This is a genomic window from Rhizobium sp. RHZ02 (assembly GCF_014851575.1).
In the GTDB taxonomy this organism is placed as follows: domain Bacteria; phylum Pseudomonadota; class Alphaproteobacteria; order Rhizobiales; family Rhizobiaceae; genus Rhizobium; species Rhizobium altiplani.
On the sequence record NZ_JACUZX010000009.1, the window covers coordinates 1 to 112,479 of the forward strand.

The 112,479-nt window shown below is 60.7% G+C and carries 110 protein-coding genes, 1 pseudogene and 1 riboswitch; of the genes and pseudogenes, 60 read left to right on the forward strand and 51 right to left on the reverse strand.

The genetic code is table 11. The features are described from left to right. A pseudogene (locus IB244_RS15420) lies at positions 1-630 on the forward strand (NADP-dependent phosphogluconate dehydrogenase); the annotation flags it as partial. A gap of 80 nt (positions 631-710) precedes the next feature. Here IB244_RS15420 and IB244_RS15425 read toward each other — a convergent pair. Next, positions 711-1,754, reverse strand: coding sequence for a LacI family transcriptional regulator (locus IB244_RS15425; protein WP_062371141.1), 1,044 nt, complete (start codon positions 1,752-1,754; stop codon positions 711-713). A 454-nt stretch (positions 1,755-2,208) separates the two neighbouring features. Here IB244_RS15425 and IB244_RS15430 point away from each other — a divergent pair, with 454 nt between their 5' ends. The 10 genes from IB244_RS15430 to IB244_RS15475 all read left to right on the forward strand — a co-directional run bounded on the left by IB244_RS15430 (position 2,209) and on the right by IB244_RS15475 (position 14,379). Then, positions 2,209-3,444, forward strand: coding sequence for an ABC transporter substrate-binding protein (locus IB244_RS15430; protein WP_018854734.1), 1,236 nt, complete (start codon positions 2,209-2,211; stop codon positions 3,442-3,444). 213 nt (positions 3,445-3,657) lie between these two features. Next, entirely contained in the window at positions 3,658-4,560 is a 903-nt protein-coding gene (locus tag IB244_RS15435; RefSeq protein WP_025660691.1) for a carbohydrate ABC transporter permease, read from the forward strand. Next, entirely contained in the window at positions 4,553-5,473 is a 921-nt protein-coding gene (locus IB244_RS15440) for a carbohydrate ABC transporter permease (RefSeq protein WP_018854736.1), read from the forward strand. The genes IB244_RS15435 and IB244_RS15440 overlap by 8 nt, the downstream gene beginning before the upstream one ends. A 3-nt stretch (positions 5,474-5,476) precedes the next feature. Beyond that, the gene (locus IB244_RS15445; RefSeq protein WP_018854737.1) at positions 5,477-6,562 is read left to right on the forward strand and encodes an ABC transporter ATP-binding protein; all 1,086 of its coding nucleotides are present in this window, start codon (positions 5,477-5,479) and stop codon (positions 6,560-6,562) included. A gap of 121 nt (positions 6,563-6,683) precedes the next feature. Continuing rightward, positions 6,684-9,149, forward strand: coding sequence for a beta-mannosidase (locus tag IB244_RS15450; protein ID WP_192304724.1), 2,466 nt, complete (start codon positions 6,684-6,686; stop codon positions 9,147-9,149). A gap of 42 nt (positions 9,150-9,191) precedes the next feature. Further along, positions 9,192-9,953, forward strand: coding sequence for a sugar phosphate isomerase/epimerase family protein (locus IB244_RS15455; protein ID WP_192240627.1), 762 nt, complete (start codon positions 9,192-9,194; stop codon positions 9,951-9,953). Positions 9,954-9,961: 8 nt separating this feature from the next. Next, positions 9,962-11,095, forward strand: a complete 1,134-nt coding sequence (locus tag IB244_RS15460) for a Gfo/Idh/MocA family protein (protein ID WP_018854740.1) — start codon at positions 9,962-9,964, stop codon at positions 11,093-11,095. A 67-nt stretch (positions 11,096-11,162) separates the two neighbouring features. Further along, positions 11,163-12,194: an L-glyceraldehyde 3-phosphate reductase gene (gene mgrA / locus IB244_RS15465; RefSeq protein WP_062371138.1), complete on the forward strand. Its 1,032-nt coding sequence runs from the start codon at positions 11,163-11,165 to the stop codon at positions 12,192-12,194. A 95-nt stretch (positions 12,195-12,289) separates the two neighbouring features. Continuing rightward, positions 12,290-13,903 carry a glycoside hydrolase family 43 protein gene (locus tag IB244_RS15470; protein WP_018854742.1) on the forward strand — a complete coding sequence of 538 codons (1,614 nt, stop codon included), beginning with the start codon at positions 12,290-12,292 and terminating at the stop codon, positions 13,901-13,903. A gap of 164 nt (positions 13,904-14,067) precedes the next feature. Then, the gene (locus IB244_RS15475; RefSeq protein ID WP_018854743.1) at positions 14,068-14,379 is read left to right on the forward strand and encodes an RcnB family protein; all 312 of its coding nucleotides are present in this window, start codon (positions 14,068-14,070) and stop codon (positions 14,377-14,379) included. A gap of 141 nt (positions 14,380-14,520) precedes the next feature. On the opposite strand, the gene IB244_RS15480 is transcribed toward IB244_RS15475, so the two are convergent. Beyond that, positions 14,521-15,507, reverse strand: coding sequence for a zinc ABC transporter substrate-binding protein (locus tag IB244_RS15480; RefSeq protein WP_018854744.1), 987 nt, complete (start codon positions 15,505-15,507; stop codon positions 14,521-14,523). A gap of 101 nt (positions 15,508-15,608) precedes the next feature. Here IB244_RS15480 and IB244_RS15485 point away from each other — a divergent pair, with 101 nt between their 5' ends. From IB244_RS15485 to IB244_RS15505, 5 genes are all read left to right on the forward strand, one after another. Continuing rightward, positions 15,609-16,529 carry a metal ABC transporter ATP-binding protein gene (locus IB244_RS15485; RefSeq protein WP_113471022.1) on the forward strand — a complete coding sequence of 307 codons (921 nt, stop codon included), beginning with the start codon at positions 15,609-15,611 and terminating at the stop codon, positions 16,527-16,529. Next, positions 16,522-17,337, forward strand: coding sequence for a zinc ABC transporter permease subunit ZnuB (gene znuB, locus IB244_RS15490; RefSeq protein ID WP_018854746.1), 816 nt, complete (start codon positions 16,522-16,524; stop codon positions 17,335-17,337). Before IB244_RS15485 ends, znuB begins: the two co-directional genes overlap by 8 nt. Next, entirely contained in the window at positions 17,334-17,732 is a 399-nt protein-coding gene (locus tag IB244_RS15495) for a Fur family transcriptional regulator (RefSeq protein WP_016554263.1), read from the forward strand. The genes znuB and IB244_RS15495 overlap by 4 nt, the downstream gene beginning before the upstream one ends. Positions 17,733-17,993: 261 nt before the next feature. Then, positions 17,994-18,191 (forward strand): hypothetical protein, encoded by a 198-nt coding sequence (locus IB244_RS15500; protein ID WP_018854748.1) that lies wholly within the window; start codon positions 17,994-17,996, stop codon positions 18,189-18,191. Between the two features lie 47 nt (positions 18,192-18,238). After that, on the forward strand, positions 18,239-18,442 hold the full coding sequence (locus IB244_RS15505) for a hypothetical protein (protein ID WP_018854749.1): 204 nt from the start codon (positions 18,239-18,241) through the stop codon (positions 18,440-18,442). Between the two features lie 152 nt (positions 18,443-18,594). Here the strand turns inward: IB244_RS15505 and IB244_RS15510 are convergent, their stop codons facing one another. Further along, positions 18,595-19,122, reverse strand: a complete 528-nt coding sequence (locus tag IB244_RS15510) for a gamma carbonic anhydrase family protein (RefSeq protein ID WP_018854751.1) — start codon at positions 19,120-19,122, stop codon at positions 18,595-18,597. Between the two features lie 11 nt (positions 19,123-19,133). Continuing rightward, positions 19,134-19,829: a fumarylacetoacetate hydrolase family protein gene (locus IB244_RS15515; protein WP_018854752.1), complete on the reverse strand. Its 696-nt coding sequence runs from the start codon at positions 19,827-19,829 to the stop codon at positions 19,134-19,136. 193 nt (positions 19,830-20,022) lie between these two features. Here IB244_RS15515 and dusA point away from each other — a divergent pair, with 193 nt between their 5' ends. Next, on the forward strand, positions 20,023-21,021 hold the full coding sequence (dusA, locus tag IB244_RS15520) for a tRNA dihydrouridine(20/20a) synthase DusA (RefSeq protein ID WP_192304812.1): 999 nt from the start codon (positions 20,023-20,025) through the stop codon (positions 21,019-21,021). Between the two features lie 80 nt (positions 21,022-21,101). Here dusA and IB244_RS15525 read toward each other — a convergent pair whose 3' ends face one another. The 7 genes from IB244_RS15525 to IB244_RS15555 form a co-directional block, all read right to left on the reverse strand. Beyond that, positions 21,102-21,314: a cold-shock protein gene (locus IB244_RS15525; RefSeq protein WP_007533154.1), complete on the reverse strand. Its 213-nt coding sequence runs from the start codon at positions 21,312-21,314 to the stop codon at positions 21,102-21,104. A 432-nt stretch (positions 21,315-21,746) separates the two neighbouring features. Beyond that, the gene (locus tag IB244_RS15530) at positions 21,747-21,950 is read right to left on the reverse strand and encodes a hypothetical protein (protein WP_018116365.1); all 204 of its coding nucleotides are present in this window, start codon (positions 21,948-21,950) and stop codon (positions 21,747-21,749) included. A gap of 145 nt (positions 21,951-22,095) precedes the next feature. Beyond that, the gene (locus IB244_RS15535; protein WP_192304726.1) at positions 22,096-22,566 is read right to left on the reverse strand and encodes a hypothetical protein; all 471 of its coding nucleotides are present in this window, start codon (positions 22,564-22,566) and stop codon (positions 22,096-22,098) included. Positions 22,567-23,915: 1,349 nt separating this feature from the next. Then, positions 23,916-24,206, reverse strand: coding sequence for a GIY-YIG nuclease family protein (locus tag IB244_RS15540; protein WP_192304728.1), 291 nt, complete (start codon positions 24,204-24,206; stop codon positions 23,916-23,918). Between the two features lie 221 nt (positions 24,207-24,427). Then, complete coding sequence (gene uvrB / locus IB244_RS15545; RefSeq protein ID WP_192304730.1) at positions 24,428-27,340, reverse strand: excinuclease ABC subunit UvrB; 2,913 nt, start codon at positions 27,338-27,340, stop codon at positions 24,428-24,430. Between the two features lie 157 nt (positions 27,341-27,497). Then, positions 27,498-27,881 carry a VOC family protein gene (locus IB244_RS15550; RefSeq protein ID WP_018854757.1) on the reverse strand — a complete coding sequence of 128 codons (384 nt, stop codon included), beginning with the start codon at positions 27,879-27,881 and terminating at the stop codon, positions 27,498-27,500. 436 nt (positions 27,882-28,317) lie between these two features. After that, positions 28,318-29,589 carry a peroxidase gene (locus tag IB244_RS15555; protein ID WP_246734422.1) on the reverse strand — a complete coding sequence of 424 codons (1,272 nt, stop codon included), beginning with the start codon at positions 29,587-29,589 and terminating at the stop codon, positions 28,318-28,320. A gap of 634 nt (positions 29,590-30,223) precedes the next feature. On the opposite strand from IB244_RS15555, the gene IB244_RS15560 reads away from it, so the two are divergent. The 3 genes from IB244_RS15560 (at position 30,224) to gltS (ending at position 32,981) form a co-directional block, all read left to right on the forward strand. Then, positions 30,224-30,661 (forward strand): VOC family protein, encoded by a 438-nt coding sequence (locus IB244_RS15560; RefSeq protein ID WP_192304732.1) that lies wholly within the window; start codon positions 30,224-30,226, stop codon positions 30,659-30,661. A 178-nt stretch (positions 30,662-30,839) separates the two neighbouring features. Beyond that, positions 30,840-31,499: a dihydrofolate reductase family protein gene (locus tag IB244_RS15565; RefSeq protein WP_018854760.1), complete on the forward strand. Its 660-nt coding sequence runs from the start codon at positions 30,840-30,842 to the stop codon at positions 31,497-31,499. A 276-nt stretch (positions 31,500-31,775) separates the two neighbouring features. Next, the gene (gltS, locus tag IB244_RS15570; protein ID WP_192240570.1) at positions 31,776-32,981 is read left to right on the forward strand and encodes a sodium/glutamate symporter; all 1,206 of its coding nucleotides are present in this window, start codon (positions 31,776-31,778) and stop codon (positions 32,979-32,981) included. Between the two features lie 62 nt (positions 32,982-33,043). On the opposite strand, the gene IB244_RS32215 is transcribed toward gltS, so the two are convergent. Then, complete coding sequence (locus IB244_RS32215) at positions 33,044-33,349, reverse strand: hypothetical protein (RefSeq protein ID WP_246734423.1); 306 nt, start codon at positions 33,347-33,349, stop codon at positions 33,044-33,046. A 382-nt stretch (positions 33,350-33,731) separates the two neighbouring features. After that, entirely contained in the window at positions 33,732-34,289 is a 558-nt protein-coding gene (locus IB244_RS32220; protein WP_246734424.1) for a hypothetical protein, read from the reverse strand. Positions 34,290-34,583: 294 nt separating this feature from the next. On the opposite strand from IB244_RS32220, the gene IB244_RS15580 reads away from it, so the two are divergent. Continuing rightward, the gene (locus IB244_RS15580; RefSeq protein WP_018116323.1) at positions 34,584-34,937 is read left to right on the forward strand and encodes a DMT family protein; all 354 of its coding nucleotides are present in this window, start codon (positions 34,584-34,586) and stop codon (positions 34,935-34,937) included. A gap of 33 nt (positions 34,938-34,970) precedes the next feature. Here the strand turns inward: IB244_RS15580 and IB244_RS15585 are convergent, their stop codons facing one another. From IB244_RS15585 to IB244_RS15600, 4 genes are all read right to left on the reverse strand, one after another. Further along, a complete protein-coding gene (locus tag IB244_RS15585) occupies positions 34,971-35,294 on the reverse strand; it encodes an ArsR/SmtB family transcription factor (protein WP_169680301.1) in 324 nt (107 codons plus the stop codon). Position 35,295: 1 nt separating this feature from the next. Then, positions 35,296-35,742, reverse strand: a complete 447-nt coding sequence (locus IB244_RS15590; protein ID WP_018116196.1) for an SRPBCC family protein — start codon at positions 35,740-35,742, stop codon at positions 35,296-35,298. A gap of 69 nt (positions 35,743-35,811) precedes the next feature. Then, entirely contained in the window at positions 35,812-36,402 is a 591-nt protein-coding gene (locus IB244_RS15595) for a hypothetical protein (RefSeq protein ID WP_192304734.1), read from the reverse strand. Between the two features lie 2 nt (positions 36,403-36,404). Continuing rightward, positions 36,405-36,788, reverse strand: a complete 384-nt coding sequence (locus tag IB244_RS15600) for an acyl-CoA thioesterase (RefSeq protein ID WP_018854766.1) — start codon at positions 36,786-36,788, stop codon at positions 36,405-36,407. 320 nt (positions 36,789-37,108) lie between these two features. On the opposite strand from IB244_RS15600, the gene IB244_RS15605 reads away from it, so the two are divergent. The 7 genes from IB244_RS15605 (at position 37,109) to IB244_RS15635 (ending at position 45,004) form a co-directional block, all read left to right on the forward strand. Continuing rightward, positions 37,109-38,929, forward strand: a complete 1,821-nt coding sequence (locus IB244_RS15605) for a methyl-accepting chemotaxis protein (protein ID WP_192304736.1) — start codon at positions 37,109-37,111, stop codon at positions 38,927-38,929. Positions 38,930-39,066: 137 nt separating this feature from the next. After that, complete coding sequence (locus tag IB244_RS15610; protein WP_246734425.1) at positions 39,067-39,894, forward strand: hypothetical protein; 828 nt, start codon at positions 39,067-39,069, stop codon at positions 39,892-39,894. A gap of 87 nt (positions 39,895-39,981) precedes the next feature. After that, the gene (locus IB244_RS15615) at positions 39,982-41,004 is read left to right on the forward strand and encodes a linear amide C-N hydrolase (protein WP_246734427.1); all 1,023 of its coding nucleotides are present in this window, start codon (positions 39,982-39,984) and stop codon (positions 41,002-41,004) included. A gap of 55 nt (positions 41,005-41,059) precedes the next feature. Further along, positions 41,060-42,721 (forward strand): alpha/beta hydrolase, encoded by a 1,662-nt coding sequence (locus IB244_RS15620; protein WP_018854769.1) that lies wholly within the window; start codon positions 41,060-41,062, stop codon positions 42,719-42,721. Positions 42,722-42,848: 127 nt separating this feature from the next. Beyond that, positions 42,849-43,007: a hypothetical protein gene (locus IB244_RS15625; protein WP_167354909.1), complete on the forward strand. Its 159-nt coding sequence runs from the start codon at positions 42,849-42,851 to the stop codon at positions 43,005-43,007. Between the two features lie 258 nt (positions 43,008-43,265). Continuing rightward, entirely contained in the window at positions 43,266-43,481 is a 216-nt protein-coding gene (locus IB244_RS15630; protein ID WP_018854771.1) for a hypothetical protein, read from the forward strand. Between the two features lie 113 nt (positions 43,482-43,594). After that, positions 43,595-45,004 carry an aspartate aminotransferase family protein gene (locus IB244_RS15635; RefSeq protein WP_169680198.1) on the forward strand — a complete coding sequence of 470 codons (1,410 nt, stop codon included), beginning with the start codon at positions 43,595-43,597 and terminating at the stop codon, positions 45,002-45,004. Positions 45,005-45,085: 81 nt separating this feature from the next. Here IB244_RS15635 and IB244_RS15640 read toward each other — a convergent pair whose 3' ends face one another. Beyond that, positions 45,086-45,505, reverse strand: coding sequence for a DoxX family protein (locus IB244_RS15640; protein ID WP_192304740.1), 420 nt, complete (start codon positions 45,503-45,505; stop codon positions 45,086-45,088). Between the two features lie 117 nt (positions 45,506-45,622). Next, complete coding sequence (locus tag IB244_RS15645) at positions 45,623-46,669, reverse strand: diguanylate cyclase domain-containing protein (RefSeq protein WP_192304742.1); 1,047 nt, start codon at positions 46,667-46,669, stop codon at positions 45,623-45,625. Between the two features lie 286 nt (positions 46,670-46,955). Between IB244_RS15645 and IB244_RS15650 the strand changes: the two genes are divergently transcribed. The 3 genes from IB244_RS15650 to IB244_RS15660 all read left to right on the forward strand — a co-directional run bounded on the left by IB244_RS15650 (position 46,956) and on the right by IB244_RS15660 (position 50,354). Next, positions 46,956-48,272, forward strand: a complete 1,317-nt coding sequence (locus IB244_RS15650) for an extensin family protein (RefSeq protein WP_169680202.1) — start codon at positions 46,956-46,958, stop codon at positions 48,270-48,272. 397 nt (positions 48,273-48,669) lie between these two features. Beyond that, a complete protein-coding gene (locus tag IB244_RS15655) occupies positions 48,670-49,596 on the forward strand; it encodes an ABC transporter ATP-binding protein (RefSeq protein WP_192304744.1) in 927 nt (308 codons plus the stop codon). Then, entirely contained in the window at positions 49,593-50,354 is a 762-nt protein-coding gene (locus IB244_RS15660; RefSeq protein ID WP_018854778.1) for an ABC transporter permease, read from the forward strand. Before IB244_RS15655 ends, IB244_RS15660 begins: the two co-directional genes overlap by 4 nt. Before the next feature lie 10 nt (positions 50,355-50,364). Here the strand turns inward: IB244_RS15660 and IB244_RS15665 are convergent, their stop codons facing one another. Genes IB244_RS15665 through IB244_RS15675 form a run of 3 tightly spaced genes read right to left on the reverse strand, consistent with a single transcriptional unit; the run spans position 50,365 to position 52,079 of the window. Then, positions 50,365-51,066 carry a TIGR02281 family clan AA aspartic protease gene (locus IB244_RS15665; RefSeq protein WP_025661983.1) on the reverse strand — a complete coding sequence of 234 codons (702 nt, stop codon included), beginning with the start codon at positions 51,064-51,066 and terminating at the stop codon, positions 50,365-50,367. Beyond that, positions 51,063-51,278, reverse strand: coding sequence for a DUF1289 domain-containing protein (locus tag IB244_RS15670; protein ID WP_192304746.1), 216 nt, complete (start codon positions 51,276-51,278; stop codon positions 51,063-51,065). Before IB244_RS15670 ends, IB244_RS15665 begins: the two co-directional genes overlap by 4 nt. Before the next feature lie 18 nt (positions 51,279-51,296). Next, positions 51,297-52,079 (reverse strand): adenosylcobinamide-GDP ribazoletransferase, encoded by a 783-nt coding sequence (locus IB244_RS15675; protein ID WP_192304748.1) that lies wholly within the window; start codon positions 52,077-52,079, stop codon positions 51,297-51,299. A gap of 138 nt (positions 52,080-52,217) precedes the next feature. Here IB244_RS15675 and cobT point away from each other — a divergent pair, with 138 nt between their 5' ends. Together cobT and IB244_RS15685 are read left to right on the forward strand one after the other, a co-directional pair. Then, positions 52,218-53,234: a nicotinate-nucleotide--dimethylbenzimidazole phosphoribosyltransferase gene (gene cobT, locus IB244_RS15680; protein ID WP_018854782.1), complete on the forward strand. Its 1,017-nt coding sequence runs from the start codon at positions 52,218-52,220 to the stop codon at positions 53,232-53,234. 117 nt (positions 53,235-53,351) lie between these two features. After that, on the forward strand, positions 53,352-53,732 hold the full coding sequence (locus IB244_RS15685) for a diacylglycerol kinase (RefSeq protein WP_018854783.1): 381 nt from the start codon (positions 53,352-53,354) through the stop codon (positions 53,730-53,732). A gap of 24 nt (positions 53,733-53,756) precedes the next feature. Here the strand turns inward: IB244_RS15685 and IB244_RS15690 are convergent, their stop codons facing one another. Next, a complete protein-coding gene (locus IB244_RS15690) occupies positions 53,757-55,292 on the reverse strand; it encodes a sensor histidine kinase (protein WP_192304751.1) in 1,536 nt (511 codons plus the stop codon). Positions 55,293-55,398: 106 nt separating this feature from the next. Between IB244_RS15690 and IB244_RS15695 the strand changes: the two genes are divergently transcribed. The 3 genes from IB244_RS15695 to IB244_RS15705 all read left to right on the forward strand — a co-directional run bounded on the left by IB244_RS15695 (position 55,399) and on the right by IB244_RS15705 (position 57,136). Next, complete coding sequence (locus IB244_RS15695; RefSeq protein ID WP_169680210.1) at positions 55,399-55,935, forward strand: thermonuclease family protein; 537 nt, start codon at positions 55,399-55,401, stop codon at positions 55,933-55,935. Then, positions 55,929-56,579: a uracil-DNA glycosylase family protein gene (locus tag IB244_RS15700; RefSeq protein WP_169680212.1), complete on the forward strand. Its 651-nt coding sequence runs from the start codon at positions 55,929-55,931 to the stop codon at positions 56,577-56,579. Before IB244_RS15695 ends, IB244_RS15700 begins: the two co-directional genes overlap by 7 nt. A 68-nt stretch (positions 56,580-56,647) precedes the next feature. Further along, positions 56,648-57,136 (forward strand): Lrp/AsnC family transcriptional regulator, encoded by a 489-nt coding sequence (locus IB244_RS15705; protein ID WP_007533095.1) that lies wholly within the window; start codon positions 56,648-56,650, stop codon positions 57,134-57,136. A gap of 20 nt (positions 57,137-57,156) precedes the next feature. Here the strand turns inward: IB244_RS15705 and IB244_RS15710 are convergent, their stop codons facing one another. Beyond that, positions 57,157-58,152, reverse strand: a complete 996-nt coding sequence (locus tag IB244_RS15710; protein WP_018854787.1) for an ABC transporter permease — start codon at positions 58,150-58,152, stop codon at positions 57,157-57,159. Positions 58,153-58,188: 36 nt separating this feature from the next. Then, a complete protein-coding gene (locus IB244_RS15715; protein ID WP_062371073.1) occupies positions 58,189-58,932 on the reverse strand; it encodes an ATP-binding cassette domain-containing protein in 744 nt (247 codons plus the stop codon). Between the two features lie 213 nt (positions 58,933-59,145). Here IB244_RS15715 and IB244_RS15720 point away from each other — a divergent pair, with 213 nt between their 5' ends. Together IB244_RS15720 and IB244_RS15725 are read left to right on the forward strand one after the other, a co-directional pair. After that, entirely contained in the window at positions 59,146-60,126 is a 981-nt protein-coding gene (locus tag IB244_RS15720) for an NAD-dependent epimerase/dehydratase family protein (protein WP_192240579.1), read from the forward strand. Positions 60,127-60,174: 48 nt separating this feature from the next. Beyond that, positions 60,175-61,164 carry a sugar-binding protein gene (locus IB244_RS15725; protein ID WP_018854790.1) on the forward strand — a complete coding sequence of 330 codons (990 nt, stop codon included), beginning with the start codon at positions 60,175-60,177 and terminating at the stop codon, positions 61,162-61,164. A gap of 55 nt (positions 61,165-61,219) precedes the next feature. Here IB244_RS15725 and IB244_RS15730 read toward each other — a convergent pair whose 3' ends face one another. Together IB244_RS15730 and IB244_RS15735 are read right to left on the reverse strand one after the other, a co-directional pair. After that, complete coding sequence (locus tag IB244_RS15730) at positions 61,220-61,921, reverse strand: DNA alkylation repair protein (protein ID WP_192304752.1); 702 nt, start codon at positions 61,919-61,921, stop codon at positions 61,220-61,222. Then, positions 61,918-62,835 carry an NAD(P)-dependent oxidoreductase gene (locus tag IB244_RS15735; RefSeq protein ID WP_312867234.1) on the reverse strand — a complete coding sequence of 306 codons (918 nt, stop codon included), beginning with the start codon at positions 62,833-62,835 and terminating at the stop codon, positions 61,918-61,920. The genes IB244_RS15730 and IB244_RS15735 overlap by 4 nt, the downstream gene beginning before the upstream one ends. A gap of 317 nt (positions 62,836-63,152) precedes the next feature. On the opposite strand from IB244_RS15735, the gene ssuD reads away from it, so the two are divergent. Then, positions 63,153-64,328, forward strand: a complete 1,176-nt coding sequence (ssuD, locus tag IB244_RS15740; RefSeq protein WP_192304756.1) for an FMNH2-dependent alkanesulfonate monooxygenase — start codon at positions 63,153-63,155, stop codon at positions 64,326-64,328. A 371-nt stretch (positions 64,329-64,699) separates the two neighbouring features. Here the strand turns inward: ssuD and IB244_RS15745 are convergent, their stop codons facing one another. The 4 genes from IB244_RS15745 to IB244_RS15760 all read right to left on the reverse strand — a co-directional run bounded on the left by IB244_RS15745 (position 64,700) and on the right by IB244_RS15760 (position 67,111). Then, complete coding sequence (locus tag IB244_RS15745) at positions 64,700-65,176, reverse strand: SRPBCC family protein (protein ID WP_192304758.1); 477 nt, start codon at positions 65,174-65,176, stop codon at positions 64,700-64,702. 8 nt (positions 65,177-65,184) lie between these two features. Beyond that, positions 65,185-65,517: an ArsR/SmtB family transcription factor gene (locus IB244_RS15750; protein WP_192240584.1), complete on the reverse strand. Its 333-nt coding sequence runs from the start codon at positions 65,515-65,517 to the stop codon at positions 65,185-65,187. Continuing rightward, the gene (locus IB244_RS15755) at positions 65,514-66,197 is read right to left on the reverse strand and encodes a glutathione S-transferase family protein (RefSeq protein WP_192304760.1); all 684 of its coding nucleotides are present in this window, start codon (positions 66,195-66,197) and stop codon (positions 65,514-65,516) included. Before IB244_RS15755 ends, IB244_RS15750 begins: the two co-directional genes overlap by 4 nt. A 98-nt stretch (positions 66,198-66,295) precedes the next feature. Beyond that, the gene (locus IB244_RS15760) at positions 66,296-67,111 is read right to left on the reverse strand and encodes a class I SAM-dependent DNA methyltransferase (protein ID WP_192304762.1); all 816 of its coding nucleotides are present in this window, start codon (positions 67,109-67,111) and stop codon (positions 66,296-66,298) included. 125 nt (positions 67,112-67,236) lie between these two features. Here IB244_RS15760 and IB244_RS15765 point away from each other — a divergent pair, with 125 nt between their 5' ends. Next, positions 67,237-67,959: a DUF2270 domain-containing protein gene (locus IB244_RS15765; protein ID WP_018854798.1), complete on the forward strand. Its 723-nt coding sequence runs from the start codon at positions 67,237-67,239 to the stop codon at positions 67,957-67,959. An 18-nt stretch (positions 67,960-67,977) separates the two neighbouring features. Here IB244_RS15765 and IB244_RS15770 read toward each other — a convergent pair whose 3' ends face one another. The 4 genes from IB244_RS15770 to IB244_RS15785 form a co-directional block, all read right to left on the reverse strand. After that, positions 67,978-68,244: an usg protein gene (locus IB244_RS15770; protein ID WP_018854799.1), complete on the reverse strand. Its 267-nt coding sequence runs from the start codon at positions 68,242-68,244 to the stop codon at positions 67,978-67,980. 159 nt (positions 68,245-68,403) lie between these two features. Next, positions 68,404-69,234 carry an ABC transporter permease gene (locus IB244_RS15775; RefSeq protein ID WP_018854800.1) on the reverse strand — a complete coding sequence of 277 codons (831 nt, stop codon included), beginning with the start codon at positions 69,232-69,234 and terminating at the stop codon, positions 68,404-68,406. After that, positions 69,231-70,034 (reverse strand): ABC transporter permease, encoded by an 804-nt coding sequence (locus IB244_RS15780; RefSeq protein ID WP_018854801.1) that lies wholly within the window; start codon positions 70,032-70,034, stop codon positions 69,231-69,233. Before IB244_RS15780 ends, IB244_RS15775 begins: the two co-directional genes overlap by 4 nt. A 113-nt stretch (positions 70,035-70,147) precedes the next feature. Continuing rightward, entirely contained in the window at positions 70,148-70,924 is a 777-nt protein-coding gene (locus tag IB244_RS15785) for an ABC transporter substrate-binding protein (RefSeq protein ID WP_018854802.1), read from the reverse strand. Positions 70,925-71,248: 324 nt separating this feature from the next. On the opposite strand from IB244_RS15785, the gene IB244_RS15790 reads away from it, so the two are divergent. Continuing rightward, positions 71,249-73,498, forward strand: a complete 2,250-nt coding sequence (locus IB244_RS15790) for an OmpA family protein (protein WP_192304764.1) — start codon at positions 71,249-71,251, stop codon at positions 73,496-73,498. 97 nt (positions 73,499-73,595) lie between these two features. On the opposite strand, the gene mobB is transcribed toward IB244_RS15790, so the two are convergent. From mobB to IB244_RS15805, 3 genes are read right to left on the reverse strand one after another with little or no spacing between them, the layout of a single operon-like run. Beyond that, positions 73,596-74,111, reverse strand: coding sequence for a molybdopterin-guanine dinucleotide biosynthesis protein B (gene mobB / locus IB244_RS15795; protein ID WP_018854804.1), 516 nt, complete (start codon positions 74,109-74,111; stop codon positions 73,596-73,598). Beyond that, the gene (mobA, locus tag IB244_RS15800) at positions 74,111-74,743 is read right to left on the reverse strand and encodes a molybdenum cofactor guanylyltransferase MobA (protein WP_169680228.1); all 633 of its coding nucleotides are present in this window, start codon (positions 74,741-74,743) and stop codon (positions 74,111-74,113) included. The genes mobB and mobA overlap by 1 nt, the downstream gene beginning before the upstream one ends. Positions 74,744-74,750: 7 nt before the next feature. Beyond that, complete coding sequence (locus IB244_RS15805; protein ID WP_018854806.1) at positions 74,751-75,659, reverse strand: DMT family transporter; 909 nt, start codon at positions 75,657-75,659, stop codon at positions 74,751-74,753. Between the two features lie 194 nt (positions 75,660-75,853). Between IB244_RS15805 and IB244_RS15810 the strand changes: the two genes are divergently transcribed. Next, positions 75,854-76,624 carry an SDR family oxidoreductase gene (locus IB244_RS15810; RefSeq protein ID WP_018854807.1) on the forward strand — a complete coding sequence of 257 codons (771 nt, stop codon included), beginning with the start codon at positions 75,854-75,856 and terminating at the stop codon, positions 76,622-76,624. Between the two features lie 21 nt (positions 76,625-76,645). Here the strand turns inward: IB244_RS15810 and moaA are convergent, their stop codons facing one another. Then, positions 76,646-77,692 carry a GTP 3',8-cyclase MoaA gene (gene moaA, locus IB244_RS15815; protein ID WP_018854808.1) on the reverse strand — a complete coding sequence of 349 codons (1,047 nt, stop codon included), beginning with the start codon at positions 77,690-77,692 and terminating at the stop codon, positions 76,646-76,648. A gap of 134 nt (positions 77,693-77,826) precedes the next feature. Between moaA and IB244_RS15820 the strand changes: the two genes are divergently transcribed. Together IB244_RS15820 and IB244_RS15825 are read left to right on the forward strand one after the other, a co-directional pair. After that, positions 77,827-78,201 (forward strand): gamma-butyrobetaine hydroxylase-like domain-containing protein, encoded by a 375-nt coding sequence (locus tag IB244_RS15820; protein ID WP_018854809.1) that lies wholly within the window; start codon positions 77,827-77,829, stop codon positions 78,199-78,201. Between the two features lie 27 nt (positions 78,202-78,228). Further along, positions 78,229-79,416 (forward strand): low temperature requirement protein A, encoded by a 1,188-nt coding sequence (locus IB244_RS15825; protein WP_018854810.1) that lies wholly within the window; start codon positions 78,229-78,231, stop codon positions 79,414-79,416. 2 nt (positions 79,417-79,418) lie between these two features. Here the strand turns inward: IB244_RS15825 and IB244_RS15830 are convergent, their stop codons facing one another. After that, the gene (locus tag IB244_RS15830) at positions 79,419-79,886 is read right to left on the reverse strand and encodes a MarR family winged helix-turn-helix transcriptional regulator (protein ID WP_018854811.1); all 468 of its coding nucleotides are present in this window, start codon (positions 79,884-79,886) and stop codon (positions 79,419-79,421) included. A gap of 45 nt (positions 79,887-79,931) precedes the next feature. Between IB244_RS15830 and IB244_RS15835 the strand changes: the two genes are divergently transcribed. Continuing rightward, positions 79,932-80,885: an alpha/beta hydrolase gene (locus IB244_RS15835; RefSeq protein WP_169680232.1), complete on the forward strand. Its 954-nt coding sequence runs from the start codon at positions 79,932-79,934 to the stop codon at positions 80,883-80,885. A gap of 51 nt (positions 80,886-80,936) precedes the next feature. Continuing rightward, a complete protein-coding gene (locus IB244_RS15840; protein ID WP_169680234.1) occupies positions 80,937-81,548 on the forward strand; it encodes a pyridoxamine 5'-phosphate oxidase family protein in 612 nt (203 codons plus the stop codon). Positions 81,549-81,681: 133 nt separating this feature from the next. On the opposite strand, the gene IB244_RS15845 is transcribed toward IB244_RS15840, so the two are convergent. Beyond that, positions 81,682-82,752: a GGDEF domain-containing protein gene (locus IB244_RS15845; RefSeq protein ID WP_025662762.1), complete on the reverse strand. Its 1,071-nt coding sequence runs from the start codon at positions 82,750-82,752 to the stop codon at positions 81,682-81,684. Between the two features lie 96 nt (positions 82,753-82,848). On the opposite strand from IB244_RS15845, the gene IB244_RS32230 reads away from it, so the two are divergent. Continuing rightward, a complete protein-coding gene (locus IB244_RS32230) occupies positions 82,849-83,319 on the forward strand; it encodes a hypothetical protein (RefSeq protein ID WP_245267896.1) in 471 nt (156 codons plus the stop codon). Positions 83,320-83,325: 6 nt separating this feature from the next. Here the strand turns inward: IB244_RS32230 and IB244_RS15855 are convergent, their stop codons facing one another. Both IB244_RS15855 and fumC read right to left on the reverse strand, forming a co-directional pair. Then, on the reverse strand, positions 83,326-84,933 hold the full coding sequence (locus IB244_RS15855) for a fumarate hydratase (RefSeq protein ID WP_169680236.1): 1,608 nt from the start codon (positions 84,931-84,933) through the stop codon (positions 83,326-83,328). Between the two features lie 159 nt (positions 84,934-85,092). Beyond that, a complete protein-coding gene (gene fumC / locus IB244_RS15860; RefSeq protein ID WP_192304816.1) occupies positions 85,093-86,484 on the reverse strand; it encodes a class II fumarate hydratase in 1,392 nt (463 codons plus the stop codon). A 399-nt stretch (positions 86,485-86,883) separates the two neighbouring features. Between fumC and IB244_RS15865 the strand changes: the two genes are divergently transcribed. Then, on the forward strand, positions 86,884-88,758 hold the full coding sequence (locus IB244_RS15865; protein ID WP_192304766.1) for a murein L,D-transpeptidase: 1,875 nt from the start codon (positions 86,884-86,886) through the stop codon (positions 88,756-88,758). A gap of 178 nt (positions 88,759-88,936) precedes the next feature. Here the strand turns inward: IB244_RS15865 and IB244_RS15870 are convergent, their stop codons facing one another. Together IB244_RS15870 and IB244_RS15875 are read right to left on the reverse strand one after the other, a co-directional pair. Then, entirely contained in the window at positions 88,937-90,040 is a 1,104-nt protein-coding gene (locus IB244_RS15870) for an ABC transporter substrate-binding protein (RefSeq protein ID WP_246734428.1), read from the reverse strand. Positions 90,041-90,390: 350 nt separating this feature from the next. After that, the gene (locus IB244_RS15875; RefSeq protein WP_192304768.1) at positions 90,391-91,098 is read right to left on the reverse strand and encodes an HAD family hydrolase; all 708 of its coding nucleotides are present in this window, start codon (positions 91,096-91,098) and stop codon (positions 90,391-90,393) included. Between the two features lie 191 nt (positions 91,099-91,289). Between IB244_RS15875 and rpiA the strand changes: the two genes are divergently transcribed. From rpiA to IB244_RS15895, 4 genes are all read left to right on the forward strand, one after another. Continuing rightward, complete coding sequence (gene rpiA, locus IB244_RS15880; RefSeq protein ID WP_169680241.1) at positions 91,290-91,988, forward strand: ribose-5-phosphate isomerase RpiA; 699 nt, start codon at positions 91,290-91,292, stop codon at positions 91,986-91,988. Between the two features lie 17 nt (positions 91,989-92,005). Then, the gene (locus IB244_RS15885) at positions 92,006-92,596 is read left to right on the forward strand and encodes a DUF2059 domain-containing protein (protein ID WP_018854822.1); all 591 of its coding nucleotides are present in this window, start codon (positions 92,006-92,008) and stop codon (positions 92,594-92,596) included. Positions 92,597-92,706: 110 nt separating this feature from the next. Then, positions 92,707-94,092 carry a glutathione-disulfide reductase gene (gene gor, locus IB244_RS15890; protein WP_192304770.1) on the forward strand — a complete coding sequence of 462 codons (1,386 nt, stop codon included), beginning with the start codon at positions 92,707-92,709 and terminating at the stop codon, positions 94,090-94,092. A 320-nt stretch (positions 94,093-94,412) separates the two neighbouring features. After that, positions 94,413-95,786, forward strand: coding sequence for a class II 3-deoxy-7-phosphoheptulonate synthase (locus IB244_RS15895; RefSeq protein WP_018854824.1), 1,374 nt, complete (start codon positions 94,413-94,415; stop codon positions 95,784-95,786). Positions 95,787-95,910: 124 nt separating this feature from the next. Here the strand turns inward: IB244_RS15895 and IB244_RS15900 are convergent, their stop codons facing one another. The 3 genes from IB244_RS15900 to IB244_RS15910 all read right to left on the reverse strand — a co-directional run bounded on the left by IB244_RS15900 (position 95,911) and on the right by IB244_RS15910 (position 99,454). Then, positions 95,911-96,786, reverse strand: coding sequence for a hypothetical protein (locus tag IB244_RS15900; protein ID WP_192304772.1), 876 nt, complete (start codon positions 96,784-96,786; stop codon positions 95,911-95,913). Positions 96,787-96,919: 133 nt separating this feature from the next. After that, a complete protein-coding gene (locus IB244_RS15905) occupies positions 96,920-97,444 on the reverse strand; it encodes a DUF1003 domain-containing protein (protein WP_018854826.1) in 525 nt (174 codons plus the stop codon). A gap of 81 nt (positions 97,445-97,525) precedes the next feature. Then, entirely contained in the window at positions 97,526-99,454 is a 1,929-nt protein-coding gene (locus IB244_RS15910; RefSeq protein WP_192304774.1) for an LTA synthase family protein, read from the reverse strand. A gap of 217 nt (positions 99,455-99,671) precedes the next feature. Here IB244_RS15910 and IB244_RS15915 point away from each other — a divergent pair, with 217 nt between their 5' ends. After that, positions 99,672-100,505, forward strand: coding sequence for a TolB family protein (locus IB244_RS15915; RefSeq protein ID WP_192304776.1), 834 nt, complete (start codon positions 99,672-99,674; stop codon positions 100,503-100,505). A gap of 26 nt (positions 100,506-100,531) precedes the next feature. Then, positions 100,532-100,714: riboswitch (cobalamin riboswitch) on the forward strand. A gap of 39 nt (positions 100,715-100,753) precedes the next feature. Next, a complete protein-coding gene (gene bluB / locus IB244_RS15920) occupies positions 100,754-101,443 on the forward strand; it encodes a 5,6-dimethylbenzimidazole synthase (RefSeq protein ID WP_192304778.1) in 690 nt (229 codons plus the stop codon). A gap of 6 nt (positions 101,444-101,449) precedes the next feature. Here bluB and IB244_RS15925 read toward each other — a convergent pair whose 3' ends face one another. Further along, entirely contained in the window at positions 101,450-102,535 is a 1,086-nt protein-coding gene (locus tag IB244_RS15925; protein WP_192304780.1) for a DUF2865 domain-containing protein, read from the reverse strand. A gap of 122 nt (positions 102,536-102,657) precedes the next feature. Further along, positions 102,658-104,970 (reverse strand): NADP-dependent malic enzyme, encoded by a 2,313-nt coding sequence (locus IB244_RS15930; RefSeq protein WP_113471035.1) that lies wholly within the window; start codon positions 104,968-104,970, stop codon positions 102,658-102,660. Between the two features lie 245 nt (positions 104,971-105,215). On the opposite strand from IB244_RS15930, the gene IB244_RS15935 reads away from it, so the two are divergent. Beyond that, complete coding sequence (locus IB244_RS15935; protein ID WP_409564068.1) at positions 105,216-106,022, forward strand: UDP-2,3-diacylglucosamine diphosphatase; 807 nt, start codon at positions 105,216-105,218, stop codon at positions 106,020-106,022. 163 nt (positions 106,023-106,185) lie between these two features. Beyond that, positions 106,186-107,406: an MFS transporter gene (locus IB244_RS15940; protein WP_018854833.1), complete on the forward strand. Its 1,221-nt coding sequence runs from the start codon at positions 106,186-106,188 to the stop codon at positions 107,404-107,406. Here the strand turns inward: IB244_RS15940 and dgcA are convergent. Beyond that, positions 107,358-108,341 carry an N-acetyl-D-Glu racemase DgcA gene (gene dgcA, locus IB244_RS15945; RefSeq protein ID WP_192240601.1) on the reverse strand — a complete coding sequence of 328 codons (984 nt, stop codon included), beginning with the start codon at positions 108,339-108,341 and terminating at the stop codon, positions 107,358-107,360. The genes IB244_RS15940 and dgcA overlap by 49 nt on opposite strands. A 99-nt stretch (positions 108,342-108,440) precedes the next feature. Here dgcA and IB244_RS15950 point away from each other — a divergent pair, with 99 nt between their 5' ends. Genes IB244_RS15950 through IB244_RS15965 form a run of 4 tightly spaced genes read left to right on the forward strand, consistent with a single transcriptional unit; the run spans position 108,441 to position 112,476 of the window. Continuing rightward, positions 108,441-109,610, forward strand: coding sequence for an MlaE family lipid ABC transporter permease subunit (locus IB244_RS15950; RefSeq protein ID WP_192304782.1), 1,170 nt, complete (start codon positions 108,441-108,443; stop codon positions 109,608-109,610). Positions 109,611-109,619: 9 nt separating this feature from the next. Continuing rightward, positions 109,620-110,465: an ABC transporter ATP-binding protein gene (locus IB244_RS15955; RefSeq protein ID WP_192304784.1), complete on the forward strand. Its 846-nt coding sequence runs from the start codon at positions 109,620-109,622 to the stop codon at positions 110,463-110,465. Between the two features lie 9 nt (positions 110,466-110,474). Beyond that, a complete protein-coding gene (locus tag IB244_RS15960; RefSeq protein WP_018854837.1) occupies positions 110,475-111,845 on the forward strand; it encodes an MCE family protein in 1,371 nt (456 codons plus the stop codon). Between the two features lie 22 nt (positions 111,846-111,867). Further along, positions 111,868-112,476 carry an ABC-type transport auxiliary lipoprotein family protein gene (locus IB244_RS15965; RefSeq protein WP_018854838.1) on the forward strand — a complete coding sequence of 203 codons (609 nt, stop codon included), beginning with the start codon at positions 111,868-111,870 and terminating at the stop codon, positions 112,474-112,476. The last annotated feature ends 3 nt before the right edge of the window (positions 112,477-112,479 follow it).

Genomic DNA, 112,479 nt, shown 5'->3' on the forward strand with positions numbered 1-112,479 from the left:
TCGGCGATCGAAGCGCAGAACATGGGCATTCCGGCAACCGCGATCGAAGCCGCCGTTGCCGCCCGCAGCCTGTCGTCGATGAAGACCGAGCGCGAAGCCGCCGAGAAGATCTTCGGCAAGCCGGAATGCAAGTTCCCGATCGCCTACGGCCCCGAACTCAACAAGGATCTGGAGCTGGCGCTGTTCGCCGCCAAGATCGGCGCTTATGCGCAGGGCTTCGCCGTCATGGCGGAAGCATCGCGCGAGTTCAACTGGTCGCTGCCGATGCCTGTCATCGCCAAGATCTGGCGAGCCGGCTGTATCATCCGCTCGCAGTTCCTCGACGAGATCACCTCGGCCTTCACCAAGGCTCCGGATGCTGCCAACCTGGTCGTGACGCCTGCCTTCTCCGAGATGGTCAAGGAATCGATCCCGGCGCTGCGCCGCGTCGTTGCGGCGGCCCTGCAAGCCGGCCTGCCGGTTCCGGCGCTGACCTCGGCGCTGACCTACTTCGATGCCTATCGCCAAGGCCGCGGCACCGCGAACCTGATCCAGGCGCAGCGTGACTTCTTCGGCGCGCACGGCTTTGATCGCCTCGACAGCAAGGACTTCCACCACGGCCCGTGGGGTAGCGGTGCGGCGACCTTCTGAGCCGGCGCGCGTTCCCAAAATGAAAAAGCCCGGCCGAAACTGGGCTTTTTTGATTCTCGCCGCTTTGGTTTCCTGTTGGGTCAGTCGAAGACGCCGTCCGGCCAGGTCGGCTGGCTGACGCTCTGCAGCTTTTCGGGCGGAACGCCTTCGATGCGGCCGATCACCGCGCGGGCGAGTTCGCGGCCGGCCTCGCGAACGTCCTCGAAACAGGTGATCATATTCGGTCGTATCCAGTTGAGGATCTCCGTCGATTGCTTCGAGACGAGGTCGACATCGCGACCGACGACGCAACCGGCAGCCTCTACACCGGCATTGACGGCGATCGCGCCGGCGGCCGAGGAGGAAACGATGCCATCTGGCGCATGCGAGGAACGCATCAGCGCTTCCACCTCGTCGCGTATCTGCTGCAACGGCGCGTCGATGTTGACGCGCAGCGGGATCTCTTCGGCGCCATAGACATGCAGCGCCGTCTGGAAGCCGATCCGCGTATGGGCGAAATAGGTGAGCCGGCCTGGCGGCGGCAGCAGCGCTATCTTCCGACGGCCTTTGGCGACGAGGGCGCGGACGGCCTGATAAGCGTAAGCCTCGCTGTCGAAATCATGATAGGGATGTACGAGATCGCTCTCGGTGCGCCCGTGCGTGGAGAAGGGCATGTTGCGTTCGATCATCAGGCTGACGCGAGGGTCGTCGGGCTCGATTCGCGAGATAATAACGCCGTCGGCGGAGCCGGTGTCGAGAATGTAGCGGACCGGTAATAGCGGATCCTTGGCGATGGAATAGGGCGTCACGACGAGGTGATAGGGCGTGCCCGACAAAACGTCCGAAATGCCGAAGACAATCTGGCTGGTGAAGCCCATGATCTCTTCGTCGATGCTGAGCACGAGCGCGATGACGTTGGTTTTGCCGGTTCTGAGGCGCACGCCCGCTCTGTTCGGCTGATAGCCGAGCTGGCGGGCGACCATGCGCACGCGCTCCTTGGTTTCGGCACCGATATCGGGCGCATCCTTCAGGGCACGCGAAACGGTGGTCACACCGAGGCCCGTCATGAAGGCAATCGTCTTGAGCGTCGGCCTCTCCCGCTGGAGCACGCCGGTGGCGTCTCCGAATTTTTCGTTATTTTTCATCCCTCTAGACCATCCTATGCGATTTGGTCCGCTTATAGAGTCTTTTTAGAAGCGTCGTAAGCGCAAGTGCGACCAAAGATGCTCCTCCCTCAGACAGCGAAATCTGTAACGATACAGTAGAATTGTCGAGACCTTTTTCGCGTTTGAACAGCATGGGTGCGCCCATAGGTTTAGTCATGGTGTTTTGCTCACATTTTTTGCACCTGCGAATGAAACGTGCCGCCGAAAATGCGATAACTACGATATTTTGTGCGTTAAAACAATTCGATAATCCAGATTGTGCACTTGCTCGCTCGTTGTGCTTTCCACGCTCTCCCGTGCAAAAATCAACGCCATTATGCAGTCTGAGATTGCAAAGAAAAAAGTTTAGAAATTTTTCATCGGCTGGCTGTTGCGCGAAAATATCGATTGCACTAAGTTTTTCCGGCAACGTTTCAGTGAGGGAGGAGAACTCATGAATTTTCGTTTGATCGCGGCTGCACTTGCCGCTTCCGTCGTGCTGCCGCTCGGTGCGGCGAACGCGACCGATCTTGAAGTCACCCATTGGTGGACTTCTGGTGGCGAAGCCGCTGCCGTGGCAGAACTCGCAAAGGCATTCGACGCGACCGGCAACAAGTGGGTCGACGGTGCGATCGCCGGCTCCGGCGGTACCGCGCGTCCGATCATGATCAGCCGCATCACCGGCGGTGATCCGATGGGTGCCACGCAGTTCAACCATGGTCGTCAGGCCGAAGAGCTGGTTCAGGCTGGCCTGATGCGGGACCTGACCGACGTCGCCACCGCCGAGCACTGGAAGGACATCATTCGTCCGTCGAGCCTGCTCGATTCCTGCACGATCGACGGCAAGATCTATTGTGCCCCGGTCAACATCCACTCCTGGCAGTGGCTGTGGCTCTCCAATGCAGCCTTCAAGAAGGCTGGCGTTGAAGTGCCGAAGAACTGGGATGAATTTGTCGCCGCCTCTCCGGCGCTCGAAAAGGCCGGCATCGTTCCGCTCGCCGTTGGCGGTCAGCCCTGGCAAGCTGCCGGCGCGTTCGACGTGCTGATGGTTGCCATTGCCGGCAAGGATACCTTCCTCAAGGTGTTCAAGGACAAGGACGCTGAAGCGGCTGCCGGTCCGGAGATCGCAAAGGTTTTCAAGGCCGCCGATGACGCTCGCCGTATGTCCAAGGGCAGCAATGTTCAGGACTGGAATCAAGCAACCAACCTCGTCATCACGGGCAAGGCCGGTGGCCAGATCATGGGTGACTGGGCGCAAGGCGAGTTCCAGCTGGCTGGTCAGAAGGCCGGTACCGACTACACCTGCCTTCCGGGCCTCGGCGTGAACGAAATCATCTCCACCGGCGGTGATGCCTTCTACTTCCCCCTGCTCAAGGACGAAGAGAAGTCTAAGGCACAGGCTGTGCTTGCCAAGACGCTTCTCGATCCCAAGACGCAGGTTGCCTTCAACCTGAAGAAGGGCTCGCTGCCAGTTCGCGGTGACGTTGACCTTGGTGCAGCCAACGACTGCATGAAGAAGGGTCTCGACATCCTCGCAAAGGGCAATGTGATCCAAGGTACCGACCAGCTTCTGTCGGCGGATAGCCAGAAGCAGAAGGAAGACCTCTTCTCGGAGTTCTTCGCAAATCCGTCGATGACGCCGGAAGCCGCTCAGAAGCGCTTCGCTGAAATCATCGCTTCTGCCGACTGATCGTCGCTTTTCCGACGCTGTTGCGATCCGGCTCCGTGTGACGGAGCCGGATTTGCCCGGAACTCCCATCGTGTCCGGGTGGCGGCAGCGCTCGAGGCTGGTAGCAGCTGATGCAGGGCATCCGGCCTTGGTATGGGAGTGAGAAGAGGAGGCGACCGGTAGACGGTTCGCTGCTCTGGATCACAGCAGAATTGCGATTCAGGAGGAATTACAATGACGGGTCAAGCGAAAGCCGGCCGGCCAAATCAGTTACTGCGCAATCTGAATTCGAAGATTGCATCCATTCCGATGATCCTGACCGCCTTGGTCATCTTCGTCGGTGGCTCGGCCTGGACGGTCGTTTATTCATTCACGAACTCGAAGCTCCTTCCGCGGTTGAGCTTCGTAGGTCTCGAACAATACAGGCGCCTGTGGGCTGCCCCGCGCTGGATCGTGTCCATCGAGAATCTTGCGATCTACGGCGTGCTATCGATTATCTTCAGCCTGGTGATCGGCTTTGTGCTCGCGGCGTTGATGGACCAAAAGATCCGGTTCGAAAATACGTTCCGTACGATCTTCCTCTACCCATTCGCCCTGTCTTTCATCGTTACCGGCCTCGTCTGGCAGTGGATCCTGAACCCTGAGTTTGGCATCCAATCAGTTGTCCGGTCGCTTGGCTGGACAAGCTTCAATTTCGACCCGCTCTACACACCTGAAATCGTCATCTACGGCATTTTGATCGCCGCGCTGTGGCAGGGCACGGGTCTCGTCATGTGCCTTATGCTCGCCGGCTTGCGCGGTATCGATGAAGACATCTGGAAGGCCGCGCGCGTCGACGGCATCCCGATGTGGAAGACCTATCTCTTCATCGTCATTCCGATGATGCGGCCTGTCTTCATCACGACGCTTGTCATCATCGCCAGTGGCATCGTCAAGGTCTACGACCTGGTGGTGGCGCAGACATCAGGTGGTCCAGGCATCGCCTCTGAAGTGCCTGCGAAATACGTTTACGACTACATGTTCCAGGCTCAGAATCTGGGGCAGGGTTTCGCCGCCTCGACCATGATGCTGGTCACCGTCGCGATCATCATCATCCCGTGGGCCTATCTGGAATTCGGAGGGCGTAAACGTGCCTGATTCTGTTACTCTCAAGACCTCCGGTGGCCGCGCGTCCGGCCCCAGCGGCCCGAAGCCGAAGCGGGTGATCTCTCCGCGCAACATCATTCTCTATGGCACGCTTTTTGTTGCCGCTGCATATTACCTTCTTCCGCTTTACGTGATGATGGTCACGTCGCTGAAGGGCATGCCCGAAATCCGCCTCGGCAATATCTTCTCACCGCCGGTCGAAATCACCTTCGAGCCCTGGGTGAAGGCTTGGGCGACGGCCTGCACAGGCCTGAACTGCGACGGCCTCTCGCGCGGCTTCTGGAATTCGGTGCGTATCACCGTTCCCTCGGTGGTCCTGTCGATTGCCATTGCCTCGGTGAACGGCTATGCGCTCGCCAACTGGCGCTTCAAGGGTTCGGAAGTCTTCTTTGCGATCCTCGTCGTCGGCGCGTTCATTCCCTATCAGGTGATGATCTATCCTATCGTTATCGTGCTGCGTGAGATCGGCGTCTATGGAACTCTGACGGGCCTGATCATCGTGCACAGCATCTTCGGGATGCCGATCCTGACGCTGCTGTTCCGCAACTACTTCGCATCGCTGCCGCAGGAGCTCTTCAAGGCTGCCCGCATCGATGGGGCCGGCTTCTGGCAGATTTTCCTGAAGATCATGCTGCCCATGTCGCTGCCGATCTTCGTCGTCGCCATGATCCTGCAGGTCACCGGCATCTGGAACGACTTCCTGTTCGGTGTCGTCTTCACCCGACCGGAGTACTACCCGATGACCGTGCAGCTCAACAACATCGTCAACTCTGTCCAGGGCGTGAAGGAATACAACGTCAATATGGCCGCAACGATCCTGACGGGTCTGGTGCCGCTCGTTGTCTATTTCGTATCGGGACGACTTTTCGTCCGTGGTATTGCCGCTGGCGCAGTGAAAGGCTGATCCATGAATTCAAGTGTTTCCATCCGAGATCTCTCGTTGAACTTCGGTTCGGTCAGCGTTCTCAAGGACCTCAACCTCGAAATCAACGACGGCGAGTTCCTGGTTCTCCTGGGCTCTTCCGGCTGCGGCAAGTCCACGCTGTTGAACTGCATCGCCGGACTGCTCGACGCATCCGACGGCCAGATCTTCATCAAGGGCAAGAACGTCACCTGGGAAGAGCCGAAGGATCGCGGCATCGGCATGGTGTTCCAGTCCTACGCGCTCTATCCGCAGATGAGCGTCGAGAAGAACCTGTCTTTCGGCCTCCAGGTCGCCAAGGTGCCACAGCAGGAGATCGACAAGCGCGTGGCGCGTGCGGCGGAAATCCTGCAGATCCAGCCGCTGCTGAAGCGCAAGCCGGCCGAGCTCTCGGGCGGCCAGCGTCAGCGCGTTGCGATCGGTCGCGCATTGGTGCGCGACGTGGATGTGTTCCTGTTCGACGAGCCGCTGTCGAACCTCGACGCCAAGCTGCGCTCGGAGCTGCGCGTCGAAATCAAGCGCCTGCACCAGTCGCTGAACAACACGATGATCTACGTCACGCACGACCAGATCGAAGCGCTGACCTTGGCCGATCGTATCGCGATCATGAAAAACGGCATCATCCAGCAGCTTGCCGACCCGACGACGATCTACAACAAGCCACGCAATCTCTTTGTTGCAGGCTTTATCGGCTCGCCGTCGATGAATTTCTTGCGTGGGGAGATCACCAAGCAGGGTGACGAGGCGTTCTTCACTGCCAACGGCGTGAACTTCTCTGTTGCAGCCTATGAGGCGCCCGAATCGCTGCAAGCGGGCCGCAAGGTCATTCTCGGCGTTCGTCCTGAACATGTGAAGGTCAACGAGAATCTCGGCGCCGAGGTCCACGAAGCGACCGTCGACATCGAGGAACCAATGGGCGCCGACAACCTGCTTTGGCTGAAGCATGCCGGCCACACGATGTCCGTGCGTATCAATGGTGCACGCCGCTTCAGCCCCGGTTCCGCCGTCAAGCTCGGCTTCGATATGTCGCTGGCGTCGCTCTTTGATGCGGAGACTGAGCTTCGCATCTAGAAATCGCAATAGGGCGGAGCGTATAGTTCCGCCCGTTCTCCAATCGGCCATCTGGCCACCAAGTTCGGCTGCGGCCCGCGATTGCGGGCGGTCCTAAGCGCGGCCCGATCGGGATAATGCTATGACTTCCTTGCCGACAAACGGGTTTAACCTCGACCTATCCGGATCGTGGAAGCTCACCTCAGCCGACGGCGAGGTCACGACATCGATCACGCTGCCGGGCGATGTGCACACGGCGCTGCATGCCGCTGAACTGATCCCCGATCCCTATTTCGGCCGTAACGAGGAGATCGTTCAGTGGGTGGCGCAGCGCGACTGGGTGCTGGAACGCAGTTTCACGCTGTCCGAGCCGGACGGCGAGTGGTATCTCGATATCGACTATCTCGATACCGTTGCCGCGGTGTTCGTCAACGGTTCTCCGGTGCTGCTCGCCGATAACAGCTTCCGTCGCTACCGGCCCGATGTAGGTGGCCAGCTGAAGACTGGCGAGAACCACATTCGGATCGTGCTGCACTCGAGCATTTCGGCCGGTGCCGACCGGCAGGCCAAGCAGCCGTTCTACATCCCATATCACCCCGGCAATTCGCCTATTGCGAATGGCAATATGCTGCGCAAGCCGCAGTGCCATTTCGGTTGGGACTGGAACATCGCGATTGCGCCGCTCGGCCTCTATGGCACGATCGCTTTGCGCAGGCTCGAGACTGCGCGCATCGACCACGTCACGACACGTCAGGTCCATAATCTCGACGGCTCCGTCGATCTGCAGGTGACGGCGACATTGTTCGCCAAGAATCCGGGGATTGTGCCTGTTCATTTTACGCTCGACGGGGAACGCATTCGGCTCGACGTAGGCGTCGGCGCCGGCGAAACCGTCGTCAACCACGTCTTCCAGATCGATAAGCCGCGCTTGTGGTGGCCGGCGGGCAGTGGTGAGCAGGCGCTCTACACATTGACTGTCGATCTTCCGTCGGATGCGGTCAGCAAGCAAATCGGTCTTCGCACCGTCGAGCTGATCACGACGCCCGATGCCGCCGGCAGCCGTTTCGCGCTGAAGGTCAACGGCCGCGAGATCTTCTGCCGCGGCGCCAACTGGATCCCGGCTGATGCGCTGTTTTCGCTGTCATCGCCCGAGAAGACTGAAGACCTGCTGCAGTCGGCTCATGCCGCAAACATGAACATGATCCGCGTCTGGGGCGGCGGCTTCTACGAACATGACTATTTCTACGATCTTTGCGATCGGATGGGCCTGATGGTCTGGCAGGATTTCATGTTCGCCTGCAACCTCTATCCTTCGACGGAGGATTTCCTCGACAACGTCGCGCTTGAGGTCGACTATCAGGTGCGCCGTCTGTCCTCGCATCCGTCGATCGCGCTGTGGTGCGGCGACAACGAACTGGTCGGTGCGCTCACCTGGTTCGACGAGTCGAAGAAGGATCGCGACCGCTATCTTGTCTCCTACGATCGCCTCAACCGTACGATCGAGCAGGCGATGAAGAAGGCGGCGCCCGACGCCATCTGGTGGCCGTCGAGCCCGGCATCCGGTTATCTCGATTTCGGCGATGCCTGGCATGCCGACGGTTCCGGCGACATGCACTACTGGTCGGTCTGGCACGAGAACAAGTCGTTCGACAATTATCGATCGGTGCGCCCGCGCTTCTGCTCGGAATTCGGCTTCCAGTCCTATACGTCGCTGCCTGTCATCAAGACCTACGCCGATCCGAAGGACATGAACGTAGCGTCGCCTGTCATGGAGCTGCACCAGAAGAATGCAGGTGGCAACGAGCGCATTGCCGGGACGATGTTCCGCTATTTCCGCTTCCCGAAGGACTTCCCGAATTTCGTCTATCTCAGCCAGATCCAGCAGGGTCTCGCAATCAAGACCGCAGTGGAATACTGGCGGTCGCTGAAGCCGCATTGCATGGGCACCATCTACTGGCAGCTCAATGACACATGGCCGGTCGCCTCGTGGTCGAGCCTCGACCACGGCGGTCGCTGGAAGGCGATGCATTATCTGGTCAAGCGCTTCTTCCAGCCGGTCGCCGTTGCGGCGATCCCTAATGAGGACGGCAAGCAGATCCGCTTCTCGCTGGTCAACGACACGCTTGCCGAGGTCAGCATCGACCTGTCGGTCTCGGTCCTCGACATGAAGGGCGAACGCAAGCACCTGAAGGACGTGCAGGCGGTCTGCACCCCTGACGCAGCCGTAACGGCGACGAGCATCGACGTTTCCGAAATTCCTGCCGGGACACTGCTTGCCTGGCGCTTCACGGCGTCGAATGGCATGGGTGGCGAGGGGCACTATGTGCACGGCACCTACAAGGCACTGGAGCTCGAGGCTGCGGGCCTCATGGTCACACACGAGTATGTCGAGGAAGACGGCTCCGTGTGCCTTAACGTCACTGCGAAGGGACTTGCGCTCTTCGTGATGATCGAGACCGAGACCGACGGAAAGTATTCAGACAATGCCTTCGATCTGGCGGCGGGCGAGACGCGCCGCATTACCTTCACCCCGGCAAAGCCGCTCGAGGGCGGCACCTTGCCGGAATTCCGTTTCTACGACCTGCAATCCTGTCAGTCCGTGGATTGATCCTGACTGAAATGCAATGGGCACGAGGCCCGAGGAGGAATGATGACGAAACTGAGTTTCCAGCTTTACAGCGCCCGTAACTTCCAGCCCTATTCGGCGATCTTTGAAAAGCTCGGCAAGGCCGGCTATCAGGAAGTCGAAGGTTTCGGCGGCATCTATGCCGACCTCGATGATGCCGGCCTGAACAGCCTGCGTGCCGAACTCGACAAGAACGGTCTTGTCATGGCCAGTGGCCATTTCAGCCCCGATTTCCTCGACGGCGAAGTCCAGAAGTCGCTGAACATTGCAAAGGTCCTCGGCATGGACTCGATCTATGCGCCGCATCTCGCCGCCGAGCAGCGCCCGACCGATGGTGCCGGCTGGCTGGCCTTCGGCAAGCGGCTGCATGAGATGGCAAAGCCCTACAAGGATGCCGGCTATGAGTTCGGCTGGCACAACCACGACTTCGAATTCGTGAAGCTCGCCGATGGCTCACTGCCGATCGAACGCATCTTTGAAGGCGCTCCTGACATTTCCTGGGAAGCGGATATCGCCTGGGTCGTTCGCGGTGGTGCTGACCCGTTCTCTTGGATCGAAAAGCTCGGATCGCGCATCACCTCGGCTCACGTCAAGGACATTGCGCCGGCTGGCGAGAACAAGAACGAGGATGGTTGGGCAGATGTTGGCCACGGCACTCTGCAGTGGGCCAAGCTCATCGCTGCACTCAAGAGCACCAAGACCAAGCACTACGTCGTCGAGCATGACAACCCGGCCGATGTCGACCGCCTGATCACGCGCTCGATCGCATCCTTCAAGACTTATTGAGGCATATCATGACCAAGGAACTTGGCGTCGGCATCATCGGATGCGGCAACATCTCCACCACCTACTTCTCACTCTCTCCGCTTTTCAAGGGTCTGAAGGTCCTGGCCTGCGCCGATATCAACGTGCAGGCTGCCCAGGCCCGCGCCGAGGAATACGGCGTAAAGGCGCAGACGATCGATGAGCTTCTCGCCAATGACGAGATCGACGTCGTCGTCAACCTGACGATCCCGGATGCTCACTTCCCGGTTTCCAAGGCGATCCTTGAATCCGGCAAGCACGTCTATTCGGAAAAGCCGCTGGTTCTCACCCTCGAGCAGGGTGAAGAGTTGCGCCGCATTGCCAAGGAGAAGAACCTCTCCGTCGGCTGCGCGCCGGATACCTTCCTCGGCGGCGCGCACCAGCTTGCCCGCAAGTTTATCGACGACGGTGGCATCGGCCGCGTCACCTCGGGCGCGTGCTACGTCATGAGCCCGGGCATGGAGATGTGGCATCCGAACCCGGACTTCTTCTTCCTGCCCGGCGGCGGCCCGATCCTCGATCTCGGTCCATACTACATCGCCAACCTGATCAACCTGATCGGTCCGGTGAAGCGCGTCGGCGCGATGACCTCCATGGCGTCCGAGACCCGCACCATCACCAGCCAGCCGCGTCATGGCGAGACCATCCCGGTCAAGACGCCGACGACGATCCAGGCGATCCTCGAATTTGTCAGCGGCGCGACTGTCACGCTGACGGCGAGCTGGGATGTCTGGTCTCATCGCCACGCCAACATGGAGCTCTATGGCACCGAGGGCTCGCTTTACGTGCCGGATCCGAACTTCTTCGGCGGCGTCGTCGAGGCCAGCGGCAAGGACAAGGACATCAAGCCGGTCGAAGGCTGGGAACATCCCTTCGGTATCTTCAACCAGGAGAGCCCGCAGGGACCGCGCGCCAACTACCGCACGGCGGGTCTCGCCGACATGGCGATGGCGATCATCGAGGGGCGCGATGCGCGTTGCTCGCTCGATCGCACGCTGCACGGCGTCGACGTCATGACTTCAATCCTGAAGTCGGGCGAGGAAGGCCGTTTCATCGAGCTGACGACGACCTGCACGCAGCCGGCCGCACTCGGCATCGAAGAAGCGCAGGCGCTCTTGAAGTAAGCGACCAAAGGACTATGGTCCGGCGCGGGCGACAAGCCCGCGCTTTTTCGCTTAAAGGATCAGAATTATGAGCTGGCAACCGGCTTCCGACCGCTATTCAAAGATGAAGTATAACCGCACAGGCCGTTCCGGCCTGAAGCTGCCTGCGGTATCGCTCGGCCTCTGGCACAATTTCGGCGGCGACACGCCGCATGACCGCAAGATCGACATGTGCCGCACGGCCTTCGATCTCGGTATCACCCATTTCGACCTCGCCAACAACTACGGCCCGCCTCCTGGCAGCGCCGAAACCGCCTTCGGTGAAATCCTGCGCACTGAATTTTCAGGCCTGCGCGACGAGTTGATCATCTCGTCCAAGGCCGGCTACGACATGTGGCCGGGTCCCTACGGCGAATGGGGCAGCCGCAAGTATCTGATCGCGTCGTGTGACCAGAGCTTGAAGCGCATGGGTCTCGACTACGTCGATATCTTCTATTCGCATCGTTTCGATCCGGATACCCCGCTCGAGGAAACCTGCGGCGCGCTCGATCATATTGTCCGCTCCGGCCGGGCGCTCTATGTCGGCATCTCGTCCTACAATTCGCAGCGCACCCGGGAGGCTGCCGCTATCCTGAAGGATCTCGGGACGCCGTGCCTGATCCATCAGCCGAGTTATTCGATGCTCAACCGCTGGGTCGAGGACGACAAGCTGCTGGATACGCTTGACGAGGCCGGCATGGGGTCGATCGTGTTCTCGCCGCTGGCGCAGGGTATGCTGACGACCAAGTATCTCGGCGGCATCCCGCAGGATAGCCGTGCTGCCCAGAACCACTTCCTCAAGAAGGACTTCATTCGTCCTCAGATCATCGACAACATCCGCAAGCTCAATGAGATCGCGGAGCGTCGTGGCCAGACGCTGGCGCAGATGGCGATTGCCTGGGTTCTGCGTGGCGACCGGGTGACGTCGGCGCTGATCGGCGCGAGCCGTTCGTCGCAGATCGTCGATTGCGTCAAGGCGCTCGACAATCTCGAATTTACCGCCGCTGAGCTCAAGGAGATCGATGTCTATGCCCGCGAGGCCGACATCAATCTCTGGGCAAAGTCCGCGGAACGCGAATAAACCGAAGCGCCCGGTCCAGTGCGCCGGGCGTTTCTCCTATCATTTTTTGATGTACGTGCGGTAAGCCGCGCGTATTTCAGGGAGGAGACTTCACCATGATCCGCAACCCGATCCTGCCGGGCTTCAACCCCGATCCATCCATTTGCCGCGTTGGAGACGACTACTATATCGCCACCTCGACGTTCGAATGGTATCCCGGCGTCCAGATCCATCATTCGCGCGATCTTGTGAACTGGACGATGGTTCGGCGTCCTCTCGAGCGCAAGTCGCAACTCGACATGCGCGGCAATCCCGACAGCTGCGGCGTCTGGGCCCCCTGCCTTTCTTATGCCGACGGGCTGTTCTGGCTGGTCTATACCGACGTCAAGCGCTTCGACGGCAACTTCAAGGATGCGCATAACTACATCGTGACTTCGCCAACCATTGAGGGCGAATGGTCGGAGCCGGTCTACGTGAACTCTTCGGGCTTCGACCCGTCCCTGTTCCATGATGAGGACGGCCGCAAGTGGTTCATGAACATGCAGTGGAATCATCGCACCGAGAGCTTCGGCGGTGCGCCGAAGTCGCCGGCCTTCGATGGCATTCTGCTGCAGGAATGGGATGCGGCGACCAGGTCGCTGAAGGGCCCGATCAAGAACATATTCGCCGGCAGTTCGCTGGGCCTCGTCGAGGGACCGCATCTCTTCAAGCGGAACGGCTACTATTACCTGACGACCGCCGAGGGCGGCACTGGCTACGACCATGCCGTCACCATGGCTCGTTCGCGCACGATCGACGGTCCCTATGAGATGCATCCGAACAAGCACCTCATCACGTCAAAGGATCATCCTGAAGCCATTCTCCAGCGAGCAGGGCACGGCCAGTATGTCGAAACGCCCGACGGACAGGCCTATCACACGCACCTCTGCGGTCGTCCGATGCCGCCAAAGCGCCGCTGCACGCTCGGTCGCGAGACCAGCCTGCAGAAGTGTGTCTGGAAGGAGGACGGGTGGCTTTACCTCGAGAACGGCACTGTTGTTCCCGATGTCACCGTGCCGGGACTGGCCGGCGCTGTGCCGGTCGAGAAGCCTGTGCGCAGCGAATACAGCTTCGACGGCGGAAAGCTGCCTGATGATTTCCAGTGGCTTCGCACGCCACAGCCGGAGCGCATTTTCAACCTTACCGATCGGGCAGGACATCTGAGGCTGATCGGGCGCGAAAGCATCGGTTCGTGGTTCGAACAGTCTCTTGTCGCCCGTCGTCAGGAGCACCACAGCTTCAGGGCGGAGACGGTCGTGGAGTTTGATCCCCACACCTACCAGCAGGTTGCCGGCCTGACGCATTACTATAACAGGCACAAGTTCCACGCGGTCGCCGTGACCCTCCACGAGAAGCTGGGACGGTGCGTCACCATTCTCTCCTGCAATGGCGACTATCCCCACAGCCGTCTCGACTTCCCGGTCGGCAGCGGCGTTGCGGTGCCTGCCGAAGGGCGCGTTCAGCTTTCCATGGAAATCCGCGACAATGACCTGCAGTTCTTCTGGCAGACGGAAGGCAAGGGGGCCTGGCAGCCGATCGGGCCTGTGCTGGATGCCGGTGTGGTCTCCGACGAGGGCGGACGTGGCGAGCACGGCTCGTTCACCGGTGCATTCGCCGGCGTTTTCGCCTTCGATACGTCGGGTCGCGCAAAGACCGCGGATTTCGATTGGTTCAATTACGAGGAACTATGATCGAACCAGCGACATCGCCTGAAATTGCGGGAGATGTCGCATTTGCTAATTTAATAGATGCTTTTAAACACGTGTTTTCATTACGTAAGTTTAATCAAACTTTCAGTTTCGGTTCATCATTTTGGACCTAGGTTCTGGGCGTGTTCAACACGAGGAACCTCCCAATGAAAAAGCTCACCACCGTCCTTCTCGCTACTGCTGTGCTCGCTTCTCCGCTGCTGGCAACGACCGAAGCGAGCGCCCAGGATCACCGCCGGCCGGTCGTCGTGGAGCGCGACGTTCACGTCACGAAGTACAAGTGGAGCCGCGGCCATCGCATGACGCCTACCGAGCGCCGCCATATGCGTGACGTGCGCGACTATCATCGCTACCGCCTGTCGGCTCCGCCACGCGGCTATCGCTGGGTGCAGGTCGACAACGACTTCCTGCTCATCGGCTCGGTCAACGGTGTGATCGCGAACATCGTCATTCGCTAAACGCTGACGTCACCATGTGAAAAGGGGGCTTTAATGCCGCCCTTCTGATTCAATCAGACGCCAATTACAGGCTTCCGTAGGACGCTGTGCGCGTGGCCAGAACTAGTGAAGGGCGGGGGTTCCGCACCCGCCCCTGCAATCTCAGCTTTCTCGCGCGAGGCAGGCCTTCATGCTGTTGGCAATGCCGAGCATGAGGTTGGGATAGAGGTCCGCGCCGGCATCGAGCGTGGCGGCCTCCGGATCGAGGACACCGGCCTTCGCCTTGGTCCCCTCGATGACCACATCGACCAATCGCGGCTGGAACTGCGGTTCGGCGAAGACGCAGGTGGCGCCAAGTTCGCCGACCTTCTTGTGGATCTCCGCAATGCGTTCCGCGCCGGGGATCGTTTCGGGGCTGACGGTGATCGAGCCCGCGACCCGTACATGATAGCGGTTCTCGAAATACTGGTAGGCATCGTGGAAGACGATGAACGGCTTGTCCTTCACCGGTGACACGATGCCGGCGATTTCCTTGTCCAGCGCGTCGAGGCTGTCGTCCAGCGTCTTGGCGTTGGCCTGGTAGGTGAGGGCATTGGCGGGGTCGGCTGCGACGAGGGTGGTGGTGATCTCGGAGGCCATCGCCCTGGCATTCTGCGGATCGAGCCAGAGATGGGTGTCGAAAGTCCCGTGATCGTGGCCCTGATCGGTGTCGGCACGGGCATGATCATGTCCATCGCCGTCATGATGATCTTCACCGTCATGGTCGCTGTGGTCGTGCGGTTCGAAGGCGCCGCCCTCACGGAACTTGAGCTTGGTCAGGCCGGGCGCCTTGTCGAGCTCGGCGACGACGGCATCAGACCCGATCGCCTCCAGCGGCTTCTCCAGAAACGTTTCAAGCCCGGGACCGACCCAGAACACCACCTTGGCGTTTTGCAGCGCGCGCGCGTTTGACGGCTTCATATTGTAGGTGTGGGGCGAGGCGGCGCCATCGACGATCAGTTCGGGTGTGCCGACGCCCTGCATGATCGCCGATACGAGCGAGTGAACCGGCTTGATCGAGGTCACCACGACAGGCGCATCCGCCGTTCTGCCCGCCTCGGCAAAGAAGATGGCGGGAATTGCGAGGGTAAGGGCCGTCGCGAATTTCATCGGTGTACTCCGCTTGAATTGCAGTTGTAATGTTATTACATCGATTGCGTTATGCTATAACGTGTGCGATAGCAAGTCGCAACAGCACATTCGGAAAAATGATGTTCTCTCCCGCAAATTCCGAAGCGAAGCCATTGGTCTCGCTTTCCAACGTCGGCGTCCAAAGAAGCGGCCGCTGGCTCGTCCGGGGCGTGGATTTCTCGGTCTCGCGCGGCGAGATCGTGACGCTGATCGGCCCCAATGGCTCGGGCAAATCGACCACCGTCAAGACGGCGATCGGCGTGCTGAAGCCCGATGAGGGTACGGTTGAACGCGCCGACGGCCTCAAGGTCGGTTATGTGCCACAGAAGCTTGCGATCGATTGGACGCTGCCGCTCACCGTACGCCGGCTGATGACGCTGACCGGACCGCTCTCCGAACACGACATGACCGCCGCGCTCGAAGCCGTCGGGCTTTCACATATGCTCGGCGCCGAAGTGCAGCATCTCTCGGGCGGCGAGTTTCAGCGGGCCTTGATGGCGCGGGCGATTGCGCGCAAGCCTGATCTCCTCGTCCTCGACGAACCCGTTCAGGGCGTCGATTTCTCAGGCGAGATCGCGATCTACGACCTGATCCAGTCGATCCGCAACTCGACCGGCTGCGGCATCCTGCTGATTTCGCACGACCTGCATGTCGTCATGGCGGCGACGGATACCGTCATCTGCCTCAACGGCCATGTCTGCTGCCGCGGCACACCGCAGGCGGTGACGCAGAGCGCCGAATATGTCCGCCTCTTTGGTAGCCGCGCTGCGCAGGCGCTTGCCGTCTACAGCCATCACCACGACCACACGCATCTACCGGATGGCCGTGTGCTGCATTCCGATGGCTCCGTCACCGATAACTGCCATCCTGATGACGGCCACCATCATGGCCACGAAGGGCACGACCACGCCCACCACAACCACGCCGGTCACAGCCACGATCATCATGCTGACGATCATAGCCATGATCACAAACAGCCCGCAGGAGAGCGCCATGTTTGACGATTTCTTCGTCCGCGCGATCCTTGCAGGCGTCGGGCTTGCGCTGACGACCGGCCCGCTCGGCTGTTTCATCATCTGGCGGCGTATGGCTTATTTCGGCGATACGATCGCCCACTCGGCACTGCTCGGCGTCGCGCTCTCGCTGCTCCTGCAGTTCAACCTGACGCTTGCCGTGTTCCTCGTCGCGGCTACCGTGTCGATCCTCCTGCTGTTCCTGCAAAAACGCCAGGCGCTGTCTGCGGATGCGCTGCTCGGTATTCTGTCGCACGCGACGCTGGCGATCGGTCTCGTCATGGTCGCCTTCATGAGCTGGGTGCGCATCGACCTCATCGCTTTCCTGTTCGGCGACATCCTTGCGGTCTCGAAGACGGATATTGTCATGATCTGGGGCGGCGGCATTCTCGTTTTGGCGGCGATCGCCTGGCTCTGGCGACCGCTTCTGGCCTCCACGGTCAACCCCGAGCTTGCCGAGGCCGAGGGACTGCAGCCGGAGCGGGCGCGGCTGTTCTTCATGCTGCTGATGGCTGTTGTCATCGCAATCGCCATGAAGATCGTCGGCATCATGCTGATCACCTCGCTGCTGATCATCCCGGCGGCCGCAGCGCGCCGTTTCGCCTCGACGCCTGAGGTGATGGCGGTCTTCGCCTCGCTGATCGGCGCCGTCGCCGTGGTCGGCGGGCTGTTCGGTTCGCTGACCTACGACACGCCCTCCGGCCCCTCGATCGTCGTCGCGGCCCTGATCCTTTTCATTCTGAGCCTGCTGCCGAGGCGCGGGCGCGGGCAGGCCTTGGAAGGACAACGTTCATGAACGCACCTGCTTTGACCAAGAACCAGGCTCTCGTTTTCGAGGTACTCGAAAAGGCGGACGGACCGCTCAGCGCCTATACGATCCTCGACAAGCTGCGCGATCATGGTTTTCGCGCGCCACTGCAGGTCTACCGCGCCCTCGAGAAGCTGCTCGAGTATGGCGTGGTGCACCGGCTGGAAAGCATCAACGCCTTCGTCGCCTGCGCCCATCCGGACCAGAACTGCCACAGTCACGGCATCGTCGCCTTCGCGATCTGCGAGAGCTGTGGGCATGTCATGGAGTTCCACGACCACGAGGTCGATCACCGCCTCATGGACTGGACGCGCGGCAAGAAGTTCAAGGCAGAGAAGACCACGATCGAGATCCGTGGTCTGTGTGAGGCGTGTGCCGCTTAGGCCTGACCGCTCAACCAAATTCTCTCTATGATTGCTGATTATTGTTTATGTAAGTATTGATTGTATTTGTAGCTGGTTTATGATGTTCGGCGGGGCTGGGGACTCACACATGCCGAAATGTCATCTATCTTTGCTGATATTGGCAATTCCGCTCAGCGGATGTTCCATCTTGGCGCCTGTTTACAACGAGGCCGTCTATACGAAGCTTGACGGCGCACATTCGAGCCTGACGAAAATCGATATTACATCGAAGCTCTCGCCATGGTGAAGGACGCGGGCGATATCGCAGGGCGTCGCACGGCTTATCTCCAGGGCAAACCATCTGCGCGCGCCGCACAGCTCGTGGCCGACAACATCGAACGCTGCCGGCAGGCGATCGAAGCATCCCGGGCGAAGTTCGAGGCCAAGGGTCAGCGGGCCAACGAAACGGACAATATTACGATCGTTCAGAACACCTGAGGCATAGCCAGAACGATGGAGGGGTCATTGAAATAGGGGGGACAGCCATGTCTGTTGACGCGAATTTCGCACCGGAATCTGCCGAAGAACTGCTTGAAGGCCTGCTGTCCGTCGCTGCCGCGACGGCAAAGGGCCAATGGACCGCCATTCGCGACGAGATGACCTACCAGCTGGGTTTCATCGCGCAGAAGACCGCCAAGGTCATGGCGCAGCTTGCGGCGAGACGATCACCGCCAAGTCTGCTGACCTGACGCTGCATCTTCTCGTACTCAATCTCAACAGCGCGTGGCCGAGTTCGAATTCCTCCTTTATGTCGCCGCGCAGAAGATCCTGAACGCCGTTTTCGATCTCGTGAAGATGGCCGTCAAGAACGTGACCGGCGTCGGTCTGCTGTTCTAACAGTTCAGAGTGGGCGCAAGTCCCGCGCGAAACGTTGCCAGTTGCCGACATATTTTTCGGCTGAGCGGCGTAACCCGGCGATCGCCGCCTCGTCCAGGGTGCGGACCACGCGCGCCGGCGAGCCGACGATCAAGGAGTTATCCGGAAACTCCTTGCCCTCGGTGATCAGCGCATTTGCGCCGACGAGGCAGTTGTTGCCGATCTTGGCGCCATTCAGCACCGTGGCACCCATGCCGATTAGGGAATTGTCGCCGATCGTGCAGCCGTGGACGATGGCGTGATGACCGATGGTGCAGCCTTCGCCGATCGTTACGGGAAATCCCGGATCGGTGTGCAGCATCGCGCCTTCCTGGATGTTCGTCGCCGCGCCGACGGTGATCGGCTCGTTATCGCCGCGCAGCACTGCACCGAACCAGACGCCGACGTCGACGCCAAGTAACACCTGACCAATGACATGGGCATCCGGGGCGATCCAATAGTTGCCTGATGGCGGCAGGTCCGGCATCAATTCGCCAAGCGCGTAGACAGGCATGACGTCTCCCCTCAGGCCACGTTGATCGACAGCGTGGAAATGCCGTCGATGCCGCAATCGACACGGTCGCCCTTCTTTACGGCGCCGACGCCTGCCGGCGTACCGGTCATGATGACATCGCCCGGCGCCAGGATGAAGAGTCTCGAGAGTTCGGCAATGATCTCAGGCACCTTCCAGATCATCTGGTTGAGGTCGCCATCCTGGACGCGCTTGCCGTTCAATTCCAACCAGATCCGGCCCGCCGAGGGATGCCCAAATTGGCTTGCCGGGACGATAGGCGACACCGGTGCTGAATATTCGAAGGCCTTGGCGACTTCCCAGGGGCGGCCGAGCTTCTTCGCCTCGGCCTGTAGATCGCGACGTGTGAAATCGATGCCGACGGCGTAGCCATAAATGCAGTCGAGCGCCTTGTCGGCGGCGATATCCTGGCCGCCGGCTTTTAGCGCCAGCACACACTCGACCTCGAAATGCACATCGCTGGACAGCGGCGGGTAGGGGAAGTCCTTGCCTGCGGGCAGCAGATTGTCGGCGTTCTTCTGGAAAAAGAACGGCGGCTCGCGGCTCGGGTCATGGCCCATCTCGATCGCATGGTCGGCGTAGTTACGCCCGACGCAGTAAACGCGGCGTACCGGGAACGCCTCGGCTGTGCCTTCGACGGGAAGCAGGACGGGATGCGGAAGCGGGATGACGGTGGCGGGAAGGGACATTGCACGCTCTTGCTGTTCGTGAGTCCTGACATCTTAGACGGAAAGCAACGGCGGGGGAACGCGTGGTTCGACAACGCAGCATCATCATCGCCTTGCATCCTGACATGGCTGCCTTGCGTGAGGAAAACTGGCGTTTTGCCTGCCTTTACGCTATGAGCGCGGCATGACGACATCCAATTTCTACGCCGAGGCCCTGACGTCGGGCCAGCCGATCTTCGCGATTGCGCCGATGATCGACTGGACCGATCGCCATTGCCGCTATTTTCACCGGCAGATCAGCCGCAATGCGCTGCTCTACACGGAAATGGTGGCGGCCGATGCGATCATCCATGGGCCGCGCGAACGGCTGCTGTCCTTCGACGGAGCGGAGCATCCGGTGGCGCTGCAGCTCGGTGGGTCGGATCCGGCGAAACTTGCCGAGGCGGTTCGGATCGCTGGCCCTTACGGCTACGACGAGATCAATCTCAATGTCGGCTGTCCCTCGGACCGGGTGCAGTCAGGCACCTTCGGCGCTTGCCTGATGCTGACACCGGAGACGGTGGCTGCCTGCGTGGCGGCGATGAAGGCGGTGGCCGACGTGCCTGTCACGGTGAAGTGCCGGATTGGTGTCGACGAGCAGGATCCGGACGCGGCTCTGCCCGATCTTCTCGATCGTGTGCTCGATGCCGGTGCCGACGCCGTCTGGATCCACGCCCGAAAGGCCTGGCTGAAGGGCCTGTCGCCGAAGGAGAATCGGGAAATCCCGCCGCTCGACTACGAGATCGTCTACCGCACGAAAGAGGCGCGGCCCGATGTCTTTATCGGCATCAACGGCGGCATCCAGACGCTGGACGAGGCGGCTGATCATTTGAACCACGTCGACGGCATCATGCTCGGGCGTGCGGCCTACCAGAACGCCGCGATTCTTGCCGATGTCGACCATCGCTTCTATGGCGCGGTTGCCGACGAAGCTGACTGGGGCGATATCCGCGGCCGGATGATGGCTTATGCCGAGCGCCATATCGCCAACGGCGGGCGGCTGCAGCAGGTGGCGCGGCACATGGTCGGGCTGTTTACGGGGCTGCCTGGCGCGCGGCGCTACCGACAGATTCTCTCGACCGACGCGGTCAAGATGGGAGCAGGCCCCGAGGTGATCGCAGCCGCCTTTGCGGCGGTGGATTTCGAGGGCGCGCGGGAAACTGTCAGCGCCTAGGGCGACGCTACGACCGGCCAAACGAAAAACGGCGCCCCTTGCGGAGCGCCGTTCTCTTTCCTGCCGAAGCAGAGAATGAATTAGTTAGCCGAGATGTTCACGGCCTTCGGGCCCTTGCCCATGCGGTCCGGCTCGGTGTCGAAGGTGACCTGCTGGCCTTCGCGCAGCGACTGGATGCCAGAAGCCTGGAGCGCGGAGATGTGGACGAAAACGTCCTTCGCGCCGCCTTCCGGCGTGATGAAACCAAAACCCTTGTCCTGGTTGAAGAATTTTACGGTGCCCTTGGTGGCCATTGGGATAGTCCTTTTCCCTTAGTCTGTTTGGTATCCATCCCCCGCGAGAGGAAACGGACGGCTTTAGCTTTCGCGCTCCCTCATCAAAATTCAGCGCGCGAAGGGTCAGTCGAGTAGTTCACGAACGGGGAAAGAACGTCTACGTACGCGGGTGTCCCCCACGCTGCCTTCCTGCCGGAAAGCTTTACCACATCAGTCCAGTCACCGGCATGCAAATGCCCGAGAGCCGCATTTGGTGACAGCATTCGAAGCAAAAGGCAAGCGGCAATATTGTGGCACCAGAATCGCCGGAGCGGGAATCGCCAAAGATTCAGACGCTTGACGAATTGTAAGCATTCACAGCCACTGCTGTGCCGTTTCCGGAAACTGTGCCGGAACGGCACCCCCGCGCGCCTTTGCCCCCTCGGCCGTGACCGCCTCGAGCGCGCAATCCTAGCGGGCAGCCGCGCTGGCGAGCTTGTGCTGCACGATGTCGGCGCTGCCGCGCACATGCGACACGACGGGCTTGCCGCTGGCATCGGTGACGGCATAGGCGACAATGGTGACGTCTTCCTCGAAGGAGGAAACGTAGATGACCTGCTCGGGGTTGATATAGATCGTGTTGTTGTGGGTGTTCCTGAAGCCGACGAAGGCCATGCAATGTCTCCTTATGCGCTGCCGGGGCAGGTATGCCACCCAGGGGTTGAAGCAAGTTTAACGGGCGGCGCTGCCGAAGAGGATGCCTTGCAGTCCGGTGCGAGATCGTCCGACACGAGCACGCGCCGCCGTACCGCTCCGGCGGTCATCGCCGGAAACGTGTTTTCCAGCTCCACGCGGCGGGCGCTTGGCCGGCCCTGATCCTGTCGATCGCGTCGAGGCCGCCATGGGCGCGATGGCCGGGCGGAAGGGCGTGGCGGACGATCTTGGTCACCGCATAGTGATACTCGGGCGGCTTGTCGATCAGCAGCCGGTAGAGATTGCCGAAATGGCCGGACTGCGCCGCCTCGTAGACGCTGGCGGCGAAATCGAAGAACTCGTCATGCGCCTTCCGCTCGTCCTCGGTCAGCATGGTGTAGCAGAGCGGCAGCCTGTTGTGGGTGAAGACGAGCAGGCAGGATCGCGTGCGGCGGCAGTTGCGCACGCCGCAGACCCTCGCTGGCAGGCCGAGCATCTCGGCGGTGCGCAGGCGCAGCCTCAGCGTGCCGTAGTCGCCGATCCGGCGTTCCCATTCGCTCATCGTCGCTTCGTCCGTTTTCCCTGCGGATCCCATCATGTCTGCGCCTCCGTCTCTCCTTCGCCGGTGCGCCGGCGGCGGCGTGCGGCTTTGCCTTCACGCGGCTGGTTTCGCCCGTGGTTTGATCCTGGCATCGGTTTGCCGGCCCGTGCGGGCGACAGGGTTCGGACGGGGTGCTCGAAAGAGCCTCATCTGAAAAGTGTAAAATGGCGCTGTCGAGCGCCCCGTTCGGCGGTTTATGCCGTCAACTCCGGTCCCTCTGCCGCCTTGCCCGAGGAAGCTTCACTTCTCCTGGGGGCCATGTGTGCCACACAGGCACGTCCGGGGCTCAACTCGACGCCGCATTCGCGCGATCGCCGCCGTCCCCGGAGGGAGACCATTTTCTGCGGACCCGGTGCATGAGGTTTTGCGTCCGACCCTCACACCCGCGCCGGTCCCGCCTCGCCGCAACGCCTTGCGGTGTATCCGTGACGGGACGAGAGGGATGATGGCATGTGTTGGGAGGGGTGGGGATGAATTTCGAGTAGAATTTCACCTAACGTGTAAAAGGAAAGAAAGTAGGCCCATCAAATCATGCGCATAAATTTGCTCACATGCGCTGATCTCCGCACTTCTCAATGCGGGCCTTCATTGCGGAGGCCCGCTTGTGTGCCGATAGGACCGGCTAACGGACCTTGCTGAACTCGGCTATAATATCATCCAGGTTGATCTCGCTCAGTTTACTAAATAGTAATTCTGGAGATATTACATCAATATGATCCGCTCCCAAACGTTGGACCAGCGGAGGCTGGAGTTTTCCGGCTTGTGTCAGGGGGGGCGGGCTGGTTGCGCCTCCCGGATTCATCAGTGCGATCGGGACCTTGTTGCCGATCGCACCATGTGGCCGAACCATCACTTCCAGGTCGCCGTGTTCCCGTCATGCATGAACCTTGTGGTTGAAAAAGTCAAACACACCACCAGAGATAAAGCCAGGTTTTGCACAGCCTGCATTAGAACTGCTTTGGAGAAATATTACCACGTGAGGACCCCGGATCAGGTCCGGGGTGACGGTGAGGTCGACGAGTTTGTTCGCTTAAATGGCTTTGCGGGTTCTCGCTTTCGTCATGCCGGGCTTGACCCGGCATCTAGTGGCGCCGCGTCTGCCGTGCAAAGAGTCTCCACGCTCAAGGATTTGAGCGCGGTGTCCGACCTCAGAGTTTGCCTTGGTATGCTCGTTCTGCACTCCGTCATGCCGGACTTGATCTGGCATCCAGTGGCGCCGCTTCTGCGGTGCAAGAGAGTCTTTCGCGCTGAAGGACTTGAGCGCGCTGGACCCCGGATCAGGTCCGGGGTGACGGGTAAGTTGGCGACGAGTGCCGCGCGGATGAGGTGGTGTTGTGGGCACGAGTTCAGGGGCCGTGCAGGAAATGGGCGATGTCCTGCCAGTCGGGGTTCATTGTCTCGATGAGGTCGAGTTTCCATTTGCGCGGCCAGTTCTTGATGGTCTTTTCGCGAGCGATCGCATCGGTGACGAGGTCGTATTCCTCGAACCAGACGAGCGTCTTGACGCCGTAGCGGCTGGTGAAGCCCGGGGTGAGGTTGGTCTGATGCTCGAAGAGGCGGCGCGGCAGGTTGGATGTCACGCCCATGTAGAGCGTGCCGTTGCGCTGCGAAGTCAGGATGTAGACGTAGCCCTTCATGAGCGGATGATGCGTGTTCCTGAGATAGAATGCAATCAGCGATGGCCGTCATGCCGGACTTGATCCGGCACCCAGCGGCGCGATGTCCATCGCGCGGAGATTGTTGTTGTTTGCTGATTCATTCACCGCGCGGACGCGCGGTTGCTGGATCCCCGATCAAGTCCGGGATGACGGGGAGTGTGGGTGGTGGCGCGACAGAGGGAATGGTCTGGCCGAGGCGATCACTGCCCAGGCCGCCCCGTCTTGCCCTTCGTGCGCCCCTTGCGCTTCTGGTCCACCGGATCCTCATAACTCCCCACGCCCGCCTTGCCGCGCACAAGCGGCCTGACGTCGTCGCGCTCCGGCTGGCCTTCCAGCAGCCGTGAGAAGCGCTTCGTGCCCTTGGCGGCGTCGGGCTTGTCCGGCAGGTGGCCGGCGACCGGCTTTTCGGTGCGGCCGACGGTCATTTCGTCGAGGCTGTTGCGGCGGAAGAGGCTCTTGCCAGCGGGGTCGGCGACGTCGCGGCCCATATCGTCGAGATCGGGTTTGCGGAAGAGCGGGGTTTCGGTGTCGGTGCCGGGGCCCATGTCGTCGAGGCCGGGCTTGGTGAAGAGCGAGCCGCCGCCTGCGGCCGGCTTGCCGCTCTTCTTGCCGCTGCCTTCCTGCGAGCGGGCTTCCTCGCGTGCCATCGGGTCGTCCATGACCGCGAGTTCGGCGGCCTTGAGGCGCTTGATCTCGTCGCGCAGGCGGGCGGCCTTCTCGAAGTCGAGGTCGGCGGCGGCGTCGCGCATCTGCTTTTCCAGCGCGTTGAGATGGGTCTGCAGGTTGCCGCCGACGAGGTTGCCGCCATCGGCAAAGCCCTTGCCCGAGGCGCCCGATATGTCGGCGCGGACGTGGTCGCGTTCGTAAACCGAGTCGAGGATGTCCGAGATCTTCGCCTTGACGCTCTCCGGCGTGATGCCGTGTTCCTCGTTGTAGGCCACCTGCTTTTCGCGGCGCCGCGCGGTCTCGTCCATGGCGCGCTGCATCGAGCCGGTGATGTTGTCGGCATAGAGGATGACCTTGCCGTCGACGTTACGCGCGGCGCGGCCGATCGTCTGGATCAGCGAGGTCTCGGAGCGCAGGAAGCCTTCCTTGTCGGCATCGAGGATGGCGACGAAGCCGCATTCGGGAATGTCGAGGCCTTCGCGCAGGAGGTTGATGCCGACGAGCACGTCGAAGGCGCCGAGGCGGAGGTCGCGGATGATCTCGATGCGCTCCAGCGTGTCGATGTCACTGTGCATGTAGCGGACGCGGACGCCCTGTTCGTGCAGGTATTCGGTTAGGTCCTCGGCCATGCGCTTGGTCAGCACGGTGCAGAGGGTGCGGTAGCCCTTGGCCGCGGTCTCGCGGATTTCGCCGAGCACGTCGTCGACCTGGCTGCGGGCGGAGCGGACCTCGACGGGAGGGTCGATCAGGCCGGTCGGGCGGATGACCTGCTCGGCGAAGACGCCGCCTGACTGGTCCATCTCCCAGCCGCCGGGGGTGGCCGAGACGGCGATCGTGTCGGGGCGCATGGCGTCCCATTCCTCGAAGCGCAAGGGACGGTTGTCCATGCAGGAGGGCAGGCGGAAGCCGTATTCGGCGAGCGTCGCCTTGCGGCGGAAGTCGCCCCGGTACATTCCGCCGATCTGCGGGATGGTGACGTGGCTTTCGTCGATGAAGACGATGGCGTTGTCGGGGACGTATTCGAACAGCGTCGGCGGCGGGTCGCCGGGGTCACGGCCAGTGAGGTAGCGCGAATAATTCTCGATACCCTGGCAGGAGCCTGTCGCTTCCAGCATTTCGATATCGTAGCGGGTGCGCTGTTCCAGGCGCTGGGCTTCCAAGAGACGGCCGGCCTTCTCGAGTTCGACGAGACGGAGCTTCAGCTCCTCCTTGATCGACTTGATGGCGGCGTTCAGCGTAGGGCGCGGGGTGACGTAGTGCGAGTTGGCGTAGATCTTCACCGATTTCAGGTCGCCGGTCTTGGCGCCGGTCAGCGGGTCGAACTCGGTGATGGCGTCGATCTCGTCGCCGAACATGGAGATGCGCCAGGCCGCATCTTCCAGGTGGGCCGGGAAGATTTCGATGGTGTCGCCGCGGACGCGGAAGGAGCCGCGCTGGAAATCCATGTCGCGGCGCTTGTATTGCTGGGCGACGAGGTCGGCGAGCAGCTGGCGCTGGTCGAGGCGGTCGCCGACGTTCATCTGGAAGGTCATGGCGGTATAGGTTTCGACCGAGCCGATACCGTAGATGCAGGAGACCGAGGCGACGATGATGCAGTCGTCGCGCTCGAGCAGCGAGCGCGTCGCCGAGTGGCGCATGCGGTCGATCTGCTCGTTGATCGAGGATTCCTTCTCGATATAGGTGTCGGAGCGCGGGACGTAGGCTTCCGGCTGGTAGTAGTCGTAGTAGGAGACGAAGTACTCGACCGCGTTGTCGGGGAAGAAGTTCTTGAACTCGGAATAGAGCTGCGCGGCGAGCGTCTTGTTCGGCGCCAGGATCAGGGCCGGGCGCTGGGTTTCCTCGATCACCTTGGCCATGGTGAAGGTCTTGCCGGAGCCGGTGACGCCGAGCAGGACCTGGCTGCGGTCGCCATTGCCGAGGCCCTCGACGAGGTCCTTGATGGCAGTCGGCTGGTCGCCGGCGGGCTGATATTCGCTGTTCATGCGGATCGAGATGCCGCCTTCGGACTTGTCCGGCCGGGCGGGGCGGTGCGGCGTCCAGATCTTGCCGTTCTTGTGCAGCGGGTTGCCGCTCTCGATCAGCGCCGACAAAGCCTCGACAGTGGCGGTGACGGCGGTGCCGGCCTGCAATGAGGCGGCTTCCTCCAGCGTCGTGTCCATGCCCGCCACCGGATTGAGGCCGGCGGCCGCACGGGTCTTCGGATCGGTCGAGCCGCCCATCGACGTGCCGCGCGCCGACTTCGAGGCGGCGATTTCGACCTTCTTGCGGTGCTTGCCGGCCTTCGAGGCGATCTGGCGTTGCGTCTCGACACTTGACGCCTCGGCATCGGCCTCCAGCTGCTTCACCCAGTCGGCAACGGAACCGGACAGGGGAGCGCCCTCGAAGGACGACTGCGGGGCTTCCTCGAAGCCAACAGGGGCGGCGGATTTCTTCGGAGTTTTGGCCATGGGCGGAATATGGCGAGAGTCACCGCGAAAGTGAAGGGGCAAAGAGTACTGATGGGGGAGCGACGCGTGACGTGGCGGGGGTGCCGCGTCCAGGGGCGTTGAAGCCACCCGGTCCTGATCATCGGCGTTACGGCTGCTTGCGGACATCAGGTCGGCGTCATCCGCGTGCCGGCTGAAAGAGCTCAACGGAATTTCCGGAGGGATCAATCAGCAGGATCTGCGACCCGCCCGGTCCGGTGACGATCTCGTTGCGGAACTGGACGCCGGCGCCGCGCAGGCGCGCCACTTCCGCCGACAGATCGTCGACGATCAGATGGATGCGGTTCCAACCGCCGGGGCGGGGCAGTTCGCCGTCCGGCATCGGCCGTCCCGCGGAACTGGTCGGTCCGCTGAGCAGCAGCCGCAGCGCTCCACGCCGCACATCCGCGAAGGCGGGAGCGTAATTCGTCAGAACGGAAAAGCCGAGATGCGTCGTGTACCAGGCGATGGCTGCCTCGACATCATCGACCATGTAGCGGACATTGACTGTGGTTTCCGCCATGTCCTCCTCCCGATGTTGGGCGGCCAACGGTGGCGCCGGTCGCCGTCACGCGTAACTGCCAATTGTCTCACCAGGAAAAGTGTCGCGGCCCGGAGAAAAGGGAAGCCCGTCGCGGCAGATGATGTGCGCCTCATTTGCATGCGGGCTGTATAGTGGCTGAAAAGCTTGGGCGTCTGGGACGTCGGGTGCGAACACGCACTCGGTCTCGCTCTTGCGGCTCACCCCTGCCACGGGCACAGGGGTGAGGAGTGTTCGATGCGTAAACGGGAACCGACCGGCTAGGGGAGGCTGCGAAAGAAGGCCAGCGACGGCATGAAGAAGTATTCGCCGCCCTTCATGGTCACTGCCTGCGGCGGTGCGGTCGTGGTGGTCATCGTCGAGCCGCCCCATTGCGCCGGACAATCGATATCGGGGCGTGGGTTGGGGCTCTGGCCGATCACCAGGTCGAGACCGGGGCTGCCGGCGCCTGCGGGCACCCGGGGAAAGCCCGGATTGTTTGCCCATGTCCCTTGCGCAAATTCGAACTGCTGCGCGATGTTTGCATTGAAGGCCATGAACAGCAGGCCGACATCCTTGCTCGGCTTGTTGTCGATCCGGCCGTCATTGGGCTGGTCGGTGCGCACGCCGTAAGTCTGGCCGCGCCGCGCCATGATGTGCAGGCGCTCGCCCTCGACCGGCTCGAAGCCGCCGGAACCGCGCGGGTTGACCTTGCGGATATGGCCGAAGAACGGACACTTGGCGCGCCGTTCGGATCGCTGTCGTAGTTGAAGTCGTTGGGAACGGGATGGTGGTTGCCGTCGGCGAACTGGGTCGTCAACGGCGTGCCGTCCTCGAAGCGGCCGACCAGCATGGCGCCGGCTCGCTCGGCGTCGTCGCCCCTCAGATGCAGCCGCTTTGCCAGCGCCTTCTCCTGCTTCTTGAACAGCTTGACGTTCTGCTCGAGCTTGCGGAATACGAAGTAGCTGCCGAAATGCCTCGTCGGATCGGGCGCCGCGGTATCCGGGACGATGACGCGGTTCAGCCCGAAGGCCGGATCCCAGTTACTGGTGCCGTCGGCGGTTAGCCGCTCGTCGTTTATTTCCTCGGTGAGAAACAGCGGCTGGCTGCGGCCGTCGACGTAGCCGAAGTGCTCGATGCCGTCGCCGTTCTTGTTGTGCAGACCGTGGCCCTTTTCCTCGCCGAGGATCTGAACACCGTGGGCGGCCTGGATCAGTTGATGGACTGCGGCAAGAACCCGGTTGCGCGGCCCGGACATCTGGTCGCCGACCAGGATGACGGCGTCGATGACGTCGCGGAAATGCGGATCCCAGTTCGCCGGAGCCGGGTCGTTCAGCGCGGCGTTCTTCATGCCCGCCAGGAACGAGCCGTCCTGCGGGATCGTCGGGTCGGGGACTTGCAGGGCCGTGTAGCCGTGGCGCGTGATGCCGACTCCGACATAGGGGGTTCCCTTGGTGCCGTTGGCCTTGAACGCCTTGACCTCCATCAAGTGAGTCCGCGCGGCTTTCAGGAGCGGCGCGCCGGCCGGTGGCTGCGACAGCGATTTCAGCAGGGCCCGGCCGCCGGCCGGGTCGGTGAATTTCAGGAACAGGACGGTCAGGAATTCGCGGGTGTGCGCCTTGACGATGTTCGGTTGGAGCTCGTCGAGCATCACCGCTGCGTCTCCTGCCGCGCTCTCCCACGAGAGCGGCTGGGTAAGATCAAAAGGCATGGCTTCTCTCCACAGGGCTTGTCGGCCTAGGATGTCAATGCGCATGGCGGTAACTGTTCAGACCGACGATTGATCTACTGTTGTCTTCAATATGTCTGAGGTCTCAGGCTATCGTTCTTTCGCAAGCGGTATCATCGCCGCCAGACAGCTGACGGGCGCTTTGCCGGTATCGATCTATTTATGCTTACATATCTTGGTTGCGCGATTGCAACCTATATATGTATTTCACGAATTACCTTTTGTCGCGATAACTATTTATAACTAGAGGCTTGGCGGAAATTTCCGTACCGAAATTGGGGCGTTCGCTTTGTGGTAAACGCTCCGGTTGTATCCGCGTGCATCAACTGACGGCGTTTGCTGTTGAGGTGCGGATGGAACGAGAGTGATTGCAGGACGCCTCGTCATCGGCTTCAGGTCACTTCGCCCAGTCGACGACGCCCGACAGGATAGCGCCTTACAGGTTCGATTTTATCTCAGACGGTTGTCGGCACGTCGCATGGGCGATCGTCCTTGGGAGTGTAATAGACGTTTGAAAGCCGGGTGGCGTTTTGAGGCCGTCCGGATTCAAGCGTCTGACGCGGACAGTACTAGGCGACACCTTGTAGATTGGAACGACACCTTGGAGATTGGAAGCATGGCGCTCAAGCGGATGGATAATGTAGGAATCGTCGTCGAAGACCTCGGAGAGACGATTGAATTCTTTCGCGAGCTCGGCCTCGAGCTCGAAGGGCGGGCCACGATCGAGGGAGAATGGGCCGGACGTGTCACTGGACTGGCCCATCAGTGTGTCGAGATTGCCATGATGCGCACACCCGATGGACACAGCCGGCTTGAGCTCTCCCGCTTCCTTGCGCCTGATGTCGTCGCAGATCACCGGAACGCCCCGGTCAACGCCCTAGGCTACCTCCGCGTCATGTTCGCCGTGGACGACATCGACGAGACGCTTGAAAGGCTCCGCAGGCGCGGCGCGCAACTCGTGGGCGAAGTCGTCCGGTACAAAGATATATATCGGCTCTGCTATATCAGGGGGCCTGAAGGGGTTCTCATCGGGCTCGCCCAAGAACTCAGCTGAGCGCAATACGAAGACAAGACTAATGTCAGCGAGCGAGTCCGAGGCAGGCCCAGTGTTCGAGATCCATCCCGCCATGGCCGGCCGCGTTCTCGCCAAGAACAATTAAGTCGTCAACACCGGCCGGCTCGCTCGAGAAAGCCGCCGTCAGCAGCCTAAACGGCCACAAAGGAGAACAGGCATGAGGAAGATCATCACTGGTGCATTCGTCAGTCTCGACGGCATCATGCAGGCGCCGGGCGGTCCGGACGAGGACCCGATCGGCGACTTCAGGTATGGCGGCTGGGCCGCTCCCTATTTCGACGAGGCGATGGGCGAGACCGTGGGTGAGATGTTCGCCAATCCTTTCGATCTTTTGCTCGGCCGCAAGACCTACGACATCTTCGCCGCGCACTGGCCCTATGTCGCGGCCGACGACCCGATCGGTCCACTTTTCGATCGGATCACCAAATATGTCGCGACCCGCAACCCGGACTTTGTGCCCAGCTGGCAGAACAGCCAGGTGCTCGGTGCCGATGTGGTCGGCGCGCTCAAGGCGTTGAAAGGCGGCGATGGACCGCACCTGTTGACACAAGGGTCAACCGACTTCCTGCAGACGCTTTTCAAGAACGACCTGGTCGACGAGCTGAATATTTCATTCTTTCCCGTCGTGCTCGGCAAGGGCAAGAAGCTGTTCGGTGACGGCGCCTTTCCGGGCAAACTGAAGCTCGTCAGCTCGCGGGTTTCGGGCTCCGGCGTTACTGCGAACAAGTATGTTCGTGACGGCGACATCGTCACCGGCTCGTTCGAATTCGAGCAGCCGACTACGGCCGAGCTCGAGCGACGCAAGAACCTGACCTGAGGCAATAGCCGGGTGGTGCGGCATAGGCTGGGCGAGGAGCGGCGGCAATGCATCGCTCTTCGTCTTCCATGCACGCCCTTTTCAAAGGTGAGCATGAAGGTTCAAGGATTCCAAAATGCGGCGTCGCGGCAGAAGTCCCTGAGGTTGGGATGCCGCGGCCGTTTTCCCTGCCAGTATCGCGCGTATTTTTCTGGCTCAATCCCGCGTCGTGTGCCAGATTTCCGGCAGCAAACCGTCGCCGCGGCAGACGTGGCGAATCTTGGGGAAGGGTGGCGCGTGGCGGCAATTCAGGTTCCGGGGCTACTGTCTTTCACGATTGCAATTCTGGTGTTCTTTGCTGGGGCAACTCTGAACCATCTTTTCCCCATTCTGACGCGGTGGAGCATTCCGGAGGCGGTGACAGGCGGGATGCTTGCGGCGGCGGTGACGCTCCTCGCATACACGCTGTTCGACATCGAGATCAGCTTCGCGCTTCAGGCACGCGATCTGCTGCTTCTCTATTTCTTCACAGGTATCGGTCTCAACGCCCGGCTCACCGATCTTGCCGCCGGCGGCAGGCCTTTTCTGATCCTTCTGGTCATAACGGTCGCCTTCCTGATCATCCAGAATCTGACGGCCATTGGAACAAGCGCGGCGCTCGGCCTGCCCAGGGGCATCGACATTCTGCTCGGCTCGATTTCGCTCATTGGCGGACACGGCACAACGATCGCTTGGGCTCCAATCGTTTCGAGCCGCTTCGGGGTCACCAACGCCATGGAAGTCGGCATTGCCAGCGCAACGCTTGGCCTTGTCATCGCCAGCCTTATCGGCGGGCCGATCGCACAGCGACTGATCGCCCGATACCACCTGAGCGGAGCGGCGAACGAAGAGTTGACGATCGGGGTGTCGCATAAGTCGGCGCGTGAACATGACGATGAGGTCAGCGCGGTCAGCTTGTTGAGGACATTGTTCGTCACCAACATCGCGATCCTGACGGGATATGCCTTGGAGGAGGTGATCGAGGAGACCGGCTTCAAGCTCCCGCTTTTCGTCGTTTGCCTTCTGGTGGCCATCGTGATGACCAATGTCGTCCCGTTGGCGGCTCCACGCCTGCCATGGCCGACGCGGAGCCGTGCGCTGTCGCTGATATCCGATCTTTCGTTGAACGTGTTTCTCTCGATGTCGCTGATGAGCATGCAGCTCTGGGCCTTGAGCGGCCTAGGGCTCTCGCTCATCCTGGTGCTCGGGGCGCAGACGTGCGTGACCGTCATCTACATCCTTTTCGTCGTGTTCCCGGCGATGGGGCGGAACTACGACGCTGCAGTGATTTCCGCCGGCTTTGGCGGTATCGCGCTAGGCGCCACACCGACGGCTATCGCCAATATGACAGCGGTCACCAAGATTCACGGTGCCTCCAGCATGGCGTTCATCATTCTGCCGCTCGTTTCCGCCTTCTTCATCGACCTGATAAACGCGGCAGTCCTTGGCTATCTTGTCCAATAGGGACTGACGACGCAGCGCTGGTCCTCGGCGTCGTCAGGCATTCCGCGGATCGGGGCCTGCTGCTACACGATGACCGGCATCAGGAAGGCGACGAATTCGGATTGCTTTGCGCCTGCTGCGTTCTTCTCCAGACGGGGGAATGTCCTCTCGCAGATCGTGTTGCCCTGGTTGCCGCCGAGGAGCGTTACCGTCGTGCTGGTCCAGGAGACCACGAAGCCGACATGGCCGTTTCCCGTTGCCCAGCTCGCGTCGGAGAAGGGGGCGTAGCGGCGAACCGCGATCGCGCCTGGTTGCGGGACTTGAAGGACATGAAACTGCTTCTTCTTGTTCCAGAAGAAGGAGCGGGCGCTTGGATGGTCGGTGCCCATGTGCCCACTCGTGACAAGGCAGTAGTTGACGAAGGCGGCGCACAAATCGACTTCGTCGCAACCATCAACCTCGAACCATGGGCGCAGACCTTGAAATAGTTCAGGATGCGCGGGTTCTCTCCGGGATCAGGCCATTGGCTGCGTTCATGTGCGGGAAGGGCAGCTTCCCGGCGAGCAATGGCCATCCAGTCCTGCGTGGCCGACGCCGCCGACGACGCCACGCCGATGGCCGCGCCTGCGCCGATCAGCGGCGCAGGCGGTCCGTTCGGCCTGATTGTGCCAGGTTTCCAGCCCTCGACGACCTGGATGAAATTTCGCGATCTTGCGGAAGTCGTCCATCTTGAGGTCGGCGAGAACCGCCGTCAGCGCAATGCCGGTCTTGTCACGGATGAACTTGGCGTAGTGTTCGGATTGGTTCTCGTTCGGCGGCGCATAGCGGAAGATTGCCTGCTTGAGGGTGAGCTTGATGTAGGCGGTCGTTCTCAGCAGGGGCGATGATCGCCGCCTTCCCGCTCTCCTCGTCGGGAAAGATCGCGAAGCTGCCGTCATCGCCGATGGCGCCGCAATTGATCGAGAAGTCGCCCTTGCGGATATTGCCGGCGTTGCAATTACGCCAGGAGCGCGAGCCGCCTTCGCGGATTTCGTCACGCCCGTCCGCGTCGGTATAAAGGATCGTTTTCGGCGCGATCGCGCGGGCGTGGACGAAGGGTCCATGCGCGCCTGCTGGCGCCGGGGCAGGGCTATCCATGTTGGCAACGGGCGGTGTGCTCGGCATAGTCTCGCTGAGCTGGGCTCCGTCCGATGCGGAAGGCAAGGGCTCGTAGGTAACGGTATAGCTGCCATCGGCATTGGCGATCGAACCGACCTTCATATTCGCCTTCGCGAGCGCCGCAAGCAGGCCAGCCAAACTGGATTTGTTGATATCTGTGATCGTGTCCATGGCGCGTCCCCTCCGGCAGACGTCTGGTGAGGCCATCCGGACCGGCGATGCGCGGCAGTGCCTTGCGTCGCAGCGTATCGGACTGTCAATCTGCGGATGCCTTCCCTATTAGGCGCACAGCTTTGGAGGAATTGACACCAATCAACGTCAATCATGGATTGTGCTTTTGAGGCTGGCTGACGGGCATCGATTTCAGTTACCGGGCGTGCATGAGGCGACAAGATGGGGTAACCCCTTGCGGAGCAGAAAATTGGCGATACATGCTGCCGCCACCTTTAACTCCAGGAATCGACCATGCCTTTTGCCCTTAGCCCAACCGCCATCTGGCCGGTTGTCATGCTTTTCGCCTCAAATATCTTCATGACCTTCGCCTGGTACGGGCATCTCAAGCACAAAGGCGCGGCGCTCTATATCGCCATTGTCGTCAGCTGGGCGATCGCCTTCTTCGAATACTGCCTTGCCGTGCCTGCCAACCGTATCGGTTCGGCCGTCTATACGACGGCACAGCTGAAGACGATGCAGGAGGTGATCACGCTTATCGTCTTTTCCGGCTTCTCCGTCTTCTGGCTCGGCGAGAACCTGACGTGGAACCACGCCATTGGCTTCGCCCTGATCGCGATCGGCGCATCGTTCATCTTCCGCGCCTGAGGTCTGACTGGTGGCTTGCTGCACGCCAGGGGCCTAACGCTCCACGAAGGCGCGCAGGCGCTCGAGCGCGTCGTCCCATTGCCGGGAGACGCTGTCGAGATACGCGCGCATCTCGCCGATCCGATCGGGTTGGAAGGCGTAATGGCTTTCCCGCCCGACCTTGGTGGAGCGGACGAGGCCGACCTGTTCCAGCACATGCAGGTGTTTCGTTATCGCCTGGCGGGTAAGCTCGGTGCCGGCGGAGAGGCCGGCGATCGAGCGCTCGCACCCGTCGCTGAGGGTTGTCAGCAGTGACAGGCGCGTCGGGTCTCCCAAGGCGGCAAACAGGGGGGCCGCATTGTCGCGGCGGAATTCAATGTTAGCGATCGAGGTATTCCTTGATGTTTTTCATTTGCTCGGCCCAGCCGCCGTCGTTCATCCGGAAGGCTTCCTCGCGGCGATGCGGCGGGACCTTGTCGAAACCTGACTCCGTCACCGTCAGGCGCGACCCTGACGGCGTCGGCTCCAGGCGGAATTCGACGAGGGTCGGCGGTTCGCCGGAATAGTCGACATCAGGATCGATGGCGTAGGGATGCCAGGTGAAGGAGAAGAGCTCGGGCTTCTCCATGCGTTTGACGGTCGCCTGCCAGCGGATGTGCTCGTAGCCGGGATAGGTTATGTGGCCGGTCGAATTCTCTCCCGGCACGAAGGGTCCGTCCAGCTGGACGCGGAACCATTCGCCGAACTCGCGGTGATCGGTGATGGCCTTCCAGACGCGTTCGACGGGCGCGTTCAGTTCGATGATCTTCTCGATGCGATCAGACATATCAGCAACCTCCTGGTTGCCTTTTTTAATCGCATATCCGCGACCAATTGGCAACCAAAAAGTTGCGCATCATAATCCGAGGACATCGTAGATGCGGAAAATGAAGCTGATCTGATAGACGAGATTGAGCCAGACAAAAGCAGTGTGGAAGCGGCGGCTTCCGGTCCAGGCGGCAATACAGCAGAGTACGATGTAGACGACGTTGCGCGCCGGAAACTCCCAGCCGAGCGACTGGATGTGATCGGCTCCCTTGATCGCCGTATCGACGATGTCGACAGCATAGGTGATGGCGAGCGTGCCGAAAAACCACTTGCGGCGGGAGTAGAAATATTCCTCGTAGCCGCCGTACTCATCCAGCGAAGCGGGGAAGAGCAGGGCGCACAACATGAAGAACAGCCCGCAGAAACAGATGAGAAACAAATAGACGCGGAAATGGAGCACCGGTACGGCCTGCAGCCGGTACTCCCACCACCAGATGTGGATGATGAAGAGGAACATGGAGGCCGCCCAGCCGAGATGCACGGCATAGGGCTTCGCCTTTCCGGGGTGTTGGATAATGCCGGCGATCCCGGTCAGCAGCCGCGCAAGGCTAAGCGAGATCACCATCCCCATCACGACCTTGATGTGGAGAAAGACCTCCGGCGAGGCGACCGTTTCCATGCCTACTCCGCGGGAACCGGCGTCGGCTGGCCGCTTTCGTCGAGGGCGACCATGATGAAGGTCGCGGCCGTCACCTTTTCCATGTTGTTATATCGTGCGCGGGTCGCCCAGGCCTCGACCGACAGTGTGATCGACGTGCGGCCGACGCGTTCGATAGTCGTGAAGACTGACAGCGTATCGCCGATCTTCACCGGTAGGGCGAAGGCCATTTCCTTGACGGCAGCGGTGACGACGCGGCCCTTGGCGCGTTCGGATGCGGTGATGCCCGAGGCAAGGTCCATCTGTGCCATGACCCAGCCACCAAAAATGTCGCCGGCTGGATTGGCGTCGGCCGGCATGGCCACTGTGCGAAGGGTCAGCGCGCCATTCGGCTTGGCGTCGGTCATGGAAGGCTCCTGTTCAGTGATACGGGGACAACGATTCCGAGGGACCCTAGCGCAGATGCCTTTAAAGCGAAACGCGGCCTGGTCCGGTGGCGATGCGTACAACGCCGCAGACTGCTACCATAGTTCTATAAGATCTTACCTAGCGTGTTTGTATGGGCGGAAGCTTGTTGAAATAAATCAATGCTTTGTCGCGAGAAGTCAGTCCCTGGCGAAATCTCTCGCCTTACGGCAGTTCAATAAAATCCAATTCAAATTCACCATCCGGTAAGACCCGCATAGCAGTATTCGACCATTATTAAATTCTGAACTGCCGGGGCTCAATGCGTAACGTCAAGATTTCTACCCGCCTTTATTCTCTCGTGGCACTGGCACTGGCTATTCTGGTGCTCGCGATCACCTTCTTCCTCAACTATTCGCACGCGAAGCTGGAGAGCGAGCGCAAGCACGGTCTTGCGCAAATGGATACCACGGCCATCGCCATCTTCCAGAAGTACTACAAGCTGGAACAATCCGGCGCGATGACGCGGGAGCAGGCGCAGGGTGCAGCGAAGGAAGTGATTTCGGCCATGCGCTACGGCGACAACGGCTACTTCTGGATCAACGACATGCATCCGACGATGATCATGCATCCGATCAAGCCGGAGCTGAACGGAACGGACCTGTCGCAGAACAAGGATCCGACTGGCAAGTTCATCTTCGTCGAGTTCGCCAACACCGTGAAGAGGAGCGGTGAGGGCTTCGTCGACTACTACTGGCCGAAGCCGGGTGCAGCGGATCCTGTGCTGAAATATTCTCACGTGGTCGGTTTCGAGCCCTGGGGCTGGGTGGTCGGTACCGGCGTCTATGCTGACGATCTTGCGGCGCTCTATCGCCAGAATGCGATCTGGGCCGCCGGCGCCTGCCTCGTCGGCGCGATCGTGATTATCGCCGTGGCCTTCGGGATTGTGCGCAGCGTCACGGCGCCGATCGCCCGGCTGAAGGGTGCGATGAACGCCATTGCCGATGAAGCCGGCGCCGTCGATATTGTCGACCACGACAGGCGCGACGAGATCGGCGCCATGGCGAAGTCTCTCCTTGTGCTGCGGGATTCCGTCCGCGAGCGGGCCCTGATGCGGGATCGCGAGAGCCAGCACCAGTTGCAGATCGAGGAGGAGCGTCGCGGCAACGAGGCCAACTGGCGCTCGGCAGCGGATCGCCAGACCTTCGCGATCCAGTCGCTCGGCGCGGGACTTGAAAAACTGGCTGCGGGCGACCTGACCGTGTCGATCGGCGATCTCGGCCAGGATTATGCCAAGCTGCGCTCCGACTTCAATTCCGCTGTGGACGCACTGAACGGCGTGATCCGGGCGATCGCGGAGTCGACCAGCGTCGTCAACGACAGCGCCGGCGACATCAGCGAGGCGACCAACAATCTGTCGAAGCGTACCGAGCAGCAGGCGGCTGCGCTGGAAGAAACGGCGGCAGCTCTCGACGAGATCACTGCGACGGTGCGGACCGCTTCCGAACGTGCAGCAGAAGCCCGCGAGATGGTGGCGGAAACCAAGACCAGCGCCGGCAAGTCTGGCGATATCGTCCGCAACGCAGTCACCGCGATGAACCGGATCGAGGATTCGTCGAACCGCATCGGCCAGATTATCGGCGTCATCGATGAGATTGCCTTCCAGACAAACCTCCTCGCACTCAATGCCGGAGTGGAGGCAGCGCGCGCGGGCGAGGCGGGACGCGGGTTCGCCGTGGTCGCACAGGAAGTGCGCGAATTGGCACAGCGCTCCGCCAATGCAGCGAAGGAGATCAAAGTGCTGATCAGCACCTCGGCAAGCGAGGTAAACAACGGCGTGACGCTCGTGCGTTCGACTGGGGATGCGTTGCTCGAAATCGAGGAACTGGTCAACCGCGTGAACAATCACGTCATTTCAATCGCGACTGCGGCTCGCGAGCAGGCCGCGGGGCTCAACGAGATCAACACTTCGGTCAATCACATGGACCAGATGACGCAGCAGAATGCCGCGATGGTCGAGGAAACCACGGCTGCAAGCCAGACGCTGGCCGACGAAAGCCGGCAGTTGAGCACGTTGCTTGCCAATTTCAGACTACGGGCTGCCGGCGGAACCAGCGCCGGACGCATGTCGTACGCGGCCTGAACGGTAAATCCCTAAGGAGGAAGAGGGCTCCCGGACGGTGTTCGGGAGCCCTCTTGTCTGCGTCTACTCCCTCGTGCGTCCCTTGAATTTGCGCTTTCAGATAGTAAAGTGCATGGCGTCCCCAACGGAGGCTAAGAATGCTTCGATTCTCGCCTTGCCTGCCGAGGAGCCTTTTTAGTCTCGTTTTCTGCCTATCGTCGATTGTGTTTTCGGCAGCCAGGGCTGCCGATTTTGATGCCGAACGCATGGAGCCGGAACCCGAATGGGCAGTGATTGTCAGCCCCTATGTGTGGGCAGCCTCCCTGAAAGGCAACGCGTCGCTTGCCGGCTTCGATACCGACGTGGACGTGCCGTTCTCTGAAATCTTCGACCATCTCGATCTCGCGCTGATGGGCAACGTCGAAGTCACGAACGGCAAATGGGGTGTCTACTTCGACGGGCAGCATGTTCAGACAAGCCAGGATGAGCGGGTCTTCGCGCATGAGATCGGGATCGACATAAAAACCACGACACTTGCTGCGGGGGCGTTTTTCAAAGCGTATGAAGTAGAACTTGGCGGGCAGACCGTCTTTGGAAAGCCGCGCACAATATCCTTCGAGCCGACAGTCGGCGTTCGCTGGACAGAACTGAAGGCAGACGTTTCTGCCTTTGGCGTCAGTTCGACGAAGAGTTCTGACTGGGCCGATCCATTCATCGGCCTTCGAATGAACGCCGACCTCACCGACCGTTGGAACCTGTTTGCCGAGGCTGACGTCGGCGGTTTCGATGTCGGCTCAAAGGTCAGCGTCAATGCGCAGGCGTATCTCGGGTACCGGATGGAGATGTTCGGCAAGCCGACGATCCTGCGTGCAGGCTATCGTCTGTTGTATCAGGACTATGAGAACGACGATTTCACCGGCGCGAACAAGTTTCGCTGGGATGTCAGCCAACATGGGCCGGTCGTCGGCTTCTCGATGCGCTTCTAGTTCAGTTCAAAACAACGAATGGAGTAGCGGATGATCTTCGGCAATAACCCTCTGGCTCGTTCGCTTGTTGCGTTCGCCGTCGGATCGATGATGGTCTTCGGGCAATCGGCGGCTCAGGCATGCACGCGATTGGTCTATCTCGGCCCTGACGGCAACATCATCACCGCGCGGTCGATGGATTGGAAGAGCGACGTTGCTACGAACCTGTGGGTGCTGCCGCGCGGCATTGAACGCAATGGTGAGGCGGGGCCAAACTCGATCAAGTGGACCGCGAAATACGGCAGCGTTGTTGCGACGGGATACGACGTATCGACGACCGATGGGCTCAACGAGGCGGGCCTTAATGTCAATCTGCTCTGGCTCGTCGAATCCGAGTATCCGAAGTTTGACAAGGACAGCAAGCCCGGCCTGACGATCGCCGCGTGGGGGCAGTATGTGCTCGATAACTTTGCGACCGTCGACGAGGCTGTAGCGGCGTTAGGAAAGGAACCCTTCACGATTGTCAGCGACAACGTGCCAGGTGAGAACCGGCTCACGACGCTTCATCTATCCATGTCCGACAAGACCGGCGACAGCGCGATCGTCGAATATATCAAGGGCAAGCAGGTCATTCACCACGACCGCAAATACCAGGTGATGACGAATTCGCCGACCTTCGATGAGCAACTGGCGCTGAACACCTATTGGAAGCAGATCGGCGGGACAGTCATGCTGCCGGGCACAAATCGGGCGTCCGACCGTTTCGCGCGCGCCTCGTTCTATGTGAATGCCATTCCCAAGGATGAGGACCCCAACAGGGCATTGGCGAGTGTCTTCAGCGTCATTCGAAACACCTCGGTCCCTTATGGCCTGAACACGCCCGAAGAGCCGAACATTTCGTCGACGCGCTGGCGGACCGTCGTCGACCACAAGCGCATGCTGTATTTCTTCGAGTCGGCCCTGACACCCAATACGTTCTGGGTCGATCTCAAGGCAATCGACTTCTCCAAGGGGAGCGGTAAGGTGAAGAAACTCGACCTGGGCGAGAACCAGGACCACACCTATTCCGGGGACGCGACAAAGGAGTTCAAGGACTCTCAGCCGTTCAAGTTCCTCGGACTTCAGATGTAGGCAGGCTGGGCGGTCGTGCTGCCTTTACCGGCGCAAGACGCATGAGAGGGAACGCATGAAACGTTTGCTGTTGCGCCTGTTCGTATCGCTTTCGACGCCTGGGTTGGCGCTTGGCTTCATCTTCTTCGCCGCGTCGCTGACGCCGAGCCTGATGCCACGCTCCTATTTGATTCAAGGCGTGTTGTCCGGCATTGCCGCGGCCGTGGGATATTTCTTCGGGGTGGCCTTCAGCTGGCTCTGGAAGTACCTGGAACTGCGGGTCCCCGGTGTTGGCAGGCTGCGCGGCAACCTGATCGTTTGCGTACTCGGCGTCGTGCTGGCCGTAATCTTCCTTCGGCGAGTTGTCGACTGGCAGAATTCCATTCGCGACTTGTGGCACATGGAGCGCGTCGATACCGCTGAACCCTTCAGCGTCGCGTTCGTCGCAATCGTCACCTTCTTCGTTGCTGTTCTGATCGGCCGGCTGTTTCGGTTCACCTGTCTGTTCCTGTCGGGATGGCTATCACGATACGTTCCGCGCCGCGTCTCGCAGGTCATCGCAGGTGTTCTTGCGATCGCACTCTTCTGGTCGGTCGTGGATGGCGTATTGCTGCGGGCGGGATTGCATCTCGCTGATAGTTCGTTCCGCAGCGTCGACGCGCTTGTGGAAACGGGCGTGCCGATGCCAGATGACCCGGCAAAGACCGGGAGCACTGCCTCGCTTGTCACTTGGGAGGGACTTGGGCGTCGCGGACGCCAGTTTATCGCTTCGGGACCGACAGCGGCCGAGATCAGCGATTTCTGGAAGGCGCCTGCGCGCGAGCCGATACGAACCTATGTGGGCCTGAACAACGCTGAAACGATCGAGGGGCGCGCAAAGCTGGCACTCGAGGAGATGAAGCGGCAGGGCGCGTTCGAACGCTCGCTTCTCGTCATCATCGTTCCGACCGGCACCGGCTGGATCGACCCGCAGGCGATGGACCCGCTCGAATATCTGCATCACGGTGACGTGGCGAGCGTCGCTCTTCAATATTCCTATCTGGCGAGTTGGCTATCGCTGCTGGTTGAGCCGGAATATGGCTCGGCCTCAGGCAAGGCGTTGTTTCGGGAAGTCTATGGCTACTGGACGACCTTGCCACGAGACAAGAGACCGAAGCTCTACCTGCATGGCCTCAGCCTTGGCGCGCTGAATTCGCAGGTATCTGCCGATATATTCGACATTGTCGCGGATCCGTTTCAGGGGGCTTTGTGGAGCGGGCCCCCTTTTGAAAGCAGGATGTGGCGAGACGTGACGGCGGCGCGCAATCCCCAATCGCCCGCGTGGCTGCCGCAGTTCCGCGACGGATCCCTCATCCGATTTACCAACCAGACGAACCACCTGGATATTCCCGGGGCGACCTGGGGACCCATTCGCATCGTCTACCTGCAATATGCCAGCGACCCAATAACCTTCTTCGATGCCTATTCCTTCTATCGGGAGCCGGCATGGATGAGGCGTCCGCGCGGCCCGGATGTTTCGCCGAGCCTGCGTTGGTTTCCCGCGCTGACGATGCTGCAATTGCTGGTCGACGTGGCAATCGCCACGAGCTCTCCCATGGGGTACGGTCACGTCTATGCGCCCCAGCACTATATCGATGGCTGGGTCGCTGTGACCGACCCGAAGATTGATGCTGAGAAGCTCGATGCGTTGAAGCGGTTGTTCCAAGAGCGGTCCGCGCAGGCCAGTGCTGCCGATTAGTTATCCACAACACGCCGGTCAAGAACGGAAAGGCTGTGCGTTAACCACGTTCATTATGCTTTCATTTAGGCTCTCGTATCAGTTTGCGCCGCAGTGGCTGGGAAACCACAGCATTGAGGCTCGAAACATGACCTATAGCGGCTTGATTGTGACTGCCATCGTGGCCGGTCTGATCACAATTCTGGCAGTCGGTAGCCGTCCGGCCACCGAAGCCGCGTCCAACTGGCCGCAGATGGACGTGATGAAAACGGATCGTATCGTTACGGGGAGCGTCCCTGCGCAATAAAACGGGGACCTTGGATTTGCTCTGTGCCGACGGCCGCGAGCGCCTCTGAAGGGCGTCGCAACTTGTATTCAGGGCCTACCTGCCGCGAGGCGACATCGCTGCGAGAGCTCCGGCAGGATCAGGAACCGTTTTTGTCCTGGTCGTTTCTGGGCTTCCGGCCACCAGCACAAAAAATCGTTCACCCTAATTGCTAGTCCAAAGCAAGAGGACGTTAAGAGTCAGTGGGTTAAGTGGGTGGGGTTATCGAGGCAATCTACCATGTACAGTTCCGACCTACGCTACGACGTCATTTGCGACCCGCTTGATCTCTGGATGGTGTGGGACAACGACACCGAGGAGCCCGCATCCTTCGGCGGGCAGATATTGCACGGCTTGACGGAAGGCTATGCCGTCGAAGTCGCCAAGATCATGAACGAGCTCTACGGCAGCGAGAAACACGAGGCGCCCGTGGCACTTCGCAGTGCAGGCGCCTGATTATCTGAAAGCGTTCCGTCGGTGGGTTGAGCCGTTTGGCTGGCTCCGGCACTGAGTTCAGGCTATTCTCCGCCATCGCAGGCTCAACTGCCTGATGTTGGGGGGGCGGACGCATGGGCACGAAGGAATTGTTCTCAATCGCTGCCGACCATGCCGCGCGCTTTCGCGACACGATCGATAGTCGGCCCCATCATCCGTTGCGGGATTACGCCGGCTCGCTGGAGGCTTTCGCCGCTCCGCTGCCGGAACAGCCATCGCCACTTGTCGACGTGCTTGACGAGCTAGTAACAACGGCCGAGCCCGGACTGCATTTGATGACCGGCCCTCGCTTCTTCGGCTGGGTCATCGGTGGCTCTCACCCAATGGGGGTAGCGGCTGACTTCCTTACCAGTGCGTGGGGACAGAATGCCGGCAACCATACGGTATCGCCTTCGGCCGCGGCCGTTGAAACAGTGGGCGGGCGCTGGCTGCTTCAGCTGCTCGGACTCCCCTTAGAGGCCTCAGTTGGTTTCGTTACCGGCGCAACCGTCGCGAATTTCACTTGCCTGGCGGCGGCCCGAGGCGAGGTGCTGTTGCGCGCCGGCTGGGATGCCGACGCCAACGGGCTGTTCGGAGCGCCGCCCATTTCAGTGCTGATCGGCGATGATGCGCATACGACGGTATTTTCTGCCTTGCAGTTTCTCGGTCTCGGCCACGACCGCGTGATACGGGTCCCGACCGATGATCAGGGGCGTATCGTGCCGGCAGGGTTCGAACAGGCCGTTGCTGATGTCTCTGGCCCGCGCATAGCGATCCTCCAGGCCGGGCAGATCAATACGGGTGCCTGCGATGATTTCGGCAGGTTGATCCCGATCGCCAAATCGAAAGGCGCATGGGTGCATGTCGACGGGGCGTTCGGCCTCTGGGCGCAGGTATCGGCACGGCGCCGTCATCTCACTTCAGGCGTGGAGCAGGCGGACAGCTGGGCGACGGACGGGCACAAGTGGCTGCAGACGCCATACGATTGCGGCTATGCAATCGTTCGCGACGAAGTCGCGCATCGGCGGGCCATGACCATATCGGCGAGCTATCTGCCGCTTGCCAGCGAAGGCGAGCGCGATCCCTCGCACTATGTGCCGGAGCTGTCGCGGCGCGCGCGTGGCTTTGCCACGTGGGCGATGATCAGGCATCTCGGACGCCAGGGCATCGAGGCCTTGGTTGATGGCGCCAGTGACGTCGCGGCATCCATAGCGCAGGCGCTTGCCAAAGAGCCGGGAATTGCGATCGCCAACGATGTGCTGCTCAACCAAGTGATAGTGCGCTTCGGAGCGGACTGGCCGGCCGAGCAGGCCGACGAGCTGACCAAGCGAACGATCGGTGCCTTGCAGCGGGAAGGCGCCCTGTTTGCCGGTGGCGCGATATGGCGCGGCAGGCAGGTCTTGCGGCTGTCAGTCACGAACTACCAGACGAACACTGCCCAGGCGGTGGAGGCGGTCGAGGCGATCGTGAGAGCCTATCGGGGAGAGCGGTGCGATGCTGCGTGACCGCATGGTGACTTCGCGCAATAATCTTCGCGACGGATCGGCGACGAGGGTAGGTGTTCAGATTTTTTAGTTCGACCGGCGCTACTGCCCGCGGCTTCTCAGCCAGTGATCGATCGAGAGAGCGCCGGCTCCCGCCGCGGCGAGCACGAACATCCCACCAGCAATGGCCAGGTCCTTCTCGAAATGAAGGAGTTCGTTCTGGTCGCTGAAGTTCGTGTGGTAGAGCGTGGCGGTTGCGACGCAAAACAGGCCCAGGGCGGCTGCGCCGAAGCGGGTCAAGAGCCCGCCCGCAATAGATAGGCCGGCGCCGATCTGGAGTGCGATCGTTGCCACAAGCAGGGGAACGCTCAAGCCGAATTGCGCGGCCATCTCGACGGCGCCTGAAAAATTCAACGCCAGCGAGACGCCTTCATGCAGGAAAATCCAGGCGAGAAGCAGCCGGCCGATCAATATTGCAAGGTCGCGTGCGCCTGGGGCGACCGGGGATCTGCTGTCTGCCATATGTCACTCCTGACGCACGTTGCCGATGACCGCAGTCAGCCTGTAGTATAGTCCAGATGCGTGCATCCGTCGCCAGCGTTTCAGAAGGCACGTTGCTCGGTCAATGCGTGGGAGAGGTTAGGCGGCGTCCATCTTTGGATTGTCGATGCAGGCGGGAGCCTGGTGGACCTGGAAGCGGTTCTTGCCGTCGCTTTTCGCCTTGTAGAGCGCGGCGTCGGCGCAAACGAAGATGTCAGAACGCAGCGATGCGTCGTGGAAGGCAACCCCGACGGATGCGCCGACATCCATTTTGGCGCCGTTCCGTTCGATAGAGCGGCTGAGGCGCCGAACGACTGTCCCGGCGAGCGCGGCGACGCTTTCGACACTGTCGTAGCCGCTGACGAGAACCGCGAACTCATCGCCGCCAATCCGTGCCACGAGGTCTGCCCCCGCGCACGCTGCGAGCAACCGTTCTGCCGTTTCCTTGAGGCAATCGTCGCCCGCCTGGTGGCCGAAGGTGTCGTTAATGCCCTTGAAGCCGTCGAGGTCGATCAGAAGCAGGGCAGCGGCATTGCCGCCAACGGAGCGCAGAGGCAGGCGCTGCAGCGCGGTCTGAAACTGCGCGCGGTTCGGCAGGCCGGTCAGGATGTCGAATTCCGCCAGATAGCGGATCTGATCGTACATCATCTTTTCAGCCGTGATGTCGAGTTTCATGCCGAAGATCCGGACGGGGACATCGTCTTCACACTCAACGGTCGCGGTGATGCGAATCCAACGCGTATGGCCCTTGGGCGTGAGGATCTCGGCATCGAGCGTAAATCCGGTCCGCTCCTCGATCGCTCGGCCGCGGAGACGAATAAGCTCGGAAAGCGATTCTCTAGAGTAGCATTTCAGGATCTCGGCGCGGTCGAGATTCGCCTCATGTGGCAGGTCGAAGAGATCGTAGACCATCTTGGTCCAGACAAGCTGATTGTCGGGTAGGCTGCATTCCCATACGCCAATCCGTGCGGCCTCGGACGAGCGATCGAATATCTTCCGGCTGTGCGCGAGGGCGACCGCCTGCTGTTCGAGCTGCCGCTCCTTGTCCGCGAGTTGGCGTTCCAGCGCCGCCACGGCAGCCTCGCTGCTACCTCGGGATGACGCCATCGGGTCTGCGATTTTGACGAAAGCAGCGAAGAAACTCATACCCGGTCCGACGTTGGATGGCTCAATCTTACAATCGTTGGAATGACTTAAGATTTCGTTTTTGTACAGCATGCGGCAACTTGTGTTGTCGAGGGCGGCTATGTCCAAATTGTGACAGCTGCGTGTCGGGCCAGCGTCTTGTCCTTGGCCTGGATAGGTGCTGTCCGGGCTCGGTTTCGGGAGTTGGGGGCGGCAGTCGCGATCCGGGTAAGCTTTCGTTCACCGTTCATCGTTAAATTTCGGCTCAAGTTTTAGATCCCTGCCGTTCCTCGGAAGCGATGAGAGTATGGCGTTTGTTCCCATTCTTCGGCAATACGTATTGCCCGTGCTGCTATCGACAGCCCTGGTGACGTGTTCCACCGATGGCCTTATTCCGCCCGGCGAGGTGGACAATGGAACACGGGTGGGATCGATCTCTCCGGCAAGCCGCCGCGCACCTGTGCCGCAAATGCAGACAGCGCCGAGCGAGCAGGCCTATCCGGCCGCAAACGCGCCTGTCAGCGATGCCGCAGGATCGGTGGATTATCTCAACACCCCCAATCTTGCTGGAACAGGTGAGAGCCGCAGTGGCAGCCAGACGCTACGAGCATCCGCGCAGCCCGGGCGACTGCCAATGATCGACAGCGACGAGGCGATGGCGGGCGCGCAGGGCGCTGCCGGCTCACTTCGAAACCAGCCTTCGACCTGGGGCGGAACGCAGCCACTTTCCGTGCCTACCGGTGGCGTCAATATGGATGCTGAACTGGGGGCGGAGCCTGTCGTCGGTCTGGCAGAGGAGCAACAGCAGCAGATCGCCGAGGGCCAGTCCGACCAGCCCGTTGTCGATGGCATCGGCACCGAAAATCCGACCCAGCTTAACAGCGCGCGGATCCCTGCGCCCGCGGCGCAGGCGCAGATGGGTAACGCACCTGTCTGGAATGACGGAAGGCGGGTGGTTGCGCCGGCGCGCGTGCCCGAAGAGAACGAGGTCGCCATGTTGCGACCGAACAACCCGACCGCGCCGATGATGAGCGAACCGGTCGCGCCCGCTGATCCGAGCGTAATGCCAGCCTCGGAGCTTGCCTGTCGCCGTGAGTTGAAGCGGATGGGTGTCGTCTATACCGAGAAGCCGCCGATCTCAAACGGGCCGGCCTGCCAGGTGCCGTACCCGATCTCATTGCAGGGCCTGTCAGGCAATATCGGCGTCCGGCCGGCGGTGACGCTGAATTGCCAGGTGACGCTCGCCTTCGCCAAATGGGTCAAGAACGAGCTCGCGCCTTCCGCCCGCTTTCGCTACTGGTCCGGTATCAAGACCATCCAGCCCCTCGGCGGATATAGCTGCCGCCGCATGAACAACAGCCGGCAGCGCTACAATCCGATGTCCGAGCACGCTCACGGCAACGCAATCGATGTCGGCAAGTTTGTCCTGAAGAGCGGTCACGCGATCGACGTGCGCAAGAAAGGGTTGTTCTCTTTCCGGGAGGGCAGGCTGCTGCAGGCCGTGCGCAGCGACAGCTGCAAGTACTTCAACACGGTGCTCGGACCGGGCAGCAATCCAGAGCATTGGAACCATTTTCACTTCGATCTGCGCGCACGCCAGAGCGGTAGGGTCTACTGCGATTGAAAAGGAAAGGCCGGCCCGAGAGCCGGCCCCCAATGCGAACGCGGCGCGGGCGACGGCCGCCCAGCCGGATCCTGTCATCTCATGTCATCATAGGTAATACACTCTACTGTATGTCGAGGAAGCAAAGGAGCGTAACGAGATCGCTCGGACGGCGGCTCCGCAAGGGGTGCGGCGGGACGGAGAGCGCTTGCCTGCCTCGCCGTCTTTATGGATCAGAAATATCACCGTCTGATGACATCTGCTGCTTTGGGGTTCGCTGAAGGCGCGAAGGATCTTTTCTTCCCGCGCGCCTTTTCACGCAAGTGAATACTCTGTTCACCTGTGTTGGGATGTCAAAACTACTCAAAGCGGATATATAGCGCCCCAGCAACTCCCGCCGCAGATGTCAGAAGAGTTCATGGCCCCCATCATTTCCATCCGAAATCTCACCAAGACCTACGCCAACGGATTTCAAGCGCTCAGGGGCATTGATCTCGATGTCGAGAGGGGGGAGATTTTAGCCTTGCTCGGGCCGAACGGGGCGGGCAAGACAACTATGATCTCAATCGTCTGCGGTATCACGAATCCGACCGGTGGCACGGTCACGGTCGATGGCCATGACGTGGTGAAGGAGTTCCGGGCGACGCGCTCGATGATTGGCCTTGTTCCCCAGGAACTTACCACGGACCAGTTCGAGACCGTGTGGAATACCGTCAGCTTCTCCCGCGGGCTGCACGGCAAGCGGCCCAATCCCGGGCATATCGATAAGGTGCTCCGCGATCTGTCGCTGTGGGACAAGAAAGACAATATGCTGCGGCAGCTGTCCGGTGGCATGAAGCGGCGCGTGCTCATTGCCAAGGCACTGTCGCATGAACCGCAAATCCTCTTCCTCGACGAGCCGACCGCGGGCGTGGATGTGACGCTGCGCAAGGACATGTGGCACGTCGTGGAGAAGCTGCGACGCTCAGGCGTCACGATCATCCTGACGACACACTACATCGAAGAGGCGGAAGAGATTGCCGATCGTGTCGGCGTCATCAACGGCGGGGAGCTGCTTTTGGTGGAAGACAAGACGGCGCTGATGGCCAAGCTTGGCCGCAAGCAGCTCATTCTCGAATTGACCGAGCCATTGCAGGCGTTGCCGGATCGGTTTGCCGGCAACGGCCTCTCGCTCGTCGCAGGCGGCACCCGCCTGATCTACGATTTCGATGCAGAGAAAGAACAGGAAAGCGTTGCCACGTTGCTGACCCGGCTCAGCGAGCACAACATTCACTTCAAGGATCTTTCGACGCAGCAGAGCTCGCTGGAAGACATCTTCGTGGCGCTCGTGGGAGGATCGAAATGAACGTCGAAGCCATCAAGTCCATCTATTTCTTCGAAATGGCGCGCACGCGCCGGACGCTTCTGCAAAGCGTCGTGTCGCCGGTGATCTCGACGTCGCTCTATTTCATCGTTTTCGGCGCGGCGATCGGCTCGCGAATCCAGGAAGTGGAGGGGGTATCCTACGGCGCGTTCATCACGCCCGGCCTGATCATGCTGACGCTGCTTGGCCAATGCATCAGCAACGGGTCGTTCGGCATCTACTTTCCGAAGTTTACCGGCACGATCTACGAGGTCTTGTCGGCCCCGGTGGCCATGAGCGAGATCCTGCTTGGCTACGTCGGTGCGGCGGCGACGAAGGGACTGATGATCGGGGTGATCATCCTGCTTACGGCGAATCTATTCGTGGATATCAGGATCCAGCATCCTGTCATGATGGTTCTGTTCTTCCTGCTGACGGCGATCACCTTTAGCCTTTTCGGATTCATGATCGGCATCTGGGCCGCCAACTTCGAACAGTTGAACCTGATCCCCATGCTGGTCGTGCCGCCCCTGACGTTTCTTGGCGGCAGTTTCTATTCGATCAACATGCTGCCGCCGTTCTGGCAGGCGGTAAGCCACTTCAATCCGGTGCTCTACCTTGTCAGTGGTTTCCGCTGGAGCTTCTTCGGCATTGCCGACGTCAATCCGCTGGTCAGCCTCGGGATGATCTCGCTCTTCCTGCTGATTTGCCTCGGTAGCCTGGGCTGGATCTTCAAGACGGGATACAGGCTGCGGAGCTAGACCGAGGCCATTAGTCTCGCATCCGCAGTTCGTCCGTCTGGATCTGGAGGGAGCCGAGGGTGGAGAGGAAGCTCATGCCGAGCAGGCTCTGGTCGAGCTTGCCGTCCTCAGCGACGCTGGCCGGGACGTTGTGACGAACGATCGGGCCGATCGCGACCTCGGCAAGCGTCACGCGAGCTGCGCGGGCGCGGCCGTTGGCAGTCATTACGCTCATCGAATAATCGAGATTTTCCGGGATGATGCCAACTCGCTTCGCATCCTCGCGGGACAGCGCGATCATGCTGGCGCCGGTATCGACCAGCATGGAAATGCTCTGGCCGTTGACCGTGACATAGGCTTCGTAGTGGCCGTTCAGGACTTTGTGAAGGATCACCTCCTGACCGCCCTCGCTGGTTGTCACGACAACGGCACGCCCCGGCACGAGGCCGGCCAGCAGGCGGTTACCGACGCCAAGCGCTTCCTGGCGATACAGATACACGGTCGCAAGAGCGAGGATCAGCACGAGCCAGATCATGAGGTTGCGCAGTGTCTCGCTCGCGCTCGTGCGCCTCGCCCAGATGCCGGCGGCCAGCATTAGTGCAATAGGAAGCAGATAGACAAAGCGGCCGAAATCATCGGTTCGCATGCCGAAGACGCGGGTCGTGTCGCCGCTGAATAAGAGGACTGCGAGACCGAGGCCAAGGACCGCAAGGACGATCGTCAGACGGTTCATGCACGCTGCTCCGCTATGGCCTGCTGAGTCGGCTTCGATGGGGTCGTCAGTCCGCATGCGGCAAGCCGCGCGGGCAACAATGTCATCAGACGCCGGCGCTCTTCGTCGGAAAAGGACATCCAACCGCCGATCTCCGGAAGCGTGCGACCGCAACCCGTGCACAGGGCGGTTTCCGGATCAATTGAGCAGACGTGGATGCAAGGTGTTTGCATGCAATCTATATCGAGATTTCAGAAAGCCATGGCAAGGGCGCAGAAGGCGGCGATCTCCGAAATCTGCTGGGTAGCCCCAAGCGTGTCGCCGGTGTGTCCCGTGAGTTTGCGACGGACGATGCGCGTGAAGACCATGGCGGATAAACCGCAGGCGAGAAGGGCGCAGACGAGGGGCAGGAGGCCAAGGCTCGGCCAGAGCAGCAGGGCCGCGAAAAGGCAGGCTGTGGCGAGCGCCATGTGCATCGCACCTTCGCCCGGCTGTCCCGCGGCGGCCGCCACACCATCGGGTTTTGCTGCCGGCAGCCGATGCCAGTGCCAAACGAGCGCGGCGCGGCTGATACAGGCGATCGCCGGAATGGCAAGGGCTGCAGCCATGGGCGGGGCTTCTCGTGCGACAGCGGCGAGTCCCGCCGCGCGAAGCGCAAACGACAGAATCAAGGAGATCGCGCCGTAGGTCCCGATGCGGCTGTCCTTCATGATCGAAAGCGCGTGATCGCGGTGGCGCCCGCCGCCGAGGCCATCGGCGCAGTCGGCGAGGCCATCCTCGTGCAGCGCGCCGGTCAATGCCGCCTGGACGGCAAGCGCGGCGAAGGCCGACATCAGCCGGTCGGCGCGTAGGCCAAGCATGACCAGCAAGACGAGCGCAGGCAGCAGTGCGATGACAATGCCCGCCGCGGGGAAGGCGCGGGAGGCGCGGTCAAGCTTGCCGTTAAAGTCGGCGAAGGCAAAAGACGGCATCGGAATACGGCTGAGGAAGGCAACCGCACGAGCAAGGTCGGCCGCATAGTTTCCGATATTCATTCTGACCCCGACCCCGCGACCATATGCAGCGCTTTAGGTGTTGTTCGCCTCGGCGCCTGCCTTTAAGAGAGTTGCGACGAAAGAAGCTGATTTGCAGCGAAAAGACAAGTTACCGACCAAGACAAGGAAGCCGCATTCATGAGCGTTTCAGGCCTGCCGTTCGACGATTTTCGGGCACTTTTGCGCGATCTGCCGGGACCGGATGCCAGGGCACTTGCTGCCGCGCGCGAGCGCGATGCGCAGTTGACGAAGCCGCCCGGTGCGCTCGGACGGCTTGAGGAAATTGCATTCTGGCTCGCCGCCTGGACGGGCAGGGCGCCTGCAGTGAATCGGCCGCTGGTGGCGATCTTCGCCGGCAACCATGGCGTGACTAGGCAGGGCATCACGCCGTTTCCGCCTGCCGTCACGCAGCAGATGGTCGAGAATTTTGCGGCCGGCGGCGCTGCGATCAATCAGATTTGCGTCGCCTATGACCTCGGGCTGAAAGTCTTCGATCTGGCGCTCGACTATCCGACCGGCGACATTACCGAAGAGCCTGCTTTGTCCGAGCGTGACTGTGCGGCGACCATGGCCTTCGGCATGGAAGCGATCGCTGGCGGTACCGATCTTCTCTGCATCGGTGAGATGGGAATCGGCAACACCACGATCGCAGCGGCGATTAACTACGCCCTTTACGGCGGCACTGCGCGCGATTGGGTTGGTCCGGGCACGGGTTCCGAAGGCGAGATGCTGGAGCGCAAGATCGCAGCCGTTGAGCGGGCCGTTGCGCTCCACAGCGATCATCTGGACGATCCGCTCGAGATCATGCGCCGCCTCGGCGGTCGTGAGATCGCGGCGATGGCGGGAGCGATCCTTGCCGCGCGTGTCGAGAAGATTCCGGTATTGATCGACGGCTACGTCGCAACGGCAGCCGGCGCCATCCTCAAGGCTGCCAATCCTTCGGCGCTCGATCACTGCCTGATCGGCCACGTCTCCGGCGAGCCGGGCCATTTGCGGGCAATCGAAATGCTTGGCAAGACGCCGCTTCTGGCGCTCGGCATGCGGCTCGGCGAGGGGACGGGGGCGGCCCTTGCGGCCGGGATCGTCAAGGCGGCGGCGGCCTGCCATTCCGGCATGGCGACGTTTTCGCAGGCAGGCGTCACCAACAAGCACTGACCTTCAGGTTTGTGACAGGTTGATGACGGAGCCCTTGCCGCGGCGACCGCGAACCGGTATTCGCAATTTCTGACTGGCGGCGACAAGGCCGCCATTGACGGACAACGAGGGCACTTGATGAAACCTGCCGTGACAAAACTCACCGGCATCAGCCACTTTTTTGCAGCCGCCGGCTACTCGCTGGGCGGCTTCAGGCGGTTGATCAGGGAGGCTGCATTCCGGCAAGAACTGCTGTTCTTCGCGTTTTCACTGATCCTCCTGATCGTCGTCGGGGCAACGCTTGCCGAGCTGATGATTGCCGTCGTGCTATTTCTTGCCCTCTTTGCCGTCGAGGCCCTGAACACGGCGATCGAGGAAGTCATCGATAGGATTTCGCCGGAGATTTCCATGGTCGGAAAGCACGCCAAGGATCTCGGCTCCTTCGCCGTCGTCTGCATGATCGTTGCGTGCGGCGTGTTCCTGCTGTTCACGATCGGCAAGCATCTGCTGTTTGGATAGAGGCGCCTGTGGTCGACCAGACGGTCAAGCAAAACTCCGGCGCTTGCGGGAGACCGACGGCGCATCTTCGACCGCCGGGACAGTCTGGAGCACGCGTTTGGCGGGCAGGATGGCGATGACTTCGGTGCCTTCGCGCAGCTTCGATTTGAGGATGAACTGGCCGTCGTGCTTGGCGAGGATCGCCTGAACGATCGGCAGGCCGAGGCCGGTGCCTTGTTCGGCGCTCTTGATCGCGATCGACCCCTGGCCGAAGGCCGAGAGAACCACGGGGATCTCTTCTTCAGGAATCCCGGGGCCATTGTCCTTGATGGAGATGTATTGGCCCCCGCCGGCGGTCCAGCCGACCTTGACGCGGATTTCGCCGCCTTGCGGGGTGAACTTCACGGCATTGGACAGCAGATTGAGGACGACCTGACGCAGTGATTTCTCATCCGCCCAAACGGCCGGCAATTCGGCCTCGAACTGCGGCGAGATGGTGATGTTCTTGCCGCGTGCGCGTAGCTGCACCATGCCGATGCAATCTTCCGAGATGTTCAGCAGCGAGACGGCTTCCTCGCTCAGCTCGTATTTTCCGGCCTCGATGCGCGAGAGGTCTAGGATCTCGTTGATGAGGTTCAGCAGGTGCTCGCCCGAGCGGTGAATGTCGCTGGTGTATTCCTTGTAGGTGGCGTTGTTCAGCGGCCCCATCACCTCGGCGGACATGACTTCCGAGAAGCCGAGGATCGCATTGAGAGGCGTGCGCAATTCGTGCGACATGGATGCAAGGAAGCGCGACTTTGCGAGGTTTGCTTCTTCCGCACGGCGGCGGGCCTCATCGGACATCGACTTTGCGACTTCCAACTCGGCGATCAGGTCGTCCTTCTCGGCCTGATAGGCGAGGATCCTGAGGTTGGACTGGAACAGCCGGTCGCTGATGTAGTTGAAGAGGATAACCGTCGTGGTGAAGACGGCCGTCAGGCTGATCTCGAGGATTCCACGGGAAAGGCCGGCTTGGGCGATCAGTCCGAGGACGACCGGCGCGAAGGTGATGAGCACCGACGGCGTCAGCATGAAGTTCGACATCGCAGTGATCGAGAGCGCGATCAGCAGCGTGGCCCCCTTGTAGAGCAGGAAACTCGAGGGTTCGCATGCCGTGCAGTCCTGCAGGGCAAACACCGCCCAGCAGCAGCCGACCATGAATTGTCCAAACAGGAGAAGGCGGCGCCATTTGCGGGCCGTCGTCGCGTTGATCTCCTGGCCTCGGGCGCGGCGCGCCAGAAATACGTTGGTCGCATGGGCCGTGAGGGTCAGAAGCGCCCACAGAAAGATTTGGGTGTTTTCGGTGAAGTAGACGCCGAGGGCGGCGATGATCATGACGAAGAGCGGGACGATCGACGCGCCCTGCAGGACCGTATTGATATACATTGCCAGCACGTCGCGATCGAAGTTACCGCTTGCGGCGTGGCTCGACTGGAGGCGCTCTCGCGTCAGCCGCACAGCCTTCGACACTGGCTTGTTGCGGTGGCTGCGTGACTTGTCGACGATGTTCTTGTCGGCCGATGTGCTAACGCCAGTACCCATTGTGCACGTTGAAACTTGATCCGCGGTTGTCTAAACCCTAAAGCGCAATCCTTAAGATGGTGTTAGCCATCTTTGCCAAGGATTTGTTTTTTAAGGAGGCGAAAGCGTGACGCGCGGTTTGCGGGTGATGCGCGACGGCGTGACGGCGCTGGCTCTGCTGGCATTCCTGTGGCTGATTGCAGCCAAGCTGAATGATGACGCGGCAACGGTCTATGCCGGCCAGTTTCATGCGGCTGACGGCGACAGCCTGAACATAGGCGGCGATCGGATGCGGCTATACGGTATCGACGCGCCCGAGCTCAGCCAGACATGCGAGCGTGCGGGCAGCGAATGGGCGTGCGGGCGGGAGGCGAAGCAGGCGTTGCAAGCCCTTGTCAGGGCCGCCGATACGCAGTGCAGGGGAACCGAACGGGACCGTTTCGATCGCCTGCTGGTGGTCTGCCATGCTGGCGGGGCGGATCTCAACGCCACGATGGTGCGCAAGGGCATGGCGGTATCCTACGGAGCGTATGGTGACGAGGAGGCGCGGGCGAGGGCGCAGAAGGTCGGGCTCTGGGCGGGCACCTTCGAGATGCCGCGAAGCGTACGCGACCATGCGCCGCGACCAGTTGCACGAGGTGTCCTGGGGTTGCTCGGATGGTGATTGCAAGAGGTGCGCCGGACGACGCGGCGCTCGATAGTCTTCGGCAGGAGATTGGGGCGTGCCGCATCTGTCGTGACACGCCGCTTGGCGGTGCGAACGCTCGTCTGCCGCACGAGCCGCGGCCGGTTGCAGTGATGTCGTCGAAGGCGAGGATCCTGATCGCGGGGCAGGCGCCCGGCCTCAAGGTTCATGAGAGCGGCATTCCCTTCAATGATGCATCCGGCGACCGGTTGCGCGACTGGCTGAGGGTGGATCGGGAGACGTTCTACGACCCCGACTGTTTCGCCATCGTGCCGATGGGCTTCTGTTTTCCCGGCTATGACTCGAAGGGAAGCGACCTGCCGCCGCGGCGTGAATGTGCGCCGCATTGGCGGAGCAGGGTCATATCGGCTATGCCGCAGATCGAGCTTGTCCTTGCAGTCGGCCAATATGCGCAGGCGTGGCACATGGGCGCGGAGCGCAGCGAGAATATGACGGAGACGGTGCGAGCCTGGCGAACGACGCTGTCGAAGGTCCGCATGCCTGGCATCTTGCCGCTGCCTCATCCGAGCTGGCGCAATACCGGATGGATCAAGCGCAACCCGTGGTTCGAGACGGAGTTGTTGCCTGTGCTGCGAGAGCGGGTTGCCTCATTGCTGCGCTGAAACAAAATTCTTTTAAACTGCCGGAATCACGCTATACAAAGAAAATAAATTCGAAAGGGCTTTTCCGTATGGACCGTCTCGACCGCAAAATCCTGCGCCTGTTGCAGGAGGATTCGACTTTGGCTGTTGCCGATCTCGCCAAGAAGGTCGGGCTGTCCACGACACCCTGCTGGCGGCGCATCCAGAAGATGGAAGAGGATGGCGTGATCAAGCGCCGCGTCGCCATCCTTGACCCGGAAAAGGTCAACACAAAGGTCACGGTTTTTGTCTCGATCCGCACCGCAACACACTCGATCGAGTGGCTGCGGCGTTTTTCGGAAGTCGTTGCCGATTTTCCCGAGGTGGTCGAGTTCTATCGCATGAGCGGCGACGTGGACTACCTTCTGCGGGTGGTCGTGCCTGACATTGCCGCCTATGACGCCTTCTACAAGCGGATGATCGCAAAGATCGAGATTCGCGACGTGTCTTCCGCCTTCGCGATGGAGCAGATCAAGTATTCGACGCAGTTGCCGCTCGATTACATGATCCTCGACAACGCGAAGTCGAACGAGGACTGATACGAGAGCCGCGGCAGTTGCTAGTCGCTCTGCCGCAGGTTCCTGAGCCGGTCAAACAGAACCGCGAGAACGATCGCGCCGCCGATGAAGGTGCCCTGCCAGAAGGCGTTGATGCCGAGCAGGCCGAGGCTGTTGCGGATGACCTCGATCAACGCGGCGCCGACAATGGCGCCGAAGGCGGTGCCGACGCCACCTGCAAGATTGGCGCCGCCGATGACGGCTGCGGCGATGACCTGCAGTTCCATCCCTGCACCGATGTTCGTGGTTACGGCACCCAGCCATCCGGTCTGGATGATGCCGGCGACACCGGCTGATAGAGCCGAGATCATATAGACCGCGACTTTGATCTTCCTGACAGGCACGCCCGTCAGCGTGGCTGCATGCTCGTTTCCACCAATCGCGAAGACATAACGGCCGAAGCGCGTCCAGCGCAGCACGAAGCCGGTCAGCAGCGCCAGCACGGCCATGTAAAGGACCGGATTGGCGATGCCGAGCCATGCGCCGCCGCCAAGCGCTAGCAGCTTGTCGTGATCCGGGCCGAACTGGAAGACGACGGTATTGTTGGAGGCCACCATTGCGAGGCTGCGGGCAATTGACAGCATGCCAAGGGTGACGACGAACGGCGGGAATCCGAGATAGGCAATCAACAGGCCGTTGAAGGCGCCGACCACCAGCGCCGTGCCGATCGAGGCCGCAATGCCGGTCCCGATCCCATAGCCGGCATGCATCGTAACCGCCAACACCATACTGCAGAGGCAAAGAACCGACCCAACGGACAGATCGATGCCTCCGGTGATGATGACCAGCGTCATGCCGAGAGCAATGATGGCGACAAAGGTGACGTTGCGGGTGATGTTGTAGAGATTGGTGGGGGTGGCGAAGGAGCTCGTGGCGAAGGACAGGAAGATGCAGGCGATGATGACGGCGACGAGGACCCAGAAGGTCTGGCTCGCGAACACGGACGAGAACCAGTTGCGCTGCCTTTGCGCTATCGTCTGATCGAGGGTTATTGCCATGGTCGACCTTCACTTACGTTAGGGAGCGGCTGCCAGTCACACCTGTTCGATTGCGCCTGTTATGAGCCCGGTGACTTCCTCCGGCGAACTCGCCGTTATCGGCTTGTCGGCAACCTTGCGCCCGCGCCGCATGACGATCACCCGATCGGCGACCGAGAAAACGTCAGGCATGCGGTGGCTGATGAGAATGACCGCGATGCCGCGATCGCGCAGTTGACGGATGTGAGCAAGAACCTCGGCAACCTGGCGAACCGAGATGGCGGCGGTAGGCTCGTCCATGAGCACGAGCTTCGCTTCCGCCAGCATGGTGCGAGCGATTGCGACGGCCTGGCGCTGACCACCCGACATCTGCTTCACCAGATCTCGCGGCCGCGTCTCCGATTTCAGTTCCTTGAAGATTTCGCCGGCGCGCTTGTACATCGTCTTGTAATCGAGAATGCGCATGGGGCCGTAACCACGGCGCATCTCGCGGCCGAGGAACACGTTCGCTGCGGCCGTCAGATTGTTGCAGAGCGCCAGGTCCTGGTGGACGATCTCGATGCCCCGCTGCCGGGCCTCGACTGGTCGATGCAGAATGAGGTCGTTGCCGTCGAGCCGCATCGTTCCATGGCTCGGACGGAAATTGCCCGCGATCATTTTCACGAGCGTCGATTTGCCGGCGCCGTTATCGCCCATCAATCCGACGACTTCTCCCGCTTCCAGTAAAAACGAAACGTCGTTGACCGCCTGTATGGCGCCGAAATGTTTGGAGATGTTGGCGAGCTCAAGAACTGCCACCAGCCGTCTAGCCTCCCAAAGCGCGACCCTTTCTTGGGGCCGCTGATTCGCTCGCCAGTTTCCTCCCTGCGAGCGCTTACAACATTTACCCAGAACCGTGCGAAACCGTCAATCGGATGCTGCTAATTTACCGTCTTTGTTACAATTACTCGTTTCATACTACAATTCGATTGACGCGCGGAGGTCTCTGTATATTAGCTGTTAACGGAGGAGAGCATGCTGATCCTTGTCACCGGTGCAACGGGCAAGGTCGGGCAGCGCTTCATCGGGGGGCTGCTCGACGATCCGCGATTTTCCAAGGCGCGCATTCGCGCGCTTTGTCATAATCGCTTGTGCCCGGAAAACGAGCGCGTCGAAGCTGTGCGAGGCTCAATCAGCGATCGAGGGGCCGTGTCGAATGCGCTTGCCGGCGTCACGCATGTCGTGCATCTCGCGACATGCAAGGAAACGCCTGAAGATGTCATGGACGTCACCGTCAAGGGACTTTTCTGGCTGCTCGAGGGCTTCAGGACGAGCGCTACTGCGCGCCAATTCATTCTTATCGGCGGCGATGCAGGGATAGGGCACTTTTTCTATCGCCATGAAGCGCCAATCACAGAGGCTACGCCTCACCAGGCCTATCCCGGCTGCTATGCGCTGTCGAAGGTGCTGGAAGAGGTGATGCTGGAGCAGTTCCAGATACAGTATGGCATAAACGGCTGCTGCTTGCGCGCGCCCTGGATCATGGAGAAGGACGACTTCAAGTTCACCTTGTCGTTCGGCGACGATGTTTTCGGCGGGCCGGACTGGAAGACACTCGTGCCGCGGGCTGATGCGGAGCGCTATCAGCGGGAGCGGACGGTGCCGTTGTTGCGCGATGCCGACGGCAGGCCGCTGAAGCGCAATTTCGTTCACGTTGACGATCTGGTTTCGGCGATCCTCGCGTCGCTCGACAATCCGCGCGCGCGAGGTCAGCTGTTCAACATCTGCATGGACCGACCTGTCGACTACGGCGAGGTTGCCGCCCACCTTTCGCGGACGCGCGGCCTCGGTGCGGTCGATATACCGAGCCAGTTCCATTCCAACTGGATGGACAACAGCAAGGCGAAATACCTGCTCGAATGGCGGCCCGTCTACGATCTGGAAATGCTAATCGACTCGGCCTGGGGGTATGTGCGTTTGGAGGAGGATCCTCGCATCGTCTGGTATCCGGGTTGATCATGTGGCGGACGATGGCGTCCGCCATTTTTTCAATGGGAGGAAGCTATGAGGAAGGCATTATTGCTTACAGCCGCGGTGCTGGCGCTGACGGCGGGACAGGCGCTGGCGGCCAAGAAACAGTTGGTCATCGTTGTGAAAGGCCTCGACAACCCGTTCTTCGAGGCAATCAACCAAGGCTGCCAGAAGTGGAACAAGGAAAACGCCAGCTCCGAATACGAGTGCTTCTACACTGGCCCTGCATCGACTTCGGATGAAGCCGGCGAAGCGCAAATCGTTCAGGACGTGTTGGGCAAGGCGGAAACGGTGGCCATCGCCATTTCTCCGTCGAACGCCAAACTGATCGCTCAGACGCTGAAGACGGCAAATCCCAAGGTTCCCGTGATGACGCTCGACGCCGACCTTGCGGCGGAAGATTCAGCACTGCGCAAGACCTATCTCGGCACCGATAACTATCTGATGGGCGCGCGCATCGGCGAGTACATCAAGAAGGCCAAGCCGCAGGGCGGCAAGATCTGCACGATCGAAGGCAACCCGGGTGCCGACAACATTCTGCGGCGCGCGCAGGGGATGCGTGACACCCTGACCGGCCAGAAAGGCCTGACCGCGCTGAAAGGCGAGGGCGGGTGGACCGAAGTTGCCGGTTGCCCGGTCTTCACGAACGACGATGGCGCCAAAGGCGTTCAGGCCATGACCGACATTCTCCAGGCAAACCCCGATCTCGATGCTTTCGGGATTATGGGCGGCTGGCCGCTGTTCGGCGCGCCGCAGCCCTATCGCGACCTGTTCAAGCCGATGGCCGAAAAGATCGGCAAGAACGAGTTCGTGATCGGTGCGGCCGACACGATCGGTGATGAAGTCGCGATCGCCAAGGAAGGTCTCGTCACCGCTCTTGTCGGCCAGCGGCCGTTCGAAATGGGCTACAAGGCACCGTCAGTGATGATGGACCTGATCGCCGGCAAGACGGTCCCGGATCCAGTCTTCACCGGCCTCGATGAGTGCACCAAGGATACGGTCGATACCTGCATCCAGAAATAGTGGGGGGAAGGACGGCGGGCGGATACCATCATCCGCTCGCTGTCTTTTACAGCGATTATCGCGTTGCCGACTTTCGCTCGAGCCTCGCGATGACCTTCTCGCTTTTGAGTTCCCGGACGGTGTCCTTGCCGATCCAGCGCGCGGTCCGGTCGTCGGATGCGGCAAGTCGTTCCGCGACTGTGCATGCGCGAGCATGGCAATGCAGGTTGCGTTTGCCGATGTTTCGCAGCGCCCAGTTCACCGCCTTGCGTACGAAATTGCGCGGGTCGCGAGCGTGCGCGTCTATGAGTGGAAGCCAGGCAAGGATCGTGTCGTCCGGCTCATTCTTCAGATGCACGGCTGCGCTGGCAATCATCGCAAAGGCAGTTCGCCGAACGAACTCGCGATCGTCGGCTGCGAATTCAGGTATGAGCGCCTTGAGACCAGCCTTGACGTAGAGGTCTGCCGCCGTATCGACGATTTCCCACGAGTGAAAGTCATCGGACCATGTTCTGGCGAGGTCTGCCGTGAGCTTCTGCGGTTCGGCCGTATAGAGCGCTAGCAGGCGCGCTTCGCGGATGTTGCCTTGCCACAACTCCAGCGCACGGCCGTTACTTTGCTTCACCGTTCGGGCGATCTTTCGGAGATCCGGATTGGAGATGCCGAGCGCCGTTTCGGTGACGATGCCGAAACGGGCCATGCCTGATATGCTTTCCTCCGAGCGCAGCGTTTGCAGATGCGCAATCAGCTCCGCGCTGCTGGAGGAGGGACCGATCATTTTTCGAGACGGGCCAGGAGCGAGGACGTATCCCAGCGATTGCCGCCCATGGCCTGGACGTCACCATAGAATTGGTCGACCAAGGCCGTCACCGGCAGCTTCGCGCCGTTGCGGCGTGCCTCGTTGAGCACGATCCCGAGATCCTTGCGCATCCAGTCGATGGCAAAGCCGAAGTCGTACTTGCCTGCATTCATCGTTTTGTGCCGGTTCTCCATCTGCCAGGAGCCGGCAGCACCCTTGGAGATAACCTCGACGACCTTCTCGATGTCGAGGCCGGCGCGCTTGCCGAAGTGAATGCCCTCCGCGAGCCCTTGGACGAGGCCGGCGATGCAGATCTGGTTGATCATCTTGGTCAGCTGACCGGCACCCGCCGGTCCCATGAGGCCGACCATCCGGGCGTAGGCATCGATCACCGGCTTTGCCTTGTCAAAGATGGCCTCGTCACCACCGCACATGACGGTCAAGACGCCGTTCTCGGCGCCGGCCTGTCCACCCGATACCGGGGCATCGATAAAGGCGCAGCCCTTGTCTTTCGCGGCGGCATCGAGCTCGCGGGCAACTTCCGCGCTCGCGGTCGTGTTGTCGATCAGGATTGAACCCGGCTTCATCGTCTTGAGAACGCCGTCCTCGCCTATTGTCACCGAACGGAGATCATCGTCGTTGCCGACGCAGGTAAAGACGAAATCCGCATCCTTGGCCGCTTCGGCGGGTGTTGGGGCCGATTTGCCGCCGAACTTCTCCGCCCAGGCCGCCGCCTTCGATGCAGTCCGGTTATAGACGGTAACGTCATGGCCGCCCTTCACCTTGAGATGGCCAGCCATGGGAAACCCCATTACGCCAAGACCGATGAATGCGACTTTTGCCATGTTCCAATCCTCTCCTGAATGCCGGGCATGAGGATTAGCGGAAAGCACGGCGCGCGGAAAGCCGTCGAAGTGCGGGTTGCATCGTGGCGGAAAAATTTTCTCCGAAAGCGGCAATTGCCGGTTCGGATAATCCGGCGAGCCTCGAAAGAAAATAATTACAAATGTCGATCGATTTGATGGGTTTTGTCAAGATTGCAACGAGACACTGGAGCGCCGAGAGCGGCTGACTTCCGGAAAGGGAAGACGATGATTTTACGACGTCAAACACTGGGGCATTTCAGCATGGCACCGTCCTGAACACCGACGACGGGCGCCTTGCACGCAAAGCAAAGCTAATTCAATTCCGACTAGAAGGCATCATTTCCATGACCGGCAAACACGATCCCATCAATTTCCTCTGGTTCATCCCGACCTCTGGGGATGGTGCCTATCTCGGTTCGAACGAGCAGACGCGCGCGCCGGAAATCGGTTATCTCACCCAGATTGCCCAGGCGGCTGATCGCCTTGGGTACTCCGGCGTGCTGCTGCCGACGGGCGTTGCCTGTGAAGAATCCTTCGTGACAGCGGCAGCGCTTGCCGCCAAGACCGAGAAGCTGCAGTTTCTGGTGGCAATCCGTCCGGGTACGGCATCACCCGCATACTACGCGCGTCTAACGACGACGTTGGACCGTATTTCGAACGGGCGCCTGCTGCTCAACATCGTCGTCGGCGGCAGTCCGGCGGAGCTTGCCGGCGACGGCATTCATTTGGCGCACGACGAGCGCTATGCCCATGCCGATGAGTTCTTCACGGTCTTCGAAGAGCTGCTCGAAAAGGGTGTCGCGAGTTACGACGGGAAATACATCAAGGCGACGAATGCGAAGCTTGGCTTTCCATCGGTGCAGAACCCGCGGCCGCCCCTGTACTTCGGCGGTTCGTCGGATGCCGGTATCGACTTCTCGGTCGGTCGCGTCGACAAGTACCTGACCTGGGGCGAGCCACCGGCTCAGGTTGCCGAAAAGGTTCAAAAGGTGCGGGCTGCCGCGGCGAACAAGGGGCGCGAGGTCAGCTTCGGCATTCGCCTGCATTTCATCGTCCGCGAAACCGATGAGGTAGCATGGGCAGCGGCCGATCGCCTGATCTCGAAACTCGACGACGAGACGATCCGCGAGGCACAGGAGCGCTTCGTCAAGGAATCCGACTCCGTCGGCCAGCAGCGTATGGCGGCCCTGCACGGTGGCCGGCGCGACAAGCTGGAAGTGTCGCCGAACCTTTGGGCCGGTGTCGGCCTGGTGCGCGCCGGGGCAGGGACAGCACTTGTCGGGTCGCCGAAGACCGTGGCCGCCCGCCTGCGGGAATATCAGGACGTCGGTATCGATACAGTCATCGGATCCGGTTATCCGCATCTCGAGGAGGCCTATCGCGTTGCCGAGCTACTGTTCCCGGAACTCGGGATCACGCGCGAAGAGCAGCGGCACGGCTTCCAGAGCGATCTCGGCAAGCATCAGGTCTTCGGTGGCGGCAGCCATGGCGGAAACCTCAAAGTGGTGTCCGGCTCCTGATGTGGCAACCGGCGCCGTCTGCTGTCCGGCGGCGCTCTTTCATCGACGACGCACCTGCCGACCATGCTCGCCGGATAACTGCGTCGACCGGTGGTGCTGGCTTAGGTACAGCCCGGCCTCTTCCGGCTAGTGCACCAACGCGTTGACTGTGACAATCAGGAGAAAGGCAGCGATAACCAGGGACGCTCCCCAGGCAACCGTGCGATTGGCCCGGGCCAGGACGCTTGGCCTGGGGCCGCGCTTGGGATTGAATTTCGGCCGCCGCTTGAGCGTGGATCCGGTTTGTGTGTGCCGTTTATCTGCAGTCATACTGCCTCGCCTGCGGCCGTGAGATGCCGAGGCGCCAACCTAGCATGAAACCGGTTCAAGATTTAGTGCGCTGTGCTGCCGTCGCGCTCGACAAACGCCTGGATGCGATCGACCAGAATTTCCGTTCCCTGCCGTCGCGAGCCACCGTCGGTATAGTCATCGAGGAAGACGACCTGTTCCGTAAAGAGCATGGTTGTTCCTGATGGCGTCGCTTCGAAGGTGATCGTCGCAAGCGATGCCGAAATGCGGGTTTCGCCGAGCTTCATGTCATAGGCATAGATGATGCGGGCCTGCGGCACGATATCGAGATAGCGCGCCTCGTAGGCATGCAGCTCGCCGTCGCTGTCAGCGACGCGATTGCGCTCCTGGCCGCCGACGCGGAACTCTAGGCTGTATTCGATGGGGACCCACTCGTCGTGGCATGCAAACCACTGCCGCTTGGCCTCCGCATCGGCCCAGGCGGCAAACACCCGTGAGACCGGCGCCCGCATCTTTCGCTCGATTGCGAATGTCTCGTGCATGGCGGAATGTCTTGTCATGTCGTTCGTCACTCCGGTTGGTCGTCCGAGAGAAATCGTTCAAGTCGGTCAAAGCGGGCGTTCCAACTTGCCTTGTGTTCGGCAAGCCAGCGTTCGACCTGGCCCAATGCGCCTGCTTCCAGGCGATAGGTCCGCACGCGGCCGCTCTTTTCGGAACGGACAAGGCCGCTCCTCTCCAGCACGGCGAGGTGTTTCATAACGGTCGGCAGCGCCATCGACAGAGGTTCCGCAAGCTCGGACACCGAAGCTGGCCCGCGGCCGAGACGGTCGACCATCCCGCGCCGGCTGCGGTCCGAAAGCGCGTGGAACATCTCATCGAGTGCGGCGGGTTCGTCCATCATATAGAGGCTTCGTCCGGCCGGAAGCGTGCGGGTAGCCGTTCCCGGTAGGGATAGAATCTGAAATACGGTCGCGCTTCTTCAAGGACCCGTGCAAAGGACGGGCGCGCCAGAAGCCTGTCATAGTAAGCCCGCAGGCTTGGCTGGCCGGCGAAAGGAACAAGGGTCTCTGCATAGAAGAGGGCGGGCGCCGCGGCGCAATCGGCCATGGTGTAGCTATCCCCTGCGATCCAAGGGTGTTCGCCGAGTTGCTGCTCGATCATGCCGTAGGCCTTGCGCAGCGCCGCCTCGGCACTGGCCACGCGGCTCGGATCGCCGCCGCCGCGCAGACGTTCGGCAACGATCTGTTGCATCGGTTCCTGCACGTGCAGGTCAAAGAAGCGATCCCACAGGCGGACTTCGAGCGCTTTGTCGAGATCGCCTGGGATGAGGGTCGTCGCACCCGGATAGTAGCGATCGAGATACTCGATGATGATCGTCGTTTCAGGGACAGTGCGGTTGCGTGCCTCATCGCGCAGCACCGGCATCTTTCCGAGTGGCCAGACGCTGAGGAACGCGGCTCTCGATGCCTCGTTTCCGAGATCGACATGGACGGGCTCGAAGGGCGTGTCGTTCTCGTAAAGGGCGATCAGGACCTTATGGCAGAAGGATGCAAGCGGATGACTGTGGAGGAAGAGCGACATGCGGCCGGCCTTTCACGTTGTTTTAAAACTTGCGTGAATGGCTAAGTATCAGGGCGCCGCTTCGCTGGCAACAGGAAAGTTGCGTGGATGGCTAAGTATTAAGACAGCCGCGCAATCACCAGGTGGCCCGGGCTCGGATTGCCTTCCTGCATGCGAACGTTGATCTCTCGCATCTCGACGAGCTCGAATCCCGTCGCTGCGAGGCGTTCGCGAATATAAGCTGCCGAATGCAAAAAGCGCTGATGCGGGCCGACCATGTAGGGTTGGCCATTTGCGGAGGCTTCGGGCAGTTCCTCGGATGAAAAGATGAAGAAACCGCCGGGGTTCAGGTTTTCCGCGACGCCGAAGAACAGCGGTTCGAGCGCGCCGAGATAGGGTAGGACGTCAGTCGCGGTAACGAGATCGAACGGATCCTCGTCATTGTCTTCGAGAAAGTCCTCGACCTCAGCGACGAAGAGCGTCTCGTAGAGCTCCTTCTCGTGGGCGATCTCGACCATGTTTTCGGAAATGTCGATGCCGGTCATGTCCTCGCAGAGGTCGCTGAGCGCGCTGCCGGTGAGGCCAGTGCCACAGCCGAGGTCGAGCATGCGCTTGAAGGGGCCAAGGTTCAGCTCCTGCAGGCGCTGGCGCACCATCATCGGCACGTGGTAGCCGAGCTGTTCGACGAGAACGTCCTCGAAGACTTCGGCGTGCTGATCGAACAGGGTCTCGACATAGGCGTCCGGCGCCTTGGGTGGCGTCTCGCCGCGTCCCATGGAGGCGATCCGGACGGCGGCGCCGCCATGATCCTCGGGGTCGATGGCCAGGACCTCTTCATAGGCCTTTACGGCGGCATCGACATCTCCCGCCTTCTCGAGGGCAAGAGCCCGGTTATAGGCTTCCGCGAGTGCGTCTTCGTCGATCTTCTCGGCCATAGCAATTCACCATCGTTTTAATTCCAGAGCTGCGTCTACGGCGACTGATTGTCTTTTGCAATGGCGACGTTCGAGGCGCAGAATAAGGATCCTCTAATGGATAAGAACAAAATGGAGGAAATACCATGGTGGCCGAAATCAGTAAGGCGAACTTCGAGATAGAGCTGGATAGTCCGCGACCAGCGCTGCCGGCAACGCCAGGCGAGATCACGAATACGCTCAGCCACTATTATCGGGGAGAGCTCGGCCGGATGATAAGCTGGCGCGATCGCATCGACCGAACATCGAATTGGGCGATCACGGTCTCGGCGGCGCTGCTTTCGGTTTCACTGTCGACGCCGACCTCGCACCATGGCGTGCTGCTTTTCGGGATGATGCTGATCACCCTGCTGTTGCTCATCGAAGCGCGCCGATACCGCTTCTTCGATATCTACCGCGCCCGAGTACGGAAGCTGGAGCGGGGCTATTTCGCGCAGATTCTTGCGCCGAACGGCGAATCCAGACCCGATTGGGCCGGCGCGATCGCGAGGAGCTTGCGCAAGCCGCAATTTCTCTTGAGCTACCCCGGCGCGGTCAAGCGGCGACTGCGCCGCAACTATTGCTGGATGTATTTTATCCTGTTGCTCGCATGGTGTCTGAAGATCACCACGCCGAAGCTCCAGGCAGAGGGCAATCCGCTGACGCAGACGCATTCATGGACTTACGTAGTCGAGAACGCGGCACTTGGGCCGATCCCGGGCTGGGCCGTGCTCTGCCTGGTTGGCTTGGGCTATGCCGGTATCCTCTACGGCACACTGCATCGGGAGATGGACGAAGACGAGTTCGTCAAAGGGGAGGCTCATGTCTGACCGGCTTTTGCAGCGTGATCAGTTGATGGTGAACTCGCCTCTCAGCGCCCGCCATTCGGTGGCCGAGATGAGTTTGCGGTGAATGTAGCGGACCGAATGCAGCGGTCCGTCGAGCTTCTCCTGCCAGAACTTCAGGAAGCTGCGCATTTCCGGAAAATCCGGTGCAAGGTCGTAGTCCTGCCAGATGTATGTCTGTAGGATCGTTTGATGATCCGGCATCCGGTAGATGATTTGGGCCGTCGTGAGGCCGTAGCCCTGAAGCTGCCTTTCCATGTCCTTGTGCATCGTCGTCTCGCTTCTGGTTCCATTGATCGCTCATTAGCGATCAATGAAATGGAACCACTACATGCTTAACCGAAGCTTGACGAATTGCTAGTGCCTCAGGAATTTCTTTTGCAATTTCAAATCGTTGGCAGCTCTCATCGGCGAGTGCTGCCACGTTGTTCAGCGCTTCAGGTGGCGGGTGAGGCGGCGCTCGATCCATGCCCAGAGATGCCGCAGGGCTTCGACCATGGTGAGGTAGAAAATCGCTGCCCAAAGGTAGGTCTGGTAATCGAAGGTGCGCGAGAAGGCGTAGCGCGTTTCACCCATCAGGTCGAGAACGGTGATGATGGCGACGACCGCAGAGCCCTTGATCAGCAGGATGATCTCGTTGCCGTAGGGCCGCAAGGCGACAATCAGCGCCTGCGGCAAGAGGATCTTGCGGAAGGCGATGACCTTGTGGATGCCAAGCGAGGCGGCGGCTTCGTGCTGGCCGCGCGGAACGCTCTGGATGGCGCCACGCAGGATTTCAGCCTGGTAGGCGGCCGTGTTGATGGTCATCGCAAACAGACCGCAATACCAGGCATCGCGGAAGAACCACCAGAGGCCGACGGTTTCCAGCTGCGGACGGAAACTGCCCAGGCCGTAGTAAATGAGGAAGAGCTGTGCCAGCAGCGGCGTGCCGCGGAACACATAGACGTAGCAGTAGGCGATGCCGTTGATGAACCTGTTCTTGGACATGCGGGCAAAGGCCAACGGCAGCGACAAGATGGCGCCGAAGAATACCGAGATCACCACCAAGGCAATCGTCGTATACAGACCATGCAGGTAGCGGGGACCGTAGCGGGTGAACTTCTCCGGATCCCAACCGGTCACGACCATCGTGAGCAGTGCGGCAGCCAGGACGATCCAGAGAGCGACGACAACGTATCCGGTAATGCGCGCAGCGGTGACTGGCCTGTGCGCTTGCTTCGGAGCCGGCTGCGCCGGAATGAGCGTCTGGGCGTGGCTCATCGGCTGATCTCCGAACGCTTGGCCCACCGTTCTATGTAGCGAAGGCCGAAGGAGGAAATGATGGCGAGGCCGAGATAGAGAGCGCAGGCGACGGTATAGAACAGGAATGCCTGTTTAGTGACCTTAACGGCGACGCCGGTCTGCCGCAGGATATCGGCAAGGCCAATGATCGAGACGTAGGACGTATCCTTGAGCAGGATCATCCAGAGGTTCACCAGGCCGGGAAGGGCGATGCGCACTAGTTGCGGCAACACGATCAGGCGCAACGTGCGCCCACGATGAAAGCCCAGTGCGTCCCCGGCTTCGTACTGGCCTTTCGGGATGGCGCGGAAAGCCGAGAGCAGCACCTCCGAGCAATAGGCGGAAAATACAATCGACAGCGCGATCACGCCCGCCAAGAAAGCGTTGATTTCGATCCGGCCGTCATAGCCCATGGAGGCGAGGACGGACTGGATCAGGATCTGCATGCCGTAATAGATGATGAACAGTGTCAGCAGTTCCGGCAGGCCACGGAAGATCGTGGTGTAGATGCCGGCCGCAAGGCGGACCGATTTCTCTTCCGATTGCTGGCCGAGTGCGACGAGGAAGCCGATGACAAGTCCGATTGGAAGGGTAACCAGAGCGACCGCAACTGTGACCTTGAGGCCGGCGGCGATCTCATCGCCCCAACCGGTGTCGCCACAGGCCAGGATCGTCGAGGAACCGAACCACGTGAAGAGTCCTGCGGGTCCGCAAAGCGGATCGAAGATATGCCCAATCCAGGCCCAGAATGGACCTAGCGCGGAAAATAATCCGCCCATGCCAGTTTTCCCCTCGCGGTTTCTACCGCTTTGATCTTTCTATCGTTGTCAAACAAAAATGGCGGAAGAGCAAGCCTTCCGCCATCAGCTTTATCAGCGACCTACAGCTTTTCTTATTCGCCGTAAACGTTGAAGTCGAAGTACTTGTCCTGGATCTTCTTGTATTCACCGCTGGTGCGGATCGCGGCGATCGCGGTGTTCAGCTTTTCGCGCAGCGCGTCGTCGCCCTTGCGGACGGCAATGCCTGCACCAACGCCGTTGATTTCCTTGTCGACCGGCAGTGGCGTCAGGATCTTGCAGCATGCGCCGGCATCCGACTTGACCCACTGCGACAGCACGACGATGTCGTCGATTACGGCGTCGACGCGCCCATTCGTGATGTCGAGCTTGTACTCGTCTGCCGTCGGGTAGAGCTTCAGCTCGGTATCCGGCAGGTGCTTTTCAGCGTAGTTCGAGTGAGTGGTGGAGGTCTGCGCGCCGATCGTCTTGCCCTTCAGGCCGGCCACGTCGGTGACGGTCGAATCCTTCGGTACGGCGATTGCCGGCGGGGTGTTGTAGTACTTGTTGGTGAAGTCTACGAGTTTCGAACGCTCCGGCGTGATCGACATGGACGAGATGATCATGTCGAACTTCTTGGCCTGCAGGGCGGGAATGATGCCGTCCCAGTCGCTGCTGACGATGGTGCAGTCGGCCTTCATCTCGGCGCAGAGCGCGCGGGCGATGTCCATGTCGAAGCCGAGGAACTGGCCGCTGGCGTCAACGTATTCGAAGGGCGGGTAGGTCGAGTCTGTTCCGATGACATACTTCTCGCCATCAGCCATGGCGGCGCCTGCGAAAAGAGACATCGCGGCGACGGAAGCGGCGGCAAGAATACGGGTGGAGATACGCATGTTAGTCCTCTCTGTTGGTGCTGCCGCTCGTGTTCTTCTTTTGGACGGCGGCTGAGCAGGGCGGTGCAAGGCACGGCCTTGGCGCGATACTCAAACCTTTTTCGGCGGAATTGCAACTGGAATCGCAGGGGTGTGGCGAACGATCAACTATGTCGAAGATGAACAATGCCGCACTGCCACATTCATACCGGGTTAATGCTGCAGTTCCTAAGACTCGTGGAACAAATGCAGTCCCCGCGCGGTTTTCGCCGCGGATGGGTGCCCCAAAATCGGACGTGGCCACGACCGCGTCCCAAGAAAATGAAGTCAACGAGGAGCCCCTTTATGGGAATGAAATCCAGATTGTTTGCAAGTGCCGCCTTTCCGCTGTTGTCGCTGTCGCTTGTGATGCCTCCAGTGCAATCCTTTGCCGCAGTTGCCAGCGTTGAACAGGTTCAGACAGCACCGCAAGCGGTCGCGGGCAGCTTCGAGGTTGCGCAGGATGCGCCCTCCGATGAAGAGATTCTGAAGAAGCACCACAAGCAGCACGGCGGCGGCGGTGAAGAACAGGCGCCGGCCGCCCAGCAGGAGCAGCCACAGCAATCGCAGGATGCGCCTGCCGAAAAGCCACGCAAGCAGCGTGAGCCGGCAGCAGAGGCACAGCCCGCGCCACAGCAGGAGCCTGTCGTCGAACAGCAGCTGCAGCAGTTGCAGGAGGCAGCCCCCGCCGAAAAGCCGCGCAAGAAGCGGCAGCCGGCCGCCGAGCAGGCAGAGCCTGCGGCTCCGCAGGAGCAGATAGCGCCGGCCCAGGAACAGCAGTTGCAGGAAGCAGCCCCTGTCGAAAAGCCGCGCAAGAAGCGGCAGCCGGCCGCTGAGCAGGTTGAGCCCGCGGCTCCGCAGGAGCAGATAGCCCCGGCGGCCCAGGAACAGCAGCCTGTCGAAAGCCAGGAAAAGCCGCGTCGCAACAAGCGCGACAAGCAGCAACCTCAGCAGGAGGCCGCGCCGCAGCCGCAGACCGAGCAGGTCGCCCCGCAGCAGGAGCAGGCTCAGCCGCAGGGCGAAGCGCCGCAGCCCACGAGGAAGGCAGGCAAGCAGCAGGCGACCGAAAGCTCTGAGCAGCCGGTGAAGCCGCGCAAGAAGCCTGCCGCTGAAGCGCAGGCGCCAGCCGCGGAACAGGCGCCTGCTCCAGTAGAGGCGCCGACGGCCGAGAAGCCGCCCGTTCCCGCGCAGGAGCCGGCGACGGAGGCCCAGCCTGGCGGCACGCAGCCGATCCTGAAGCAGGGCGAACAGGTTCCAGCACCTCACCAGGGCGAGCAAGCACCGGCTCAGCAGCAGGGTGAACAGGTTCCGGCGCAGCCGACCGATCAGCCGGCAGTGGGCCAAGCCGAGCAGGTTATCCCGGCTCCGGAGAAAATCACGCCCAAGGAACTCGAGCGCCGCAAGGAGATTGCCGCGGACCCGAGCAAGAGCACGGAAACCGTCGTTCTGCCGGTTGAAAACGGTGCCGCCGTTCTCGACAGCGACAAGGACGCCGACCGCTCGGGGGGCATCCAGTCCCGTCGTGACCGCGACAGGCAACGCGGCCAGGAGCAGAATTTCCGGGTTCCGAAAACCGACGCCGAGGCCCAGATCATAACCGAGGGCGCCAAGGCTGCTCCGATCAAGATCGAAGCCGTGACCAGCGAACAGGGTCGGCGTCTCGACAGGCGTCCGCAGTTCGAGCGGCCGGAAGGCGCGCGCTTCGGCGAGCGTGGTGACGACAATCGTGTGATCATCCAGATCAACAACCAGACGATCGTTCGCGGCGATGACGACCGGCGCTTCCTGCGTGACGGCGAGCGGCCGACCTACGAGCAGCTGCCGCGGGACCGTTACCGTGAGACGATCGACCGTGACGGCTATCAGATCGTGACGATCCGCAACCGCTATGGTGACATCATCCAGCGGTCGCGCATCGACAATGGCGGGCGCGAGTCCGTGCTCTACTATTCGCCTGGTCTCTACGAAGATCCGGACCGCGGCTACTTCGAAGATCCGGGCCGCGACCTGCCGCCGATGCGCCTGCGTATTCCGCTCGGTGACTACATCATGGACACGAGCAGCGACGACGATCGCGACTACTACGACTTCCTGCGCGAGCCGCCGGTGGAGCCCGTGGAGCGTGTCTATTCGCTGGATGAGGTGAAGTATTCGGCGCGTATCCGCGACAAGGTTCGCCGTATCGATCTCGATACGATCACCTTTGCGACGGGGAGTGCCGAGATCCCGATGAGCCAGGCGCGCAGCCTGCGCAAGGTCGCCGATGCGATCAACGAGGTGTTGCGGAAGGATCCGTCGGAAACCTTTCTGATCGAAGGCCATACGGACGCGGTCGGCTCCGACCAGAGCAACCTCGTCCTCTCGGACCAGCGCGCGGAATCGGTGGCGAATGTGATGACCGACGTTTACGGCATCCCGCCCGAAAACCTGGCGACGCAGGGCTACGGCGAACGTTACCTCAAGGTCAACACGCAGGGGCCGAACCAGGAGAACCGCCGCGTCACCATCCGTCGCGTGACGGCGCTGGTACGCCCGGTCGCCTCCGCGAGCCGATAATCGAAACTGATCGGAAGCCGTCGGGAGACCGGCGGCTTTCGTTTGCGCGCTCTGCGGTTCTGGCGCGAGCGCACCAGCTTCTAGGTCGTAACGTTTCCTACTTTGCAGGCAGCTCCACTATTCCGGAAATGAAGTCTGCGATTGCCTGGGTGTCATCGAGGTTGAATACCGGCAGAAAGCCTTCGGCGATCGGGTGATCGGCCGCGATGGCAACGATGTGGGGATCCGTCGGGGCGAGGGGTTCCTGGTTGGCGGATTCGAGCCGCCGCGCCTCGATCTTCGGGATCGGTTCGCGCTTGTAGCCCTCGATCAAGACAAGGTCGCAGGGCGCGATGCGGGCAAGAATTTCGTCGAATGTCGGCTCTGGGGCGCCGCGCAATTCGTGCATGATGGCATAACGCGTTCCGGAGACGATGGTCACTTCGTGAGCGCCGGCCTGTCGGTGGCGGTAGCTATCGGCACCGACCTTGTCGATGTCAAAGTCATGATGGGCATGCTTGATGGTGGAAATGCGGTAGCCGCGGCGGGTGAATTCCTCGACGAGGCGGACCGCCAAACCGGTCTTGCCCGAGTTCTTCCAGCCGGCGATGCCAAAGACCTTCGGTTTCTCCATCATGCCATGACCTTGAGCCAGCGCTCCGCCTCGGCGAGATCGTCCGGCGTGTTGACGTTGAAAAACGGATCGAGGAGGCTCGCCCGCGTCGGGCGCAGCGGGAAGGCAACTTCCGTAACGTCATGCCGTAGAAGGAAGTCGCGCGCACGGCGTTTTTCGTCGGTTGCGATCCAGGATTCCAGGTCATCGGCAAGGCTGACGGGCCACAGGCCGAACACCGGATGGCTGCGGCCCTCGGAGGCGGCGATGGCAATCTTGCCAGGTGAATCGATGACGCCGGCGAACCAATCGACGAGGTCGCTCGGAAAGAATGGACTGTCGACAGAAACCGTGACCACGTGTGTGACACCCCCAAGCGATGCACCGTAGGTCATCGCTGCATGGATGCCGGCCATCGGTCCCGCTTTGCCGGGAACTATATCAGGAATGAACAGATGCCGGCAATTTTCCGGGGTTGCGTCGGCGTTGACGGCAAGGGTGCTCACCTGCGGCTCGAGCTGTTCGATGACGCGCTCCAGCAGCGTGCGGCCATCGAGCCGCACGGAGGCTTTGTCGCGGCCCATGCGCGAAGAGCGTCCTCCCGCCAGGACCACACCCGGAATATTGGATCTATGCAGCACAAAATCGTTCATGGTTGCCTCAGACGGGGGTTCTCGGCTCGGACTCCTGGGCGACCGGCGGTACATGGCGCTTGGCCTCACGATAGAACGTGTAGAGGCCGGACGCTATGACGATAGCCGCACCGCCGAGCGTCCAGACATCGGGAAACTCCGCAAAGAAGACGAAGCCCAGCAATGTCGAGAAGATAAGGCTGGTGTAGCGGAACGGTGCGACGAAAGAGATTTCACCGGTGCGCATCGCCATGATGACCGACTGATAGCCGACCAGGACGAGAATGGCGGCGAGCAGCAGGTGCGAAAGCGAAGTCACGCTAACCGGCTCCCATCCTCCCAGCAGCGGCGTCAGCAATGCACCGACGACCGTTACCGAGACGGCCGTCACCACTGTGATCATCAGTGACGGGATCTCGGGGGCGATGCCGCGCGTGGCGAGGTCGCGGCCGGCCGTCGTGAGGACGCTGCCAACGCAGAGGAGAGCTGCGGCCGTGAAACCGTCCGGTCCCGGCCGAATGATGATCAGCACGCCAATCAGGCCGACGAGAATGGCCGACCAGCGACGCCAGCCGACGGGTTCGCGGAAGAATAGCGCCGCACCGAAGGTCACGACCAGCGGCAGCGACTGCAGGATGGCCGATGCGTTCGCGATCGGCATCATTCCGAGCGCCGTAATGTAAGTCACCGCTGCCAATATCTCGCAAATGACGCGGATGATGATCATGGGCTTGAGGATGATGCGCCACGATCGCAAGGCACCCATGTGGCGCGCGATGAAGTAGACGAAGATGCTGGTGAAGAGGCCGCGCAGACACATGATCTGGCCGGCATTCATGTAAGCGATAACTGATTTGGAAAGTGCGTCGCTGCAGGAAAATCCGGCCATGGCCGAACTCATGTAGATGGCGCCCTGGGTGTTGCGGGACCGCGGCATGTCGATATTCCGATTCTCGTACACGTGTTCTTAGAGCGTGCCAGGCGCCATGGGTATCGAACGAAAGACACACCCGAAATAATTCGATTGCGCAGTGCACAATAGGGCGCGCGCCGACACGGGCAGGAAACGGGTGGCTGAGCGCCAGGATGTCTGGGATTGGGATACCGCGAACAACAAGCGGAGGTTCCGACATGAGATATCTGGATGGCAAGGTTGCGATCATAACCGGCGCGAGCTCCGGCATCGGCCGGGCGGCCGCCAAGCTCTTTGCAGCCGAAGGCGCGCGGCTGGTCGTCGCGGCGCGACGCGAGGCTCAGCTTGGCATGCTGGTCGAAGAGATCGGAGATGCGGGCGGCGAGGCGGTTGCGGTTGCCGGCGACGTGCGCGACGAGGCTTTGAACTGGCGGCTGGTCGAAGTGGCGGTCGAACGCTTCGGCGGTCTGGATGTTGCCTTCAACAACGCCGGCAGCGCCGGCGAATCGGCGCCGGTGGCTGACCTGTCGCTGGATGGCTGGAACGAAATGCTGGCGGTCAATCTCACCAGCGCATTTCTGGCAGCGAAATATCAGGTGCCAGCAATGATCGCCCGCGGCCGCGGGTCGATCGTCTTCACCTCGACCTTCGTCGGTCACACGGCAGGAATGCCTGGGATGGGTGCCTATGCGGCAAGCAAGGCGGGACTGACCGGCCTGGTGCAGGTTCTTGCCGCCGAGCTCGGTCCGAAAAACATCCGCGTCAACGCGCTGTTGCCCGGGGGCACAGACACCGCGCTGAACCCGGCGAATTTCGAGAATCCCGACATGCAGCTCGTCGCCTTCATCCATGGCCTGCACGCGTTGAAACGGCTGGCACGGCCGGAGGAGATCGCCAAGGCCGCACTGTTCCTGGGATCGGATATGGCGAGCTTTGTGACCGGGACGTCAATGCTGGCGGATGGCGGGGTTTCGATCAACCGGACGTAAGCTGCCCTAGCTCCGCGGGTGTCACCCACCCGTGACACTCATGTGGCGGGCAACGGCAGGGCGATTGTGGGTGCGGTCGATAATGAAGTCGTGGCCCTTGGGCTTGCGCGAAATGGCCTCGTCGATCGCCGCATAGAGCAATCCGTCGTCCTCGGTGGCGCGCAAGGCGGCGCGTAGATCCGCGGCGTCGTTCTGGCCAAGGCACATGTAAAGCGTGCCGGTGCAGGTCAGTCGGACGCGGTTGCAGCTCTCGCAGAAATTATGCGTCATCGGAGTGATGAAGCCGAGCCGGCCGCCGGTTTCCTTCACCTGGACATAGCGTGCCGGACCGCCGGTGCGGTAGCCGATGTCGGAGAAGGTGAATCGTTCTTCGAGATCGGCCCTGAGCTTCGACAGCGGCAGGTAGCGGTCGGTCCGGTCTTCCTCGATCTCGCCCATCGGCATGGTTTCGATGACGGTGAGATCCATGCCGCGGCCGTGCGCGAAGCGGATCATCTCCGGCATTTCGGTGTCGTTGAAGTCCTTCAGTGCTACCGCATTCAGTTTGACCTTGAGGCCGGCCTTCTGGGCCGCCTCGATGCCTTCCATCACCTTGTGGAAATCGCCCCAGCGGGTGATCTGGCGGAACTTGTCGGGATCAAGCGTGTCGAGCGAGACGTTGATGCGACGCACGCCGCTATCATAGAGCTCGCCGGCAAAGCGGGAAAGCTGCGAGCCGTTGGTGGTCAGGGTCAGCTCGTCGAGGCCGGAGCCGATCTGTTTGCCGAGTTCCCGCACGAGATACATGATGTTCTTGCGCACCAACGGCTCGCCGCCGGTGAGTCTCAGCTTGCGCACGCCCTTGGCGATAAAGGCGGAACAGAGCCGGTGCAATTCCTCGAGCGTCAACAGCTCCTGTTTCGGCAGGAAGGTCATGTGCTCGGCCATGCAGTAGGTGCAGCGGAAGTCGCAGCGGTCGGTGACGGAGACACGCAGATAGGTCACGGCCCGTTTGAACGGGTCGATCATCGGTTTCGTCTCTGCAACCAGTGGCGATGCGTTGCCTGTCGTTCCGACGTTGCTGTTCACGAATACCTCCGCAATGCTACTAATGTGCGTATATGCCATTGCCGCGTCAAGGGAAACGCCCCTTACGCACGGTAAATTGAGCTTGCCTCGGCAAGCCTCATTGCCTACTCGTGATTTTGAAGGGGAATGGGATCATGACCGATATCTGGCCGACTGAACTCAGAGTTTCAAAAGACCGGCAGCACCTCGTCGTGACGTTCAACGACGAGCAGAGTTTCGATCTTTCCGCCGAGATGCTGCGGGTGCTTTCGCCATCGGCGGAGGTGCAGGGGCACGGGCCCGGGCAGAAAGTCACCGTTCCCGGCAAGCGCAATGTCGCGATCATTTCAATGACGCCGACCGGCAATTATGCGGTGCGCATCGGCTTTGACGACATGCATGATACCGGCATCTATACCTGGACCTATCTGCGCGAGCTCGGCGAGCGCGGCGAGGAGCTGTTCTCGGCCTATGAAGAAGAGCTGCGCGAAAAGGGCATGAGCCGCGACACCTCAGAGAAGCCGCGTTAAGCGACAATTGCCGCAAGGGGGAAATGCATGGCGGGAACGAGCAAGCGAAACTGGCTGCGCGCCAAAGGCAGTCCGAGTGAAAGCAGGGTCAGCTTCCTCGAACTGTTTTTCGATCTCGTCTTCGTCTTCTCGATCTCGCAGCTCTCGCATGCCCTCGCGGCGCACTATACGCCGCTCGGCGCTCTTGAAGCCGGCCTGATGACCTTTGCCGTCTGGTGGGTGTGGATATTCACGACCTGGGTTACAAACTGGCTCGACCCCGACAAGATGGCGGTTCGCGGCATGCTCGTCGTCTTGATGCTGCTTGGCCTGGTTCTTTCCGCGTCTATCCCCGAGGCTTTTGGCGACAAGGGGCTGCTCTTTGCCGGGTCCTACGTGCTCATGCAGGTCGGTCGATCGCTGTTTGCGTGCTATGCGGTCAAGTCGGACGCCTTGAAGTATCGGAATTTCGTGCGCATCAGTAGCTGGCTAATATTTTCCGGTGTCTTCTGGATCGCCGGCGGCCTTCTGGAACACGAGGCGCGACTGATCGCATGGCTCATCGCCCTTGCTATCGAATATGCCGCTCCGGCGAGCGGCTTTACCGTCCCGGGACTTGGCAAATCGACCGCCGCGGACTGGGACGTGTCGGGCGCGCATATGGCCGAGCGTTGCGCGCTTTTCGTCATCATCTGCCTTGGCGAGGCGGTGCTGGTGTCGGGGCGGACTTTCTCGGAAATGCCGTTTTCGCCATTGACGGCGGTCGTCTTCGGGACTGGATTCGCGGGGACGGTGGCGATGTGGTGGCTCTATTTCCGCTTCGGCCACGAGCGGGCGGCGCATCGGATCGAACACGACGAAACGCCGGGAAGCCTGGCACGGCTGGCGTTCACCTATGCCCATATCCCGATCCTGGCGGGCATCATCGTTCACGCCGTCGCCGTCGAGTTCATGTTCTCGCATCCGCATGAGACTGGCAATCTAGGCGTGATGGCCTCCGTACTCGGTGGCTCCGGACTGTTTCTTGCCGGCAATCTCTGGTTCAAAGGGGCGACCAGCGGACGTATGCCGCTGTCGCATCTGGCCGGCCTTGTGCTCTTGATTCTGCTCGCCTTCATTGCGCCGTTCATCGAGGTCTACCTTGCCGGTATCCTCGCGATGCTGGTGCTGATCATCGTGGCCGCGTGGGAATACAAATCCCTTGCGGGGCAAACGGTCGGCCACACCGTTCACTGAGATCAGTCTTCGTCGACAAGGTCTTGCTGCAGGACCCGGATGATCCGTTCCATTGATCCGGCCATCGCCATGCATTGCTCGATCGGCTCGGGCGAAAGCACCCGCTCGATGAGGTCGGTCTGGATGACCATGGCCTTCTCCGTGACATTCCGGCCTTCCGGCGTCAGGAAGAGGCGCAGTACGCGCTTGTCCTTCTCATCGCCGCGCCGTTCGATCAGCCCGCGCTTCTCCATCTGCGGCAAGAGCATGCTCATGTTCGAGCGACCGACCAGCAGCTTGCGGGCGAGTTCCTGCTGCGAGATGCCCTCGAAGCGATAGAGATTGATCAGAATATCGAGGTGCGGGGTCTTGATATCGAGTTCGGATAGCGAGCGACCGAGCGACTGCTGCATGAGTTGGCAGGCGCGGGCAACAGCGATCCAGCTGCGAAAACGCGGATGATCCCAGGGCAGGGATTGATTTTTGTTCATCGTTGTACTTTATTGTTCAGTGTTGAACATTATTGGATTCCCACTATGACAAACTTTGCGCTGAAGGTCACCCGCCTCGGTTTTTCCCTGCTGCAGTCGGTTTCGCCGCGCCTCGCCGGGAAGGCGGCGTTCCGCCTGTTCTGCGTAACACCCTCGACAAGGCCAAAGGGCGAGAAGGCGAAAGCAGCACATGCGGCCGGCGCGGCAAAGCTTGCCGGAGCGGAGCGGTTCACGCTTCGTCTGGCCGGCGGCGGACGGGCGCATGCCTATCGGCTGAACGGTGGCGCCTTGGGACGGCGCCCGCGCTATCTTGTGACCCATGGCTGGGGATCGAGCGGTGCCTACATGGCCGACATCGCGACGACCTTGGCGGCAACCGGCGCGGAAGTGATCGCGGTCGACTTTCCCGGTCATGGCCGCGCGGCGGGGAGGATGCTCCACATGGGCATGGCGGTGAAGGCGATCGCCGCGGCCGAGCGTCGATTCGGTGCGTTCGATGCCGCGATCGGCCACTCCTTTGGCGGCGCCGCGCTGATGGTGGCCGCGGCAGGCATGTTGCCTGGCGAGTCTGCCGTGCTTCCGGAAAAGCTGGTGCTGATCGGCTCGCCAAGCGAAATGCACTGGCTCTTCAAGGATTTCGGCAGGCTGATCGGGCTTAGGCGCCCGGCACAGCAGGCGCTGGAGAACGAGGTGCACCGTGTCACCGGTCGGCGACTGGAGGCGTTCGATGCGAGCGGGGCGGCCGGCGCGATCCAGCGGCCAGTGATGATCGTGCACGCGGAGGACGACAAGGAAGTGAGTGCCAATCACGCTCGGCGTTACGCGGCCGCAGGCAATGCCGTGCGGCTCCACTGGGCAAATGGCTTCGGGCACCGTCGCATCGTGGCGGCGCGGTCGGTTCTCGATGCGATTAGGGGTTTTCTCGCGGAGGACGATTCCGGAAAGGATGCTGAGATCATTCCGCTTTTCGCTCTTCCTGCGCGGCGCGTGTCATTGTAACGTCACGTTAGGCAGCTAAAGGCCGCCACGATAGAAAGCGGCAGGACAGTCATGAAAATCATTGAAACGGTAGAGGAACTCGCAGCGATCTACGCTGGCGGGCTGACGCAGGCATCCGTAGCCAAGGTGACGGACTATCTGACGCCGCTCTATCGCGAGATGATCGAGGCGTCGCCCTTCGTGGCACTCGCGACGGTGGGACCCGAAGGCCTCGACTGTTCGCCGCGCGGTGATATCGGCGGCGTCGTGCGCATCGTCGACGACCGGACGCTGCATCTGCCTGACTGGCGCGGCAATAACCGGGTGGATTCGCTCTCCAACATCGTGCGGGATCCACGCCTGGCGCTGATGTTCCTCATTCCCGGTTCGAACACCACCATGCGTATTAACGGGCGTGGTGTCGTGACGAACGACGAGGCAGTCCTGTCCAGCTTCGTGATGGACGGAAAGCATCCGCGTACGGTGATCGCCATTACGATCGACGAGGTCTATTTCCAATGCGCTCGTGCGCTGATCCGTTCGGAGCTGTGGAATCCGGCAACCTTCATCGATCCGAAGAGCCTGCCAACGCCCGGTTTGATGCTGAAGGCGGCGACAGGGGATTTCGACTACGAAACCTATGACCGCGAATGGCCGGAGCGTGCCGCCAGGACGATGTGGTAGGCTTCCGCGTAGGATTGGCAGGCCCACCTCTTAGGAAGGAGGGCCGCGCAAATCGCGGTCCATTGCGATGGCGACGGGCGATTGCGGCAATCAAGCTCATCGACAGGCAGGCGAAGACGCTGCTTGCCAGGGTCTATCCCTTGTAGATCAGCCAGCTCTTCGTGAAGTCCTTCTGCATACCGTCTTCGAAGAGGACGCTGCAGTTGCGGCCGGAATTCTTTGCGCCGTAAAGGGCAACGTCGGCCCTGTGGTAAAGCTCGCCGGCGTCTTCCGCGTAGGACGCCATACAGACGCCGACCGATACCGTGACCGGCCCGTAGTTTATTCTGGTGCGCGAGTTGGTGAAGGGCGTCGTTTCCAGCGTGCGACGAATGCGCTCGGCCATCCCCATGACTTCGTCGGCCGTATTGCCTTCTATGATGAGGGCGAACTCCTCGCCGCCGGTGCGGGCGACGAAAACGTCGCGGCGGACGTTGGCGCGGATGACCGAGGCGACCGTGGCGAGAATCTTGTCGCCGACCGGATGACCGTAGGTGTCGTTGATCTTCTTGAAATTGTCGATGTCGGCGAGCACCAGCGCAGTGACGGGCCGCATGGCCGGATTGTTGTAGACGGCGGCGAGGCGATCGTCGAATGCACGGCGGTTCGACAGGCGTGTCAATGAGTCCGTGTTGGCGATACGCTTGTATTCGTCAAGCTCCTTTCGGACCTGATCCATTTCCTGCGATCGCTGGACGACGTTCTCGACCGTGCGTTCGCCGTGCGCCATTGTGTCGCCGGTTGCCTGCGTGAGCAGGCTGAGGGCGTTTTCGATAAGCTCCACGCTGGTATGGTTCTTCGAGCTGATCCGCTTGTAGGTTTCGCCAAGCAGCTTGTTGTAGCTCTCCAGCGAGATTTGCTCCTGGCGCAGCACGCGCAGCAGCGTCTCGAGCTCGGCGGCAATGCGACCGTGCGCGTCGTCGAACACACGGGCAGGGCTGTGCGTAAAATACTGCGCCCCGAGCGCGTCCAGTTCCTCCTGCGTCGCCTGACTGCCGAGCGCAGCAAGATCTCGTGTCAGCGCCGGGTTGGAGCCGATATAGGCTTCGTAAAAGAGTTCGTAGTTCCGAGGGATCGGTGCGACGCCCATGGAGCGCATGGCGAACGTGATCTGACCTGCCACGTCGGGAACCTGCGCCCTCGTTGGCGCTGCGGCCGTCGTCATGCGACTACTCCTCAATTGAATGTCAAATGCAGTCTTTAATTTGATAGCTAAGAAATATTGGGAAATGATTAAGAGAGGATATACCAATGATTACATGTGAAATTTATCCATTATTCTGCGTTATTTGCTTATCGTATTGATTTTTATCTGAGAAGCTGCAGAAGGGTTGCGGTAATTTCGCCTTATGGGCGAGTGGCGCAAAATAAAAAATCCAACCAGTCGTTTCAGTTGCTTTTGCATTGTTTCATATTTGTTGACAGTCGGTGTCGATCGGTCGCGCTGTTGCGGATCGGCGAGAAGGCGCACATTCCCCCCGAAAGAGCCGTGTGGCTCCAACGGAAGGCAGAGATCTTGGAAAGCTCTCGTCACACTTCGCCGATCGTCCTTGTTGCTGCAGTCATTGCAGGCTCCGTCGCGCTGATCCAGCAGGATGGTTTCTTCGACGGTGTATTTCGCAGCGACATTCTCGCCAGCGTGAAGGCGGAGGAGGTCCTCAATGTTGCTGATCTCGCAAATCGCGTCGATACCGCCACGGTCGACCATCGGGCGACCGCGGCAATCCATTGACGTCGATCAGCCGAGGTTGAATTCCTGGAAGAAGTCGTTGCCCTTGTCGTCGGTGACGATGAAGGCCGGGAAGTCTTCGACCTCTATCTTCCACACGGCTTCCATGCCCAGTTCCTGATACTCCAGCACCTCGACCTTCTTGATGCAGTCCTGCGCGAGGCGGGCAGCCGGTCCGCCGATCGAGCCGAGGTAGAAGCCGCCATGTGTCTTACAGGCTTCGCGCACGGCGCGGGAGCGGTTGCCCTTGGCAAGCATCACCATGGAGCCGCCGAAGGATTGGAATTGGTCGACATATGAATCCATGCGACCGGCGGTCGTCGGGCCGAAAGAGCCTGAGGCGTAGCCCGCCGGGGTCTTGGCCGGGCCGGCGTAGTAAACCGGATGGTTCTTCATGTAATCCGGCATGCCTTCGCCTTTTTCCAGTCGCTCGCGGATCTTGGCGTGGGCAAGGTCGCGCGCGACGATGATCGTGCCCGTCAGCGACAGGCGGGTCTTGACCGGGTGCTTGCTGAGTTCGGCCAGGATTGCGCTCATCGGCTGGTTGAGATCGATCCGGACCATCGAGTCCGACAGCTTCGACTCGTCGATCTCAGGCATGTATTTGGAGGGATCGGTCTCCAGCTGCTCGACGAAGATGCCGTCGCGGGTGATCTTGCCCTTCGCCTGGCGGTCGGCGGAGCAGGAAACGCCGAGGCCGATCGGAAGGGATGCGCCGTGGCGGGGCAGGCGGATGACGCGGACGTCGTGGCAGAAATACTTGCCGCCGAACTGCGCGCCGACGCCCATCTGCTGCGTCAGCTTGTGGATTTCCTTCTCCATCTTGAGGTCGCGGAACGCGTGGCCGCTCTCGGAACCTTCGGTCGGCAAATCGTCGAGGTAGCGCGTCGAGGCGAGCTTGACGGTCTTCAGGTTCATTTCGGCGGAGGTGCCGCCGATGACGATCGCCAGATGGTAGGGGGGACAGGCTGCCGTACCCAGCGTAAGGATCTTCTCCTTAAGGAAGTCGATCATCCGGTCATGCGTCAGGAGCGACGGGGTGCCCTGGTAGAGGAAGGTCTTGTTGGCCGAACCGCCGCCCTTGGCGACAAACAGGAAGTCGTAGGAGTCGGTGCCTTCCTCGTAGATGTCGATCTGCGCCGGCAGGTTGTTCTTGGTGTTCTTTTCCTCGAACATCTTGATGGGCGCGAGCTGCGAATAGCGCAGGTTCTTCTTCTCGTACGCGTCCATGACGCCCTTGGCGAGAGCCGAGTAGTCCTCACCTTCGGTCCAGACGCGGCGTCCTTTCTTGCCCATTATGATCGCCGTGCCGGTGTCCTGGCACATCGGCAAGATGCCGCCTGCGGCGATGTTGGCGTTCTTCAGCAGGTCATAAGCAACGAAGCGGTCGTTGTCGGTCGCCTCCGGGTCTTCGAGGATCGAGGCGAGCTGCTTCAGGTGGCCGGGTCGCAGGAGATGGTTGATGTCGGCAAAGGCCGTTTCGGCAAGGAGGCGGATGCCTTCCGGCTCGACGGTCAGGATATCCTGCCCCTTGAAGCTGTCGACAGAGACGTAGTCGCTGCTGATCTTGCGGTATTGGGTGGAGTCTTTGCTGAGGGGGAAAAGATCGTCAGCCATCGAGGGACCTTTCATGCGGACCGAAATCGCAGATGATCTATTCGGGCGTCTTCGCAATTGCAATAATTCTAAAACTTGTCTGTTTTAGTCATGAAAATCTGGAAAACACCGCCGCGGGTACGGCGGTGTCAACTGTTTCAAGCAAGCGAGGAGGCAGGCTTACTTCGGGCCGATCATCGTTTCAGGGCGAACGATTGCGTCGTATTCCTCGACGGTGACGAGGCCACTCGCCAACGCTTCTTCCTTCAGGGTCGTGCCGTTCTTGTGCGCGGTCTTGGCGATCTTGGCGGCGTTGTCATAGCCGATCTTCGGAGCAAGCGCCGTGACCAGCATCAGGGACCGTTCGAGACCGGCCTTGATGTTGTCCTCGCGCGCCTCGATGCCGACGACGCAATTGTCGGTGAAAGAAACGGCGGCGTCGCCGAGCAGTTGCACCGACTGGAGGAAGTTGTAGGCCATCATCGGATTGTAGACGTTGAGCTCGAAGTGGCCCTGGCTATCGGCGAAGGTGAGGGCCGCGTTGTTGCCGAAGATGTGGATGCAGACCTGCGTCAGCGCCTCGCACTGGGTCGGGTTGACCTTGCCGGGCATGATCGAGGAGCCGGGCTCGTTCTCGGGAAGGGCGAGTTCGCCGAGGCCGGCGCGGGGACCGGAGCCCAGCAGGCGGATGTCGTTGGCAATCTTGAAGAGCGCGGCGGCGGCCGCATTGATGGCGCCATGGCTGAACACTATGGAGTCATGGGCGGCGAGTGCTTCGAACTTGTTCGGGGCCGTCACGAAGGGCAGGCCGGTGATTTCGGCGATCTCGTCAGCGACCTTCTCGGCAAATCCAACAGGCGCGTTGAGACCGGTGCCGACCGCGGTGCCGCCCTGGGCCAGCTCGCAAAGGCCAGGAAGCGTCAATTCGATGCGCTTGATGGCGGAGCCGACCTGCGCTGCATAGCCGGAGAATTCCTGGCCAAGCGTCAGCGGCGTCGCATCCTGCGTGTGCGTGCGGCCGATCTTAATGATGTGGCTGAATTCGGTGACCTTCATGTCGAGCGCGGCGTGCAGGTGCTTCAAGCTCGGAAGCAGGTGGCGCACGATCTGCTCCGCACAGGCGATATGCATGGCCGTCGGATAGGTGTCGTTTGACGACTGGCTCATATTGACGTGATCGTTGGGATGCACCGGCTTCTTCGATCCCATGACGCCGCCCAACAATTCGATGGCACGGTTGGAGATCACTTCGTTGGCATTCATGTTTGACTGCGTGCCGGAGCCCGTCTGCCAGACAACGAGGGGGAAGTGGTCGTTGAGCGTGCCGTCGATCACTTCCTGCGCCGCGTCGACAATGGCGTTGCCGACCTCCGGATTGAGCTGACCGAGCGCCATGTTGGCACGCGCCGCCGCCTGCTTGACGATGCCGAGGGCGCGAACGATCGAAAGCGGCTGCTTCTCCCAGCCAATCTTGAAATTGCCGAGCGAGCGCTGCGCCTGAGCACCCCAATATCTGTCGTTCTGTACTTCGATCGGGCCGAACGTATCTGTTTCGGTGCGGGTGGAGGTCATGGTCATGCCTTTCTGTCGCGGTGCCTTCGGAGATGCGTCTTATAGGTCCGAAACGGGACGAAGAAAACTGCTGGAAATGCAAAATATGAATGTATAAATCATGTTATCGGCGGGTGATCAGTGGCCATTTAGACACGGCTAAATTTTTATATTTCAGTGCCTCGTTGGCCACTGTGTCCGAAGGCGAAAATAAAGTAAAAAATTAACTAATAATTTCATTATTTTGTGTGAACTGGGGCTCGGCATAAGCGTTTTCCGCGTTACTTTGGGTTGAGAGGCCCAAGGCTGGCGGCTGCGGCCAGTTTCTGCCATGTGACGCTCGCGCCGGATGAAACGAGTTTTAAGGCGGGTTTTTGCCCGCGATTTGAAGACAGCATGACACTGGGACTGGATAAAAGCATGACATTCCTTCTGAAAGGTGCGGCTTCCGCACTAGCGCTTTCCTGCGGCATGGCTGCGATGGGTTCCACGCCCGCGCAGGCTTACACGTTGATGGATATGATCCGCGGGGATCGCGCTCGCACCCAGAGCACGATTGTCAATCCGAGGCGGTCGGTTCCGTCCTTCCTTCAGTCGGCTCCGGATGCGCCGCTGCCGAAGGTTTCGAGCCCGCGCTACTATACCTATCAGCCAGATGCGATGCGCTTCGTCGATACCGGCAAGTTTACCGATCCTGTCGTCACCGGGGCAGTTGCCGATGCGTCGGCTGCGACCGAGGCAACGCCGTCGGTACAGCGCCGCTTCCTTATCGAGGCGAAGGTGCGCGCCCCCGTCGAAGTCGCCAGGGCGCTTGAGGCCTATTACGGCGATGTGAAGAATCCGCTGGTCTGGCTCGCCGGAACGGATGTCAACGATCGTGCCAAGGCGGCGATGGACGTTCTGGCGGATGCCGCTTCGGTCGGTCTCGACCCGGCCGACTATACGGTCCAGGTGCCGGCGGAGGATCCGACCAATCCGGATCCGGCAGTCCGTGACCGCGCCCTGACGCAGTTTGAACTGGAACTGTCCGCAAAGGTGCTCGCCTATGTCCAGGATACAGTTCGTGGTCGCGTCGATCCGAACAAGCTCTCCGGCTATCACGATTTCAAGCGTAAGGACGTGAACCTTGCGCCGGTGCTGAAGCTCGCCCGCATGAGCCCGGATACTGCAGCCTATCTCAGAAGCCGTACGCCGGATGCGCCGCAGTTCGTTGCACTCGAAGGCGAACTGGCGAAGTTGCGCGCAGAGGGAGCCAGCGAAGAGCGCATCGATATCGCGCTGAGCGGCCTGCTTCGTCCGGGCGACAACTCGTCCGAAATCCCGAACATCGTGAAGGCGATCGGCAAGCATGGCTCGGCCGCGCTCAAGGCGGAACATGCGACAACGCTCTCCGCCTATACGGGCAGCACCGAATATTCGCCTGAGATCGTTTCGCTCGTTGAAGGTTTCCAGAAGGAACATGGACTGAAGCCGGACGGCGTTATCGGCCAGGCGACGGTCCGCATCATGGCTGGCGGCGACAGCAACGCATCGAAGGTCGAGAAGCTGATTGTTGCGTTGGAGCAGGCCCGCTGGCTGCCGGCCGACCTCGGCTCGCGCTACGTCTTCATCAACCAGCCGGCCTATATGGTCTACTACCACAACGACAACAAGGAACAGTTGTCGATGCGCGTGGTGGTCGGTCAGCCGTCGCACCAGACCTTCTTCTTCCAGGATCAGATCGAGACGGTCGAGTTTAATCCTTTCTGGGGTGTGCCGCAGTCGATCATCATCAACGAGATGCTGCCGCGCCTGCGCTCCGACCCGAGCTATCTGGACCGGATGGGCTATGAGGTAACAGTCGGCGGTCGCGCCGTGGCGTCGTCCAGCGTCGACTGGTACGGCTCGACGACCAACGTTTCCGTGCGCCAGCCGCCGAGCGACGACAATGCGCTTGGCGAACTCAAGATCCTTTTCCCGAATGCTCACGCCATCTACATGCATGACACGCCTTCGAAGAGCTTCTTCAAGCGCGATATGCGCGCCCTCAGCCATGGTTGCGTCCGCCTTGCCGAGCCACGCGCGATGGCAGCGGCCGTGCTGAACACGTCGGTGGACCAGATCGGCAAGGAGATTGCCACGGGCAAGAACCACGCCCTGCAGGTTCCGCAGAAGATCCCGGTCTACGTGGCTTACTTCACGGCCTGGCCGAACAAGGATGGTGTCATCCAGTATTTCGATGACGTATACGGCCGCGACGCCTATGTGCAGAAGGCTTTCGATGCGACGACGAAGGCGCGTGGCGCGCAGATTTGATCGCACCGATGATATGACGGCGGCCGGGGAGCCGCCTTTTCTTTTTGCGATCGGCTTGCCGCCGCTGCGCGCGTTGCGGAAGCAAGCTCCGCGATCAATTCGTCGATCTGTGCAGGCTCCGTGGATCTCGACGGGATGTCGGAATAGTCGAATGGCACGGCGATCAAAACCATATCGCCTACCGCGACATCGTGCGCTGTCCGATGGTGCCTTCACTGAAAACCATTGGGATACCGGAAGGGTTTCCGTACGGGAGACACTGGATTTGCACTCCGACGACGTCTCCCCACCCGTTGGTGATGATCTCCCTTGCCCTATCGAGTTCTTCCTGTGTTGGGAAGAGCGGGTAGACTTCGGTACCAGAATGCTGAACCCGCGCCAGCTTTCCTTCCAAGTCGGCAGGCGCATACCCGCTATTCAGGAAGGCCCGCGTCTCCGTGTATAGGTATTCCATCCACAATCGGGCTGCGTTCGGATGCGGAGTGAACGCGCTGATGGCCTGGGCATAGACGCCACCGACGATGCCCGTCTTCGGCCTCACGATCTCAATCCTGGTTCGTCCTCCTGATCGTTCGCGATCAGTAGCTGCAAGGTAGTCCCAGCGAACGAGGATAGGCGTGCGCCCGTCCTCAAGCGAAGCAAGGCCGCCGACGATAGGAACGAAGTTGCCGCGGCGACTGAGGTCTGCAAAGAAGCTCAGCCCCTGATCGGCTGCCTCGTGCGCGTTGCCGTGAGCAGCTGACAGGCCCGCAGCGAAAATGCCTTGGATGGCTTGATTTGATGTCAGATTGCCGGCGAGACCCACGGCATTTCTGTATTTCGGCGAGGCGAGGTCCGCCCAATCGGTCGGCATCGTCGTCACGATATCCGCGTTGACCTCGAAGGCAAGCGTGCCGTAGTAGCCGCCGTACCAGTATCCATCAGGATCCTTGGCTGCGTCCGGAATGGCTTCCCACGCCGCCACCTTGTAAGGCCGCAGCAGGCCGTCCCTCTTCGCCGATAAGGCGAAAGGCAGACCGACGTCGATGACATCCGGCGCTTGCGGGTCGGCTGTGTCCCTCGCATTTCTGATGGTATTGATCACCTTGGCCGATCCCGCATCGGGCATAAGTTCGGTGATACCAAGGCCGTATTTCGCCTTGAAGCCGTCGATGATGTCCCCGTATCCCCACCAGTCGCGAGGCAGGCCGACAACGGTGAGGTGGCCCTCTGCCTTGGCAGCGGCCACGAGCTCGTCCGTCGGAGCCGCGGACGCAGGAGATGAAGAATTGAGACCGGCCATCCCGGCGAGCGCCGCCGTGCTGCCTTGAACGAGAAAATTTCTGCGCTGGAAATCAGGCATATTTCCCACACCGTCCATTCGTCGGTCACCTGAACAGGGACATGCGGGCTATGCGCAACCCACTTGGAACTATCGCGAGCCAATCATGTATCAGTTGCGCATATCACGCATGCGGCATCGGACGATTTGCAACTTGCCCCTCGTATCCTGAATCTGCGCCTCTGCAAAAGAAGAGTCCATAGTCGAGGCTAGGCATGTCGCAAAACCTCCTTGCGTAGGTCAGGGTTTCGCGAGGGTTTTTTCGCGCGATCGGGTTAGGGGCTGGGCCGCGGGCCGCCTTTTCTTTTGCGTCAGCCTGCCGCCGCCGCCGGCGTTGCCGAGGTGAAGTCCTCGATCAATTCGTCGATCAGCGCAGGAGTTAACTCCTTGAAATGCGTAATCACGCTCGTTGGCCCGAGGGTCTCGACGGGGACGTCGGAATAGCCGAACGGCACGGCGATCGAAGGGACGCCGGCATTGCGGGCAACAAGAATGTCGTTGACGCTGTCGCCGATCATGACGGTCCTGCGGACATCGCCGCCGGCGCGCTCGATGGTTCCGAGAAGATGCTGGGCGTCGGGCTTCCTGACGGTGAAGGTGTCGCCGCCGGTAATGGCATCGAAATAATGGGTGAGTTCAAGCTTCTCGATCAGGTTGCGCGCCAGGCCCTCGAGCTTGTTGGTGCAAACGGCAAGCTTGCAGCCGGCACTCTTCAGTTGATCCATTGCCTCGACCAGGCTGGGGTAAGGCGCGGTATGTCCCGGCATGTTGTCGGTGTAGTGCGTAATGAAGCGGTTGAGCAGGGCAGGAAGCTGTTCCTGTGCCAACGGATGTCCTCGAAGACCGCAGGCCCGCTCGATCATGACCTTGGCGCCATGTCCGACGAGATGCGTGAGGTCGTCGTAGCTGACCGGCGCCACACCGATTGCCGCGATCGTATAATTCAGGCTCTCAACAAGATCGGTGTGAGTATCGAGCAGTGTTCCGTCAAGATCGAATACAACAAGGGCAGGGGTCAAGGATTGCGCCTTTCAGAAATGATGTCATCGGCAGTAGGTGATGAGGACCGGAAAAGCAATATTTGCCGGCAAAGGCGACGAGTTGCAAATGCCCACGGCTTTTCAAAAATCATTACGCTCTTTTGGCTTTCGTTTGGCAAGCGAGCCGTGTAAACAGCACATCCAACGCAATAATTCGGAGTCAGCGGCGCATGGATGCCCGCGAAATGAAGATCAAGGCCGCCGAGGCCGCACTCGCTCATGTCGAATATGGCATGCGGCTTGGAATCGGAACCGGGAGTACTGCCGAAGAGTTTGTTCGGCTGCTCGCAGAGAAGGTTTCAACCGGCTTCAAGGTCGAAGGCGTGCCAACCTCCGAACGCACGGCAAGGCTTTGCGTCGAGCTCGGCGTACCGCTGAAGTCACTGGATGAACTGCCGGAACTCGATCTGACGATCGATGGCGCGGATGAGGTCGATTCCGACCTCACGCTCATCAAGGGTGGCGGCGGTGCACTGCTGCGCGAGAAGATCGTCGCTGCGGCATCTCAGCGCATGATCGTGATTGCCGACGAGAGCAAACTGGTCGAGACACTTGGCGCATTTCCGCTACCGATTGAGGTCAATCCGTTCGGACTCGTATCGACACGCATGGCGATCGAAAAGAAGGCCTCGAAGCTTGGGTTGAGCGGCAGCCTGACGCTGCGCCAATCCGGTGGCGAAGACTTCATGACGGACGGCGGCCACTACATCCTGGATGCATCTTTTGGCCGCATTCCTGATGCAGAGGCGCTTTCAAACGAGCTGAATTCAATACCCGGAGTCGTTGAACACGGGCTCTTTCTAAAAATGGCGGCGCTTGCGATCATTGCAGGTCCAGCAGGCGCACGCACGCTGCGGGCGAACAGGTAACAGGAGCATTGAAACTCATGATTAAATTTGCAGGTCTTGGCCGTTTTGCTGCTGCGACCGTTATTTTCTCAGGCGTCGCATTCGGCTTTGCCGCACATGCGCAGGAAGCCTCTCCGGAGCAGCTGAAGGCGGCCCGCGCTGCGATCGACGCGATCGGCGCCACCGCGCAGTTCGACAACATCCTGCCCGGACTGGCTGAGCGCCTGAAGGCCGATCTCATCCAGGACTCGCCGAACTACCAGGATGCGATCACCGCTGAGGTCGACAAGCAGGCACTGGCCCTTGCACCGCGTCGCGCCGATCTCGAGAAGGAAGCCGCGCTGACCTATGCCAAGGCATTCTCCGTCGAGGAACTCAACGCGATCGCCGAGTTCTACAACTCGCCGGTTGGCAAGAAGCTGCTCAAGGATGGCCCGATCGCTTCGCGCGAAACCGTCAAGGCCGCCGACATTTGGGCGCAGGGCATCTCGCGCGATCTGCAGAAACAGACGAGCGCTGAACTCGTGAAGGTCATCAAGGCCCCGCCGCCGGCTGCCGATCCGGCGAACCCGGCTGCGACGGCCGCGCCGAAGCCAGCTGCACCGGCTGCTGCAAAGCCGAAGCCGTAAGAAGGCGCGAATAACAGATCAAAAGCCCGGCACCGTCCGGGCTTTTGTTTTTGCGGCCGCCGATACTATATCACTTTCACCTCACCAGCCGATTCCATCCGGAGTTTCTCATGACGTCCTACGATTACGATCTCTTTGTCATTGGCGGTGGCTCAGGCGGTGTGCGAAGCGCCCGCGTTGCAGCCTCGCTCGGTAAGAAGGTCGCGATCGCAGAGGAGTACCGCTACGGCGGAACATGCGTGATCCGCGGCTGCGTGCCTAAGAAGCTCTTTGTCTATGCGGCTCAGTTCCATGAACATTTCGAGGATGCCGCTGGCTTCGGCTGGACGGTCGGCGAGAGCTCGTTTGACTGGAAGAAGCTGATTGCCGCGAAGGACAACGAGATCGCGCGACTGGAAGGGCTCTACAAGAAGGGACTGGCCGGCGCCAACGCCGAAATCCTGGAAACACGTGCCGAATTGGTCGACGCGCATACGGTCCGGTTGGTCAATACCGGCAAGACGGTGACCGCGAAGACCATCGTGATCGCGACCGGTGGCCGCCCGAACCCGCACGCGGCTTTGCCTGGGAACGAACTCTGCATTTCCTCCAACGAGGCCTTCCTCCTGGAGGAGCTGCCGAAGGCGATTGTGATTGCGGGTGGCGGTTATATCGCGGTGGAGTTTGCCAATATCTTTCACGGCCTCGGCGTCGAGACGACGCTGATCTATCGCGGCGCCGAGATTCTGTCGCGCTTCGATCAGGACCTCCGCCAGGGACTGCACGAGGCGATGACCGCCAAGGGCATCCGCATCCTCTGCCATGATATGCTGCAGAAGGTATCGAAAGAGGACGGTCGTCTTTCCGTCGAGACGCTGAAGAACGGCACGCTGGTTGCCGATGTCGTGATGCTGGCGCTCGGGCGCATTCCGAATACGGAAGGCCTAGGCCTGGAAGCCGCCGGTGTGAAGACTGACGAGCGCGGAGCGGTGGTGGTCGACGACTATTCTCGCACCAACGTCCCGAACATCTATGCGCTCGGCGATGTCACCGACAGGATACAGTTGACGCCGGTGGCGATCCACGAGGCAATGTGCTTCATCGAGACGGAGTACAAGGACAATCCGACCAAGCCCGATCACGAGACGATCGCAACGGCGGTCTTCTCGCAGCCCGAGATCGGTACCGTAGGGCTGACCGAGGAGGAAGCGGGCAAGCGCTACAAGGAGCTCGAGGTCTACCGTGCGCAGTTTCGTCCACTGAAGGCGACGCTGTCGGGGCGTGGCGAGAAGATGATCATGAAGCTGATTGTGGTCGCTGCCAGCCAAAAGGTTGTGGGCGCGCATATCCTCGGCCACGACGCCGGTGAGATGGCCCAGATCCTTGGAATTACGCTGAAGGCGGGCTGCACGAAGGACGATTTCGACCGGACGATGGCCGTGCATCCGACGGCCGCGGAAGAGCTCGTCACAATGTATGCCCCGAGCTATCGCATTCGGGACGGTGTTCATGTCTGACGCCAGCAGCTGGTGATGTGGGGCGTGCGGATCACGTTGAGGAAGAGCGCCTGTATGACGCCTCATTAGAATTGCCGGCGTTGTTCCGGGACAAGCTTAAATTGGATACAAACCGTCTTGGTATAGTGATCGTTGATCGTACGTTTTCTGTTTGAAAGTACGTCATCGAATTCCTTTATATCGCGCGTGGTCGCCGATTTAATCCTCAGTGTCGAAGAGCGGAACGCCGCTATGCAAGATGGCACTAAAGGGTTATAAGCCGCCCAACATTTTTAGGACGGAACATCCGGACTGACCGGATGGTGGAGCAGGTGAGTAAGATGGCAGAGAATTGGACACCGAGTAGTTGGCGGCAAAAACCGATCCAGCAGGTTCCGGACTATCCGGACCAGGCCGCATTGGCAGCAACGGAAGCCCAGCTCGCATCCTATCCGCCTCTTGTCTTTGCGGGTGAAGCACGCCGGCTGAAGAAGCATCTCGCCAACGTTGCAGAAGGCAACGGTTTCCTGCTGCAGGGTGGCGATTGCGCCGAGAGTTTTGCCGAGCATGGCGCCGACAACATCCGCGACTTCTTCCGTGCGTTCCTGCAGATGGCCGTCGTCCTGACCTTCGGGGCACAGCTGCCGGTGGTCAAGGTCGGCCGCATCGCCGGGCAGTTCGCCAAGCCGCGCTCTTCCGGCATCGAGACGCAGGATGGCGTGTCGCTTCCGAGCTACCGTGGCGACATCATCAACGGCATCGAGTTCACGGAAGAATCACGTATTCCGAACCCGGAGCGCCAGGCTATGGCCTATCGCCAGTCGGCCGCTACGCTGAACCTGCTGCGCGCCTTCGCAATGGGTGGCTACGCGAACCTCGAGAACGTCCATCAGTGGATGCTTGGCTTCGTCAAGGATAGCCCGCAGGGTGAGCGCTACCGCAAGCTTGCCGGCCGCATCAGCGAAACCATGGACTTCATGAAGGCGATCGGCATCAGCGCGGAAAACAATCCGAGCCTGCGGGAGACGGACTTCTTCACCAGCCACGAAGCGTTGCTGCTTGGCTATGAAGAGGCGCTGACGCGCGTCGACTCGACGTCTGGCGACTGGTACGCGACTTCGGGCCACATGATCTGGATCGGCGACCGCACGCGCCAGGCAGACCATGCCCATGTCGAATACTGCCGCGGCATCAAGAATCCGATCGGCTTGAAGTGCGGTCCGTCTCTGCAGGCGGACGATCTTCTGAACCTGATCGACATTCTCAATCCGGAAAACGAAGCGGGCCGGCTGACGCTGATCTGCCGCTTCGGCCACGACAAGGTTGCCGAGCATCTGCCGCGTCTCATCCGCGCGGTCGAGCGCGAGGGGCGCAAGGTCGTCTGGTCGTGCGATCCGATGCATGGCAACACGATCACGCTGAACAACTACAAGACGCGTCCGTTCGAGCGGATCCTGTCGGAAGTCGAAAGCTTCTTCCAGATCCATCGTGCAGAAGGTTCGCATCCGGGCGGCATCCACATCGAGATGACCGGCAAGGATGTGACGGAATGCACCGGCGGCGCCCGCGCCGTCACGGCCGAGGATCTGCACGATCGCTACCACACGCATTGCGACCCGCGTCTCAATGCTGACCAGGCGCTCGAACTGGCCTTCCTGCTGGCCGAGCGCATGAAGGGCGGGCGCGACGAAAAGCGCATGGCCGTCAACGGTTGATCGAAAATAGAAGAAAAAGCCCGCCTGATGCCGGGCTTTTTTGTTTTATACGATGGTGGCGGGTGGCGCGCTCTGACTACCGTATCGGACGTCGCTCCGTATGAGTTCGCATCGGCGGAATGCTCTAGCGGATTTGGCCGGCCGCCCAGTGGATAGCGCTGTCCAATTCGGCAAACTTTGCGGATTGCCAGTGGAAATAGTCCTCGATGAATGTCTTGGAAAGCCATAGCGTGCCACGGTTGCGCGGGTTTTCCCAGCCGAGCATGCCGTCCGTTTCTGCTTTCTTGAACATCCGTTTCAAGTTGGTGAGGGAGATGCCGAAGTCGCTCGCGATTTCGCTGATCGTCACGCCTTTCAGCAGAGTGCGATCATGCTCCCGCGCGTCGTCCGGCAGGCGGCTGATCAGATCGTGCAGCACGAGGCCGCCGACATCCGACCAGAGGAAATGCCCGATGCTGCTCCGGGGTTCCTTCCAGACCGGATCCTGGATAAGGGCACGCGCAGCTCGCGGCTGTGCGAGAAGGAAGAGCCGCGGGGTGTCAGCGGTCAGGCTCGCGCGATTGCCGCCGTCGAGTTGATCGAGGCAGGCCATATGGCCCTGGAACCAGGAGGCCATGGCCTCCTCGCTCGCCTCGGTCGTCTCGAGGCGACGCAGGCGCCGGTCGGGCGTTTCATCGGCAGCATCCCGCAGGAACTTATAGGCAATCAGTTCTGCAAGGAACGACGCAGCCGTATTCTTACTGGCGAGATCGAACTCTTTGGCCACCTGCATCATGCGGCCGGCCGTGAGCCCCGAACGTGGGTTGCCTCGGTCTCGTCCGGCATGCATGGCAAACAGCGTTTGCGTCATTAGCCACTTTTGGTGCGAGGCGGCGAGGCGGGCAAGGCGAGGAGCGCGCTTGTGAATGCCGATAAGGTGGAGTGCGATCTGGCGTTCGATCGACAGAAACAGAGGGTGATGAAGGATTTCGTCGCGTGTATGCAGTCGGCCAGTGAGCATCGTATCGTATTGTCGGATCGGATTGGTTCCCGTTGCTCCTCCAACATTTGCGTCGATGTTTCAATGCGGGACTTGGTTAGCGGATCGTTAATCGATTGGTATAGTTAAATTCAAGCGATCCCGGATCCTTCGATCAACTGGGCAGACGCTGGTTCAAACGCTCGATGTCTTCGCGCAATGCTGCAATTTCGGTGAGCACGCGCATGTCAATCTTCTGATGCAGGGATAGAACTTCCAGTTCTGCTTTGAGATTGACCTCATAGTCTTTTGCCGCCTCGAAACGATCGCGCTCCGCCTGGCGGTTTTGCGACATCATGATGATCGGAGCCTGGATCGCCGCCAGCATCGAAAGCACGAGATTGAGGAAAATGAACGGATAGGGATCGAAGGCGCGCGTCAGCAATACAATGGTGTTTACAACGCACCAGAAGACCAGGAAGAGCAGGAAAGCAATAATAAAGCTCCACGAGCCGCCAACACGCGCAATCGTATCTGCCAAGCGCTGGCCGGAGGAAGATTCGGCTTGAAGAGCGGCATTGATATCGGTCGAGATTATCTTCCGCTCGTGCGCCTTCGCGAGAACGCGCCTTTCGATCTCGCCGAGTTCGTCGGCCGGCTTGTCGAAGTGATGGTGGATGAGGTCCGATAGGTTATGCATGGCCGACTCCGAATGCTAGATCGCTCGGGCGCCAGTATTCCGTAATGTTTTCAAATTGCAATGCGGGCTTGTGCCGCTTTTCTATGCGCCTTGCGCATAGAGCCAGGCATGCTGCGGGAAGAACCGCTCGAGCGTCTGAGCCTCGCCGAACATGATGTCATGCTGGAGGTATCGATAGTCCCGGACGAGGGGATCGAGGTTCTTCGGCTTCAGGACCCAATCGGGAGATGCCGCGTTGTCGCGGGCGATGAGCTGATATCGGTCGATGACGCTGTACTTCTTCTGCACGCGGCCGAGGAAGCCCGTGTAGTAGGGATGCTCGAAGCCGGCGAACTTCAGGAGGTGGTACGGAAGCAGTGAGGGGCTGATGGTGCCGACATCCTTCTTGCTGCCCTTCTTGTTCGACCAGATGACGAGCGGGGTCTCGTGTTCCTGCTTCATGACGCTCACTGATGCCTTGCGGGTGGCAACCTGGTCCGGCATGTAGCCGGTCGCCATGTAGACATTGCCGAGCGGGGGCAGGTGGTCGCCCCACAGCACGATGATCGTTTCGCGGTCGCGCTTTTCTGCCCAATCCATCAGCATCTTGAGGCTGTCGTCGGCTTCCTTGACACCCTGCGTATAGGTGCCAAGGGTGGCGCGGTCGGCATCGTTCAGGTTGCCCTTGATGTCGATAGTGTTGTGGGCGTAACGGTTCGGTTCGTAGGGGCCATGTCCCTGCAAGGTGACACCAAAGAAGAAGAACGGGCGATCCATGCCGTCAGCCTCGTTCATGATCTCCTTCATAAGCGACTCGTCCGAAGCGAAGATGCCTCGCTTTTCCATGGGAGGCAGGGTTTCTTCGGAGCGGAACTGCTCGAAGCCGAAGTCCTTGTAAACCTCGTTGCGATTCCAGAACCAGCCACTGAACGGATGCAGCGACCGCGCCGCGTAACCTTCGCCACGGAAGAACGTGGCGAGCGAGGGAACATCACGACGGATGTATTGCTGGTAGGGAATGCTGCCGTATGGCAGGAAGGCGTTGGAGAAACCTGTCAGCGCCTCGAATTCGACATTGGCGGTCATGCCGCCAAACTCCGGCGAGAAGACATAGCCGGACTGCTCTGCACGGATCGTCGGCATAGGATCTGGCGACAGGCTCAGCGTCTTCAGGCGGGTCGGATCCCAGAATGACTCGCTCATCAGCATGATCACGTCAGGCTTTTCGCGTGGTCCGTTGAGGTAGCCGTAGTTGCGGCCGGGGATGGCGTCGAGCGCCTCTGTACCGAAGCCGACAGGCGCTGCCACGTCTGCCATCGGAATGTTGAAGATGAAGGCGAGGATGAAGCCGTTGCTCCGGTAGTTTTCCTTCTGGTCCCACATCATCGGAACCACCTGCAGGCGGTCACGGATGAAGGAATACTGGGAATAGTCCATCAAGGACCCGAAAGCCGCGATAACGGGCAGGCCGACGCAAAGCCGGCGGACGCGAGAGGCCCTTGGGAGCTTCGGGAAGTTGCGCCAGGCGAAGCGCCAGAAGATGACAATCGCGGTAGCGGAAAGGACAATGCCGACAAGCATTGCAACGGCCGTCCAGGGGCGGTCGCGCACCATCACAGGGAGCAGTTCCATGATCTGCCGCCCGAAAAGGACGTCCGATGGATAAAGCGGGTCCGAAAGGTAGTGCTGCTTCTGGTTGGATACAATGGCGGGGACGATCACAAGCGGAAGAACGATCAGCGCCGAAATGAACCGCCGGCCCAGGACTGCATCGAGCGACAGCATCAGGACAGTCAACATCACAACCGTCGTCATCCCCGGACGCACAGGCGATGTCAGGAATTCGCGGACGTCGGCCAACCCATCGCGGGCAATGATCTCGACAGTGGCGGTGGCAAGGAGCGCAAGCAGGGCACAAAAAGCAACGCTGAGTGCGGTGCGTAGGGCGGGCGACCGAGCGCTTCCCCCGAAATCGGTGGAAAGCGACGCAAAACGCGCCGCCGCTGCAGACCTCATTACCAACGCGATCAACTGGAAAACTCCGACGTCATAAAAGCTTCGTCGAACTGTCACATCTTCGTCATGAACGCTAGATGAACCGCTAGGTTTCCCGCATTTGTGATCGGTGGATAAAACGCCCATCACGCAGGAGCTACCTCCAGAGCAGATTCTCGGTCAGGCGCATTTGCTTGTGCTGAGTGGCGAGCCGTCGTAGGTCTGGCGGATTCGATGCTCAGGAGGATTCAGATTGCGCAGTTCCGTTGAGATCTACAGCATCAGGACAGGCGAGGCGCGCGTCGTCTGGCAAACCACGCAACTCGTTGAGGCGCCGAACTTTTCGCCGGATGGGACCTATCTACTGTTGAACGGCGACGGACTCCTCTACCGTCTCGCACTTGATGGTTCGAGCAAGGTCGGCAAGGTCGATACCGGCTTTGCGACGACCTGCAACAACGACCACGGCATTTCGCCCGATGGCCGCCAGATCGTCATCTCCGACAAAACCGAGTTCGGGAAGTCGACGATTTATGTGCTGCCGGCCGAAGGTGGTACGCCGCGGCTGGTGACGCAAAATCGGCCATCCTATTGGCACGGCTGGTCGCCCGACGGGAAGCAACTCGCCTATTGTGGCATCCGCAACGATTTGTTCGATATCTACACGATCTCCGTTGACGGCGGCGAAGAAAAGCGGCTGACCCACGGCGAGGGGCGCAATGACGGGCCGGACTATTCCGCCGACGGTCAATGGATCTACTTCAATTCTAGCCGCACCGGCCTCATGCAAATCTGGCGAATCCATCCCGATGGGACCGGTCTCGAGCAGGTCACCAGTGACAACTATGGGAACTGGTTTGCCCATCCGTCGCCCAACAACGACAAGGTTCTGATCCTTTCTTACGATCCTGATGTGTTCGACCATCCACGCGATTTCGATGTTCGCCTGCGGCTGATGGACACGGATGGCGGAAACCTGACGACGCTCTTCGATCTCTTCGGCGGGCAGGGAACGATCAACGTGCCCAACTGGTCGCCGTCAGGTGATGAGTTCGCCTATGTGCGCTACTTTCCCGTCTCGGATTAAGGGATTGCGTCGGCCAGGGTTTATAGGCATAGACGCGTCCGTCGGGTGCCCGTCGCAGGCGGGAGAATCGGGAATTCGGTGAAAGACCGAAACGTGCCCAACGCTGTAAGGCTGACGGCTGCCGCAAAGAGCCACTGGTCCAGTACCGGGAAGGCGCGGCAGTCGGATGACGCCAAGTCAGAAGACCGGCCCGACATCATAGACTGACCCGCGTGGACTGCGGGCGGTTGTGTTGTTGGGGATTGACGATGCGACCAGACCACTCAGGCTCCCTGTCGGGAGCCGCAGCCTTTTCGAACGAGGAACGCGACGCCGTCTACAGGGCGATTTCGACGCGACGCGACGTGCGTTCCGAGTTTCTCCCGGATGCCATACCGGACGACGTCGTCAAAAGGCTTCTGACGGCCGCACATCACGCGCCGTCCGTTGGGTTCATGCAGCCCTGGAATTTCATCCTGGTGCGCGATGATAAGGTGAAGGAGGCCGCGTGGCAGGCCTTCGATCGCGCCAACCGCGAGGCGGGCGAGATGTTTGAAGGCGGGCGGCAACAGCTCTACCGGTCACTGAAGCTTGAGGGCATCCGCACCGCACCGCTCAGCATCTGCGTGACCTGCGATCCGCATCGCTGCGGCGATGTCGTTCTTGGCAGGACGCACAATCGGCGGATGGATTCCTACTCCACGGTCTGTGCCGTGCAGAATCTGTGGCTCGCCGCCCGAGCCGAAGGCGTGGGGGTCGGCTGGGTGAGCATCTTTCACGAGTCCGACATCAAGGACATCCTCGGTGTTCCTGATCGGGTCGAGATCGTTGCCTGGCTCTGCGTCGGCTATGTCGACCGGCTCTATGACCAGCCGGAACTCGCCGTCAAAGGATGGCGCCAGCGATTGCTGCTGGAGGAACTGGTGTTTACGGATCGCTGGGACAATCCAGCGGACTGAGGGCGGCTATTGCTGCTGCGGCTGAGGGCCCGGCTTTGCCGGATGCTTGAGGTCGATTGTGCCTTGGTCGCCGGCCAAGAACTGCGGACCGATCTGGCGCACCTTGTTGGTCGCCGGATCATATGGCCTGTCCGGCACCTGAGGCTGCGGTGCAGCCGGGGCGGCGACCTTGCTCGCTGGCTCGGGCTTCTTGGTTTCGATCGTGGTGATCGATCCTTGTTGCGGCGGTTCGCTGATTGATTGGCTTTTTCGCATCCGCTCATAGTAGGCGTTGAGGTCGCAGCTGCAGGATGATTTTTCGCCGGGTTTTCGGTTCTTGTAGGCGAAAGCGTTCGGCATCGCGCTGTAAGGAGCGCCCGTGGCCGCCGATATCATCTGTGAAGTCTCAGTGCTGGAGACGTCATGATAAAAGAGCTCTGTGTCGATGCCGGGACACATCTTCGAGCAGGTGTCGGCATCGCGGGCGAAGTCCTGCGAGGTTGCATTCGAGCTTAACGGAAAAAAGCCACCGTCGCAGGTGCGCACACAGACGGTATTGAGATGAGAGGGCGTCGACATGCCGGGGAGACCGTAGCGGCGCTGGCCGGGATCGCCACCCGGCGGTACGAAGGTGTCGTTTCGCAGCGCCTGATCTTCAATGCTTGGAGGCGGTGCATATCCATCGCCGCTGTCGGCGGGCCACTGTTCCTCGTTGCAGCCATTGTCATCGAGCGCCGCAAGAAGCTCGTTTCGCGTGCGGACATCCTCGCTTTGGCCACGCAGCTCGTCGCGCCGCTGCTGCAGATAACGGATGTTGTCGACCATTTTGCTCTCCGCGCGCTCAAGCTCCCCGCAATAGCCGTCATCGTCGCCGATCACGACCATGCTGCCGCTTGTGCAGCCGTTCTGACGGAGATCGCTGCGGACCTTGCGAAGCTCAAGGTTCTGTTCGGCGATGGCGCTGGCGAATTTGCGCACCTCGGGCGTGCTGCCGATGATTTGCGGCAGATCGGCAAGGCGGGCACGCAGGTCTCCGCAGATCGCCGGCACCTGGGCATGGGCCGAGCCGATCAACACAAGTGCGGCTGCGAATGACAGAATCCAGCGGTTCAAGGCATCGTCCCATCGGTGAGCAGGTCGTAAGGCGCGGCGTCCTGCCGCGCCTCCATTGCTAGCCCGTTTGTCTTAACAGGCTGCAGTCGGAATCTTAGCGCATTTTCTCGATCGGCCGCAAATCACGCCGGCTGTGAAGCCTCGACGACGGCGAGGGCAGCCATGTTGACGACACCGCGGGAGGTCACCGAGGGCGCCAGGATGTGCGCCGGCAGCGCAGCGCCCAGCAGGATCGGCCCTACATGCAAGCCGTCGATCATCGATTTCACGACGCCGAGGGTGATATTCGCCGAATCCAGGTTCGGGAAGACCAGCAGGTTCGCTTCGTCATGCAGGGTCGTGTCGGGCATGACGCGCTTGCGCAGGGCGTCGGAGATCGCGCTCTCGCCATGCATCTCGCCGTCGACTTCAAGCTCCGGGGCTGCTTCGCGAACGAGCTTGAGAGCAGCACGCATCTTCGTCGCGCTCTCGGATTCACGCGAGCCGAAATTCGAGTGGGAAACGAGGGCCACGCGCGGCGTAATGCCGAAGCGCTTGATTTCCTCGGCGGCGAGAACCGCGGACTCGGCGATTTCTTCCGCAGTCGGATTGAAGGTGACGTAGGTGTCCGTGAAGAACGTGGCTCCGCGCTGCGAGATCAGCAGGCTGAGTGCCGAGAAGTCGCAGACGTCATGCCGCTTGCCGATGATCTGGCGAACGTCGCGCAGATGCTTCTCGTAACGGCCTTCCAGGCCGCAGATCAGAGCGTCGGCTTCGCCGCGCTTCAGCGCCAGCGCGCCGATGACGGTCGTGTTGGTACGAACGATCGTGCGGGCGGCCTCCGGAATGACGCCGCGACGCCCGACCAGCGAGAAGTAGAGATCGACATATTCGCGGAAGCGCGGATCGTCTTCCGGGTTGATGACGTCGAAATCCGAAAGCGGGCGGATGCGCAGGCCGTAGCGCTGGAGGCGCGTTTCGATGACCTGCGGGCGGCCGATCAGGATCGGTTCGGCAATGCCTTCTTCCAGCAGCACCTGCGCGGCGCGCAGCACGCGTTCATCCTCACCTTCCGAGAAGATGACCCTCTTGCGCTCGGCATTCTTCGCCGCAGCAAAGATCGGTTTCATGATGAAGCCGGAACGGAAGACGAAACGGTTGAGCTGGTCGAGATAGGCGTCGAAATCGGTGATCGGACGCAAGGCGACACCGCTTTCGGCGGCAGCCCTCGCGACCGCCGGGGCGATCCGCAGGATCAGGCGCGGGTCGAAGGGCGAAGGGATCAGGTAGTTCGGGCCGAAGACCGGCGTTTCACCCGAATAGGCGCGGGCGGCGACGTCGGACGGCTCCTCGCGCGCAAGTGCCGCGATGGCGCGCACGGCAGCCATCTTCATTTCTTCGTTGATGGTGACCGCGCCGCAATCCAAAGCACCCCGGAAGATGTAGGGGAAGCAAAGAACATTGTTCACCTGGTTCGGGAAGTCGGAACGACCGGTGCAGATCATTGCATCGGGGCGGGCAGCGCGGGCGAGATCGGGCATGATCTCCGGCGTCGGATTGGCGAGCGCCATGATCAGCGGGTTTTCGGCCATCTGCGCCAGCAGTTCCGGCTTCAGCACGCCGGCGGCAGACAAGCCAAGGAATACGTCGGCGCCACCGATGTTTTCCGCAAGCGTGCGCGTGTCGCTCTTTTGGGAGTAGACGCTCTTCCACTCGTCCATCAACTCTGTACGGCCTTCGTAGACCAGGCCTTCGATGTCGTGGACCCAGATATTCTCGCGTTTGGCGCCCAGCGTGACGAGGAGGTTGAGGCAGGCGAGGGCAGCGGCACCCGCGCCCGAAGCGACGATCTTGACCTCGTCGATCTTCTTGTTGGCCAGTTCCAGGCCATTGAGGATCGCCGCAGCGACGATGATGGCCGTGCCATGCTGGTCGTCATGGAAAACCGGGATCTTCATGGTCTCGCGGAGACGGCGCTCGATCTCGAAACATTCCGGCGCCTTGATGTCCTCGAGATTGATGCCGCCGAAGGTCGGCTCGAGCGAGGCGACGGTCGAGACCATCTGATCGACACTCGTTGCATCGACCTCGATATCGAAGACATCGATGTTGGCAAACTTCTTGAAGAGGACGGCCTTACCCTCCATGACCGGCTTTGATGCCAGCGGACCGATATTGCCGAGGCCGAGAACGGCCGTACCGTTGGAAATGACCGCTACGAGATTTGCGCGCGAGGTATAGTCGGCGGCCGTCTCGGGATTGTCACGGATGGCGAGACAGGGTGCTGCGACGCCGGGGGAATAGGCCAGCGCCAGGTCGCGCTGGTTGCCGAGCGGCTTGATTGCCTGGATTTCAAGCTTGCCCGGACGCGGATAGCGATGGAAGTAGAGCGCCTGCTCGTCGAGGCTTCCACCTGCCAAATTCTTTTCCGTCTTGGACTTTTCGTGATGATCCATCATCGCCTCCGGCTGCCGCATGCTGTCTTTGAACTGCCTTCAATACATCAAACGGGATGGTCGAACAGTCGGAATTTCCGTTCGAAATGCGAAAACAGCGCAAATCTGCCGTGACGGGAGCGCAGGTCTGTAGAGACCGGGAAAATCGGGCGTGACAACCGGATGTCATCTTCCTGAAACACGACTCTGGTTTTGGAAGGTCAGGTGAACCATGGGACACGAGCAGGATGCTTGTGAGGGACAATATGGATACGCGGCACTTCCGTACGCTTTTCATTTCCGATGTGCATCTCGGCTCCAAGGCCGCGAAGGTGGACTTCCTGTTGGATTTTCTCAAGCATCACGAGGCCGATACCATCGTCCTCGTCGGCGATATCATCGATGGCTGGCGACTGAAGCGCAGCTGGTACTGGCCGCAGGATTGCAACGACGTGGTCCAGAAGCTGCTGCGCAAGGCGCGCAAGGGCACGCGGGTGGTTTATATCCCCGGCAATCACGACGAATTCCTTCGTGACTTTCCAGGCACCCATTTCGGTGGCATCGAGGTTGCCGAGCGCATCATGCACGAAGCGGCCGACGGCAAGAAGTACCTCGTGCTGCATGGCGACGAGTTCGACGTCGTGGTGCGCAACGCCCGCCTGCTCGCCTATCTCGGCGACTGGGCATACGACATGGCGATCATAATCAATATTGGCCTAGCAGCAATCCGTCGCCGGATGGGGATGCCGTACTGGTCGTTTTCCGCATGGGCCAAGCTTCAGGTGAAGCATGCAGTCAACTTCATAGGCGAGTTCCAGCGCGTCGTTGCCGACGAAGCCCGTAAGCACGGTGCGGACGGCGTGATTTGTGGCCACATTCATCACGCTGTCATGGAAGACATGGACGGGATCCGTTACATCAACACTGGAGACTGGGTCGAAAGCTGTACGGCGATCGCCGAGCATCAAGACGGCGCCTTTGAATTGATCGAATGGCGTTCCATGAGCGGTACGCAGGCGGTCCCGATGGCGATCGGGCATCGCGAAAAGGACGTCGCCCCGCAAGCCGCTTAGGCGCAATCTCCCAAGCCAGCAATTCAATGCATCAGTTTAGCCCGTTGTGTCTTTGCGACAGGCCCTATTTATTTTTTTAAACGTTTCAATCGGGCAATTTCTTGCCATAGTCGCCCTTAGGTTGACGTGATAGGCAGCGTTCAGTTTCCTGCAGGTCCACCTAATGATTCCCGCTCAAAACCCTCAGACAGGCGAGGGCGCCCCGCCGCGCTTTCGGCTTCTCAGTGCCCTGTCTTACTGCGCGCCCCTGCTCGTCAATGGCGTTGCGTTGCCCTTCTTTCCGATGTGGCTTGCACAGCACGAATTCAACGACCACGAGATCGGCGTCATCCTCGCGGTGCCGATGGTCGTGCGCGTGCTCGTCGCCCCGATCGTGGCGATGTATGCCGACCGGATGAGGGAGCGAGCGGATGTGCTGCTGTTTTCCGGAGTCCTGTCGCTGCTGACAGCCATCGCGCTCTACTGGACGAACACATTCTGGCCGGTGCTGATCGTCTACACGATCCAGGGAGCGACCTTTGCCTGTTATGTCCCGGTTGTCGAATCGATCGTGATCTCCGGAGTGCGGCGCTGGGGTCTGGATTACGGCTCCATGCGGGTATGGGGGTCGGTAGCGTTCATCGTCTCCACTCTGATCGGCGGGCAGCTGATCGGGCATTGGGGTGGCGAGATGGTGTTGCCGGTCATGACCTTTGGCTTTGTTATGACTGTTGTGATGGCTATCTATTGTCCCCGGATCGGCCCGACGCGCAGGCGCGGGATACCTGTCGATATCTCGGCTGCAACGGGGAGTTCTCTGCGCCAGCCCCATTTGTTGGCGTTGCTGATCGGGGTCGCAATCCAGCAGTCGAGCCACGCGGTGCTGCAGGCCTTCGCATCCCTCTACTGGCGAGAACTCGGCTTTTCCGGCACCGAGATCGCCGTTTTGTGGAGTGCTGGCGTTGCGGCCGAAGTGACCGTCTTCTTTCTTTCCCGCCGGCTGAACCGCCGGTTCAGCGCCTGGACGCTAATCCGGTTCGGGGCGGCGGTCAGCGTGTGTCGCTGGATTCTGTTCCCGATGCATTGGGGGTTCTGGGGCTTCTTCCTGCTTCAGTGCATGCATTCCTGCACCTATGCGTTCGTGCATACGGGCGTGCAGACACGTATCGTCGCCTCGGTGCAGGAGACGCAGGAATCGTCGGCGCAGGGCGCGTATTTCTTCTACAACGGCATGTTCATGGGGCTGATGACCATCGCCTCCGGTTACATCTACGCTTGGCTCGGCCTCGCAAGCTACTACGTGATGGCACTCGTCGCCCTGACCGGTCTCGGGCTGGTTATCGCGGCTTACTATCTTCAGCCCCAGAGCGTCGTTTCCGGCGGGAAAACGAGAGAGGCCGTATAACGCAGTCCCGGTTCGCGGTCGCGAGCAAGCAGCAGCGGTCCATCGAGGTCGACGAACTCGGCGTCCTGGGCCAGCAGCACGGCTGGCGCCATTGCCAGCGACGTGCCGACCATGCAGCCGACCATGATCTTGAAATCAAGGCGTTGCGCCTCTTTCTTCATCACAAGCGCCTCCGTGAGGCCACCCGTTTTGTCGAGCTTGATATTGATCGCGTCGTAGCGGTCGCGAAGGCTGGCGAGGTCCCCGGTATGGTGGACGCTTTCATCCGCGCAAACGAGGACGGGACGACGGATCTCCGCCAGAAATTCATCCTTGCCGGCCGGCAGCGGCTGTTCGACCAAGGCGACGCCCATCTCGGCAGCGATGCGCAGATGATGCTCAAGCGTTTCGTCAGGCCAGCCCTCATTGGCATCGAGGATGATCGCCGCATTGGGCGCTGCCTCGCGAACCGCGCGGATACGGCTTTCGTCATCGCCGGTGCCGACCTTGACCTTCAGGAGGGCCCGATCGGCGTTTGCGCGCGCCTGTGCAGCCATGACGTCAGGTTCGCCGAGCGAGATCGTGAAGGCGGTCGTCAGCGGCTGCGGCTGCGCCAGGCCAAGCGCCATGATCACGGTTTCGCCCGAACTCTTGGCTTCCAGATCCCAGAGGGCGCAGTCAACGACATTGCGCGCGGCGCCGGGAGGCATAGCTCGCTGAAGTTCCTTTCGCGTCAGGCCGGCTTCAATCAACGGCTTTGCCGCTTCGATCTGTGCTGCCACGCTTTCCATGGTCTCGCCATAACGGCGATAGGGAACGCATTCGCCTCGGCCGGCAAACCCGTTTTCCCGGATTATGCAGAGGATCACGTCTGCCGACGTTTTGGCGCCCCGCGAGATCGAGAATGTGCCCGCTATGGGGAAGGAATCCGTCTGAATTTGAAGTGACCGTGGCATATTTGCAATCCTGCGCGCATGGAAATTTGGTGCGGCTTGGGTATATTGATCCGAAGCGGCGAACCGTTAGTTCGCGAGTCGGCAATGTCGCCGTAAGCCTTGAAAGACACAAGCGTTTTGAAGTCCGAAACCCGTAACGCCGCCTCACTGCATGTGGACGACCAGAGCCATGGCGTGGGTCAGTTCGTTCATATCGAAGGGAACTGGCGAAGCGCCAACCTGCATCTCGTTTTGCGTGACTTCGACAAGCTTACCGCCGGCCGAAGCGGCGAGGTGACACTCGACCTATCAGGCGTGACCGATATCGACACTGCGGGCGTCTGGCTGCTCTGCCGGCTGAAGAAGCAGGTGGAAGGCGCCGGTGGGACCGTGCGCTTCGAAGGCAGTAACACCCATATCGACGAGATGATCGCGGAGTTTTCCGAGGAACCGCCGCAGCCCGAGCAGGAGCCGCAGCCAAGCGCAAGCTGGCCGGAGCGGATCTTCGCACCGATCGGCAAGATCACCTCCGAGCTCTGGAACAACCTCGCGGCCGCGATGTATATCCTCGGCTCCGCTGTCCGCGGCGCGCAAATGAAATTCGGGCGAGGCAGCGGCGTATCGCCGGCGTCGATCGTCAACCAGATCGACCACATGGGCGTGCGCGCGGTGCCGATCATATTGCTGATGTCGTTTCTGATTGGTGCGATCATCGCGCAGCAGGGCGCCTTTCAGCTCCGCTATTTTGGCGCCGAAGTCTTCGTCGTCGATCTCGTCGGTATCCTGCAGCTTCGCGAAATCGGTGTGCTTCTCACCGCCATCATGATTGCCGGCCGCTCGGGCAGCGCCATCACGGCTGAAATCGGCTCGATGAAGATGCGCGAGGAAGTGGACGCATTGAAGGTCATGGGGCTCAATCCCGTGGGCGTGCTGATTTTCCCGCGCCTAGTTGCCCTTACGGTGGCGCTGCCGCTGTTGACGGTCATCGCGAACTTTGCCTCGCTCGCCGGCGCAGCCGTGGTCGCCTGGGCCTATTCCGGCATCACCTTCGCCAACTTCGTCTCCCGCCTGCATGAGGCGATCACGCTGTCGACGGTGCTGTCCGGGATGATCAAGGCGCCGTTCATGGCGCTGGTTATCGGTATCGTTGCGGCGGTCGAGGGCTTAAAGGTAGGCGGCAGCGCCGAGTCGCTTGGCCAGCACGTGACCGCGGCGGTAGTGAAGGCGATCTTTGTCGTTATCCTCATGGACGGGCTTTTTGCCATGTTCTATGCGGCCATCAATTTCTAAGGATTGTACGTGGACGGGCAGCATACAGAGACCGGAAACAACGAGGAGCGAGATGTCGTGCTATCAGCGCGCGGCGTGACCGTCGCTTTCGGGTCGAAGGTTGTTCTCGACCATCTGGATCTGGATATCTATCGCGGCGAAATTCTCGGTTTTGTCGGAGCGTCGGGAACGGGCAAGTCGGTCTTGATGCGGACGGTGCTTCGGTTGCTGCCGCGGCGCTCTGGAACGATCAAGATTCTCGGTCAGGACTTCGATGAGTTGGACGAGCCGCAGCGCAACGCGCTCGACATGCGGCTCGGTGTGCTGTTCCAGCAGGGGGCGCTGTTTTCGTCGCTGACCGTCCGGGAGAACATCCAGGTTCCAATGCGCGAGTATCTGGACCTGCCCCAGTCGCTGATGGACGAACTCGCGCAGCTCAAGATCCGCCTCGTCGGGCTTGCGGCTGATGCCGCCGACAAATACCCGTCGGAGCTTTCGGGCGGCATGATCAAGCGTGCTGCGCTGGCACGCGCGCTTGCGCTCGATCCGGAATTGGTCTTCCTTGACGAGCCAACGTCGGGCCTCGACCCGATCGGTGCCGCGGAGTTCGACGAGCTCATCGCAAGGCTCAGGGACACCCTCGGCCTGACCGTCTACATGGTCACGCACGACCTCGACAGTCTCTTCTCGGTCTGTGACCGGATTGCGGTGCTTGGCAAGAAGCGGGTATTGGTCGAGGGAACGATCGACGACATGCTGGCCTGCGACGATCCTTGGGTTCAGGCTTATTTCAAGGGCAAGCGGGCGCGTTCGGTCGTGCCGCAGCGTGGCCACGCAGGCAAGGACAGCCTGGCGCAAGATAGCCGCGGGAAGTGAGCGGATACGATGGAAACAAAAGCGAACTACACGATTGTCGGCTTTTTCACGGTGCTCGTTATCGCGGCGGCGTTCGGTTTCGTTTACTGGATGGCGGAATATGGGCGCGGTGGGCCGATGGCCGAACTGATCGTCCGGATTCCCGGCTCCGCGAACGGCTTGAGCGTCGGCTCGCCGGTGCGGTTCAACGGCATTCAGGTCGGTTCGGTCAAGTCGCTGTCCATCGATGCCGACGATCCCAGTTTCTCACTGGCGTTCACCGAGGTGCGGGTCGACGCGCCTATCTATCCCTCGACGAAAGCCATCCTTGAAATCCAGGGTCTGACGGGTGCTGCCTATATCGAACTTTCGGGCGGGAGGATCGGCGAAAAGAACATCCTTCAACAGTCCCTCGAGACCGGAAAGCGAGCGGTCATCGTCGCGGATCAGTCGAGTGTCACGAACCTTCTGGCGACGGCAGACAAGATTCTTGACAGAGCGAACGATGCTGTCGGGCAGATTCAGGGCTTTGTGACGGATGCACGCGGGCCGCTGACGAAGACATTGCAGAATGCCGAGACCTTCTCCGATGCACTGGCCAAGAACTCAGGCAACATCGACTCGTTCCTGCAGAGTGTCGGCCAACTCTCCGAGACCGTGCGTAAGGTCTCGGGTCGTGTCGACTCGACGCTGGAAGCGGTCGAGGCCCTCGTGAAGGCCGTCGACGCGAAGAAGATCGACACCATTCTCAGCAATGCCGAGAAAGTCAGCCGCGACGTCGCCGATGCTTCGGGAAACTTCAAGGGAGCGATCCAGAAGTTCCAGGAAACGGCGACTACGTACAACGACCTCGGCAAGAAGGCGCAGGCGACGCTCGATCGAGTAGATACGTTGGTCGCGCAGATCGACCCGGCGAAGGTCAAGGGATCCGTCGACGATATCTCGCAGGCGACAAAGGACGCACGCACCGCAGTCGCTTCGATCAAGGACGTCGCGAACACTGTTTCGGCTCGGCAGAAGGACATCGACCAGACGATCCAGAATGTTTCGCAGATGGCGAACAAGCTGAACGCGGCCTCCACACGTGTCGACGGCATTCTGATCAAGCTGGACGCGCTGCTCGGTACGGACAATACGCAGTCGCTGTTTGCGCAGGCGCGTGACACGCTCACCTCATTCAAGAAGGTCGCCGACAATCTGAATTCGCGCATCGGTCCTATTGCGGACAACTTGCAGAAATTTTCCAGCGGTGGGCTGCGCGATGTGCAGTCGCTCATCAACGACACGCGCTCCACCGTGCAAAACCTCAACGATGCGATCGGCAATTTTGACCGCAATCCGCAGCGGCTGATCTTCGGTGGGGATACCGTAAAGCAATATGACGGCCGGACGCGGCGTTAATAGGGATATTAGGGGAGCGCATATGGCCGTATCGGATCTGTTGCAGCGTCGTTCGTGGCTATCGACGACCGCGATTACGCTGCCGCTATTGGCGGGTCTGGCAGGCTGTGGGACGGCTGCCAGGAACGACACCTACGACCTCTCCGCGTCGGTGACTGGCAGTGGGCCGGCGGCCAGGGGCCGGCAGATCCTGGTGCAGCAGCCAACTGCGTTGCGGGCGATCGACAGCGAACAGATCGTCATTCGGGTGGCGCCGTCGCAGATCCAGTACCTTTCCAAGGCGCAATGGGGCGACAAGCTGCCGCGCATGGTCCAGGCAAAGCTCGTCGAAGCCTACGAGAACTCAGGCAAGCTCGGCGGCGTCGGCGTGCCCGGGCAGGGACTGGCGATCGACTATCAGCTCGTGACCGATATCCGCGCTTTCGAGATCGACACGACCGGTGGCAGCCACGCGGTCGTCGAGATTTCGGCCAAGATCGTGAACGACCGGAATGGCACCGTGAGAACCCAGAAAGTGTTCAGACAAGCGGTGCCGGCCAATGGGTCCAACGACGGTCTTGTGAAGGGTCTCGATCGCGCGTTCGCGAGCGTGACGGCTGAGATCGTGAACTGGACCCTCCAGTCGATCTGATAG

What these genes read in the sequence shown, in the direction of transcription:
- IB244_RS15425 (WP_062371141.1), bottom strand. Translation starts at nt 1,754, where the DNA reads ATGAAAAATAACGAAAAATTCGGAGACGCCACCGGCGTGCTCCAGCGG.
- IB244_RS15430 (WP_018854734.1), top strand. Translation starts at nt 2,209, where the DNA reads ATGAATTTTCGTTTGATCGCGGCTGCACTTGCCGCTTCCGTCGTGCTG.
- IB244_RS15435 (WP_025660691.1), top strand. Translation starts at nt 3,658, where the DNA reads ATGACGGGTCAAGCGAAAGCCGGCCGGCCAAATCAGTTACTGCGCAAT.
- IB244_RS15445 (WP_018854737.1), top strand. Translation starts at nt 5,477, where the DNA reads ATGAATTCAAGTGTTTCCATCCGAGATCTCTCGTTGAACTTCGGTTCG.
- IB244_RS15450 (WP_192304724.1), top strand. Translation starts at nt 6,684, where the DNA reads ATGACTTCCTTGCCGACAAACGGGTTTAACCTCGACCTATCCGGATCG.
- IB244_RS15455 (WP_192240627.1), top strand. Translation starts at nt 9,192, where the DNA reads ATGACGAAACTGAGTTTCCAGCTTTACAGCGCCCGTAACTTCCAGCCC.
- IB244_RS15460 (WP_018854740.1), top strand. Translation starts at nt 9,962, where the DNA reads ATGACCAAGGAACTTGGCGTCGGCATCATCGGATGCGGCAACATCTCC.
- mgrA (WP_062371138.1), top strand. Translation starts at nt 11,163, where the DNA reads ATGAGCTGGCAACCGGCTTCCGACCGCTATTCAAAGATGAAGTATAAC.
- IB244_RS15470 (WP_018854742.1), top strand. Translation starts at nt 12,290, where the DNA reads ATGATCCGCAACCCGATCCTGCCGGGCTTCAACCCCGATCCATCCATT.
- IB244_RS15475 (WP_018854743.1), top strand. Translation starts at nt 14,068, where the DNA reads ATGAAAAAGCTCACCACCGTCCTTCTCGCTACTGCTGTGCTCGCTTCT.
- IB244_RS15480 (WP_018854744.1), bottom strand. Translation starts at nt 15,507, where the DNA reads ATGAAATTCGCGACGGCCCTTACCCTCGCAATTCCCGCCATCTTCTTT.
- IB244_RS15485 (WP_113471022.1), top strand. Translation starts at nt 15,609, where the DNA reads ATGTTCTCTCCCGCAAATTCCGAAGCGAAGCCATTGGTCTCGCTTTCC.
- znuB (WP_018854746.1), top strand. Translation starts at nt 16,522, where the DNA reads ATGTTTGACGATTTCTTCGTCCGCGCGATCCTTGCAGGCGTCGGGCTT.
- IB244_RS15495 (WP_016554263.1), top strand. Translation starts at nt 17,334, where the DNA reads ATGAACGCACCTGCTTTGACCAAGAACCAGGCTCTCGTTTTCGAGGTA.
- IB244_RS15500 (WP_018854748.1), top strand. Translation starts at nt 17,994, where the DNA reads ATGGTGAAGGACGCGGGCGATATCGCAGGGCGTCGCACGGCTTATCTC.
- IB244_RS15505 (WP_018854749.1), top strand. Translation starts at nt 18,239, where the DNA reads ATGTCTGTTGACGCGAATTTCGCACCGGAATCTGCCGAAGAACTGCTT.
- IB244_RS15510 (WP_018854751.1), bottom strand. Translation starts at nt 19,122, where the DNA reads ATGCCTGTCTACGCGCTTGGCGAATTGATGCCGGACCTGCCGCCATCA.
- IB244_RS15515 (WP_018854752.1), bottom strand. Translation starts at nt 19,829, where the DNA reads ATGTCCCTTCCCGCCACCGTCATCCCGCTTCCGCATCCCGTCCTGCTT.
- IB244_RS15525 (WP_007533154.1), bottom strand. Translation starts at nt 21,314, where the DNA reads ATGGCCACCAAGGGCACCGTAAAATTCTTCAACCAGGACAAGGGTTTT.
- IB244_RS15530 (WP_018116365.1), bottom strand. Translation starts at nt 21,950, where the DNA reads ATGGCCTTCGTCGGCTTCAGGAACACCCACAACAACACGATCTATATC.
- IB244_RS15535 (WP_192304726.1), bottom strand. Translation starts at nt 22,566, where the DNA reads ATGATGGGATCCGCAGGGAAAACGGACGAAGCGACGATGAGCGAATGG.
- IB244_RS15540 (WP_192304728.1), bottom strand. Translation starts at nt 24,206, where the DNA reads ATGAAGGGCTACGTCTACATCCTGACTTCGCAGCGCAACGGCACGCTC.
- uvrB (WP_192304730.1), bottom strand. Translation starts at nt 27,340, where the DNA reads ATGGCCAAAACTCCGAAGAAATCCGCCGCCCCTGTTGGCTTCGAGGAA.
- IB244_RS15550 (WP_018854757.1), bottom strand. Translation starts at nt 27,881, where the DNA reads ATGGCGGAAACCACAGTCAATGTCCGCTACATGGTCGATGATGTCGAG.
- IB244_RS15555 (WP_246734422.1), bottom strand. Translation starts at nt 29,589, where the DNA reads ATGCCTTTTGATCTTACCCAGCCGCTCTCGTGGGAGAGCGCGGCAGGA.
- IB244_RS15560 (WP_192304732.1), top strand. Translation starts at nt 30,224, where the DNA reads ATGGCGCTCAAGCGGATGGATAATGTAGGAATCGTCGTCGAAGACCTC.
- IB244_RS15565 (WP_018854760.1), top strand. Translation starts at nt 30,840, where the DNA reads ATGAGGAAGATCATCACTGGTGCATTCGTCAGTCTCGACGGCATCATG.
- IB244_RS32215 (WP_246734423.1), bottom strand. Translation starts at nt 33,349, where the DNA reads ATGGGCACCGACCATCCAAGCGCCCGCTCCTTCTTCTGGAACAAGAAG.
- IB244_RS32220 (WP_246734424.1), bottom strand. Translation starts at nt 34,289, where the DNA reads ATGGACACGATCACAGATATCAACAAATCCAGTTTGGCTGGCCTGCTT.
- IB244_RS15580 (WP_018116323.1), top strand. Translation starts at nt 34,584, where the DNA reads ATGCCTTTTGCCCTTAGCCCAACCGCCATCTGGCCGGTTGTCATGCTT.
- IB244_RS15590 (WP_018116196.1), bottom strand. Translation starts at nt 35,742, where the DNA reads ATGTCTGATCGCATCGAGAAGATCATCGAACTGAACGCGCCCGTCGAA.
- IB244_RS15595 (WP_192304734.1), bottom strand. Translation starts at nt 36,402, where the DNA reads ATGGAAACGGTCGCCTCGCCGGAGGTCTTTCTCCACATCAAGGTCGTG.
- IB244_RS15600 (WP_018854766.1), bottom strand. Translation starts at nt 36,788, where the DNA reads ATGACCGACGCCAAGCCGAATGGCGCGCTGACCCTTCGCACAGTGGCC.
- IB244_RS15605 (WP_192304736.1), top strand. Translation starts at nt 37,109, where the DNA reads ATGCGTAACGTCAAGATTTCTACCCGCCTTTATTCTCTCGTGGCACTG.
- IB244_RS15610 (WP_246734425.1), top strand. Translation starts at nt 39,067, where the DNA reads ATGCTTCGATTCTCGCCTTGCCTGCCGAGGAGCCTTTTTAGTCTCGTT.
- IB244_RS15615 (WP_246734427.1), top strand. Translation starts at nt 39,982, where the DNA reads ATGATGGTCTTCGGGCAATCGGCGGCTCAGGCATGCACGCGATTGGTC.
- IB244_RS15620 (WP_018854769.1), top strand. Translation starts at nt 41,060, where the DNA reads ATGAAACGTTTGCTGTTGCGCCTGTTCGTATCGCTTTCGACGCCTGGG.
- IB244_RS15625 (WP_167354909.1), top strand. Translation starts at nt 42,849, where the DNA reads ATGACCTATAGCGGCTTGATTGTGACTGCCATCGTGGCCGGTCTGATC.
- IB244_RS15630 (WP_018854771.1), top strand. Translation starts at nt 43,266, where the DNA reads ATGTACAGTTCCGACCTACGCTACGACGTCATTTGCGACCCGCTTGAT.
- IB244_RS15635 (WP_169680198.1), top strand. Translation starts at nt 43,595, where the DNA reads ATGGGCACGAAGGAATTGTTCTCAATCGCTGCCGACCATGCCGCGCGC.
- IB244_RS15640 (WP_192304740.1), bottom strand. Translation starts at nt 45,505, where the DNA reads ATGGCAGACAGCAGATCCCCGGTCGCCCCAGGCGCACGCGACCTTGCA.
- IB244_RS15645 (WP_192304742.1), bottom strand. Translation starts at nt 46,669, where the DNA reads ATGAGTTTCTTCGCTGCTTTCGTCAAAATCGCAGACCCGATGGCGTCA.
- IB244_RS15650 (WP_169680202.1), top strand. Translation starts at nt 46,956, where the DNA reads ATGGCGTTTGTTCCCATTCTTCGGCAATACGTATTGCCCGTGCTGCTA.
- IB244_RS15655 (WP_192304744.1), top strand. Translation starts at nt 48,670, where the DNA reads ATGGCCCCCATCATTTCCATCCGAAATCTCACCAAGACCTACGCCAAC.
- IB244_RS15660 (WP_018854778.1), top strand. Translation starts at nt 49,593, where the DNA reads ATGAACGTCGAAGCCATCAAGTCCATCTATTTCTTCGAAATGGCGCGC.
- IB244_RS15665 (WP_025661983.1), bottom strand. Translation starts at nt 51,066, where the DNA reads ATGAACCGTCTGACGATCGTCCTTGCGGTCCTTGGCCTCGGTCTCGCA.
- IB244_RS15670 (WP_192304746.1), bottom strand. Translation starts at nt 51,278, where the DNA reads ATGCAAACACCTTGCATCCACGTCTGCTCAATTGATCCGGAAACCGCC.
- IB244_RS15675 (WP_192304748.1), bottom strand. Translation starts at nt 52,079, where the DNA reads ATGAATATCGGAAACTATGCGGCCGACCTTGCTCGTGCGGTTGCCTTC.
- cobT (WP_018854782.1), top strand. Translation starts at nt 52,218, where the DNA reads ATGAGCGTTTCAGGCCTGCCGTTCGACGATTTTCGGGCACTTTTGCGC.
- IB244_RS15685 (WP_018854783.1), top strand. Translation starts at nt 53,352, where the DNA reads ATGAAACCTGCCGTGACAAAACTCACCGGCATCAGCCACTTTTTTGCA.
- IB244_RS15690 (WP_192304751.1), bottom strand. Translation starts at nt 55,292, where the DNA reads ATGGGTACTGGCGTTAGCACATCGGCCGACAAGAACATCGTCGACAAG.
- IB244_RS15700 (WP_169680212.1), top strand. Translation starts at nt 55,929, where the DNA reads ATGGTGATTGCAAGAGGTGCGCCGGACGACGCGGCGCTCGATAGTCTT.
- IB244_RS15705 (WP_007533095.1), top strand. Translation starts at nt 56,648, where the DNA reads ATGGACCGTCTCGACCGCAAAATCCTGCGCCTGTTGCAGGAGGATTCG.
- IB244_RS15710 (WP_018854787.1), bottom strand. Translation starts at nt 58,152, where the DNA reads ATGGCAATAACCCTCGATCAGACGATAGCGCAAAGGCAGCGCAACTGG.
- IB244_RS15720 (WP_192240579.1), top strand. Translation starts at nt 59,146, where the DNA reads ATGCTGATCCTTGTCACCGGTGCAACGGGCAAGGTCGGGCAGCGCTTC.
- IB244_RS15725 (WP_018854790.1), top strand. Translation starts at nt 60,175, where the DNA reads ATGAGGAAGGCATTATTGCTTACAGCCGCGGTGCTGGCGCTGACGGCG.
- IB244_RS15730 (WP_192304752.1), bottom strand. Translation starts at nt 61,921, where the DNA reads ATGATCGGTCCCTCCTCCAGCAGCGCGGAGCTGATTGCGCATCTGCAA.
- ssuD (WP_192304756.1), top strand. Translation starts at nt 63,153, where the DNA reads ATGACCGGCAAACACGATCCCATCAATTTCCTCTGGTTCATCCCGACC.
- IB244_RS15745 (WP_192304758.1), bottom strand. Translation starts at nt 65,176, where the DNA reads ATGACAAGACATTCCGCCATGCACGAGACATTCGCAATCGAGCGAAAG.
- IB244_RS15750 (WP_192240584.1), bottom strand. Translation starts at nt 65,517, where the DNA reads ATGATGGACGAACCCGCCGCACTCGATGAGATGTTCCACGCGCTTTCG.
- IB244_RS15755 (WP_192304760.1), bottom strand. Translation starts at nt 66,197, where the DNA reads ATGTCGCTCTTCCTCCACAGTCATCCGCTTGCATCCTTCTGCCATAAG.
- IB244_RS15760 (WP_192304762.1), bottom strand. Translation starts at nt 67,111, where the DNA reads ATGGCCGAGAAGATCGACGAAGACGCACTCGCGGAAGCCTATAACCGG.
- IB244_RS15765 (WP_018854798.1), top strand. Translation starts at nt 67,237, where the DNA reads ATGGTGGCCGAAATCAGTAAGGCGAACTTCGAGATAGAGCTGGATAGT.
- IB244_RS15770 (WP_018854799.1), bottom strand. Translation starts at nt 68,244, where the DNA reads ATGCACAAGGACATGGAAAGGCAGCTTCAGGGCTACGGCCTCACGACG.
- IB244_RS15775 (WP_018854800.1), bottom strand. Translation starts at nt 69,234, where the DNA reads ATGAGCCACGCCCAGACGCTCATTCCGGCGCAGCCGGCTCCGAAGCAA.
- IB244_RS15780 (WP_018854801.1), bottom strand. Translation starts at nt 70,034, where the DNA reads ATGGGCGGATTATTTTCCGCGCTAGGTCCATTCTGGGCCTGGATTGGG.
- IB244_RS15785 (WP_018854802.1), bottom strand. Translation starts at nt 70,924, where the DNA reads ATGCGTATCTCCACCCGTATTCTTGCCGCCGCTTCCGTCGCCGCGATG.
- IB244_RS15790 (WP_192304764.1), top strand. Translation starts at nt 71,249, where the DNA reads ATGGGAATGAAATCCAGATTGTTTGCAAGTGCCGCCTTTCCGCTGTTG.
- mobB (WP_018854804.1), bottom strand. Translation starts at nt 74,111, where the DNA reads ATGGAGAAACCGAAGGTCTTTGGCATCGCCGGCTGGAAGAACTCGGGC.
- mobA (WP_169680228.1), bottom strand. Translation starts at nt 74,743, where the DNA reads ATGAACGATTTTGTGCTGCATAGATCCAATATTCCGGGTGTGGTCCTG.
- IB244_RS15805 (WP_018854806.1), bottom strand. Translation starts at nt 75,659, where the DNA reads ATGCCGCGGTCCCGCAACACCCAGGGCGCCATCTACATGAGTTCGGCC.
- IB244_RS15810 (WP_018854807.1), top strand. Translation starts at nt 75,854, where the DNA reads ATGAGATATCTGGATGGCAAGGTTGCGATCATAACCGGCGCGAGCTCC.
- IB244_RS15820 (WP_018854809.1), top strand. Translation starts at nt 77,827, where the DNA reads ATGACCGATATCTGGCCGACTGAACTCAGAGTTTCAAAAGACCGGCAG.
- IB244_RS15825 (WP_018854810.1), top strand. Translation starts at nt 78,229, where the DNA reads ATGGCGGGAACGAGCAAGCGAAACTGGCTGCGCGCCAAAGGCAGTCCG.
- IB244_RS15830 (WP_018854811.1), bottom strand. Translation starts at nt 79,886, where the DNA reads ATGAACAAAAATCAATCCCTGCCCTGGGATCATCCGCGTTTTCGCAGC.
- IB244_RS15835 (WP_169680232.1), top strand. Translation starts at nt 79,932, where the DNA reads ATGACAAACTTTGCGCTGAAGGTCACCCGCCTCGGTTTTTCCCTGCTG.
- IB244_RS15840 (WP_169680234.1), top strand. Translation starts at nt 80,937, where the DNA reads ATGAAAATCATTGAAACGGTAGAGGAACTCGCAGCGATCTACGCTGGC.
- IB244_RS15845 (WP_025662762.1), bottom strand. Translation starts at nt 82,752, where the DNA reads ATGACGACGGCCGCAGCGCCAACGAGGGCGCAGGTTCCCGACGTGGCA.
- IB244_RS15855 (WP_169680236.1), bottom strand. Translation starts at nt 84,933, where the DNA reads ATGGCTGACGATCTTTTCCCCCTCAGCAAAGACTCCACCCAATACCGC.
- fumC (WP_192304816.1), bottom strand. Translation starts at nt 86,484, where the DNA reads ATGACCTCCACCCGCACCGAAACAGATACGTTCGGCCCGATCGAAGTA.
- IB244_RS15865 (WP_192304766.1), top strand. Translation starts at nt 86,884, where the DNA reads ATGACATTCCTTCTGAAAGGTGCGGCTTCCGCACTAGCGCTTTCCTGC.
- IB244_RS15870 (WP_246734428.1), bottom strand. Translation starts at nt 90,040, where the DNA reads ATGGCCGGTCTCAATTCTTCATCTCCTGCGTCCGCGGCTCCGACGGAC.
- rpiA (WP_169680241.1), top strand. Translation starts at nt 91,290, where the DNA reads ATGGATGCCCGCGAAATGAAGATCAAGGCCGCCGAGGCCGCACTCGCT.
- IB244_RS15885 (WP_018854822.1), top strand. Translation starts at nt 92,006, where the DNA reads ATGATTAAATTTGCAGGTCTTGGCCGTTTTGCTGCTGCGACCGTTATT.
- gor (WP_192304770.1), top strand. Translation starts at nt 92,707, where the DNA reads ATGACGTCCTACGATTACGATCTCTTTGTCATTGGCGGTGGCTCAGGC.
- IB244_RS15895 (WP_018854824.1), top strand. Translation starts at nt 94,413, where the DNA reads ATGGCAGAGAATTGGACACCGAGTAGTTGGCGGCAAAAACCGATCCAG.
- IB244_RS15900 (WP_192304772.1), bottom strand. Translation starts at nt 96,786, where the DNA reads ATGCTCACTGGCCGACTGCATACACGCGACGAAATCCTTCATCACCCT.
- IB244_RS15905 (WP_018854826.1), bottom strand. Translation starts at nt 97,444, where the DNA reads ATGCATAACCTATCGGACCTCATCCACCATCACTTCGACAAGCCGGCC.
- bluB (WP_192304778.1), top strand. Translation starts at nt 100,754, where the DNA reads ATGCGACCAGACCACTCAGGCTCCCTGTCGGGAGCCGCAGCCTTTTCG.
- IB244_RS15930 (WP_113471035.1), bottom strand. Translation starts at nt 104,970, where the DNA reads ATGGATCATCACGAAAAGTCCAAGACGGAAAAGAATTTGGCAGGTGGA.
- IB244_RS15935 (WP_409564068.1), top strand. Translation starts at nt 105,216, where the DNA reads ATGGATACGCGGCACTTCCGTACGCTTTTCATTTCCGATGTGCATCTC.
- IB244_RS15940 (WP_018854833.1), top strand. Translation starts at nt 106,186, where the DNA reads ATGATTCCCGCTCAAAACCCTCAGACAGGCGAGGGCGCCCCGCCGCGC.
- dgcA (WP_192240601.1), bottom strand. Translation starts at nt 108,341, where the DNA reads ATGCCACGGTCACTTCAAATTCAGACGGATTCCTTCCCCATAGCGGGC.
- IB244_RS15960 (WP_018854837.1), top strand. Translation starts at nt 110,475, where the DNA reads ATGGAAACAAAAGCGAACTACACGATTGTCGGCTTTTTCACGGTGCTC.
- IB244_RS15965 (WP_018854838.1), top strand. Translation starts at nt 111,868, where the DNA reads ATGGCCGTATCGGATCTGTTGCAGCGTCGTTCGTGGCTATCGACGACC.